Source organism: Kitasatospora sp. NPDC056184 (genome assembly GCF_042268405.1).
Taxonomy (GTDB): Bacteria; Actinomycetota; Actinomycetes; order Streptomycetales; family Streptomycetaceae; genus Kitasatospora.
Genome location: NZ_JBHJUI010000013.1, coordinates 1 through 85767 on the forward strand (window position 1 = coordinate 1; position 85767 = coordinate 85767).

General features: G+C 72.6%; 43 protein-coding genes, 2 pseudogenes and 1 other annotated feature. Of the genes and pseudogenes, 18 read left to right on the top strand and 27 right to left on the bottom strand.

Annotated features, from left to right (window positions below; genetic code table 11):
* Nucleotides 1-10725: amino acid adenylation domain-containing protein (locus ACFC0B_RS24860; RefSeq protein ID WP_376089748.1), on the bottom strand; the 10725-nt coding region annotated here is incomplete at its 3' end.
* A gap of 1 nt (nucleotide 10726) precedes the next feature.
* Nucleotides 10727-31231, bottom strand: a complete 20505-nt coding sequence (locus ACFC0B_RS24865; protein WP_376089751.1) for a non-ribosomal peptide synthase/polyketide synthase — start codon at nucleotides 31229-31231, stop codon at nucleotides 10727-10729.
* A gap of 206 nt (nucleotides 31232-31437) precedes the next feature.
* Between ACFC0B_RS24865 and ACFC0B_RS24870 the strand changes: the two genes are divergently transcribed.
* On the top strand, nucleotides 31438-32043 hold the full coding sequence (locus tag ACFC0B_RS24870) for a flavin reductase family protein (protein WP_376089754.1): 606 nt from the start codon (nucleotides 31438-31440) through the stop codon (nucleotides 32041-32043).
* 844 nt (nucleotides 32044-32887) lie between these two features.
* On the opposite strand, the gene ACFC0B_RS24875 is transcribed toward ACFC0B_RS24870, so the two are convergent.
* On the bottom strand, nucleotides 32888-33655 hold the full coding sequence (locus ACFC0B_RS24875; RefSeq protein ID WP_376089757.1) for a TetR/AcrR family transcriptional regulator: 768 nt from the start codon (nucleotides 33653-33655) through the stop codon (nucleotides 32888-32890).
* A 117-nt stretch (nucleotides 33656-33772) separates the two neighbouring features.
* Between ACFC0B_RS24875 and ACFC0B_RS24880 the strand changes: the two genes are divergently transcribed.
* Both ACFC0B_RS24880 and ACFC0B_RS24885 read left to right on the top strand, forming a co-directional pair.
* The gene (locus tag ACFC0B_RS24880; RefSeq protein ID WP_376089760.1) at nucleotides 33773-34369 is read left to right on the top strand and encodes an NADPH-dependent FMN reductase; all 597 of its coding nucleotides are present in this window, start codon (nucleotides 33773-33775) and stop codon (nucleotides 34367-34369) included.
* A 31-nt stretch (nucleotides 34370-34400) separates the two neighbouring features.
* The gene (locus tag ACFC0B_RS24885; RefSeq protein ID WP_376089763.1) at nucleotides 34401-36008 is read left to right on the top strand and encodes a DHA2 family efflux MFS transporter permease subunit; all 1608 of its coding nucleotides are present in this window, start codon (nucleotides 34401-34403) and stop codon (nucleotides 36006-36008) included.
* Between the two features lie 250 nt (nucleotides 36009-36258).
* Here ACFC0B_RS24885 and ACFC0B_RS24890 read toward each other — a convergent pair whose 3' ends face one another.
* From ACFC0B_RS24890 to ACFC0B_RS24930, 9 genes are all read right to left on the bottom strand, one after another.
* Nucleotides 36259-37200, bottom strand: a complete 942-nt coding sequence (locus tag ACFC0B_RS24890; protein WP_376090306.1) for a carbohydrate kinase family protein — start codon at nucleotides 37198-37200, stop codon at nucleotides 36259-36261.
* 46 nt (nucleotides 37201-37246) lie between these two features.
* Nucleotides 37247-38455 carry a methionine adenosyltransferase gene (gene metK / locus ACFC0B_RS24895; protein ID WP_376089766.1) on the bottom strand — a complete coding sequence of 403 codons (1209 nt, stop codon included), beginning with the start codon at nucleotides 38453-38455 and terminating at the stop codon, nucleotides 37247-37249.
* Between the two features lie 164 nt (nucleotides 38456-38619).
* Complete coding sequence (locus ACFC0B_RS24900; RefSeq protein WP_376089769.1) at nucleotides 38620-39714, bottom strand: LLM class flavin-dependent oxidoreductase; 1095 nt, start codon at nucleotides 39712-39714, stop codon at nucleotides 38620-38622.
* Nucleotides 39715-39831: 117 nt separating this feature from the next.
* Entirely contained in the window at nucleotides 39832-40851 is a 1020-nt protein-coding gene (locus ACFC0B_RS24905; protein ID WP_376089772.1) for an LLM class F420-dependent oxidoreductase, read from the bottom strand.
* A gap of 25 nt (nucleotides 40852-40876) precedes the next feature.
* Complete coding sequence (locus tag ACFC0B_RS24910; RefSeq protein ID WP_376089775.1) at nucleotides 40877-42496, bottom strand: ABC transporter substrate-binding protein; 1620 nt, start codon at nucleotides 42494-42496, stop codon at nucleotides 40877-40879.
* Nucleotides 42497-42630: 134 nt separating this feature from the next.
* A complete protein-coding gene (locus ACFC0B_RS24915; protein ID WP_376089778.1) occupies nucleotides 42631-43443 on the bottom strand; it encodes an ABC transporter ATP-binding protein in 813 nt (270 codons plus the stop codon).
* Nucleotides 43440-44249, bottom strand: a complete 810-nt coding sequence (locus tag ACFC0B_RS24920) for an ATP-binding cassette domain-containing protein (protein ID WP_376089781.1) — start codon at nucleotides 44247-44249, stop codon at nucleotides 43440-43442. The genes ACFC0B_RS24915 and ACFC0B_RS24920 overlap by 4 nt, the downstream gene beginning before the upstream one ends.
* On the bottom strand, nucleotides 44246-45166 hold the full coding sequence (locus ACFC0B_RS24925) for an ABC transporter permease (protein ID WP_376089784.1): 921 nt from the start codon (nucleotides 45164-45166) through the stop codon (nucleotides 44246-44248). The genes ACFC0B_RS24920 and ACFC0B_RS24925 overlap by 4 nt, the downstream gene beginning before the upstream one ends.
* A gap of 2 nt (nucleotides 45167-45168) precedes the next feature.
* Entirely contained in the window at nucleotides 45169-46113 is a 945-nt protein-coding gene (locus tag ACFC0B_RS24930) for an ABC transporter permease (protein WP_376089787.1), read from the bottom strand.
* A gap of 629 nt (nucleotides 46114-46742) precedes the next feature.
* On the opposite strand from ACFC0B_RS24930, the gene ACFC0B_RS24935 reads away from it, so the two are divergent.
* The 7 genes from ACFC0B_RS24935 (at nucleotide 46743) to ACFC0B_RS24965 (ending at nucleotide 54457) form a co-directional block, all read left to right on the top strand.
* Nucleotides 46743-47696, top strand: coding sequence for a LuxR C-terminal-related transcriptional regulator (locus ACFC0B_RS24935; RefSeq protein WP_376089790.1), 954 nt, complete (start codon nucleotides 46743-46745; stop codon nucleotides 47694-47696).
* A 354-nt stretch (nucleotides 47697-48050) separates the two neighbouring features.
* The gene (locus ACFC0B_RS24940) at nucleotides 48051-48698 is read left to right on the top strand and encodes a hypothetical protein (protein WP_376089793.1); all 648 of its coding nucleotides are present in this window, start codon (nucleotides 48051-48053) and stop codon (nucleotides 48696-48698) included.
* Nucleotides 48698-50530 (top strand): asparagine synthase (glutamine-hydrolyzing), encoded by a 1833-nt coding sequence (asnB, locus tag ACFC0B_RS24945; RefSeq protein ID WP_376089796.1) that lies wholly within the window; start codon nucleotides 48698-48700, stop codon nucleotides 50528-50530. Before ACFC0B_RS24940 ends, asnB begins: the two co-directional genes overlap by 1 nt.
* Before the next feature lie 5 nt (nucleotides 50531-50535).
* Complete coding sequence (locus tag ACFC0B_RS24950) at nucleotides 50536-51159, top strand: flavin reductase family protein (protein ID WP_376089799.1); 624 nt, start codon at nucleotides 50536-50538, stop codon at nucleotides 51157-51159.
* On the top strand, nucleotides 51156-52667 hold the full coding sequence (locus ACFC0B_RS24955) for a 4-hydroxyphenylacetate 3-hydroxylase family protein (RefSeq protein WP_376089802.1): 1512 nt from the start codon (nucleotides 51156-51158) through the stop codon (nucleotides 52665-52667). Before ACFC0B_RS24950 ends, ACFC0B_RS24955 begins: the two co-directional genes overlap by 4 nt.
* Nucleotides 52664-53506: a class I SAM-dependent methyltransferase gene (locus ACFC0B_RS24960; RefSeq protein WP_376089805.1), complete on the top strand. Its 843-nt coding sequence runs from the start codon at nucleotides 52664-52666 to the stop codon at nucleotides 53504-53506. The genes ACFC0B_RS24955 and ACFC0B_RS24960 overlap by 4 nt, the downstream gene beginning before the upstream one ends.
* Nucleotides 53507-53596: 90 nt before the next feature.
* Nucleotides 53597-54457, top strand: a complete 861-nt coding sequence (locus ACFC0B_RS24965; RefSeq protein WP_376089808.1) for a helix-turn-helix domain-containing protein — start codon at nucleotides 53597-53599, stop codon at nucleotides 54455-54457.
* A 73-nt stretch (nucleotides 54458-54530) separates the two neighbouring features.
* Here ACFC0B_RS24965 and ACFC0B_RS24970 read toward each other — a convergent pair whose 3' ends face one another.
* The gene (locus ACFC0B_RS24970; protein ID WP_376089811.1) at nucleotides 54531-55757 is read right to left on the bottom strand and encodes an MFS transporter; all 1227 of its coding nucleotides are present in this window, start codon (nucleotides 55755-55757) and stop codon (nucleotides 54531-54533) included.
* Nucleotides 55758-55759: 2 nt separating this feature from the next.
* Here ACFC0B_RS24970 and ACFC0B_RS24975 point away from each other — a divergent pair, with 2 nt between their 5' ends.
* From ACFC0B_RS24975 to ACFC0B_RS24985, 3 genes and pseudogenes are all read left to right on the top strand, one after another.
* Nucleotides 55760-56341 (top strand): transposase, encoded by a 582-nt coding sequence (locus ACFC0B_RS24975; RefSeq protein WP_376089814.1) that lies wholly within the window; start codon nucleotides 55760-55762, stop codon nucleotides 56339-56341.
* Nucleotides 56242-57003: an IS3 family transposase gene (locus ACFC0B_RS24980; RefSeq protein ID WP_376090309.1), complete on the top strand. Its 762-nt coding sequence runs from the start codon at nucleotides 56242-56244 to the stop codon at nucleotides 57001-57003. Before ACFC0B_RS24975 ends, ACFC0B_RS24980 begins: the two co-directional genes overlap by 100 nt.
* Nucleotides 57004-57146: 143 nt before the next feature.
* Nucleotides 57147-57302: pseudogene (locus ACFC0B_RS24985) on the top strand (amino acid transporter); the annotation flags it as partial.
* Between the two features lie 116 nt (nucleotides 57303-57418).
* On the opposite strand, the pseudogene ACFC0B_RS24990 reads toward ACFC0B_RS24985, so the two are convergent.
* The 6 genes and pseudogenes from ACFC0B_RS24990 to queC form a co-directional block, all read right to left on the bottom strand.
* A pseudogene (locus ACFC0B_RS24990) lies at nucleotides 57419-58277 on the bottom strand (transposase); the annotation flags it as partial.
* Between the two features lie 275 nt (nucleotides 58278-58552).
* Nucleotides 58553-59062 (bottom strand): VUT family protein, encoded by a 510-nt coding sequence (locus ACFC0B_RS24995; RefSeq protein ID WP_376089817.1) that lies wholly within the window; start codon nucleotides 59060-59062, stop codon nucleotides 58553-58555.
* 603 nt (nucleotides 59063-59665) lie between these two features.
* Nucleotides 59666-60433: a GTP cyclohydrolase I FolE2 gene (locus ACFC0B_RS25000; RefSeq protein WP_376089820.1), complete on the bottom strand. Its 768-nt coding sequence runs from the start codon at nucleotides 60431-60433 to the stop codon at nucleotides 59666-59668.
* A gap of 2 nt (nucleotides 60434-60435) precedes the next feature.
* On the bottom strand, nucleotides 60436-60792 hold the full coding sequence (gene queD, locus ACFC0B_RS25005) for a 6-carboxytetrahydropterin synthase QueD (RefSeq protein WP_073923584.1): 357 nt from the start codon (nucleotides 60790-60792) through the stop codon (nucleotides 60436-60438).
* On the bottom strand, nucleotides 60792-61427 hold the full coding sequence (gene queE, locus ACFC0B_RS25010) for a 7-carboxy-7-deazaguanine synthase (RefSeq protein WP_376089824.1): 636 nt from the start codon (nucleotides 61425-61427) through the stop codon (nucleotides 60792-60794). The genes queD and queE overlap by 1 nt, the downstream gene beginning before the upstream one ends.
* A 2-nt stretch (nucleotides 61428-61429) precedes the next feature.
* A complete protein-coding gene (queC, locus tag ACFC0B_RS25015; protein WP_376089827.1) occupies nucleotides 61430-62128 on the bottom strand; it encodes a 7-cyano-7-deazaguanine synthase QueC in 699 nt (232 codons plus the stop codon).
* Nucleotides 62129-62716: 588 nt separating this feature from the next.
* Between queC and ACFC0B_RS25020 the strand changes: the two genes are divergently transcribed.
* The 4 genes from ACFC0B_RS25020 (at nucleotide 62717) to dbpB (ACFC0B_RS25035) (ending at nucleotide 66983) form a co-directional block, all read left to right on the top strand.
* Nucleotides 62717-63481 (top strand): hypothetical protein, encoded by a 765-nt coding sequence (locus ACFC0B_RS25020; protein WP_376089830.1) that lies wholly within the window; start codon nucleotides 62717-62719, stop codon nucleotides 63479-63481.
* Nucleotides 63081-63146: a sequence feature (sul1 is cis-regulatory element that is thought to sense ions involved in sulfur or methionine metabolism; They are found in Alphaproteobacteria), on the bottom strand. (Overlaps the previous gene by 66 nt.)
* Nucleotides 63478-64611: a DGQHR domain-containing protein DpdB gene (gene dbpB / locus ACFC0B_RS25025; protein WP_376089833.1), complete on the top strand. Its 1134-nt coding sequence runs from the start codon at nucleotides 63478-63480 to the stop codon at nucleotides 64609-64611. Before ACFC0B_RS25020 ends, dbpB (ACFC0B_RS25025) begins: the two co-directional genes overlap by 4 nt.
* On the top strand, nucleotides 64608-65828 hold the full coding sequence (dpdA, locus tag ACFC0B_RS25030) for a tRNA-guanine transglycosylase DpdA (protein ID WP_376089836.1): 1221 nt from the start codon (nucleotides 64608-64610) through the stop codon (nucleotides 65826-65828). The genes dbpB (ACFC0B_RS25025) and dpdA overlap by 4 nt, the downstream gene beginning before the upstream one ends.
* A gap of 45 nt (nucleotides 65829-65873) precedes the next feature.
* A complete protein-coding gene (dbpB, locus tag ACFC0B_RS25035) occupies nucleotides 65874-66983 on the top strand; it encodes a DGQHR domain-containing protein DpdB (RefSeq protein ID WP_376089839.1) in 1110 nt (369 codons plus the stop codon).
* Between the two features lie 70 nt (nucleotides 66984-67053).
* On the opposite strand, the gene ACFC0B_RS25040 is transcribed toward dbpB (ACFC0B_RS25035), so the two are convergent.
* Genes ACFC0B_RS25040 through dpdE form a run of 8 tightly spaced genes read right to left on the bottom strand, consistent with a single transcriptional unit; the run spans nucleotide 67054 to nucleotide 84548 of the window.
* Nucleotides 67054-69057, bottom strand: coding sequence for a hypothetical protein (locus ACFC0B_RS25040; protein WP_376089842.1), 2004 nt, complete (start codon nucleotides 69055-69057; stop codon nucleotides 67054-67056).
* Nucleotides 69039-69578: a phospholipase D-like domain-containing protein DpdK gene (dpdK, locus tag ACFC0B_RS25045; RefSeq protein WP_376089845.1), complete on the bottom strand. Its 540-nt coding sequence runs from the start codon at nucleotides 69576-69578 to the stop codon at nucleotides 69039-69041. The genes ACFC0B_RS25040 and dpdK overlap by 19 nt, the downstream gene beginning before the upstream one ends.
* Nucleotides 69575-74026 (bottom strand): protein DpdJ, encoded by a 4452-nt coding sequence (dpdJ, locus tag ACFC0B_RS25050; protein WP_376089848.1) that lies wholly within the window; start codon nucleotides 74024-74026, stop codon nucleotides 69575-69577. The genes dpdK and dpdJ overlap by 4 nt, the downstream gene beginning before the upstream one ends.
* A gap of 16 nt (nucleotides 74027-74042) precedes the next feature.
* On the bottom strand, nucleotides 74043-74726 hold the full coding sequence (locus tag ACFC0B_RS25055) for a hypothetical protein (RefSeq protein WP_376089851.1): 684 nt from the start codon (nucleotides 74724-74726) through the stop codon (nucleotides 74043-74045).
* Nucleotides 74716-77775, bottom strand: coding sequence for a protein DpdH (gene dpdH, locus ACFC0B_RS25060; RefSeq protein ID WP_376089854.1), 3060 nt, complete (start codon nucleotides 77773-77775; stop codon nucleotides 74716-74718). Before dpdH ends, ACFC0B_RS25055 begins: the two co-directional genes overlap by 11 nt.
* Nucleotides 77768-78634: a protein DpdG gene (gene dpdG / locus ACFC0B_RS25065; protein WP_376089857.1), complete on the bottom strand. Its 867-nt coding sequence runs from the start codon at nucleotides 78632-78634 to the stop codon at nucleotides 77768-77770. Before dpdG ends, dpdH begins: the two co-directional genes overlap by 8 nt.
* Before the next feature lie 2 nt (nucleotides 78635-78636).
* On the bottom strand, nucleotides 78637-81252 hold the full coding sequence (gene dpdF, locus ACFC0B_RS25070; protein ID WP_376089860.1) for a protein DpdF: 2616 nt from the start codon (nucleotides 81250-81252) through the stop codon (nucleotides 78637-78639).
* On the bottom strand, nucleotides 81249-84548 hold the full coding sequence (dpdE, locus tag ACFC0B_RS25075; RefSeq protein ID WP_376089863.1) for a protein DpdE: 3300 nt from the start codon (nucleotides 84546-84548) through the stop codon (nucleotides 81249-81251). The genes dpdF and dpdE overlap by 4 nt, the downstream gene beginning before the upstream one ends.
* 484 nt (nucleotides 84549-85032) lie before the next feature.
* Between dpdE and ACFC0B_RS25080 the strand changes: the two genes are divergently transcribed.
* The gene (locus ACFC0B_RS25080) at nucleotides 85033-85503 is read left to right on the top strand and encodes a hypothetical protein (RefSeq protein ID WP_376089866.1); all 471 of its coding nucleotides are present in this window, start codon (nucleotides 85033-85035) and stop codon (nucleotides 85501-85503) included.
* Nucleotides 85504-85767: the final 264 nt, after the last annotated feature.

The following is an 85767-nucleotide window of genomic DNA, read 5'->3' on the forward strand; positions in this document are numbered from 1 at the left end:
CACCACCTGCTCCAACAGACCCCCGAACCAGAACGCGAACCGCTCCACCGTCGACCGGTCGAACAAGTCCTCCGCGAACTCCAACGCACCGACCAGCCCCGACGGCCGACCATCGGCGGCACGCTGCTCGGAGAGGTTGAAGGTGAGGTCGAACTTGGCGCCGCCGGCCGGGGCGGGCAGCGGCCGGGCGGTCAGCCCGCCCAGCGGGACGGTGGCACCCTCGCCGACCGGGGTGTTGTCCCACATCAGCATGGTCTGGAAGAGCGGGTGGCGGGCCGTGGAACGGGCGGGGTTCACGGCCTCGACGATCCGCTCGAAGGGCACGTCCTGGTGCGCGAACGCCGCCAGGTCCCACTCCCGCACCCGCTCCAGCAACTCCACGAAACTCGGATCACCCGACACGTCCGTCCGCAGCACCAGCGTGTTCACGAAGAACCCCACCAGCCCGTCCAACGCGTCATCGGTACGACCCGCCACCGGCGAACCGACCGGGATGTCGTCACCGCCGCCGATCCGGTGCAGCAACGCCGCCACCGCCGCCTGCACCACCATGAACACACTCACCCGGCTGCGCGCCGCCAGCTCCACCAGCCCCGCGTGCACCTCACCCGACACCTCCAACGGCACCCGGCCGCCACGGTACGAGGGCACCACCGGACGCGAACGGTCCCACGGCAGCGACAGCTCCTCCGGCACACCCGCCAGGGCCGACCGCCAGAAACCCACCTGCCGCCCCAACTCCGAACCCTCACCCTCCGCCAGCAGCTCCCGCTGCCAGAGCGCGAAATCCGCGTACTGCACCGGCAGCGCCTCCCACCGCGGCGCCGCGCCGCCCACCCGGGCACCGAACGCCACCGCCACGTCCCGCACCAGCACCGGAACGGACCAGCCGTCACCGGCGATGTGGTGCAGCACGACGAGCAGCGCGTGCTCGTCCGCGCCCAGTCGGAAGAGGGTCGCCCGCAGCGGGACCTCCTCGGCGAGGTCGAAGCCGTGGGCCGTCGCCGCCGCGATCCGCTCGGTCAGCTCCTCGGGGGCGCAGGGCACCACGTCGAGCTCGGGCCGGGGGTCGTCCAGGACGACCTGGTAGGCGCCCTCGGCGTCCTCGGCGAAGACGGTGCGCAGGCTCTCGTGCCGCGCCACCACGTCGGCCAGCGCCGCCCGCAGCGCGGCCACGTCCAGCGCGCCGGTGATCCGCAGGGCGCTGGCGAGGTTGTAGGTGGCGCTCGGCCCCTCCATCCGGTGCAGGAACCAGAGCCGCTGCTGGGCGAAGGAGAGCGGCAGCCGCTCGGGCCGGGGCATCGGCCGGACGGCCCCGCGGGCGCCGGCCGCCCGTCCCAGCACGGCGGCGAGCCCGGCGACGGTCGGGGTCTCGAAGAGCTGGCGGACCCCGATCTCCACGCCGAGGGTCGAGCGGATCCGGCCGGCCAGCCGGGTGGCGAGCAGCGAGTGCCCGCCGACCGCGAAGAAGTCGTCGTCGATGCCGACGGCCGGCAGCCGCAGCACCTCCGCGAACAGCCCGCAGAGGATCTCCTCCTGCGGCGAGCGCGCGGCCCGTCCGGCGGGCACCGTCCGGGCGGCGGGCTCGGGCAGGGCGCGCCGGTCCAGCTTGCCGTTGGCGGTCAGCGGCAGGGCGTCCAGTGGCACCAGGGCGGACGGCACCATGTAGTCGGGCAGTTCGGCCGCCAGGGCGGCGCGCAGCGCCTCCGGGTCGGCGGTCCCGCCGGGCGCCGGGACGACGTAGCCGACCAGCCGCTTGTCCCCCGGCTCGTCCTCGCGGACCACCACGGCGCTGCGCTGAACCCCGGGGACGCGCGCGAGCGCCGCCTCGACCTCGCCCAGCTCGATCCGGAAGCCGCGCAGCTTGACCTGGTCGTCGGAGCGCCCGACGTAGACCAGTTCACCCTGTTCGGTGCGCCGGACCAGGTCGCCGGTGCGGTACATCCGCCCGCCGGGGGCGCCGAACGGGTCGGCGACGAAGCGCTCCGCGGTGAGCTCGGGACGGCCGAGGTAGCCGCGGGCCAGGCCGGCGCCGGTCAGGTGGAGCTCGCCGGTCACGCCGGTCGGGACCGGGAGCAGACCGGCGTCCAGGACGTAGCCGGCGGTGTTGCTGATCGGGCGTCCGATCGGCGGGGTCGGCGGCCAGTCGGCCGGGTCGGCGGGCAGCTCGTGGCCGGTCACCACATGGGTCTCGGCCGGGCCGTAGTGGTTGTGCAGCCTGGTCCCGGTGGCGGCGTGGTGGGCGCGCACCGCCGCGCCGAGCGTGAGCGCCTCGCCGGCCTGCACGATGTGGCGCAGCGCGGACAGGTCGACGCCGTCCTCGCGGGCGGCCTCCAGCACGCCGTCGACGACCAGGTTCGGCGCGTACAGCTCGCCGACGCCCTCGTCCCGCAGCCAGCGGGCGAGTTCGCGCGGGTCGCGGCGGACCTCCTCGGGGCAGACGGCGAGCGTCCTGCCGCCGAGCAGCGCGGCGAGCATCTCCTGCACGGAGACGTCGAAGCCGACCGCGGTGAACTGCGCGACCACCGTGCCGACCGGCCCGGGCACCGCCTGCTCGTGCCAGGAGAGCAGGTTGGCCAGGGTCCGGCCGGGCAGCACGATGCCCTTGGGCCGGCCGGTGGAGCCGGAGCTGTAGATGACGTACGCCGGGTGGCCGGGCAGGATCCGGGGCCGGGGTGCGGCGGGCGCCGGCGGGCGCTCCCGGTCGAGCAGCAGGGTCCGCGCCCCGGTCGCCGGCAGCCCGGCCAGCAGCTCGCCGGTGGTCACCAGGACCTCCGGCGCGGTGTCGCCCAGCATGAAGGCGAGCCGCTCCGCCGGGTAGTACGGGTCGAGCGGGACGTAGGCCGCGCCGGTGCGCAGCACGGCGATCAGGGTGACCACCAGGTCGACCCCGCGCGGCAGGGAGACCGCGACGAACCGCTCCGGGGCGGCGCCCAGCGCGGCCAGTTCGCCGGCCAGGGCGGTGGCGGCCGCGTCCAGCTCGCGGTAGCTCAGCCGGCGCCCGGCCTCGGCGACCGCGACGGCCTCCGGGGTGGCGGCGGCCTGCGCGGCGAAGCGCTCGGCGAGCGGGCGCGGGTCGAGCGCGACCGCCGGGCCGGTGAGTTCGGCCGACAGCCGGGTCCGCTCGGCCTCGTCGAGCAGGTCGATCCGGTGCACCGGCCGGTCGGCGTCGGCGACGACGGCGCGCAGCACCCGGACCAGGGAGTCGGCGAGCCGCTGTGCGGTGGCCCGTTCGAACAGATCGGTGCTGTACTCCAGCCGGACGGCGAGCCCGGCCGGGGCGCCGCGCTCGGCCCGCAGGTCGGCGAAGGCGAGCAGCAGGTCGAAGGTGGCCACCCCGGTGGAGACGTCCGCGACGCCGAGCTCCAGGTCGGGCAGCTGTACGGCGCTCTGCCCGGCGGCCTCCAGGTGGCCGGCGTTGTTCCAGGTGACCATGGTCTGGAAGAGCGGGTGGCGGGCCGGGACCCGCTCCGGGTTGAGCTCCTCGACCAGCCGCTCGAACGGGACGTCCTGGTGGGCGTAGGCGCCGAGGGCGGTCTCCCGGGCGCGGGCCACGACCTCGGCGAAGGAGGGGTCGCCGGAGAGGTCGGTGCGCAGCACCAGGGTGTTGACGAAGAAGCCGATCAGGCCTTCCAGGGCCTCGTTGGTCCGGCCGGCGCTGGGCGTACCGAGCGGCACGTCCTCGCCGGCGCCGAGCCGGGAGAGGGTCACCGCGAGGGCGGCCTGCACCACCATGAAGAGGCTGGCGCGGTGCTGCTGCGCGAGCGCGTCCAGCGCGCCGTGCAGGTCCGCGGGGATCGCGAAGCGCAGCTCGTCGCCGCGGTGGCTCGGCACGGCCGGGCGGGGGCGGTCGGCGGGCAGCGCGAGCTCCCCGGGCAGGTCGGCCAGCGCGGCGCGCCAGTGGTCGAGCTGGCGGGCGAGTTCGCTGGACGGGTCCTCCGGGGAGCCGAGCACCTCCTGCTGCCAGAGCGTGTAGTCGGCGTACTGGACGGCGAGCGGCTGCCAGGCCGGGGCGGTGCCGGTGCTGCGGGCCGCGTAGGCGGCGGCGAGGTCCTTGACCAGCAGCGGCATCGACCAGCCGCCGTCGCCCGCGATGTGGTGCATCACCAGCAGCAGCGCGTGCTCGCGCGGCGAGCGGGCGAACAGGTGGGCCCGCAGCGGGATCTCCCGCGCGAGGTCGAAGCCGGCGCGGGCCGCTTCGGCGAGCCGGGCGTCCGCCTCCTCGCCGGCCGCCTCCTCGACGGTCAGCACCGGGGCGAGCGGGGGCAGGATCCGCTGGTACGGGCCCTCGGCGTCCTCGGCGAAGACGGTGCGCAGGGTCTCGTGCCGCTCCACGACGTCGGCCAGCGCGGCCCGCAGGGCGTCGAGGTCCAGCGCGCCGGTGAGCCGCAGGGCGACCGGCACGTTGTAGGTGGCGCTGTCCCGGCCCTCGAACTGGTTGAGGAACCAGAGCCGCTGCTGGGCGAAGGAGGCGGGCAGCCGCTCCGGCCGGGTTCCGGCGGCCAGCGGGGCGCGCTTGGCGCCGCTCGCGTCCAGGTGGGCCGCCAGGGCGGCGACCGTCGGCGACTCGAACAGCCGGCCGATCGGCAGCTCGACGTCCAGGACCGAGCGGATCCGGCTGACCAGGCGCATCGCGGCGAGCGAGTGCCCGCCGCTGACGAAGAAGTCGTCGTCGATGAAGATCTGCGGCCGGTCGAGGATCTCCGCGAACAGCCCGCAGAGGATCTCCTCCTGCGGCGAGCGCGGCAGCCGTCCGCCGGACTCCCGCTGCTCGGGAGGCTCCGGCAGGGCCTTGCGGTCGAGCTTGCCGTTGGGCGTGAGCGGCAGGGCGTCCAGCGCGACGAACACCGAGGGCACCATGTAGTCCGGCAGGGCCGCCGCCAGGTGGGCCCGCAGCGCGGCGGCGGTGGCGGTGCCGGTGGTCCAGGCGACCAGGCCAGGCTCACCGGAGGCGCCGGTGCGCACCCCGGCCGCGGCGGCGCCGACCTGCGGGTGGGTGGCGAGCACCGACTCGATCTCGCCGATCTCGATCCGGAAGCCGCGCAGCTTGACCTGGTGGTCGCTGCGCCCGACGAACGACAGCTCACCGTCGGCGCTCCACCGGGCGAGGTCGCCGGTGCGGTACATCAGGGTGCCCCGCGGCCCGTACGGGTCGGCGACGAAGCGCTCCGCGGTCGGCGCGGGCCGGGCCAGGTAGCCGCGGGCCAGGCCGTCACCGGCCAGGTAGAGGTCGCCCGCGACGCCGGCCGGCACCGGGCGCAGCGCGGTGTCCAGGACGTAGGCCCGGGTGTTGTCGATCGGCCGGCCGATGCGCGGGGCGCCCGGGCCGACGGGGGCCGCGGTGGACCAGACGGTGGTCTCGGTCGGGCCGTAGACGTTGAGCACGGAGGACGCGCCGGCCGCGAGGGCGGTGGCGAGGGCGGGCGGCAGCGCCTCGCCGCCGACCAGGACCCGCAGCCCGGCCAGGACCGCCGGGTCGTGGCCGACGACCGCCTGCCAGAGGGTGGGGGTGGCCTGCATGACGGTGACGGACCGTCCGGTGAGGGCGGCGCGCAGCGCCTCGGGGTCGCGGACGGTGTCCCGGGAGGCGAGGACCACCGTGGCGCCGGCGGCCAGCGGCAGGTAGAGCTCCAGGCCGGCGATGTCGAAGCCGACCGTGGTGACCGCGAGCAGCCGGTCGCCGGGGGCCAGCGGGCAGCGCGCGGCCATGGCGATCAGGAAGTTGTCCAGGGCGGAGCGGCGGACGACGACGCCCTTGGGGGCGCCGGTCGAGCCGGAGGTGTAGAGGACGTACGCGGGGGTGGCGCCCGGAACGCGCTCGGCCGGGTCGCCGTCCGGCAGGCCGTCCAGGTCCGTGCGGTCGACCAGGACGGTCGCCGGGCCGTCGGCGGACGGCTCCGGCCGCAGCCCGTCGGTGGTGACCAGGACGGCGGGGGCCGCCTCGGCGAGCATCCGGGCGAGCCGGTCGGCGGGGAACTCCGGGTCGAGCGGCAGGTAGGCCGCGCCGGACTTCAGCACCGCGAGCAGGGTGACCAGCAGGTCCGCGCCGCGCGGCAGCAGCACGGCCACGAAGCGCTCGGGGGCGGCGCCACGGGAGCGCAGCAGCGCGGCGAGCGCGTTGGCCCGCGAGTTGAGCTCGGCGTAGCTCAGGGTGGTGTCGTCGGTCTCCAGGGCGGGCGCCTCGGGCCGGTCGACGGCCTGCTGCTCGAAGCGGTCCAGGAACCAGCGGTCCCGGGCCGGGCGGGAGGTGGCGTTCCACTCGTCGAGGACGGTGGCGTGCTCGCCGTCGAGCAGCACGTCGACGGCGCCGACCGCGCGACCGGGTTCGGCGACCAGGCGGCCGAGGACCGCGACGAAGCGCTCCACCAGGCGCTCGGCGGTCCCCGGGTCGAAGAGGTCGGTCGCGTATTCGAGGATGCCGGACATGCCGCCGGCGGTGCCGTCCTCCGCGGAGCGCTCGCGCAGGTTGAAGGCGAGGTCGAACTTGGCCGCGCCGCTGCCCACGCCGCGGGTGCCGACGGTGAGCCCGCGCAGCCGGTCGACGGCCTCCTCGGCGCCGTCGGCGCTGTTGTTGTTGAACGCCAGCAGGGTCTGGAACAGCGGCGAACGGGCCAGCGAGCGGGCCGGGTTGAGCACCTCGACCAGGCGCTCGAAGGGCAGGTCCTGGTGGGCGTAGGCGGCGAGGTCGGCCTCCCGGACGCGCTGCAGCAGCTCGGTGAAGGTCGGGTCGCCGGACAGGTCGGTGCGCAGCACCAGGGTGTTGATGAAGCCGCCGACCAGGTCGTCCAGGGCCTCGTCGAGGCGCCCCGCGATCGGGGTGCCGAGCGGGATGTCCTCGCCCGCGCCGAGCCGGGAGAGGGTCACCGCGAGGGCGGCCTGCACCACCATGAAGACGGTCACGTTGGCGCCGCGGGCGAGGTCCGCGACCGCCGCGTGCAGGTCGGCCGGGATCTCCAGGCCGGTGTTCGCGCCCCGGTAGGAGGCCACCGCCGGACGCGGCCGGTCGACCGGGAGGTCGAGCTCCTCGGGCAGGTCGGCGAGCGTTTCGGTCCAGAACGCGAGCTGCCGGGCCGCCAGGGAGTCCGGGTCGTCCTCGGAGCCCAGGACTTCGCGCTGCCAGAGCGCGAAGTCGGCGTACTGGACGGGCAGTTCCTTCCAGGACGGGGCCCGGCCGGCGGCCCGGGCGGTGTAGGCGCGGGTGAGGTCGCGGGTGAGCAGCGGGGTGGACCAGCCGTCGCCCGCGATGTGGTGGAGCACCACGAGCAGTTCGTGGCGGTCCTCGGCCAGCTCGAACAGATGGAGCCGGACGGGAGCTTCGGTGGCGAGGTCGAAGGGGTGGCGGGCCTGCTCGGCGAGTTCGGCGTCCAGCCGCTCCTCGCTGCAGCGGGCCACCATCAGCTCGGGCGCGGTCGCGGCCAGCACCACCTGGTGGGCGCCCTCGTCGTCCTCGGCGACGACCGTGCGCAGGCTCTCGTGGCGGGCGACCACGTCGGCGTACGCGGCGGCCAGCGCCTCCCGGTCGAGCGGGCCGTCCAGCCGCAGCGAGGAGACCAGGTTGTAGACCGGGTTCGGCCCCTCCAGCCGGTGCAGGAACCAGAGCCGCTGCTGGGCGAAGGAGAGCGGGATCCGCTCGGGCCGCTGCCCGGCGCGCAGCGGCGCCCGGCCCGCGCCGGCGGAGTCCAGCACCCGGACCAGGGCGGCCGGGGTCGGGTTCTCGAACAGCCGGCGCACCGCCACCTCGATGCCGAGGGCCGTGCGCAGCCGGCTGACCAGCCGGATGGCGAGCAGCGAGTGCCCGCCGAGCTCGAAGAAGTCGTCGTCCGGGCCGACCGAGGGCCGGCCGAGGACGCCCGCGAACAGCTCGGCGACCAGCTCCTCGCGCGGGTCACGGGGTGCCCGCCGCACGGCGAGGCCGTCCGGGGCCTCGTCCGGGACCGGCAGCGCCTTGCGGTCCACCTTGCCGTTGGGAGTCAGCGGCATCGCGGCGAGGGCGACGGTGGCCGCCGGGACCATGTACTCGGGCAGGGCGGCGGCGAGGTGGGCGCGCAGGCGCTCCCGGTCGACGTCCTCCGGTGTGACGTAGGCGACCAGCCGCTGGTCGCCGGGGCGGTCCTCGCGCAGCACCACCACGGCCCGGGTGACGCCGGGGAAGCGGGCGGCCGCGGACTCGATCTCGCCGGGCTCGATGCGGAAGCCGCGCAGCTTGACCTGGTCGTCGGCCCGCCCGGCGTACTCCAGGTTGCCGTCGGGGCGCCAGCGGGCGAGGTCGCCGGTGCGGTACATCCGCTCGCCGGGGGCGCCGTACGCGTCGGCCAGGAAGCGCTCGGCGGTCAGGCCGGGGCGGTCGGCGTAGCCCCGGGCGAGCACCACGCCGGCCACGTAGAGCTCGCCGGTCACGCCGGGGGCGACCGGGCGCAGCGCGGCGTCCAGGACGTAGGTGCGGGTGTTGGCGAAGGGACGGCCGACCGGCACCGGGCCGTCCGGCAGCTCGGCGCCCGGCTCGACGCGGTACTCCAGGCAGTTGACGGTCGCCTCGGTGGGGCCGTACGCGTTGATCACCAGGGCCCGCGGGTTCGCCCGGCGCCAGGCCCGGACGGCCTCGCCGCGCAGCGCCTCGCCGCCCAGCACGAGCGTGCCGGAGGGCGAGACCTCGTCGGGCAGGGTGTCGAGCAGCTCCAGGTGGCTCGGGGTGCCCTTGAGGAAGGTCGGCCGGGGACCGCCGACCGCGTCGGGCAGTTCGGCCACGTGCACGGTGCCGCCGGAGACCAGCGGGGTGAACAGGCCGGTGACGGTGAGGTCGAAGGCGACCGAGGAGTGCGCGAGGGCGAGCCCGGCCGCGTCCGGGTAGACCGCGCGGCCCCGGCTCAGGTAGGCGCCGACGGAGCGGTGCTCGACCACCACGCCCTTGGGGCGGCCGGTGGAGCCGGAGGTGAAGATGACGTAGGCCGGGTCGTGCGGGTGCGGGGCGGCCGTGAACGAGGGCGCCTCCCCCTCGGTGACGGTCAGCACCTGGTGTCCGGCGAGCGCGGTGCCGGGCTCGGCGAGGACGAGCACGGGGGCGCTGTCGGCGAGCACGGCGGCGATCCGCTCGGCCGGGTGGGCCGGGTCGATCGGCACGTAGGCGGCACCGGACTTGGCGACGCCGAGCAGGGCGACCACCAGGTCCAGCCCGCGCGGCAGGATCACCGCGACGTACCGGCCCGGGCCGGCGCCGCGGGAGAGCAGCTCCCGGGCCAGGAAGCTCGCCCGCGCGTCGAGTTCGCGGTAGCTCAACGATCCGTCGCCGGCCAGCGCCGCGGTGGCCCCGGGGGTGCGCCGGGCCTGCGCGGTGAACAGCTCGGGCAGGCTGGTGCGCTCGATCGCGCCGACCGCGCCCCTCGCCCAGCCGGTCACCCGCTCGCGCTCGGCCGGCAGCAGCAGGTCGATCCGGGCCAGGGGCAGTCCCGGCCGCCGCACCAGGGTGTCGAGTGCGCGCAGGAAGCGCTCGGCGACGGCCTCGACGGCCTCCTGGTCGAACAGCTCGCGCTGGTGGAAGAGCTTGAAGCGCAGCTGCTCCTGCGGCATGCCGACCAGGCTGAGCGGGAAGTGGTTGGCGGAGTGGCTCTCCGCGCCGACCACCTGGACCCGGTCGGTCTCCGGGGTGACCTCGGGCGCCTCGTCGAAGGGGAAGTTCTCGAACACCACCGAGGTGTCGAAGAGCGGTCCGAGCCCGGCGCGGTGCTGCACCTCCAGCAGGCCCACGTGCTGGTGCGCCATCAGTCCGGTCTGGGCGAGGTGCACCCGCTCCAGCAGTTCCCCGGCGGTCTCCTCCGGGCGCAGCCGCACCCGCAGCGGCAGGGTGTTGATGAACAGGCCGACCATCGACTCGATGCCGGGCAGCTCGGCCGGACGCCCGTTGACCGTCACGCCGAACACCACGTCGTCGCGGCCGGTGATCCCCGCCAGCACCAGTGACCAGGCGGCCTGGACCACGGTGTTGACCGTCACCCCGGCCTCCCGGGCGCGCGCGGTGAGCGCCCGGGTCGCCTCCTCGGAGAGCCCGAACTCGTGGCGGCCCGGGTCCTGCGGGACGTGGTCGGCGGCACCGACCCGGGTGGGCGCGGCGAGCCTGTCCAGCATGCCGTCCCAGGCGGTCCGGGTCGCCTCGGCGTCCTGCGCGGCGACCCACTCCAGGTACCTGCGGTACGGCACGACCGGCGGCAGCTGCCCGAGGTCGGCGTCCGAGGTGTAGAGCAGGTGGAACTCCTTGAGCAGGGTCGGCAGCGACCAGCCGTCCAGCACGGTGTGGTGAACGGTCAGCACCAGCCGGTGGTCGAGCGCACCGAGCCGCACCAGGGTGAAGCGGATCAGCGGCGGGCGGCCGATGTCGAAGCGGCGCTCGCGGTCCTCCAGCACCAGCTCGCGGACCCGTCGCCCGGCCTGCTCGGCGTCGAGGCCGGACAGGTCCTCCTCCGTCCACGGCAGGGTGAAGCGGGCCGCGACCACCTGGGCCCACTCGCCGTTCGCGCGCTGGCGGAAGGCGACCCGCAGGCTCGCGTGGCGGGTCAGCAGCGCCTCGGCGGCCCGGCGCGCCCGGGCCGCGTCCAGCGGGCCCGCCAGGTGGAAGGTCGACTGGACGGTGTAGACGTCCGGCGTCGACTCGTCGTAGACGCTGTGGAAGAGCAGGCCGCTCTGAAGCGGGGACAGCGGCAGGATGTCATCGACCGTTCGGGTGGGGCGTGCCACGTCAGTTCTCCCAGTCCAGTGCCAGCTCGTTCTCGAGCTCTTCGATCTCGGTCTGTGAAATGCCGGTGAGGGCCACGTCGTGCGGGGTGAGCCCGCCGGCGTCGGGCCGCTGCGCGTATCCGGCGAGCGCGGTGAGGGCGGCGAACCAGCCGTCCGCGAGCGCGGCCACCTCGGCCTCGCCGAGCACGCCGGCAGCCCAGGTCCAGGTCGCGCCGAGCGCGGGTCCGTCCGCGGTCTCGGTCACATGGGCGTTGATCTCCACCGGGTGGGCGAGCGGGGTGGCCGGGTCCTCCCCCGCCGGGCGGGGCAGCTCGGCCGCCACCGACCAGTCCCCGGTGTCGTTCTGGACGAACCGGCCCAGGTAGTTGAAGCCGATCCCGGCGTGGCCGAGTCCGGCGAACTCGGCGGCGGTGTCCGGCCGCAGGTAGCGCAGCCGGCCGTAGCCGAGACCGTTGCCGGGGACGGACCGCAGCTGTTCCTTGATCCGCTTGAGCGCGGATCCGGCCGCCTCACCGGCGGCGAGCGCGTCCTCGACGTCGATGCCCTCGGTGTCCAGGAGCACCGGGTAGAGCGCGGTGAACCAGCCGGTGGTGCGGGACAGGTCGACGGTCGCGTCGGCCTCGTCGCGGCCGTGGCTCTCCACGTCGACCAGCAGCCTCCGGCGTGCCCCGGCCGACCACCGGGCGGCGGCCAGCGCCAGGCCGGTGAGCAGCACGTCGTCCACGCCGGAGCCGACCACCGCGGGTGCGGTGGTGAGCAGGTGGCGGGTGGTCTCCGCCGGAAGCTCCCGGGTCAGCCGGCCGGCCGAGGCCAGCAGGTCGGTCGCCGGGTCCAGCGGGCGGCTGCCGATCAGGCCCTGCCCGTCGCGCAGCACGGCCGTCCAGTGCGCCAGTTCGGCGCGGGCACCGGTGGTGTGGGCCCGCTCGACCGCCCGGTGCGACCAGCGGCGCAGCGACGTGCCGCCACGGCCGAGGCCGGGCCGCTCGCCGGCCCGGACGGCCTCCCAGGCCCGGTACAGGTCGGGCAGGAGCACCCGCCAGGAGACTCCGTCGACCGCCAGGTGGTTGACCGCGACCAGCAGCGGACCGGGAAGTTCGCCCCGGTCGAACCAGACGACGCGGATCATCCGGCCCGCGCCGGGGGCCAGCGCGGCGACGGCCTCCTCGCCGTGCCGGCGGACCAGCTCGGCGAGCGAGTCGCCCGCGCTGCGGGCGTCCACCCGCCGGACGACGTCCTCGGGCCGAACGGCGCCCGGCTCCGGGACCTCGGCGCTCCAGGTGCCGGCGTCACCCGGGTCGGCCACGACGACCCGCAGCCGCAGGCTCTCGTGCCGTTCCAGCAGTGCCCCGACCACGGCGTGCAGCTTCGGCAGGTCCAGCGCCGCGGGCGCCCACAGGACCGTGGTCTGGTTGAACCGGTCCACCGGGACCCGCCGTTCCGCGAGCCAGTGCATCATCGGCGGCACGGCCACCTCGCCGAGCGCCTCGCCCGGCTCCTCGGCCGCCGCGTCCTGGGCGGCGTCGGCGACCCGGGCCAGTTCGGCGACGGTGCGGTGGGTGAAGACGTCGGTGGCGGTGATCATCAGATCGGCCCGGCGGGCCGCGCTGACCAGCTGGATCGCCATGATGCTGTCGCCGCCGAGGTCGAAGAAGGAGCTGTCGGTGCCGACCTCCTCGGCCGGCAGGCCGACCACCCCGGCGACCAGTCGCGCCAGTGTCCGCTCGGTGTCGGTGCGTGCCTCCCGGCCGCCGGCGGCCCCGAACTCGGGGGCGGGCAGCGCGGCCCGGTCCAGCTTGCCGGTCGCGGTCAGCGGCAGCACGGTGAGCTCGACGATCGCGGCCGGCACCATGTAGTCCGGCAGGACCCGGCCCAGGTGGGTGCGCAACCCGGCGTGGTCGTAGCCCGCGCCCGGGACGGTGTAGCCGACCAGCCGCTTCTCCCCCGGCCGGTCCTCGCGCAGCACCACGGCGCAACCCGCGACGCCCGAGGCCGAGCCGATCGCGGCCTCGATCTCGCCCGTCTCGATGCGGAATCCGCGCAGCTTGACCTGCTCGTCGGCGCGGCCGACGAACTCGACCTGGCCGTCCGCGCGCCAGCGGGCGAGGTCGCCGGTGCGGTACATCCGGCCGCCCGGGGCGCCGTACGGGTCGGCGGTGAACCGCTCGGCGGTGAGACCGGGCCGGTCCCAGTAGCCGCGGGCCAGGCCCCGGCCGGCCACGTACAGCTCGCCGACGATGCCCGGCGGCACCGGGCGCAGTCCGTCGTCCAGCACGTAGTGACGCCCGTTGTCGGTGGAACGGCCGATCGGGACACCGGCCGCCCACTGCTCGGGACGCTCCGGGTCCACCCGGTGGGCCAGGGCGACCACGGTCGCCTCCGTCGGGCCGTACGCGTTGACGATCCGGGTCCGCGGGGCGTGCTCCAGGATCCGGCTCACCGCCGCGGCGGAGACCACGTCGCCACCGGTGGAGATCTGCCGCACGGAGGCGAAGCACTGCGGCAGTTCCTGGGCCATCACCCGGAACAGGCCGGCCGTCAGGAACAGCGAGGTCACCCCGTTGTCCTCGATCAGCGTGCGCAGACCCTCGACGTCGAGGTCGCCGGGCGGAGCGACGACCACGCAGCCGCCGCGCAGCAGCGGGATCCAGAACTCCAGCACGGAGGCGTCCCACGCGTGCGGGGAGTGCAGCGGCACCCGGTCGGTGACACCGTCCCAGTGCCGGTCGGCGGCGAGCACCGCGATGTCGCCCTGGCTGATCGCGACGCCCTTGGGCTGCCCGCTGGAGCCGGAGGTGAACATGAGGTAGCCCAGCTGCTGCGGGTCGACCCGGACGGCCGGAGCGGTGTCCGGCAGCCCCTCGTCGCGGCCGACGTCCTCGGCGTCGAGCACCGCGGCCCGGGTGTCCAGGCCGTCCGCGCGGGCCCGCAGGGACCGGTCGGCCAGCAGGTACGCGACCCCGGCCTGGTCGAGCATCCACTCCAGCCGGCCGTCCGGGGCGGTGGGGCTCAGCGGGACGTAGACCGCGCCGGCCTTGACGATGCCGAGCAGGGTGACGGCCAGGGTCTCGGACCGCTCCATGAGCACGCCGATCCGCGACTCCGGGGTGACACCGCGCCGCAGCAGGTCGTGGGCGAGGCGGTTGGCCAGGGCGTCCAGTCGGGCGTAGGAGAGCGTCGCACCGCGGAAGCTGATCGCGGGCGCGTCCGGCCGCTCGACGACCTGCCGGGCGAACAGCGCCGGCAGGGAGTCGACGGCCACCGGACGGGCGGTGTCGTTCCAGCGCTCCAGCACGCGCTCGCGCTCGTCGTCGACCAGCAGCTCCAGGGCGGAGACGGTCTGCCCGGGGTCGGTGGTGGCCGCACCGAGCAGGGTGACCAGGCGGCGGGCGAGCAGGTCGGCGGTCGCCCGCTCGAAGCGGTCGGCGCTGTACTCGATCGCCCCGCTCCAGCCGGCGCCCTCGGCGCCGGTGCGCTCGGTGAGCGCGAAGGTGAGGTCGAACTTGGCGAACTGCGGATCGATCCGGCCGGGCGTCACCGTGAGGTCGAGCAGGTCGGCGACGGCGGCCAGTGCCTCGCCCCCGGCGCTGTCGATGCTCAGCGCCACCTGGAAGAGCGGGTGGCGGGCGGCGGAGCGCTGCGGGCGCAGTGCCTCGACCAGCCGCTCGAACGGGACGTCCTGGTGCGCGAAGGCCGCCAGGTCCGCCTCCCGCACCCGCCCGACCAGCTCGGCGAACGACGGGTCACCGGACAGGTCGGTCCGCAGGACGAGCGTGTTGACGAAGAAACCCACCACCTCCGCCAACGCCTCGTCCGTACGCCCCGCGATCGGCGAGCCGATCGGCACGTCCGTACCCGCCCCGAGCCGGCACAGCAGCGCGGCCAGCGCCGCCTGGACCACCATGAACGGCGTGGCCCGCAACTCCCGGGCCACCCGCACCACCCGCTCGTGGACCTCCGCCGGCACCTCGAAGGCCACCCGACCCGCCCGGTGCGGACCCACCGCCGGACGCGCACGGTCCGCCGGCAGCACCAACTCCTCCGGCAGACCCGCCAACGCGCCCCGCCAGAACTCCAGTTGGCCACCCAGAACGGAATCCCGATCGTCCTCCTCCCCCAGCACCTCGCGCTGCCAGGCCACGAAGTCCGCATATCCGACCGGCAGCACCGGCCACCGCGGCTCCACCCCACCCGCCCGGGCACCGTAGGCCGTCACCAGATCACGGGCCAGCACCGGCATCGACGCACCGTCACCCGCGATGTGGTGCACCACCACCAACAACACCCGCTCCCGCGCACCCACCTCGAACAACCACGCCCGAACCGGCAGCTCCGCCGTGAGATCGAAGCCCTCGCGGGCCGCGTCGTCGAGGCTCCGGTCGAGATCCTCGGCCGCGGTCCGCACCGTGCGGAAGTCGACCGGGGCGTCCGGGCGCAGCCGCAGTGCGGCCGGGCCGCCGTCACCGTCGGGCTCGATCACGGTGTGCAGGCTCTCGTGCCGCAGGACGACGTCCTCGAAGGCGGCGCGCAGCCGGCCGGCGTCGAGGTCTCCGTCGAGGCGGAGCACGACCGGGATGTTGTAGGTCGCGTCCGCGCCGGTCAGCTGGTGCATCACCCACAGGCGCTGCTGGGCGGGGGAGAGCGGGACCCGCTCGGCCCGCGGCCGCGCCACCACCGCCGCCCGCACCCCACCGGCACCACCCACGACCACCCGCGCCAGCTCCGCCACCGACGGATGCTCGAACAACTCCCGCACCCCGACCTCGACACCCAGCACCACCCGCACCCGCGACACCAACCGCATCGCCAACAGCGAATGACCACCCAGATCGAAGAACGAATCCTCCACCCCCACCGACACCACACCCAGCACCTCGGCGAACACCCCCGCCAACAACTCCTCCACCGGCGACGACGGACCACGACCACCACCCGCCGACACCCCCGGCACCGGCAACGCCGCCCGGTCCAACTTCCCGTTCACCGTCACCGGCAACCGGTCCAGCACCACCACCACCGACGGCACCATGTAATCCGGCACCACCTCACCCACCCGGGCCCGCACCTCACCCGGCACCAGACCCGCACCCACCACATACGCCACCAACCGCCGATCCCCCGGACGGTCCTCACGCACCACCACCGCACAACCCACCACACCCGACACCGCCCCCACAGCGGCCTCCACCTCCCCCAACTCGATCCGGAAACCACGCAACTTCACCTGCTCATCAGCACGCCCCACATACTCCAGCGCACCACCCGCACCCCAACGCGCCAGATCACCCGTCCGGTACATCCGCGACCCCGCCGACCCGAACGGATCCGCCACGAACCGACCCGCCGTCAAACCCGACCGACCCACATACCCACGCGCCACACCACCACCCGACACATACAACTCACCCACCACACCCACCGGAACCGGCTGCAAATGCCCGTCCAGCAGGTGCACGCCCAGGTCGGGGATGCCGACGCCGATCGCACTGGCGGCGCCGGCGGCCGCCATCGCCGCGGTCAGCGGGCGGTAGGTGACGTGCACGGTGGTCTCGGTGATGCCGTACATGTTGACGAGCGTCGGCTCGTCGTCGGCGTGCCGCTCGTACCAGGACCGCAGTCGGCCCGGGTCGAGCGCCTCGCCGCCGAAGACCACGTAGCGCAGCGCGAGGTCGGCGCCGCCGGCCTCCTCGTCGGCCCGGCTGAGTTCGTAGAAGGCGGACGGGGTCTGATTCAGCACGGTGACCCGCTCGCGGGCGAGCAGCCGCAGGAAGCCGGCGGGCTCGCGGCTGACGGCCTGCGGGACGACCACCAGACGGCCGCCGTGCAGCAGCGGCCCCCACAGCTCCCAGACGGAGAAGTCGAAGGCGTAGGAGTGGAAGAGGGTCCAGACGTCCGTGCCGTCGAAGCCGAACCAGTGCGCCGTGCGGTCGAACAGCCGCAGCACGTTGCGGTGGGTGACCGCCACGCCCTTGGGCCGGCCGGTCGAGCCGGAGGTGTAGATCACGTACGCGGCGTGGTCGGCGCGGGGGGCCTGCCGGGCGGCGGCGGGCCGCTGCTCCAGCGCGGCCGCGGTGGCCGGGTCGTCGAGGGCGATCCGCACGCCGTCCGCCGGGAAGGCGGCCAGCGTGGCGCGGGTGCCGACGACCAGGGCCGGACGGGCGTCGGAGAGGATGAACTCGACCCGGTCCGCCGGGTACTCCGGGTCCAGCGGCACGTACGCGGCCCCGGACTTGAGCACCGCGAGCACCGCCACCACGAGTTCGGCGCCGCGCGACAGCGACAGCCCTACCAGCCGCTCGGGGGCCGCGCCGTGCTCGCGCAGCAGGCCGGCCAGCCGGTCGGCGCGGGCGTTGAGCTCCGCGTAGGTCAGGACGGCGTCCTCGGCGGTGACCGCGACGGCCTCCGGGGTCGCGGCGGCCACCGCCTCGAAGCGCCGGACGATCGAGTCCTCGGCCGCCACCGGGGCGACCGGGTCGGCCGGGGTGTGCGCCCAGTCCGAGAGGATCCGCCGCCGCTCCTCGGCGCTCAGCACCTCCAGCCGGGCGACCGTCCGCGCCGGGTCGGCGACGGCGGAGGCCAGCAGCCGCACCAGCCGCTCGCCCACGGTCCGGACGGTGGCCTCGTCGAACATGTCGGCGCTGTACTCCAGGTCCACCGCGATGCCCGCCGGGTCGGCGCTCTCGCCGACCGCGCGCGGCCGCAGGTGGAAGACCAGGTCGAACTTGGCCGCGTCGGTGGTGACCGGCACCGGGTCGACGGCCAGGCCGGGGATCCCGTGGAAGGACGAGAGCGCCTGCGACTGGTCGTCGCCCCACTCCATCACCACCTGGAAGAGCGGGTGGCGGGCGGCGGAGCGCTGCGGGCGCAGTGCCTCGACCAGCCGCTCGAACGGGACGTCCTGGTGCGCGAAGGCCGCCAGGTCCGCCTCCCGCACCCGCCCGACCAGCTCGGCGAACGACGGGTCACCGGACAGGTCGGTCCGCAGGACGAGCGTGTTGACGAAGAAACCCACCACCTCCGCCAACGCCTCGTCCGTACGCCCCGCGATCGGTGAACCGATCGGCACGTCCGTACCCGCCCCGAGCCGGCACAGCAGCGCGGCCAGCGCCGCCTGGACCACCATGAACGGCGTGGCCCGCAACTCCCGGGCCACCCGCACCACCCGCTCGTGGACCTCCGCCGGCACCTCGAAGGCCACCCGACCCGCCCGGTGCGGACCCACCGCCGGACGCGCACGGTCCGCCGGCAGCACCAACTCCTCCGGCAGACCCGCCAACGCGCCCCGCCAGAACTCCAGTTGGCCACCCAGAACGGAATCCCGATCGTCCTCCTCCCCCAGCACCTCGCGCTGCCAGGCCACGAAGTCCGCGTACCCGACCGGCAACACCGGCCACCGCGGCTCCACATCACCCGCCCGGGCACCGTAGGCCGTCACCAGATCACGGGCCAGCACCGGCATCGACGCACCGTCACCCGCGATGTGGTGCACCACCACCAACAACACCCGCTCCCGCGCACCCACCTCGAACAACCACGCCCGAACCGGCAGCTCCGCCGTGAGATCGAAGGGCCGGCCGGCCGCCCCGTGCAGCGCGCCGGGCAGGGAGTCCTCGGTGACCTCGACGATCTCGAACGGGACCACCCGGTCGACCGTCACCTGGTGGGCGCCCTCCTCGTCCTCGGCCACCACGGTGTGCAGGCTCTCGTGCCGGCCCACCACGTCCGCGAGGGCGGCGGCCAGGGCGTCGCGGTCCAGCGCGCCGGTCAGCCGCAGCGCCATCGGGATGTTGTAGGTCGCGTTCGGGCCGTCGAAGCGGTACAGGAACCACAGGCGCTGCTGGGCGGGGGAGAGCGGGACCCGCTCGGCCCGCGGCCGCGCCACCACCGCCGCCCGCACCCCACCGGCACCACCCACGACCACCCGCGCCAGCTCCGCCACCGACGGATGCTCGAACAACTCCCGCACCCCGACCTCGACACCCAGCACCACCCGCACCCGCGACACCAACCGCATCGCCAACAGCGAATGACCACCCAGATCGAAGAACGAATCCTCCACCCCCACCGACACCACACCCAGCACCTCGGCGAACACCCCCGCCAACAACTCCTCCACCGGCGACGACGGACCACGACCACCACCCGCCGACACCCCCGGCACCGGCAACGCCGCCCGGTCCAGCTTCCCGTTCACCGTCACCGGCAACCGGTCCAGCACCACCACCACCGACGGCACCATGTAATCCGGCACCACCTCACCCACCCGGGCCCGCACCTCACCCGGCACCAGACCCGCACCCACCACATACGCCACCAACCGCCGATCCCCCGGACGGTCCTCACGCACCACCACCGCACAACCCACCACACCCGACACCGCCCCCACAGCGGCCTCCACCTCCCCCAACTCAATCCGGAAACCACGCAACTTCACCTGCTCATCAGCACGCCCCACATACTCCAGCGCACCACCCGCACCCCAACGCGCCAGATCACCCGTCCGATACATCCGCGACCCCGCCGACCCGAACGGATCCGCCACGAACCGACCCGCCGTCAAACCCGACCGACCCACATACCCACGCGCCACACCACCACCCGACACATACAACTCACCCACCACACCCACCGGAACCGGCTGCAAATGCCCGTCCAGGACGTGGACCCGGGTGCCCGGCAGCGGCGTGCCGATCGGCGGCACCCCCGGTCCGGCGAGCGGACCGCTCATGGTCGCGCAGACCGTCGTCTCGGTCGGCCCGTACGCGTTCACCAGGTGCCGCCCCTCCGACCAGGTCTCGGCGATCCGCGGCGGGCACTGCTCACCGGCCACCGCGAGGCTGCGCAGGCCGGCCAGACGCTCCGGCGCGAGCTCGGCGAGGACGCTCGGCGACAGGGTGGCGTGGGTGACGCCGAACTCGGCGACGGTCCGCACCAGCGGCTCGCCCGGCAGCAGCCGCTCGCGCGGCACCACCACCAGGCAGGCGCCGGCCAGCAGCGTCACCACGATCTCGGAGACCGCCGCGTCGAAGCTCGGCGAGGCGAACTGCAGCACCCTGCTGTCCGCGTCCACCGCGAAGCCCGCGCGCTGCGCCCGGGCGAGGGTGCCGAGGCCGGCGTGGGTGACCACGACGCCCTTGGGCCGGCCGGTCGAACCCGAGGTGTAGATCACGTACGCCGCCTGGTCCGGCCGGACGGTACGGGCCGGGGCGGGCCCGTCCCCGTCCAGGTCGAGCCGGTCGAGGTCCAGGCGCACGGCGGCGCTCGACGGCACCTCGGTGCCGGCCAGGGTGAGCACCACGTCCGGCGCCGCGTCGGCGAGCACGAAGGCGATCCGCTCGGCCGGGTAGTCCGGGTCGACCGGGACGAACGCGCCGCCGGCCAGGGCGACGGCGTGCAGGGCGACCACCAGCTCCACCGAACGCGGCAGCAGGACGGCGACCCGCCGCTCCCGGCCGACGCCCGCCTCGGCGAGGATCCGGGCCAGCGCGGCCGAACGGCGGTACAGCTCCCGGAAGTCCAGCTCGACACCCTCGGCGGCAAGCGCCGGAGCGTGCGGCGTGCGCTCGACCTGGGCCGTGAACAGCTCCGGCCAGACCTCGCCGGCGCCCTCGGCCCGCGGTCCGGTGCCGAACGCGAGCAGCGCGGCGCGCTCCTCGGCGCCGACCGCGGCGAGCCGGCCGACGAGGGTCCGCGGCTCGCCGGCGACGGTCCGCAGCAGGCGCCCGAACCCCTCGGCGAGCCGCCCGATCCGCGCGGCGTCGAACACGTCGGGCCGGTAGTGGACCCGCGCGTGCAGGGCGCCGCCCGGGGCCGGCGCGGCCTCCAGGGCGAGCGCGTAGTGGGTCACCGAGTGGTGGTCCACGCCGTCGATCGCGAGCCCGGCCCCGGCAGCCGTCCGGCCGAGCGCGGCCCGGTCCAGCGGGTAGTTCTCGAACACCATCGAGGTGTCGAACAGTTCGCCGTGCCCGGCGGCCCGCTGGATGTCCACCAGCCCGAGGTGGTGGTACTCGACCAGCGCGGCCTGCTCCGCCTGCAGCCGGTGCGCCAGCTCGGCGACCGTCTCGTCGGCGCGCAGCGCCAGGCGCAGCGGAACGGTGTTGATGAACAGGCCCACCAGGTCGGCGACGCCCGGGAGTTCGGCCGGGCGTCCGCTCACCGTGACACCGGTGACGACGTCCGTACGGCCGGTGGTGCGGGCGAGCAGCAGCAGCCAGGCCGCCTGGACGAGGGTGTTGACGGTGACCCCGAGAGCACGCGCCGCGGCCTCCAGGTCGACGCCGTCGACCTGGAACTCCAGCCCGTCCGGCTCCTGGTGCACCGGCGTGCGGCCGGAGCCGACCAGGGTGCCGGAGTCGAGGTCCGCCAGCGCGTCGCGCCACGCCTGCTCCGCGGCGGTGCGGTCCTGGCGGCCCAGCCAGGCCAGGTACTCGGTGAACGACCGGGCCGGCGGCAGCTGCTCACCGGCGTACCCGGCGAGCAGCTCGCGCAGGATGACCGGCACCGACCAGCCGTCGCGGATCGCGTGGTGCGCGGTGATCGCGAGGGTCGTGCCGCCGTCCCGGGTGATCAGGGCGAAGCGGATCAGCGGCGGGGCGGCGAGGTCGAAGCCCCGCCGCCGTTCCCGGTCGAGCAGCTCGGACAGCCGCTCCGGCTCGCCGCGCAGGTCGGCCTCGGTCCAGTCGAGCTCCGGGTCGACGGCGACCACCTGGACGACGGTGCCCGCGCCGGTGCGGCGGAAGGCGGAGCGCAGCGCGGTGTGGCGCCGCAGCACCTCGGTGGCCGCGGACAGCAGCCGGGCCGGGTCCACCGTGCCGCCGAGGTCCACCCGCAGCTGGGAGACGTACGGGTCGTGGTCCTCGCCGCGCTCGTCGCGGTAGGAGTGGTGGAAGAGCAGGCCCTCCTGCAGCGGGGCGAGCGGCAGCAGCTCGGCGACGTCGCCGGCCGCCTCCAGCTCCCGGATCTCCTCCTGGCTGAGGGCGATCATCAGGTCGGACGGGGTGCGCCCGCCGGCGCCGGGGAGGGCGGCTCGGGTCGCGATGCCGCGCAGCGCCTCGAACCAGAGCGCGGCGAGGCGGCGCACCTCGTCGTCGTCGACCAGGCCGCGGGCCCAGGTCCAGGTGGCGACCAGCTCGGGGCCGTCGGGTCCCTGGTGGGTCGCCGCGTTGACCTCGACGAGGTGGGCGAGCGGCGCCTCCGGGGCGTCCGCGGCGCCGAGGCCGGGCACCAGCGCCCAGCCCTCGCCGAGCGGGCCGGCCGCGTCGATCCGTCCGAAGTAGTTGTAGCCGAGCTGGGCCTCGGGCGCGGCGGCCAGGCCGGGCGCGGTCTCCGGGGAGACGTAGCGGGCCAGGCCGTAGCCGATGCCCTCGCCAGGGGTGGCGCGCAGCCGCTCCTTGACCGCGCGCAGGGCCCGCCCGGCCGCCTCTCCGCCGGCGGCGAGCTCCGCCCAGGCCACCGGCCCGGCGTCGAGGTGCACGGGGTAGGCGGCGGTGAACCAGCCGACGGTACGGGACAGGTCGCTGCCGGGCACCAGGTGCTCGGCGCGGCCGTGCCCCTCGACGTCCAGCAGCACGCCCTCGGTGTCCCCGCGCCAGTGCGGGACGGCGGCCGCGAGCCCGGTGAGCAGGACGTCGTCGACGTTGGCGTGGAAGGCGGCCGGCACGGCGGTGAGCAGCGGTCCGGTCACCTCGGCGGGCAGCCGCAGGGTGAACCGTCCGGCCTCGCCGCGCAGGTCCCGCTCGGGGTCGAGCGGGCGGGAGGCGAGCGGCGGGTCGTTGTGCGCCAGGACCTCGTGCCACCAGTCGGCGTCGGTCGCCGGCAGCCGGGTGAGCTCGGTGGCCCACTGGGCGAAGGAGGTGGTGACGGGCGGCAGTTGGACCGGCGTCCCGGCGGCGAGCTGCTGCTGCGCCTGGATCAGGTCGGGCACGATGATCCGCCAGGAGACGCCGTCGACGGCGAGGTGGTGGACGACCAGGAGCAGCCAGCCGCCCTCGGCGCCGCGGTCGAACCAGACGGCGCGCAGCACCCGCCCGGCGGCCGGGTCCAGGGCGTCCCGCGCGGCCGGTCCGAACTCCTCGACCAGTTCGGCGAGTTCGCTCTCGGAGCGGCCGGTGGCGTCGACCCGGTGCAGGCAGTCGGCGGCGGCCACGGCGTCGGCGGTCGACAGCTCGTGGGTGCCGGTGATCCTCATCCGCAGCAGGTCGTGCCGGTCCAGGACGGCCTGCAGCGCGCCGGTCAGCCCGTCCGGGGTGAGCGGCGGGGTCCGCAGCACGACGGACTGGTGGTAGTGCTCGGTGCGACCACCCCGGTCCGCCAGCCGGCGCATGATCGGCAGGTACGGCACCGCGGCGCCCTCGCCGACCGGGGCCGGGGCCGCGGCGGGCGCGGTGGCCGTCTCGCCCAGGGCGGCGGCCAGCCGGGCGACGGTCCGGTGCTCGAAGACGTGCCGGGCGGACAGCCGCAGGCCCGCGACCCGGGCCCGGCCGACCAGTTGGATCGACATGATGCTGTCGCCGCCCAGCGAGAAGAAGTCGTCGTCCACGCCGACGTCCTCGCGGCCGAGCACGGTGCGGAACAGCTGCAGCACCTGCTCCTCCGCCTGGCTGCGCGGGGCGCGGGCGGGCGCGGTGGCGGCGAAGGCCGGGTCGGGAAGCGCCGCCCGGTCGACCTTGCCGTTCGGGGTGAGCGGCAGTCCGTCGAGCGGCACCAGTGCCGCCGGGACCATGTACTCGGGCAGGACGGCGCGCAGGTGCCGCTCGACGGCGGCGGTGTCCACCTCGGTGCGGGCCACCAGGTAGCCGACCAGTCGCCGTTCGGCCTCGCTCCCCCGGACCGCCGCGACCGCGCGGACGACGCCGTCGAAGGCCTCGATCGCCGCCTCGACCTCGCCGAGCTCCACCCGGAAACCGCGGATCTTGATCTGCTCGTCGGCCCGGCCCAGGTACTCCACGGCGCCGTCGGCACGGAAGCGGACCAGGTCGCCGGTGCGGTACATCCGGGTTCCGGCCGGGCCGTACGGGTCGGCGAGGAAGCGCTCGGCGCTCAGCCCCGGACGGCCGAGGTAGCCGCGGGCCAGCCCGGCCCCGGCGATGTACAGCTCGCCGCGGGCCCCGGGGGCGACCGGACGCAGGCCGCTGTCCAGCACATAGGCGCGGGCGTACTCGAAGGGCCGGCCGATCGGCACCGGTCCGTCGGGCAGCTCCTCCCCCGGGAGCAGCCGGAACTCCAGGCAGTTGACGGTCGCCTCGGTGGGACCGTAGGCGTTGATCACGGTCGCCTGCGGGTTGCCGGCCCGCCAGGCACGCAGGGCCTCGCCGCGCAGCGGCTCGCCACCGAGCACCAGGGCCGCCGAGGGCGAGACCTCCGGTGGCAGGGTGTCGAGCAGTGCGAGGTGGCTGGGCGTGCCCTTGAGGAAGGTCGGCCGGGGGCCGCCCACCGCGTCGGGCAGCTCGGCGACGTGCACGCAGCCGCCCGCGACCAGCGGGGACCACAGGCAGGTGACGGTCAGGTCGAAGGAGACCGAGGTGTGCGCGAGGGCGAGGCCCGACACCTCGGGGTAGGCCTCCCGGGCCCGGCGCAGGTAGGCGCCGAGCGCCCGGTGCTCGACCACCACGCCCTTGGGACGGCCGGTCGAACCCGAGGTGAAGATCACGTAGGCCGGGTCCTGCGGACGGGGCCGGCGGTCGAGCGGCTCCGCCTCGGCGTCGGTGACCCGCAGGGTGGGCAGAGCGGCCGGGACCAGCCCGTCCTCGGCCACCACTGCCAGCACCGGGGCGGCGTCGCCGACGATCAGGGCGATCCGCTCGACCGGGTAGGCCGGGTCCACCGGTACGTAGGCGCCGCCGGCCTTGTGCACACCGAGCAGGGCGACCGTCAGCTCCACCGAGCGCGGCAGCAGCACCGCGACCAGGCTGCCGGGGACGACGCCGCGATCGGCCAGCTCACGGGCGAAGGCATTGGCCCGCCGCTCCAGCTGCCGGTAGGTCAGCGTCCGGCCGTCGGCCGTCACCGCGGGGGCGTCGGGCGTGCGGGCGGCCTGGGCCGCGAACAGTTCGGGCAGCGAGGCGGCCGACTCGGCGTGGTCGAGCGGGGGGTTCCAGGCGAGCAGCCGGTCCCGCAGCCCCTCGTCGCCCGGGGTGACCAGGGCACCGACCGGCGGCGCGGAGTCGGCGGCCAGTGCCCGCAGCACGTCCACCAGTTGCTCGCCGGCCAGCCGGGCGGACTCCTCGGAGACCAGTCCGGGCTGGTGGCGCACCCGCAGGGTCAGCTCCTCGCCGGGCACGGCGACCACGCTGATCGCGAAGTGGCTGCCGTCCCGCACCCGCGCCGCGGCCAGGTCGAGGCCTCCGGCGCGGGCCGCGGCGCCGAGGTGCTCCTCGTCCAGCGGGTAGTTCTCGAAGGTGAGCAGGGTGTCGAACAGCTCGCCGAGGCCGACCTCGCGTTGGATGTCGCGCAGCGCGAGGTGGTGGTGGTCCAGCAGCGCGGACTGCTCGCGCCCGAGCCGGGCGACCAGGTCGGCCGACGACTCCCGCGGGTCCAGCCGCACCGCGAGCGGCACGGTGTTGATGAACAGGCCCACCATGTCCGCCGAGCCGTCGAGGTCCGCCGGACGACCGGCCACGGTCACCCCGAACAGCACGTCGTCGCGCCCGGTCAGCCGGCGCAGCACCAGCGCCCAGGCGACCTGGACCATCGTGTTGACGGTGACGCCCCGGGCCCGGGCGGCGGCGGCGAGGGCCGTCGTCGCGGCCCCGTCGAGCAGGTACTCCCGCCGCTCCGGCTCGGCCACCTCGGCGCCGCGGCCCTCGGCCACCAGCATCGGCTCGGTGACCTCGGCGAGCGCGGCCCGCCAGGCCGCCAGGGAGGCCTGCGGGTCGGTGCCGGCCAGCCAGCCCAAGTAGTCGCGGTACGGTCGGGGCACGGCCGCGGGCTCGGCCCCGGCGTAGGCGTCGAAGAGGTCCCGCAGGACGATCGGCAGCGACCAGCCGTCGACCGCGATGTGGTGCACGGTCAGCACCAGCGCGTCGGCCCCGTTCGCCCGGCGGACCACCGCCACGCGCAGCAGCGGCGGCGCCGCCAGGTCGAAGCCGGCCGCCCAGTCCCGCTCCAGGAAGGCGGTGAACTCCGCCTCCCCGGCGAGCCCGGCCTCGGTCAGCGGAACCTCGGGGGCCTCGTGCACGCACTGGACGGAACGCTGTTCCTCGGTGGTGCGGAAGCCGGCCCGCAGCACCTCGTGCCGGGCCAGTACGACGGCCAGCGCGGCTCGCAGCCGGGCGACGTCCACCGGACCGGCGAACTCCAGCACCAGCTGGATGGTGTACGGGTCGAGTGCCGCCTCGTCGAAGGCGTGGTGGAACAGCAGTCCGTCCTGGGTGGGCGACACCGGCAGGACGTCGGTGATGCCGGGCTCGGCCAGCAGCCGGGCGGTCGCGGCGGTGGACGGCAGCGGGAGGGCCTCGGCCGCCGGCCGCGGCCGGTACCCGGTGCTGACCTCGGCCAGCGCGGCGACGGTCCGCCGTTCGAAGATCTCCTTGAGGGTGAAGTCCAGGCCGCCCGCCCGGGCCCGGCCGAGCAGCCGGAAGCCGAGCACGCTGTCGCCGCCGAGGGCGAAGAAGTCGTCGTCCACGCCGACCCGCTCGACCCCGAGCACCTCGGCGAAGACCTCGGCCAGCCGCCGCTCGGCCGCCGAGCGCGGGGCACGGCCGCCGCCGCCCGCGATCACCGGCACCGGCAGCGCCCGTCGGTCCACCTCGCCGGTGCGACCGATCGGCAGGGTGTCCACCCGCACCACGACGGCGGGGACCATGTAGTCCGGCAGCGACTGGGCCAGCAGACCGCGCAGTTCGGCCGTCTCGACGTCCCGGCGGGCCACCACGTAGCCGACCAGCCGGCGGTCGCCCTGGACGTCCTCGCGCACGGCCGCCGCGGCCCGCACCACGCCGGGGGCGGCGGCCAGCGCGGCCTCCACCTCGGCGAGGTCGAAGCGGAAGCCGCGCAGCTCGACCCGGCCGGCCGGCTCCTCGGCGGCCTCGGCCTCCCCGACGTCCGGGAGGAACGCGCCGACCAGGGTTCCGGGGGCGGTCGCGGCCGCGGTCAGCACCGCGGTGAACAGGTCGAGCAGCCGCTCGGCGGCCTGGGGGCGCTCGACGCCGAACAGCTCGCCGCGGTGGGCCAGCCGCGCGGTGAGCCGGTCGCCGGGCAGCACCGCGAGGGTCAGCGGGTAGTGCGTCGCGTCCACGAGGTCGGCGCCGGTGACGGTGAGCCCGGTGGTGCCGGCCGCGGCGGCGATCGCGTCCCGGTCCACCGGGTAGCTCTCGAAGACGACCAGCGTGTCGAAGAGGTTCGGCACTCCGGCCGCCCGCTGGATGTCGACCAGCGCGAGGTGCTGGTGGCCGAGCAACTCGCCCTGGCTGTCCTGGACGGCGCGGGCCAGCCCGGCCAGGGTGCTGCCCGCCGCCACGTCGGCACGGAGCGGGACGGTGTTGATGAACAGTCCGGCCATCCCCTCGACGCCGCCCAGCTCGGCGGGACGCCCGGCGACGGTGATGCCGAACAGCACGTCGGAGCGGCGGGAGAGGGTGCGCAGCACCACCGACCAGGCGGCCTGCACCAGGCTGTTGACGGTGACGCCGAGGTCCCGGGCGGAGGCGCCGAGCAGGCGGGTGGTGGCCTCGTCCAGCTCGCGGACGATCTCACCGACCACGATCTCACCGCCCACGGGCTCGGCGGCGTCCGCCGCGACCAGGGTGGGGCGGGCGCCGGCCAGGGCCCGCGACCAGGCGTCGGCGGCGGCCGAACGGTCCTGCCGGGCGAGCCAGCCGAGGTAGTCCCGGTACGGCCGGGGCTCGGGCGCGTCGACCGCGCCGCCGTACGCCTGGAGCAGCTCACGCACCAGGACCGGCACGGACCAGCCGTCCAGCACCGCGTGGTGGCAGGTCAGCACCAGCCGGTGGCCGTCGTCCAGGCGCAGCAGGGCGGCCCGCAGCAGCGGGGCGGCCGCCAGGTCGAACGGCTCCGCGCGCTCGGTCGCGCAGACCCGCTCGGCCTCGGCCTCGGCCGCGCGCCCGCGCAGGTCGTACCCGCGCCAGGGCACCTCGGGCGCCCGGTGCACGGCCAGGACCGGCCGGCTCAGCCCCTCGTGCCGGATGCCCGCGCGCAGCACGGGGTGGCGGGAGAGCACACCGGCCAGGGCGGCCCGCAGCCGCTCGGCGTCCAGCTCGCCGGCCAGGTCGAGGCGCAGCTGCACGGTGTAGACGTCGCGGCCGCCGGTGGCGACGGCGCTGTGCACCAGCAGGCCTTCCTGCAACGGGGTGAGCGGCAGCACCTGGTCGAGGTCCGGCTCGGCGAGCAGCGCGGAGAGTTCGGCGGCCGGCAGCGGGTCGGCGAGCGGGGCGGCCCGGTCGGTCGTGTCGTCCGCCGGCCGGACGCCGCAGAGCGGGGCGAGGCGGGCGACCGTCCGGGCCCGGAAGAGGTCGCGGACGGCCACCGCCAGACCGCCCTCGGCGGCGCGGGCGGCGAGCCGGGTCGCGGAGAGCGAGTTGCCGCCGAGGGCGAAGAAGTCGTCGTCGATGGTGACCTCGGTGACGCCGGTGGCCTCGGCGAACAGCTCGCAGAGCCGGGCCTCCTCCGGGGTGCGCGGCGCGCGGCCGTCCATCAGGGCGACGCTGACCGGCTCGGGCAGGGCGCGCCGGTCGAGCTTGCCGTTCGCGGTCAGCGGCATGGCGTCCAGGACGACGATCGCGCCGGGCACCATGTACTCGGGCAGCCGGCTCACCAGGTGATCGCGCAGCTGCGGCGAGTCGCCCTCGGGGGACACCACGTACGCCACCAGCCGCCGGTCTCCGGGGCGGTCCTCGCGCAGCAGGACGGCGGCCCGCTCGACCGGCGGGTGGGCGAGCAACGCGGCCTCGATGTCCCCGAGTTCGATCCGGAAGCCGCGCATCTTCACCTGGTGGTCCACCCGGGACAGGTAGGTCAGCGAGCCGTCCGCGCCGACCCGGACCAGGTCGCCGGTCCGGTAGAGCCGGCCGGGGCCGTAGGGGTTGGCGACGAAGCGCTCGGAGGTGAGCGCCGGGCTCCCCAGGTAGCCGCGCGCGACGCCCGAACCGACGATGTACAGTTCGCCGCCGACCCCCTCCGGGACCGGCTGCAGGGCCGAATCGAGGACGTGCACCTGGGTGTTGAGCAGCGGATCACCGAGGATCACCGGACCGCCGTCCACCGTGGCGGCCATCGACCAGACGGTCGTCTCGGTCGGGCCGTAGACGTTGGTCACCGAGGCGGTGTTGGCCAGCAGCAGGTCGGCGAGCGTGCCGGGCAGCGCCTCGCCGCCGGTGAGGACCCGGACGCGCTCGAAGACGTGCGGCCGGTACTCCATCAGCGCCTGCCACAGGCTCGGCGTCGCCTGCATCACGGTGACCCGCTCGCGGTCCACCAGGCCCCGCAGGCCGTCCGGGTCGAGCACCTGCTCGCGGCCGGCCAGCACGACGGCGGCGCCGGACAGCAGCGGGAGGAAGAGCTCCAGGACGGCGATGTCGAAGCTGACCGTGGTCACCGCGAGCATGGTGTCCGAGGGCCGCATCGGCACGACGGCGCGCATGGCGTCGAGGAAGTTGTCCATCGCCGAGCGCTCGATCACCACGCCCTTGGGGCGGCCGGTCGAACCGGAGGTGTAGATGACGTACGCGATCGAACCGGGGAGCCCGGTGCGGCCGAGCGGTCGGGCGTCACCGGTGGTCAGCGCCGCGCGGTCGGGCACCAGCCGGGGCGTTCCCTCGGAGGTCGGACCGTCGGTGGTGGTGACCAGCAGGTCGGGCCCGGCCTCGGCGAGCACCGTGGCGATCCGGTCGGCCGGGTGGTCCGGGTCGATCGGCAGGTAGCCGCCGCCGGACTTGAGCACGGCGAGCAGGGTGACCAGCAGCTCGGTGGTGCGGGGCAGGGCGACGGCGACCAGCCGGTCCGGGCCGATGCCGCGGGCGGCGAGCAGCCTGGCGAGGCGGTTGGCGCGGGCGTCCAGCTCGGCGAAGGTCAGCACCTCGTCGGCGCGCAGCGCGACGGCCTCCGGAGTGGCGGCCGCCTGGCGCTCGAACTCGGCGACCAGGGAGGGAACTTCGGAGGCGGTGGGGCCGGTGTTGCGGTCGAGCATGCGCCGGCGCACCGCCTCGCCGACCAGCCGGGCGCGGCCGACCGGAGCTTCGGGGGAACGGCCCAGGTCGGCCAGCAGGGCGAGGAAGTGCCGCTCGTGGTCGGCGAGTTCGACCTCCGAGTACAACGCCGGGTTCGCGGCGAACTCCAGCCGGACGGTCCCGCTGACCGTCGGGTCACCGTAGGAGGAGAGCGCGAAGTCGGCGACCGGGCCGTTGGAGAGCTGGTGACCGGTGGCCGTCACCTCGCCGAACCGCAGCGTCGGGTCGAAGGACATCGCGTTGACCAGGGTCCCGAAGAGGACCCCGCCGGTACCGGTGAGGTCGAGGTCCCGGTGCAGGTCCTCGCGCCGGAAGCGCTGCACCCGCAGCACCTCGCCGAGCCGGGCCCGGGCCTGCCCGACCAGGTCCGCGAAGGAGTCGTCGGGGTGGACGGCGATCCGCAGCGGCAGGTCGTTCGCGAGCATCGCCGGGGTGGCCAGCGCCGCCGGGGACTGCCGGGAGGCCACCGGCACGCCGAGCACCACCTCCGACACCGACAACAGGCGGTGCTGGTACACCGCCGTCGCGGCGGTCAGCACGGCGGGCCAGTGCCCGACGGCGGTCAGCTCGGCGGTCAGCTCGGGGCTCAGCTCCACCTGCCGGCGCAGCGCGCGCGGGGCCGGGCCGGCCGAACGGTCGGCCAGCGAGCGGCGCTCCTCCGCCGCGTCCACCTGGTCCAGCAGGAAGCGCCGGTCGCTCTCCCGGCGCGGAGACTCCCGGTAGGCGCGTTCCTCGGCCAGCAGGTCGGCGAGGCCGTGCCGGCGCCGCGGCGCGCCGACGACGGCCGCCCCGCCGCCGTCGGGGGCACCCTGGAGGGCGGAGTAGAGGGCGGCCAGCCGGCCGAGGTAGCGGGTCTGACCGAAGCCGTCGAGCAGGATGTGGTGGTAGCGGAACCAGAACAGCTGCCGGCCGTCCTCCAGCAGAAGCAGGGCGTGCCGGAACAGCGGGCCCGCGGCCGGATCCGGTGCGGATCCCAGCGCCGGACGGGTCGCGAGGTCGCGCTCCATCCAGGCCCGGGCCGCCGCCGACGGCTCCGCCTCGGCCCGCAGGTCCACCACCGTCAGCCCGGCGTCCAGCTCCGCGCGGACGACCTGGTACACCTCGCCGTCGTCCCCGAACCCGGCCCGCAGCGCCTCGGTCTCCGCCACCGCCCCGGCCACGGCCCGGCCCAGCACCCCGGCGTCGAGGCCCTCGGCCTCGAAGTAGACGCCGCACTGGTAGAGCGGGCTCTCGGGCTCCATGCGCTGCGCCACCCAGACGCCCTGCTGCGCGGCGGTGACCGGCATGCGGACGTCACCGACGTCGTTGCGAACCTCGGACTGTGCCAACCGACTCACGCTCCCAGAACGGCGTACAGGCTGCGGGGCGCCGTCGCGCGCCACCGTTCCCCTGCGTACACGGCAGATGCTCGGACCACGCGCCACCGGGCGGGGTCCACTGCGGGAGGCTCATCTCGGCCCCTATCGCGTTCCTATAGCGGGCTCCGGCGATCACTTATAGGCGTCGCATAGCAGCCCCGCCGACGGTGACCGGCATGGACAGTCCGATCGGACCCGGCACACGCACCGCCCCACGGCCGCCGCGGGCCCCGTCGCCCGCCGGACGGCCGCCGGCCCCGCGGTTCTTCGCACCCGACGAGCGGGAGTTCCGCACCACACTCGGCCACTTCTGCACCGGGGTCGCCGTCATCACCGCCCAGGACGACGAGCCTCTCGGCTTCACCTGCCAATCCCTCACCGCGCTGTCGCTCACCCCGCCACTGGTCACCTTCGCGGCCGGGAACGGCTCACGGAGCCTGCCCCGGATCGTCCGCAGCGGCGTGTTCAGCGCCAATGTGCTGGCCTCCGACCAGGAGGCGCTCGGCCGACGGTTCGGCAGCGGGCAGCAGGAGGAACGCTTCTCGGGCGTGGAGTGGCACCCGTCCCCGATCTCCGGCAGCCCCCACCTCGCCGACGCGCTCGCCTGGATCGACTGCCGGGTGCACGAGGCGCTCCCCGGCGGGGACCACACCATCGTGGTCGGCCGGGTCACCGGCGTCGCCTGGGGCAGCGGCGACCCGCTCCTCTACTTCCGCAGCCAGTTCCGACACCTCGCGGCCCCGCCGAACACCGCCACCGCCCCCTCAGCACCGGCCACCTGACACAGCCTCACCACTGGTCGCCGGGAGAGGCGTTAGGGGCGGGCCGCCCCCCAAACCGATCGGGGCGCCGCCTCCTCAGGCGACGCCCCGATCAACTGTTCGCAAGCAGCGAGGTCAGCAGTGGTCCGCCAACTTGCTCACGATCCACGTGTCCGGACCGAATGTCGCGGTCTCACCGGCCCGAACGCACCGCGTAAAACCCGGGCCGTCGTCATACTGCCCGGCGACCCTGACGGCGTGATCCTCACAGTTCCGGTAGTACGCGCGCCCCGGACCCGGGTAAGAGGTCCCGCAGGGCACATCCACCGCCACCGCACCAGCACTCGGGGCGGCACCGGCCGGCCCGGCCGGGACCATGAGCACCGCCCCCGCCGCGGCGGCAACCAGGAGCAACTTCGGAGCTTTCCACATCCTCTGCATATCCGTCAGGCTGGTGCCCTCTCCTCTATTTCCTCTATGCGCCGGGCACCCCTCGTCGACCGCGCCCCGGAACCACCCCGCGAATCACAGAGGTGCGGCCCGCACCGGATCGGGAGGGGCTGCCTCTGCAGCCGTCCGTCGAGGGCCGCCGGGAGGAGGCCGCCGCTCGGCCTGGCGGCCGGGCCCGGTGGGAGAAGGAGCCTCGTAGCGGCGTCGTGGAGTGCTCCGTGCGGCTCCGCTTGAGATCTCCGCCGGCCGGCGGCCACCGGCCTCGGGCATGCGGCCACTGCTCCAGCTGTCTGCCGAACACTGACGGCGCTCCTCGCCACCTCGGGACCTTGCCGGCGAGGTCACCCCACCGCCGGCTTCGCCACAGCTGCCGGCCGGCACTCGGCAGGCCCCGGGGCCCGTCGGCCTCGGGGCCCTACCGGTCGCCCACCGGTCCGTCCGTGATCTTCAGCCGACCGGCGACACCATCGAGGACACAGTCGAGACCGGTCTCGAACTGCCACTGCAGGTCGCCCTTGCGGGTGGCCTCGCCGAGGTAGCGCGTGTACATCGGATAGCGTCCGGTCTTCACCAGCCAGGCCATCTGCGGGGCGAGCCCGGAGCGCGCCTCGTCGTAACTGGCCCAGCCCCGCGACTCCAGCATCTGGGTCAGGCCGATCTCCGCGTTGAGGGCGCCCCACACGTACGAGGTGACGGTGCTGTAAACGGCCATCGCGGTGTCGGCGTCGAGTCCCTCCGCGCCGAGCACGGCGAGCGCGGTCTCCGGTACCGCGAGTTGGTTGGGGGTCAGCCCGGACCAGCCCACCCGGGTGACCCACGAGTGGCTGCGGCCGACGTCCAGGAGGCGCACGGCGAGTTCCCGCATGACCTGCCGCCAGCCGGAGCCCTCCAGAGGGAGTTCCACCTCCCCGTACACGTGGTCGACCATCAGCTCCAGGAGTTCGTCCTTGGAGGAGACGTACCGGTAGGCGGCCATCGGGGCCACGCCGAGCACTGTGGCCAGACGCCGCATGGTGACGGCGTCGATGCCCTCCAGGTCGGCGATCTCCACCGCCGCCTCGGCGATGCGCCGCGGGTTCAACGGCGTGCGGGCCGTCGGCGACGGGCGCTCAAGCCGTTCCCACAGGGTGACATTCTCCTTCTCCGTCCCCTTGCTCCGTTCCACCTTGTCCCCAGCAGACATCGACAGGCTCCTCACAGTCAGCATCAGTGTACGTTGTATTTTCCAGTAGACGATGTACGCACGGATGTGTACGTTGTACGTTACCGACGTGACGCACACAACACCAGGGAGACATCCATGAGTGCGCAGCACAACCCCCTGCAGGTCGCGGTGATCATCGGCAGCACCCGCGGAGGGCGGTTCGGGCCCGTCGTCGCCGACTGGGTGATCTCCCACATCGCCCAGCGCGACGACATGGCGGCGGACCGCATCGACCTCGTGGAGACCCCCCTTCCCTCGGTGTTCCCGGACTTCACGAAGCCGCTGCCCGGGGATGTCACCACCCAGGTCGGCGCGGTGACGACCAGGCTGAGCGCGGCCGACGCATTCGTCATTGTGACCCCGGAGTACAACCACAGCTTCCCGGCCTCGCTGAAGAACCTCATCGACTGGCACAACGAGCAGTGGCACGCCAAGCCGGTCGGCTTCGTGTCCTACGGCGGCCTCTCCGGCGGTCTGCGCGCCGTCGAGCACCTGCGGGTCGTGCTCGCCGAGGTGCACTCGGTCACCATCCGCAACACCGTGAGCTTCCACAACTTCGGCCGGACTTTCGACGCCGAGGGCCGACCGACCGACCCCGCGTCCGAGGTTGCCGCCAAGGGCATGCTCGACCAACTGGCCTGGTGGGGCGAGGTCCTGCGGGATGCCAAGCTCACCAAGCCGTACGCCGCCTGACGGGCAGTCACGCACGCCTTGGGGGGCAGCGATGAACGACCACCGGGCCGGAGCGGCCCGACCCGCAGGATCCGCGGCGCCGGCCGGTTCCACCGACCGCCCGCTGTCCCGCCTCGGCCTCGTCGGGCTGATGCTCGGGATCGTGCTGGCGACACTCGACGGACAGATCGTCAGCACCGCCCTGCCCACGGTCGTGGGCGACCTCGGCGGCCTGGACCGGTTCTCCTGGGTGGTGACGGCGTACCTCCTGGCAATGTCCGCCGCCACCCCGGTCTGGGGCAAACTGGGCGACCTCTACCACCGCAAGGGCGCCTTCCTCGCGTCCGTGGGACTGTTCCTGCTCGGGTCGGTCCTGTGCGGCACGGCCCAGGACATGCCGCAGCTGATCGCCTTCCGCGCCCTCCAGGGCCTCGGCGCGGGCGGCCTGTTGGTCGGGGCGCTCTCCGTCATCGGTGCCCTGGCCGCCGCCGAGGAACGGGGACGCATCCAGTCGCTGATCGGGGTGATGCTGCCGGTGGCCTTCGTCGGAGGTCCGCTGCTCGGTGGGTTCATCACCGACTACGCGCACTGGCGCTGGACCTTCTACGTGAACGTCCCCGTGGGCCTGGTCGCCCTGCTGGCCGCCGCCCGCGGCGTGCGAACGGGCGGCGAACCCGTCAAGGGCGGCCGCATCGACTACCTCGGCACGCTCCTGCTGACCACCGGCATCCTGGCGATCACCCTGGTGGGCACCTGGGCCGGCAACAGCTATGCCTGGCTGTCCCCCCAGATCCTCGGACTCGGCGCGCTGTCCGTGCTCGTGCTGGCCTGGTTCGTCCGCGTGGAACAGCGGGCGGCCGAGCCGATCACTCCGCTCGTGCTGTTCCGCAACCGGGAGTTCGGTCTCGCCCAGGTGATCAGCTTCCTGGTCGGCGCCACCATGGTCTCCGTACTCAACTACCTCCCGCAGTACCTGCAGTTCGTCCAGGGCGCCTCGTCCACGGCGAGCGGCATGCTGATCCTCCCGATGATGACCGGCATGCTGTCGGCCCAACTGCTCACCGGGCGCTTGACCGACCGCGGCGGCCTCGACCGCGTCCTGCCGATCGCGGGCAGCGCCGTGATGCTCCTCGGCACGCTGGTGCTCCTCCTGCTCGGCACGGGCACCCCGGTCGCCATCGCCTCGGCTCTCACCCTCGTCATGGGCCTCGGCGTCGGCGTCCTGCTGCAGAGCACCATGCTGACGACGATGAACAACGCCCCGAAGCGCCACATGGGTGCCGCCACCGGGACGGTCACCCTGGCCCGCACCATCGGCGGCTCCCTCGGGGTCGCCGTCCTCGGAGCGGTCCAGGCCGACCGGATGAGCACGGTGCTGGCCGACCGCCTCGGGCCCGATGCCGAGCGCGACCTCACCTCCGGCGGACAGCTCACCCCCGCCGTACTGAAGGACATGCCGGCGCCCACCCGCGACGCCGTCGAGACGGCCGTCACCAGCGGATTGCACGGGGTCGTCGCCAGCGCCTCGCTCCTGGCCGTCCTCGCCTTCGCCGTCGCCTGGTTCGTGCGGCCCACTCCTCCCGCCGGAGCGGCCGACGCGCCGGATCCGGCCCCCGCCGCGGCGGGAGTTGCACCCGTGCGCACCCCTCCCGCCGACTGAGCGGCCCCGGGGCGACGGCCCGGAACAGCAGCCCGGCCCTCGACCTCGGCCCGGCCGACGGGGTGAGCTCGGCCTGCGGCGGGGCGAGCCGGCCGGGCATCGGTCCCCTGTCGGCTGTCGTGGAACCCGGCGCGGTGTCCGGTGCTGCCGGTCGGCCGGTCGGCCGGTCCCAGGTGTCGCACCGGGCAGGAGCGGCCCGGCACCGGACGGAGTGCCGGTGACGTCCGTCCGGTGCCGGGCGGTGGGCCGGTCAGGAGGGGGTGGGGAGGTGGGGGCGGACGTGGGTGGCGGCTTCGGGGCCGTAGGTGGTGGCGAGGCGGGTGAGGAAGGTTTCGGGACGGAGGTCGTACTCCTGGGTGCCGACGGATTCCAGGGCCAGGGTGGCGAGCAGGCAGCCGACTTCGGCGGCGGCCCGTAGGGAGAGGCCCCAGGTGTCCGCGGCGAGGACGCCGGCGCGGAAGGCGTCGCCGACGCCCGTCGGGTCGGCGCGGCGCAGTTCGCGGGGCGGGCGGACGTCGATGGGCGGGTGGCCCTGGCGTTCGATCCGGACGCCGTCCGCGCCCAGGGTGGTGAACCAGGTGCCGACCCGCTTGAGCAGGTCCTCCTCGGTGAGGCCGGTGCGCCGCAGCAGCAGGCTCCGTTCGTAGGCGTTGGTGAAGAGCAGGGCCGCGCCGTCCACCAGGACGAGGGCCTGTTCGCCCGTGAGGCGGGCGAGTTGCTGGGAGGGGTCGGCGGCGAACGGGATGCCGGCGCTGCGGGCCTCCTCGGTGCGGCGCAGCATCGCGCCGGGGTCGTCGGGGCCGATCAGCACGATCCGGGCCGGGCCGGTGCGGGCCAGGACCTCGTGCAGGTCGATGTCGGCGGCCCGGCTCATCGCGCCGGGGTAGAAGGAGGCGATCTGGTTCTGGTCCCGGTCGGTGGTGCACAGGAAGCGGGCGGTGAACAGTTCGGGGTCGGTGAGCACGCCCCGGGTGTCGACGCCGTTGGCGCGAAGCCAGGTGTCGTACTCGGCGTGGTCGGCGCCGACCGCCCCGACCAGCACGGGCCGCAGTCCGAGCCGGCCCAGCCCGAGCGCGATGTTGGCGCCGACGCCGCCTCGCCGGATCTCCAGGCCGTCGACCAGGAAGGAGAGCGAGACCCGGTCCAGTTCCTCGGGCAGGAGCTGTTCGGCGATGCGGCCGGGGAAGGTCATCAGGTGGTCGGTGGCGATGGAGCCGCTGACCACCACGGCGCCGTGTTCAGACACCGGCGGCCGCCTTGAGTTCCTGGACGCGGTCGGTGCGCTCCCAGGTGAAGTCCGGCAGCTCGCGGCCGAAGTGCCCGTACGCGGCGGTCTGCGCGTAGATCGGCCGCAGCAGGTCCAGGTCCCGGATGATCGCGGCCGGCCGCAGGTCGAAGACCTTCACCACGGCCTCCTGGATCTTCAGCACGTCCACCGTCTCCGTGCCGAAGGTCTCCACGAACAGGCCCACCGGCTCGGCCTTCCCGATCGCGTACGCCACCTGCACCTCGGCCCGCCGCGCCAGACCCGCCGCCACGATGTTCTTCGCCACCCACCGCATCGCGTACGCCGCCGAACGGTCCACCTTCGACGGGTCCTTGCCCGAGAACGCCCCGCCGCCGTGCCGCGCGAAACCGCCGTACGTGTCGATGATGATCTTCCGGCCCGTCAGACCCGCGTCGCCCATCGGACCACCGATCTCGAACCGGCCGGTCGGGTTCACCAGCAGCCGGTGGTCCGAGGCGTCGATGGCGAATTCGGCCAGTACGGGTTCGACCACGTACTCGCGGACGTCGGGGGTGAGCAGCGACTCCAGGTCGATGTCGCCGGCGTGCTGCGTGGAGACCACTACGGTGTCCAGGCGGACGGCCCGGTCCCCGTCGTACTCGATGGTGACCTGGGTCTTCCCGTCCGGACGCAGGTACGGGATCGTCCCGTTCTTGCGGACCTCCGACAGCCGGCGGGCCAGCCGGTGCGCCAGCGTGATCGGCAGCGGCATCAGCTCCGGCGTCTCGTCCGAGGCGTACCCGAACATCAGCCCCTGGTCGCCCGCACCCTGCCGGTCCAGGTCGTCCCCCTCCTGGCCCTCGCCGGCGCCCCCGACCCGGGCCTCGTACGCGGTGTCCACACCCTGCGCGATGTCCGGCGACTGCGCGCCGATCGACACCGACACACCGCAGGACGCCCCGTCGAAGCCCTTCTTCGAGGAGTCGTAGCCGATCTCCAGGATCTTCTCCCGCACCAGCTGCGCGATCGGCGCGTACGCCGTCGTGGTCACCTCGCCGGCGATGTGCACCAGGCCGGTGGTGATCAGCGTCTCGACCGCGACCCGGGACTTCGGGTCCTCCTTCAGCAGGGCGTCGAGAATGGTGTCGCTGATCTGGTCAGCGATCTTGTCCGGGTGTCCCTCGGTGACGGACTCGGAGGTGAACAGGCGCTTGGCCATCTGGTCTCCCTGAGGTCGTGGCGGGTCATGGCAGTTCGTGGCGCTTCGTGGCGCTTCGTGGCGCTTCACAACAGACCGCGGCGGTACACGGCCGTACACAGCGGTTCATGGCACGTAACGGCGTTTGACGGCACGTCACGGCGGCACCCCGGACGGGCCCGCGGCTACCAGCCCCGCTGTCGGGCGGCCGCCGCCGCGGGCGAGCGGAGCAGCGCGACGAGTTCCCGCCGCAGGGCCCGGTCCTGGTCGGTCTCGGTGGACAGGTCGAGCTGGACGATGTCCACCCCGGCCGCCCGCAGCAGGTTGATCCGGCGGGCGACGGTGGCGGGCGAGCCCGCGTACGCGGCGGCGAAGGAGCGGCGGACGTAGGCGGCCACCTGCTCGCCCGGCCGCTCCTCGGCGGCCCGGCCCCGCTCGCGGTCGCGGTCCAGGGCGACGGCCTGGGCGAACCGGTGGCCGTCCGGGCCGGCGGTGAGCCGCAGCGCCTCCCGGCGCAGCTCGCGGACCTTGTCCCGGGCGGCCTCGTCGGTGTCGGCCAGCACCAGGGTGAGGTGCCGCCAGATCCGCACCACCCGCCCGAACCCGGCGGCGGCCTCCCGGACTTCGGTGATCCGGCGGCGGGTGTCGGGCAGCGGCAGGGCAGGTACGGCGTACACCTCGGCGTGCCGGGCCGCCAGCCGCACGCCCTGCGGGGAGGAGCCCCCGAAGGAGAGCAGTTCGCCGCGCGGCTCGGGCCGCAGCCCGGGGCGGGCGCCCTGGACGCGGTAGAACTCGCCGCTGTGGTCGAACTCCTCCTCCGCCGTCAGTGAGCGGCGCAGCAGGGTGAGGTACTCGTCGGCGCGCCGGTAGCGGTCCTGCTTGCCGAGCAGGTCGCCGTCCCGGGCGACGTCGAGGTCGCTGGAGCCGACGATCACGTGGGCCGCCGCCCGGCCGCCCGACAGCCGGTCCAGGGTGGCCAGTTGGCGGGCGGCGACGGTGGGCGCGGTGGTGCCGACGCGGTGGGCGACGGCGATCCGCAGCCGGCTGGTGGCGGCCAGGGCCCAGGTGGCCACCAGCCACGGGTCCGGCCAGGAGCTGGACTGCACCACGAGGGCGCTGTCCAGCCCGTCCTCCTCGTTCTCGCGCGCCGTCCGGGCGACGTGCCCGGGGTCGGCGGCGCGCTCCCGCAGGTCCGGGGCGAAGCGCAGCGCCTGCCGCTCGCGCGGGGTCCGGCCGTGTACGGGGGCGGCTCTCACGCCGCCCCGGATCTCCAACTCCATTGCTCTGCCTCCGCGTTCGCGGGTTTACGGGGGGGTGCGCGCCCTGCCCGGGCCCCTGCCGGGCCGTACCCGGGCAGGGGCCGGGCGCCATGGACCGGGGCGCGCTGCCCGGCGGCGCTACCCGGCGGCCGGGCCGAGCCGGGCCAGGGTGTCCAGCAGTCGGGCCCGGCTGACGAACACCTCGGGCGGCAGCGACACGTACAGCTGGATGGTGGTGACGCCGGGCCGGTGGTACCGCAGGATGCGCTCCCGGCACTCCTCGGGCGAGCCGGAGACGAACAGGCCGTCGACCACCTCGTCCGGCAGCGCCCGCTGCGAGCCCTCCGGGTCGCCGGCCGCCCAGCGCTCGTGGGCCTCCTTCAGCAGGTCGCCGTGGCCCAGCCACTCGTGGAACTTGCGGTAGGGCTCGCGGTTGAGGATCCAGGCCAGGAAGGGCCGGGAGGCCCGGTGCGCGTAGTCGGCGTCCTCGGTGGGGCAGACGAACACCTTGACCACCAGTTCCTTGCCCGGCGGCTGCGGCCCGACGGCGTCCAGCACCTTGGGCACGTCCTCGGGGAAGAGCAGGTTGGTGATCGCGCCGTCGCCCTCGTTGAAGCCGAGCTTCAGCATGCCGGGGCGCAGCGCACCCAGGATCACCTTGACCGGTTCGACCGGCGGGTGCGGCAGCCGGTAGCCGGTGATCGAGAAGGTGTCGAAGTCCCCGGCGATGTGCTCGCCGCGCAGCGCTCGGGTGAGGAAGCGCAGCACGTCCCGGGTGCGCTTGAACGGTTCGTCGAAGGGGATGCCGTTGATGTCGGTGACGTGCGCCGGCACGGAGGCGCCGATTCCCAGCAACAGGCGGCCGGGGGCGAGTTGGGCCAGGGTGGCGGCGGTCTGGGCGAGTACGGCGGGGCCCCTGGTGTGCACCGGGACGATGCCGGTGCCGATCCGCAGCGAGGGGGACCAGGCGGCGGTGGCGGCCAGCGGGGTGAAGGCGTCGGTGCCGCCGCCCTCGGCGCTCCAGACGTCGGTGTACCCGAGGTCCGGCAGCCGTTCGACGATGAAGCGGTGCCGGTCGATGGTCAGGCCGGGCAGGGGGAGGGTGATGCCCCACTTCGGCGGCTCGGCGCGGCGGTCGGGTGCGTGCGGGGTGGTCATCGAGCGGCCTTCTCTCGTACGGGGGTCACTTCTTGCCGACCCAGACGGTGGTCAGGTCGATGAACCAGGACTGCGGCTGCACCAGGCCCTGCACCTTGGGCGAGAGGGCGCGCGGGTTGCGGTCGTTGACCACGAACAGCCAGGGCGCGTCGGCGGTCACCAGGGAGAGCGCCTGCCGGTAGTCGGCCTGCCGCTTGGCCTGGTCGGGCTGGGCGGAGGCGGACTTCAGCAGTTCGTCGACCTCGGGGTTGCTGTAGTGGCCCGTCCAGAACGGGCTCTTGGAGCCGATGAACAGCGGCAGCAGCGCCTCGGACTGGAACAGTGTGGTGGACTGCGCGATCGCGTCCGAGCCGAGCGCGACCTGGCCCTTGGCCTCGGCGCCGATCAGCGTGGACCAGTCGGTGGTGCGCAGTTCGACCTTGATGCCGACGGCTGCCAGGTCGCGCTGGATGGCCTCGGCGATCGGCACGGGCAGCAGGTTGCCGGAGCCGCCGGTGGGCACCGTGACGGAGGTGCTGAAGCCGCCGGCCACCCCGGCCTCGGCGAGCAGCGCCTTGGCCTTGGCCGGGTCGTAGCCGTAGGCGTCGCCGGCCGGGTCGTAGGCGGAGGTGGCGCGCGGCGCGGCCTGGAGGGCCGGGTCGGCGGTGCCGCGCAGCAGCTTCTCGGCGATGGCCTGCCGGTTGACGGCGAAGTTGGCGGCCTTGCGCACCCGGGGGTCGTTCCAGGGCGCCTTGGAGGTGTCGAGGATCCAGTACCAGATGTGGTCGTAGCTGTTGGTGGCGATCCGGACGCCGTCCCGCTGGAGGCTCTCGATGTCGTCGGGGTTGGGGTACTCGATCCAGTTGACCCCGCCGGAGCGCAGTGCGGCGGTGCGGGCGGCGGCGTCCGGCAGCGGCTTGACGATCAGCCGGTCCAGTTTGGGCGCGCCGCGCCAGTAGGACTTGTTGGCGGCCAGTTCGATCTGCTGGCCCTCGGTGTGCGAGACGAAGGAGAACGGGCCGGTGCCGACGGGCTGCTTGGCGAAGTCCTTGGAGCCGGTCTTCCTCACCGCGGTGGGGCTGGCGATCAGGACGTGCGCCAGGTCCTCGGGGAAGTGGCCGTTGGGGTCCTTGGTGACCAGTTCGACGTGGTCGGCGTCGAGCTTGCGGTAGGTGGCGATGGAGCCCGCGTACTCCTCGGCGGCGGCGCCGATCGCGTCGGTGTAGTGCTCGCTCTGCTTGTTGAGGTAGCGGTCCAGGTTGAACAGCACGGCGTCGGCGTCGAAGGGGGTGCCGTCCTGGAAGGTGACGCCCTTGCGCAGCTCGAAGGTCCAGGTGCGGGAGTCCTCGGCGACCTTCCAGGACTCGGCGAGCGCGCCGGTGACGGCCGGCGGGCGGTCGGTGGCGGACAGGTCGTAGCGGGTCAGTCCCTCGTAGATCTGGAAGCTGACCAGTCGCTTGCCCTCGAAGCCGGCCCCGCCGATCACGGTGTCGGGGTTGGGCAGCTTGCCGGTGGCGCCGACCACCAGGGTGCCGCCCCGGCCCTCGCCGCCGGCGGCCGGGGCCTCCGCCCCGGAGCCGCAGCCCGCGGTGGCGAGCAGCACGACGGCGGCGGCCGGCAGCGCGACGGCTCTGGGGCTGATGCGGGCGGGGCGGTGGTGCGTCATGGCTGTTCCTTGTCGCTGGCCGGGTCGGCGGGTACGGGGACGGGGAAGGGGCGGCGGAGGGGCGGCGGCAGGGCGCGCGGTCGGGGGATGGAAGGGCGGCGACGGGGCGGCGGGACGTGCGGTTGTGGACGGGCTCAGTCGCGGGCGCCCTGGAGGGTGGGCGCCGGCCCGCACTCGGCGGCCGCCAGCAGGGCCCGGGTGTACGGGTGGGCGGGGGCCGACCACAGGGTGTCGGCGCTGCCCTCCTCGACCACCCGGCCGTGCCTCAGCACCAGCACCCGGTGCGCGATCCGGCGGACCACCGCCAGGTCGTGCGAGATGAACAGGTAGGCCAGGCCGGTGCGTTGCTGGAGTCCGGCGAGCAGGTCCAGCAGGCGTTCCTGCGTCGCGGGGTCCAGGGCGGAGGTCGGCTCGTCGCAGACCACCAGGTCCGGCCGGGTGGCCAGGGCCCGGGCCACGGCCACCCGCTGGAGCTGCCCGCCGGACAGCTCCCGGGGGTAGCGCGCGGCGAGCTCGGCGCCCAGGCCGACCTGCCCGAACAGCTCCGCCACGGCGGCGGGCCGCTCCCGGCGCGGGGTGCCGTGCAGGCGCAGCGCGGTGGCCACCGCCTCGCCGGCCCGCAGCGCGGGGTTGAGGGAGCCGCGCGGGTGCTGCGGCACGAACTGGAGCCGGGCGCGGACGGATCGGGCCCGCCGCCCGCGCAGCCCGTACGGGTCCTGTCCGGCGAACCGGACGGTGCCCTCGTCGGGGGCGAGCAGGCCCAGGGCGAGCCGGGCCAGCGTGGACTTGCCGGAGCCGGACTCGCCGACCAGGCCGACCGTCTCGCCGGGTGCCACCCGCAGGCTGACGCCGTCCAGGGCGAGGGTGCCCCGGCGGAAGCCCTTGCGGGCCTCGGCGATCTCCAGCAGCGGCGTACCGGCGGCGGACTCGGCGGACTCGGCGCTCATCGACGGCCTCCCGGTACGGCGGCCGGCAGGCCATCGGCGGCAGGGTCGGCTTCGGCATCGGCATCGGCGGCGGTGCCGGGACTCGCGCCGAGCACCTGCTCGGTCGGCCCGGTGCCGAGGATCCGGCCGGCCCGCAGCACGGCCACCCGGCCGCCGATCCGGCGGGCCGCCGTCAGGTCGTGGGTGACCAGCAGCAGGGCGATGCCGCGCCGGCGGCGCAGTTCGTCGAAGAGGTCGAGGACGCGGCCCCGCACCAGCGCGTCCAGGGCGGTGGTGGGCTCGTCCGCGATCAGCAGCTCGGGGCCGCAGCAGACCGCGATGGCGATGGCCGCGCGCTGGCGCAGCCCGCCGGAGAGTTCGTGCGGGTAGGCGCGGGCGACGCGCTCCGGCTCCGCCACCCCGGCCTCGGCGAGCAGGGCGGGCACGGCCTCCCGGGCGGCCCGGCGGCCGTCGGCCCGCCGGTGGCGCAGCAGGACTTCGGCGAGCTGCGGGCCGATCCGGCGCAGCGGGTCCAGCGAACCGGTCGGGTCCTGCGGGACGTAGCCGATCCGGGCGCCGCGCACCCGGGACCAGCCCCGGGCGTCCAGGGCCCGCAGGTCGGTGCCGGAGAGCGTCACCGAGCCGCTGACCCGGGCCCCGCGCCCGGGCAGGCCGAGCACCGTACGGGCGGCGGTGGTCTTGCCGCTGCCGGACTCGCCCAGCAGGACCAGCGCCTCGCCCGCGCCGACGGAGAAGGAGACCCCGTCCACCGCCCGGACTCCGCCGGGGTACTCCACGGCCAGTCCGGCCACGTCCAGGACACTCATCGGCCCGCCTCCGGAAGGTGTGCTCCGCTGTCGCCGATCCGTCGGCGCAGCCGCTCGCCGAGGGTGTTGAAGACCACCGAGACCAGCAGGATCACCAGGGCCGGCTGCACCGCCACCCACGGGTGGGTGAACAGGCTGGGGCGCAGCTCGTCGAGCATCGCGCCCCACTCGGCGGTGGGCGGCGCCACGCCCAGGCCCAGGAAGGACAGCCCGGCCGCGTACACCACGGACAGGCCGACCAGCGAGGCCGCGTACACCAGCACCACCGGCGCGACCACCGGCACCACCTGGCGCACCGCCAGATCCAGCCCGCCGGCCCCGCTGACCCGGGCGGCCTCCAGGTACTCGGCGGTGCGGATGCGCCGCACCTCGGTGAAGGCCACCCGGGCCACCGCCGGGGTGAGCACCACCGAGAGCGCGAGCACGGTGGCGCCCAGGCCGGGCCGCAGCAGGGTGGCCACCGCGATGGCGAGCAGCACTCCGGGGAAGGCGTACAGCACGTCGAGGGTGCGCAGCAGCGCCTGCTCGGTGACCCGGCCGCCCAGCCCGGCGGCGATGCCCAGCAGGGTGCCGGCGGTGACGGCCACCAGCACCGGTACCAGGCCGCCGACCAGCGAGGCCCGGCCGGCCCAGATCAGCCGGCTGAGCACGTCCCGGCCCTGGCCGTCGGTGCCGAGCGGGTGGCCGGGGGCGCCCGGGTCGAGCAGCCGGTCCTCCAGCGAGCCGGCCGCCGGGTCGTGCGGGGCCACCAGCGGCGCGCCGAGGGCGAGCAGCACCAGCAGGGCGGCGGCCCCGGCGGAAAGCAGCAGCAGGACGTCCCGGGGGGCGCGCCGAACGGCTCCGGGCCCGACGGGTCCGGCGGGCTTGGCGGGCTTGGCGGGCTTGGCGGGCTTGGCGGGCTTGGCGGTCAGCGTCACGGTCAGCTCCGCACGCGCGGGTCGATCGCCGCGTGCGCGGCGTCCACCAGCAGGTTGATCCCGACGAAGGCGACCGCCACCACCAGCACCCCGCCCTGGACGAGCGGCAGGTCGCGGGCGGTCAGCGCGTCGTACAGCAGCCGGCCGACGCCCGGCCAGGCGAACAGGGTCTCCACGAAGACCACGCCCTCCAGCAGGTAGGCGAGTTGCAGGCCGCCGATGGTCAGCAGGGCCGGCGAGGCGTTGTGCACGCAGTGCCGCAGCACCGCGAACCGGCTCAGGCCGCGGGCCCGCAGGCTGTCCGCCAACTCCCCCGCCAGCACGGCGGAGAGCGCCGCCCGGAACACCTTGGCCGTCAGGCCCAGCGGTACGAGTGCCGCCGCCACGGCGGGCAGCACCAGGTGGCGCAGCAGGTCGCCCGCGCCGCCGCCGCCGAACACGTCGTGGGTGCCGCCGGCCGGCAGCCAGCGCAGGTTGACCGCGAACACCGCGATCAGCAGCAGCGCCACCGAGTACTGCGGCGCGGAGACCGCCAGCGTGCCCAGCGCGTCGCAGAGCCGGCCCAGCGGGCCGTTCGGCCGCAGCGCGCCGAGGGCCCCCAGCAGCACCCCGCCGGCCAGCACCAGCAGGAAGGCGGCGCCGGCCAGCAGCAGGGTCTGGCCGAGCGCGGAGCCGAGCAGTTCGGCCACCGGGCGCTGCGCCGAGATGGAGACCCCGAGGTCGCCGCCGGCCGCCTCGCCCAGCCAGCCGAGGTAGCGCAGCGGCAACGGCTCGTCCAGGCCCAGTCGTTCGGACAGCTCGCGGCGGGCCTCCGGCGGGGCGCCCGGCCCCAGCAGCGCGGTCAGTGGATCGCCCGGCACCAGGGCCACCGTGGCGAACACCACCACCGTCACCCCGAGCAGGGTCGGCACCGCGAGCAGCAGACGGCGCAGCAGGAACCCGGTCATCCGCGCACCCCTCGGGGCTGGGCCGCGCCGGGAAGGGCGGCCGTCCGGTGGTCGGCGGCGGGCATGGCGGAATTCCTTTCCGGACGGGGCCGGTGGCACCGGCGGGCAGTCTGCGGGGGACCTTCGAGGGGGCGGCCCTGGCGGCGGGCCGGGACGCGCCGGAACGGTCCGGGGCACGTCGGAACGGCTCGGCGCACCGGGTGGGCGGCGGAAGGCCGACGTCATGAAGGTCGCCGATGGGCGGCGTTGACAGCCAGTCAGCAGTTCATGCTGTTACCCCCGGTCATAGGATCGGCCGCGCGGGGCAGTCGGCTACCGCCTCCGCCGGACCGCCGTCCCGTCCTTGACCTGCTACGAGGCCCGGAACTACCCTGTTGGCATGGCAATCCGGCGGACCGGCTACACCCTGGTCGGTATCGGCGGCTCGTGGCACCGCAGGTGTTTCGACGAGCTGTGTCCTCGCGCTCTCCAGCGCTGACGCCGAGCCCCGACCCCGGCAGCAGCGCTCCCGCACCAGGCCCGTACGCCCCGCCGCCCGCCGCCTCCGGCCCGCGACCTCCGTACCAGGCCCCGCCGCAGCAACCGTGCCCACGAGCCGGCCCGCCACGTCCGAGGGGACCGCACCCGCCATGCCGCAGTACGCCCTGTCGCAGCACGCACCCGCCCATTACGCCCCCCAGCGCGCGCTCCCCACCGGCGCCCGCGACCCGCATCCGCACCGGGCCCCGCACCGGGGCAGCGCCCGTCGGCTCTCCCACATCGGTGTCGGCCCGGTGATCGGGGCCGAGGCACTGCACAGCGAGATCGACAACCCGCTCGACCTGATCGCCGGTCACCAGCTGCTGGCCGAGCCCGGCCCGCAGCCCGCCGCACCGGCCTCCTCCTGCGACTGCGGGCACGCGATGTGCGGCAGCGAGGAGGCCGCGGCCGGCGCCACCCGGGTCTTCCTGGTCGAACGGCACCCGGTGGCCAGTGCCGGCCTGCGGTCCGTACTGGCCACGGCGCCGGGGCTGACCGTGGTCGGCAGCACCGGGGACCCGGCCGCCGCCGTGGCCGCCGTCCGCCGGGTCCGGCCGGACGTCGTCCTGCTGGGCCGGGGCGCCTCGCTCGGCGAGGACCTGGCCGCCGCCGTCGCCCTGCGCGGGCCGGAGGGCGCCCCGGACGCCCGGGTCGTCCTGCTGCGACGCGCCGAGTCCACCGCCGAGGCCAGCCGCATCCTGCTGGCCGGCGCCGTCGGCTGCTTCCCGCTGGACCTGCCCGAGGACCGCATCATCGGCGCCGTCCAACTCGCCGCCGCCGGCGGCTCGGTCTTCCTCCCCGCCCCGCCCCCGGCCCGCGTCCACCCCGCCAGCCTGGCCGGCCAGGCCGCCGAACCGCCCCTCCAGCAGGTCGGCCTGACCGAACGCGAACGCGAAGTCCTCGCCCAGCTCGCCCGGGGCCTCAGCAACGCCGAGATCGGCCGCGAACTCGCCCTCGCGGAAGCCACCGTGAAGAAGCACCTCACCTCCGCCATGCGCAAGACCGGCCACTCCGACCGCCTCCGCGCCGCCCTCTACGCCCACCGCCACGGCCTCGCCGGCTGACCCACCACCGACCTCGGGGGCGCGAGGAACCGCGCGCAGCGCCAGCCCCCCACCCCGCACTCGCCCCACCCGCAACCACCCCCACCCACCCCGCTCCCACCCCAGCCACCGCACGCCTCCGAGGGCGACCTTCGGCGCACTCCCGGTCTCCGATCGTCGCCACCAGTGGGTCCGTTCGGGGCTACTCCCCCCACCACCCCCCTTCATACGGTTGCGACACCGCGATCCGCCGAAGGGAGTGACCCGTTGAGCATTCCGCCCGAGGGTGCCGTACCGCCCGCGCCGGCCACCGCCGTTCTACCGGTGGCCGGCCCCGGTCTGCCGCCCGAGCTGCCCCCGTCCCCCTACCGTTCGATGTCGGACGCCGAGCGTTCGGCGCTGTGGCGCCGCCGCCTGCACGAGGCCGAGGCCGGCCTGACCAGGTTCCTGGTGTCCCGTGGGGACGAGGTCCACCTGACCGACTGGTTCGCCCTGCAGTCCGCCGTGTTCGCGGACCTCCCCGAGGAGGGTTCGGCCGGCGCGCCCGAGTGGCAGCGGGTGTTCTTCCGGGGCCAGGCGCTGATGGAGCGCTTCCTGGTGTCCCGGTACGGCGAGCCGGTGCTCGCCGAGTGGGCCCGGTCGAACGCCGAGGTGCACCGCGAGGTGGAGCCGGACTACGGCCGCGGCGCCGCCGATCCGATGCACCGCCTCGCCCGCCAGGCCGAACTGTACGGCTCCGACTACGAGTTCGACGAGGACCGCAGCACCGGCCAGGACCCTGCGGAGCACTCCGCGCTGACCATCACCCACTGCGCCATCTGGGACTACCGCGAGCAGGCCCGCCGCTCCGGTGTCCGCCTCACCCTGGCCTCCCCCTGCACGTACTGCACGGAGGCGGTGTCCTCCAACATCCGCGCCAAGGGCTTCCGCCCGGCCGTCCGGCTGCTGAGCGGCCCGACGGGCCACGGCTGCCGCTGGGAGGCCTCGGCCCCTTCCGATTCCGATCCCCGCCAGGAGGCGTGATGTGCGGTGTGACAGGCTGGCTGGACTGGGAGGCGGACCTGCGCCGCGAGGAGCGGACGGTCCGGGAGATGACCCGCACCCTGGCGTGCCGGGGCCCGGACGCCGAGGGGGTGTGGCTGTCCCGGCACCTCGCGCTGGGCCACCGCCGGCTGTCGGTGATCGACCTGGACGGCGGCGTGCAGCCGCTGGCGGACGCCCCGCACGCCCCGCAGGTCGTCCTGGGCTACAACGGCGAGCTGTACAACTACCGTGAGCTGCGGCGGGAGCTGGAGGCCCACGGGCACGTCTTCCGGACGGACTCGGACACCGAGGTGCTGCTGCGCGCGCATCTCCAGTGGGGCGCCGCCGCCCCCGAGCGCTTCAACGGAATCTTCGCCTACGCCCTGTGGAACGCCCGCGATGAGGAACTGCTGCTGGTCCGGGACCACCTGGGGATCAAGCCGCTCTACTGGCACGCCCACCGCTCGGGGGTGCTGTTCGGCTCCGAGCCGAAGGCCCTGCTGGCCAATCCGCTGTTCCGCGCCGAGCTGGACGCCCAGGGCGTGGCCGAGCTCTTCGCGCTGCCCGCCGCCCCGACCGCCGGCCACGGGCTCTTCCGGGGGCTGAACGAGGTCCGGCCGGGCCGGCTGGTACGAGTGACCAGGTCGGCGACCACCGAGGTCCGGTACTGGCGGCTGGAGTCGCGCCCGCACGAGGACTCTCCGGAGCGCACCCGGGCGACGGTCAGGGAGCTGCTGGCGGACGCGGTGGAGCGGCAGTTGCTGAGCGATGTGCCGCTCTGCACCCTGCTGTCCGGCGGGGTGGACTCCAGCGCCATCACCGCGCTGGCCGCGATCGCCCGGGAGCGGGCCGGCCAGGGCAAGATCACCAGCTTCTCGGTGGACTTCCCCGGCAGCGCCGACCGCACCCCGGACGCCTGGCGCACCACCCTGGACGCACCGTACGTGCAGGCCGCCGCCGAGCACATCGGCACGCTGCACACGGCCGTCCTGGTGCCGGACGACGACCTGCTGCCCGCCCGGGACGTGGTGCTGGCGGCCCGCGACCGGCCGGGCTGGGGCGAGATGGACGCCTCGCTGCACCTGCTGTTCCGCGAGGTGCGCCGGCGTTCCACGGTGGCGCTGTCCGGCGAGGCGGCCGACGAGATCTTCGGCGGCTACCCGTACTTCCACGACGCGGCGGCGCTGGCCTCCGGCACCTTCCCCTGGCTGCACGGCCGCGCCACCCCGGCCGACCTGCTGCGCGCGGAGGTGGCGGCCGAGGTCCGCCCGGCCGAGTACACCGCCGCGGCCTACCGCGACTCGATCGCCGAAGTCCCGCGCCTGGCCGGCGAGTCGGCGGCGGACGCCCGGGTGCGCGAGGTGTTCCACCTGGCGCTGACCCGCTGGCTGCCGCCGCTGCTGGACCGGGTGGACCGGGTGTCGATGTCGGTCGGCCTGGAGGTCCGGGTGCCGTTCTGCGACCACCGGCTGGTGGAGTACCTGTGGAACGTCCCCTGGGCGCTGAAGGCGCCGGAGGGCAGACCGAAGGGCCTGCTGCGGGACGCCGTCCGGGACCTGCTGCCGCCGCAGGTGGCGGACCGGCCGAAGAGCGGCTACCCGTCCACCCCGGCCGTCCGCTACACGGAGGTGCTGACCGAGCGGGCGCAAGCCCTGCTGGCCGACCCGCAGGCGCCGGTCTTCGACCTGGTGGACCGGGCCGCCGTACGCCGGCTGCTGGCCGAGGGCCGACCGCTGCCGAGCCCCCGCACCGCGCCCAACCCGGTCGGCGGACTGGACCACCTGGTGCAGCTGGACGAGTGGCTGCGCGCGTACCGGGTGGCGCTCCGATGAGCCCCGTGCGCAGGCACCGGCCCGTGGAGCCGCAGGACGTCCGGGCGGCCGCCCGCCACTGGACGACCGGGGTCGCGGTGCTCACCACCCGGGACGGCGACGAGGTCTTCGCCAAGACGGTCTCCTCCTTCGGCACGCTCTCCCTGGACCCGCCGCTGGTCAGCGTGGCGGTGGCCGTCCGCAGCCCGCTGGCGGCGGCCGTCCGGGACTCCGGCCGGTTCGCGGTCTCGGTGCTGACCACCCGCCAGGAGGCGGTCGGACGCCGCTTCGCCACCCCGGGCGCGGGCCGGGCGCTCGGCATGTTCACCACCGTGCCGATGCGGGTGGAGGTCACCGGCGCGCCGGTGGTCGACCACTGCCTGGCCTGGTTCGACTGCCGGCTGCACGCGATCCTGCCCGGCGGCGACCACGCCCTGCTGGTCGGCGAGGTGGCCGCCACCGACGGCGCCCCGGGCGAGCCGCTGCTGTACCACGACGGCCACTACCGCGCGCTGGCCCGCCCACTCACCGATCCGGCCCTCACCGGTCCCGCAGCCGCCCTCACCGACGAACAGCCCACCGACAGACAGCCCACCGACAAGCAGCCCACCGACGTCCCGACCATGACTTCGACAGGAGCCTCCGCATGACCCTGCTGGACACGCCGGCCACCGGACGGGGACTGCTCACCGGCGAGCGGTACCTGGCCGAACTCGACGACGGCCGCGAGCTCTACCTGGACGGCAAGCGCGTCGCCAACCCGGCCGAGCACCCCGCCTTCCGCCCCGCCGCCCTGGAGCTGGCCCGGCTGCTCGACCTCCAGCACGACCCCGAGCACCGCTCCCTGCTGACCGTGCAGGACCCGGACACCGGCCGCCGGATCGCCCGCGCCTACGCCCCGCCGCGCACCCTGGAGGACTTGCGCCTCCAGCGCCGCAGCGCCGAGTTCTGGCACGCCGAGGCGCTGGGCCAGCACGGCCGCTCGCCCTCCTTCATGGCCTCCATCGCGCTCGGCGTCTACGACTTCCGCCACCAGCTGGCCCGCAACGACGAGCGGTTCGGCGCCAACGCGGAGGCCTGGTACCGGCACTGCGCCGACAACGACCTCGTCCTCTCGCACGCGCTCGGCGACCCGCAGATCGACCGCTCCGCCGATCCGGTGGAGGAGCCCGACCTCGCCCTGCGCGTTCTGGAGGAGAACGAGCGCGGCATCGTGGTGCGCGGCGCCAAGCAGCTCACCACCCTCGCCCCGCTGGCCCACGAGGTGCTGGTCTACCTCTCCGCCTCCTTCACCCAGCGGCGCGGCGAGCAGTTCGTGGTCTGGTTCGCGCTGCCGCTGAACACCCCCGGCCTGGTCACCCTCTGCCGGGAGCCGCTGGGCAGCGCCCCGTGGGGCCACGACCACCCGCTCGGCGCCAAGTACGACGAGCAGGACGCGATGCTGTTCTTCGACGACGTGCTGGTGCCCTGGGACCGCGTCTTCCTGCTGCGCGACGGCGAGTTGGCCCGGGTGGGCCTGGGCCGGATCAACGCGTGGAGCGCCTACATCGGCCACGTCCGCTACCGGGAGCGGCTGCGCACCCTGCTGGCCACCGCCACCCTGGTCGCCGAGTCGATCGGGGTGAAGGGCTTCCGCAACATCCAGGAGGACCTGGGCCGGCTGGCCGGGTACGCGGAGCTGACCGAGTACTTCCTGGACGCCGCCGAGGCCCGCGCCCGGGTCACCGACAGCGGGCTGCTCGCGCCGGGCGACACCGCCGCCAGCCGGGTCTGGTCCGCCGAGGTGGCGGCGAGCGCGGTGGAGATCGTCCGGAGGATCGGTGCCTCCGGCCTGCTGATGCAGCCCACCGCCGGCGACCTCGCCAACCCCCGGCTGCGCCCGCACATCGACCGCTACATGCGCGGCAAGGACATCGACGCCGAGCACAAGTCCCGCCTGTTCAGGCTGGCCTGGGAGCTGACCGGCGACGGCTTCGGCCAGCGCCAGGACCTCTACGAGTACGTCCACCGCGGCGACCTCGCCCGCAACCGGATCAACATCTTCAACCGCTACGACCAGAGCAGCACCCGCGAACGGCTGCTGCGCCTGATCGACACCGCCCCCGAGCCGCACGCCGCCACCGCGGCCGGCACCGCCCCCGAGGAGGCCCGGCAGTGACCGCATCCGCCATCGAGATCCAGGCCGGCACGCTGGCCGGCTACGCCGACGCCAGTCGGCTGCGCCAGGTCCAGGACCGCGACTGGGTCCTCGACCAGGTCACCGGCAGCCCGCAGACCCTGGTCGACCTCGGCAGCGGCATCGGCCAGTTGCTGGAGACCGCCCTCGACCGCCACCCCTCGCTGCGGCTCGCCGTCGGCCTGGAGCGCTCCGAGCACCGGATAGCCGAGGCCACCGAGCGGCTGGCCCGCTTCCCCGGCCGCACCGTCCTGCACCGGGCCGACCTGACCGATCCGAAGCCGCTGGACGTCCGGGCCGACGTGGTCACCATGACCTCGGTGCTGCACTGGCTGTACCCGGTGGAGCACCGCGTCTTCCGCTGGGTGGCCGACCGGCTGGCCCCCGACGGCCGCTTCCTGCTCACCACCTACCACCCCGCCCGGGACGCTCACGGGCTCGGCGGCGAGGACGAGATCGTCCGCGACGCGCTGATCGCGACCGGCACCGAACCCGCCCTGGTGCCGCAGGTGTTCAGCGACGGCGAGGTGCTGCCGATCGCCACCCGGACGCGGACGGTCGAGGACCTGGCCGAACTGCTCGGCGAGTTCTTCACCGTGGAGTCGTACCTGGAGCGGGACGCCGTGGTCGCCGTCCGGGACGCCGCCCAGTACGAGCACTTCCACGCGGCCACCTTCGGCGACTACTACAGCCGACTGGTGGCCCCCGCCCTGCGGCCCGCCTTCTTCACGGCCGTCGGCGAGAGCGCCGCCCGCCGCCAGGCCGAACGCGGCTGGGTGAGCCACATGCCGGTACGGCTCTGGCGGTTGGCGCCGCGCTGATCCGCCCGCGCCACCGGGCGCGACCCGCCCGTACGGCTGCCGCTCTAGTCTGAGGTACGACGCAGCCCCGCCCCCCGAGGAGCCAACGCCATGTCAACTCCCCTCGCCAGCCAGGAGCTCGGAGCGTTCCTGCGCGCCCACCGCGAGCAGCTCAAGCCCGCCGACGTCGGCCTGCGGTCCACCGCGCGCCGCCGCACCCCGGGCCTGCGCAGGGAGGAGGTGGCCTCGCTCTCGGGGGTCGGGCTGGCCTGGTACACCTGGCTGGAGCAGGGCCGGGTGACCGCCTCCCGGCAGGTCCTGGAGGCGGTCACCCGGGCGCTGCAGCTGGACGCGGCCGGGCTGCGGCACGCCATGCGGCTGGCCGGCTACCACGAGCCGGCCGCCCCGGCGGACGGCGCCGCCGCCCGGCTGGCCGGCGCCGTCCAGCCGGTGCTGGACTCCTGGCCGGCCAGCCCGGCCGTGCTGCTGGACCGCCACTTCGACCTGCTCGGCTGGAACGCCGCCTGGGCCGCGCTCTGGGGCCCGCCGGAGGCCGTCCCCGCCGACCGGCGCAACCTGATGTGGCTGATGGCGGCCGACCGCCGGCTGCGCGGTGTGCTGCGCGACTGGGAGCCGCTGGCCATGAACGTCTTCCAGCACTTCCGCGCCCAGGCCGGCCCGGCCCTCGCCGACCCGCGCACCGGCGAGGTGTACCGCCGGCTCGACCAGGACGCACCGGAGCTGCGCCACTGGTGGGGCTGCCACTCGGTGGCCGAACTGACCGCCCGCACGGTCACCGTGGAGCCGGCCGGCGTCGGGCCCGTCCGGCTCTCGCTCTCCTCCTTCCACCCGGTGGACGACCCCTCCGCCCTGGTGCTGATCTTCACCCCGGTCGCCGCCGAGGACCGCAGCCGGATGACCGACCTGGTGGACCGCCCGCTGCGCCCGCTGCCCGTCCAGCAGGCGGGCTGACCGCACCGCCCCGGCACACGCCGAAGCCCGTGCGGAACCCCGCACGGGCTTCGGTGCTCCCCTCCGGCGCCGCTCAGCCGGCCGCCTGCCGGTTCCGCAGCGAGGTGCTGACCAGCAGGGCCCCGGCCGCGGCCGCCACCGCCAGCACCGTGCCGACCACCAGCGTGCTGTCCGCCGCGTCGCCGTAGGCCCCGATCGCCCAGGCGCCCAGCCCGGTGCCCGCGTACATCGTGGAGGTCAGCCAGGCGCTGGAGGTGGCCCGCAGCTCGGGGGCGACCGTGCCGGCCAGGGTCTGCTGGTCCGTCACGAAGCCGCCGCTGGCCACGAACCAGACGACCACGCCCGCCAGCGCCACCACCAGGCCCGGCCCCTCGACCGTGAGCAGGATGCCGAGCGCCAGCAGCGCGCCCCAGACCGGCAGCAGCGGCAGGTTGTGCCGCCCGGCGGCGCGGGCCCGGTCGCCCAGCCGCCCGCCGAGCAGCGAACCGGCCACACTGCCCGCGCCGACCAGCACGCCGACCAGGCCGAGCGCCTGCACCGAGAGGTCGAAGCGCTGCACCAGCACCACCCCGAGGAAGGTGAACGCCCCCAGGTTGGCGGCGTTGAAGACGGTGTTCACCAGCAGCGCCCGCCGCAACACCGGGTCGCCCCAGCCCGCCAGCAGCGCCCGGACGGCCCCGCCGGAGGCCGGCCGCTCCGCGGCCGGGTCGCCCGCCGGGACCTGCCGCAGCAGCAGCGGCACGGCCAGCGCCGTACCGACGGCCAGCGCCCAGAACGCCGACCGCCAGCCCGCCGCCCCGGCCAGGAACCCGCCCAGCGGGACGCCGATCAACTGGCCGCAGGAGAACAGCGCCATGCCCAGGCCCAGCGCCCGGCCCCGGACGGCGTCGGGGGCGGTCTCGGCGATGTGCGCCCAGATCGCCGGCCCGGCCGCGGCGGCGGCCAGCCCGGCCAGCGCCCGGGAGAGCACCAGGCCCGCCAGATCGGTGGAGACGGCGGCCCCGACATTGGAGAGCACGAACAGCACCGTCCCGGCCACCAGCGTGCGGCGGCGCCCGAAGCGGTCGCTGAGCAGGCCGAGGAAAGGCGCGAACACCGCGTAGACCAGCACGTACGCGGTGACGCTGGACGCGGCGGCCGCCTCGCTGACCTTGATCGAGTCCGCGATGGTCGGCAGCAGCGGCGACACCAGGAAGGTCTCGGTGCCGAACAGGAACAGCAGTACGAAGACGCCCGCGTAACGCAACCGGTCGAACGAGGCCACACTCTCAGCGGGCGGGGCTGCGGAGGTACTGGTCAAGGATGATCACTGCCTTCGGGGTGACACAGGGACAGGAAATGCCGCGCAGCCCGGCCATCCTGTCCCCCGGCCGCCCCGCCAACCAGTCGCCCGTTCATCCTGTGACCCCCACTCACTGTCAGGTCGCGGTCAGCGTCCACGCTGCCACGGACACCGCGTCGTGTCCGCTGGACTGGCAGTTGTACCTGCCCTTGGAGTGGACTGACGAGTCGGACCGCTGCCGCCGGGCCGGCATCCCGGACGGCACCGTTCACCAGGAGAAGTGGCGCCTGGCGCTCAGCCTGCTCGACAACGTCTCCGGATGGGGGCTGACGGCTCCTGTGGTGGTCGCGGACGCGGGCTACGGCACCAGCACCCCCTTCCGCCACGGCCTGGAGGACAGGGGCCTGTTCTACGTGCTCGCGCTGACCGGGAAGGAAGTCGCGCACGAGGTGGAAGCCGAGCCGAACCGGCCGCACTACGGCGGGCTGGGGCCGTCCGCCGGATCCACGCGGACTCCGGTGAAACCTACGGTTCCCCGCGTGTCCACGCCGTCCTGCGGCGCGAGGGCACCCGCGTCGGCCGCAAACGCGTCGAGCGCCTGATGCGCCAGGCCGGCCTGCAAGGCGTGAGCCCGCGCCGGCCCCGCGGATTCACCCGCCGCGACCCGGTAGCCGACCTCGCTCCGGACCTGGTGCAGCGCGACTTCACCGCCGCTGCACCGAACCGGTTATGGGTGGCCGACATCTCGCTGATCCCAACCGGTGAGGGCCCGTGGTGGCTGGCCACGATCCGCGATGCCTTCTCCCGCCGGATCGTCGGCTGGCACACCTCGGAGCGGGCGGATGCCGACCTGGTTCTCACCGCCCTGGAATACGCGCTGCACGGTCGGCCAGTCGAGCCCGGCAGGCTGGTCCATCACAGCGACCACGGTTGCCAGTACACGTCCCTCAAGCTCACAACCCGCTTGCTGAAGGCGGGAATCGAGCCGAGCATGGGAAGCGTGGGCGACTCGTTCGACAACGCGCTGGCGGAGAACTTCTGGAGCGTGTTGAAGACCGAGTGCGTGCGCCGCACGACCTTCGCGACCCGCACCGATGCCGACATCGCACTGTTCGCCTACATCGACGGCTGGTACAACACCCGCCGCATCCAAAAGCGCCTCGGCTGGCTCAGCTCGGACGAGTTCGAAGCCAAGCACTACGCCGACCAGGCGACGGCCGAACCGGTGGCCGTCGAACCACCCACACCCATCCTGACCAGGTAATCACCACCTCCCGCGCAGCGGGGGAAGCTCAGGCCAGGCGGGCGGCAATGGCCAGCCCGAGTCATCAGTCGGCGCGCCGGAAACGAGAGCAACGTGCTGGTCAGTACGCGGATCGGCTCCGCGTCCCGGTGCGGAATGCCAGGATGGGTGTCGTGAACGACACGCACGCGACCGTGCCGGCGCGGGGACGGTGGGCTCCGCTCTCATCGCGACAGACCGCCGAGTTGCTGGCGGGGGCCGACTTCCCCTGGTGGATCGCCGGAGGCTACGCGATTGAGCTGGCCGTTGGTGAGCCGTATCGCGAGCACGGCGATCTCGACGTGCTGGTGCTTCACCGCGATCAGGACAAGGTCCGCCGCTCCTTTGGCGGATGGGATCTATTCATGGCCGATCCTCCCGGAGCCGGGATGCTGCGCGGCTCGGTGATGGACCATCCGACGGAGAAGGACGCCCGGATCCCGCGGGAGCGCAGGGCTCGGATGTGGGCCAGGAAGGCTTTGGCGGAGCCGGCGCTGTCGGCGCGGATGAGGATCTCGGGTGCCGTGGCGGTGGGCATCGGGTATCTGGGCGAGCGCGGCGTCGAGCACGCTGATGCGGTCGGTGGCGGTGTTGGCCGCGGCGTTGCCCGGCCGCAGCACACCTGCCAGGGCCTCGCCGGTGTTGTTCAGGAAGCACAGCAGCGGGTGGTAGCCGAAGCCGTGCTTGTAGGTCGGTGCCGCGTGCTCCTTCTCGGAGTGGCAGGTGACCAGGGTGGCGTCGATGTCGAGGATCAGGCCCGGCAGTTCGCGTCCGCCCGCGTGAGAAGCGGGGATCCCGTCGCGGGTCTCGCCGGCCTGCAGCCAGGCGATCTCGCGGGCGGCGGCGCGGGCCGAGCGCAACGCTGCGAGCGCGGCAGGATCGATGGCGGCCAGCAGTCGCCACGCGGTCGGCGTGGAGGCGACCGGGCCGAAGACCTCGGGCTGGTCGCGCAGCAGCGCGAGGTCGGCGATCGCCTCGCCGCCGTCGGCGAGCATCACCGCCATATCGGCGGCGATCCGGCCCGGTTCGTGGCCGGTGCCGCGCGGGCGGAGCCGACGCAGGGCGTCGCCGAAGGCCTGCGTGAGGCCGGTGGCATCGGCGAGATCGGCGAGCAGGCGCGACCCGGCGTGGCTGACGACCCCGCGCCCGTCGGTGGAGACGACGAGCCGGGGACGTGACCCGGTAGTGTGCACGTAGAAAGTGCCTTCCTGCTGGGCTGACGGAGACCTTAGACAAGCCTCATCGTCCCAGTTCAGAAGGCACTTTCGCGTTCCCGCTCATGATCCGGACACGGCCCCAAGTGAAACGCGCAGGTTAGTCCTCGCCTGGCGGCGGCTCACCATCTTCCGGCCGTCACTTGACGATCGGCCAACCCCCAACGATAGGGAAGGAGAGCAGCCCCGGCCCCATGGAATCCGGTGCCCGCAGCGGCAAGCGAGGGCCCGCCCCGAAGGGCATCGGGACGCTACGGGCGAACCGCCAGGACGATCACCGAGCGCGGGCCGCTGACGGATCGAGGTTAACGCCCCTCTCAGGTGGTGGCGAGCCTGCGACGGGCGGCGATGACGGCGACTGCGGCAACTGTCATCCATGCCTTGCCCAGCAACTGTCCTGGCAGGAACTGGAGTGAGCCGAATGCCATTGTGAGGAACACCAGACTGTCGGCAAGCATCCCGACCAGGTTGGACACAACCATCGCGGTGAGCAGGCCGCGCTTTCGAAGCGGCTCGTACACCATGAAGTCAAGGCCTTCGGACAAGGCGAATGCGGCAGCAGACGCGGTCGCTAGCGCTGGGCTGGCCAGCGAGTAGGACAGAGCCGCGCCCACAAGCACCGCAGCGGCGACAGGCCAGCGGCCAGCAGTTTCGCGAGCGAGGTCACGCAAGACGAGGGCTATGCCAACGAGATATACACCTGCTGGCGCAAGGTAGCCAAGGCCAACTGGGACGACGCCGAAGTGAGTGACCGCCATGTTGGCGGCAGGGATGGTGGCGATGTACGCGACCAAGGCACCGACAGCGCCGAGGCGTTGAGCACGCATGGTTCTCCTTAGTGTTACGGGCCGCGAGTTGACGGCCAGGTGGCAGGGCGCGGTCGAAGCAGCGTATTCAGGCCGCTCGGAAGGTGATCAACACGGGCGACCACGACGTCTTGAGTCAGGGCACGCAACCCCTACTCAGCAAGGCTGGCCTGTGGAGCGACTTCACACCTTGATCCGGCCGCCAACTTCCGTGATGGCAGCCGCCCATGCGGCGCTTCACGGTGAATACTTGCGCAAGTAGGCGCCTGATGAGCGAGTTTGACGTCGATGTCAAACTACTCGGTAGTGTTGAGCCATCATAAAGGGGCCCCGCCGCGTGAAGGCGGGACCCCTGTGTCTACCTACAAAGTGTGGGACTGAGAACTGTGCCTGTCGCCCCAAGCCGGGACCTGCAGCGATGATTGGCGGTCACTTTCCCATGTCCATTTCAGTCTCGCTGGCGTTCCTCACCATGCCGACCCTCATTTTGGGCAGCGCGGGGGGCAACACGTGGAGGGGAATTCCCGCCCTGCCGCCTCGGCTCTCCGCGCTGAACGCGCATAGCGAGAGGACAACGTGCTGACGTGCGAGCACCCCTATTGGGGCCGCACACGTCAGCATGAGTCATCCGGAGATGCGGGCGATCGCATCGTGGCTGTGGATGCTCTCCAGGTTACGGACGCTCACCGAGTGAACAAACCCCCGTTCCCGACAGGCAAGAGAGATGTCGCGAGCCATGTCCTCGACGAAGACCGGATGGTCGTACGCCTCCATCGTCAGGGCGCGCTCATCGGGTCGTTTGACGAGGGGCACTACGGGAGCGGATGCGCAATCCCTCAACAGGTTCACAGCATCGTGGACAGGGAACGGGTACGGGCCGTCTCCCCTGCCGGTAACGGCCAACGAGACGCGGCTGCGCTGGTTGTGCGCGCCATAGTCCGAGATTGCTTTTGAGCACGGACACAAGCTTGTGACCTCGCAGGTCACATTGGTCACCACCACGGCCTCGCCGCCATCCAGGTGGCCTTCGATGGACACATCGTGAACCTGCCAGGACCCCACACCACTCGATGGCGCAGTGACAAGAGTTCCGATGGGCATTGAAACAGTGACGGTCAGCGAGGAGACGTCCAGAAGGTCTGCGCCGACCTTGAGGACCTGCGGTAGTTGCCGCGGGTCGAACTGCTGGAGATGCTCGTGAACCAGCGCGACCATCCGGCTCATGTGTGTGCCGCGGCGGTCATGCGGGAGTCGAACCGTGACAGTGAGATCGGCGATCCCGTCCTGCCGAAGGTATCCATCGTCGAAACACACCGGGTAGCGCAGGCCGCTGATACCGACTTCGTCGATCTCGATGCCTCGGAGGTCGGCTTCGTTCTGGATGTCGTGCATTCTCACTCGCCCCGATAGGTGCACCCAGAGGTGCACGTCTCTCGGACCGTCAGGGCGGAAAGTGCCGGCAGGTCGGACTGCAGTCGGTCCCAAATCCAGCGGGCCAGGACCTCGCTTGTCGGGTTCTCCAAGCCTTCGATCTCGTTCAGATAGTAGTGGTCCAGGCGGTCCTCGATCGGCTTGAAGGCGCGCTTGATGTCACCGAAGTCCATGACCCAGCCGGCTTCGCTGTCGACCGGAGCCTCCACGTGCACGGTGACGCGGTAGGAGTGCCCGTGGAGCCTGGCGCACTTGTGCCCCTCCGGAACCCGGGGCAGTCGGTGAGCGGCTTCGAAGGTAAACTCGCGGAAGATTTCCATTACCGAATTCCCAGATACTTGTGCGTCTGAAGCGAAAAGCTCCAATGCGGGTTCTTCATGCAGTACTCGACGGCCGCCCTGGTGTGCTCCTCCAGCCTCGGACCGTCCATCGGCTGGAGCCTGAAGTGGCGGAAATCCAGGTCCTCGAACTGGGTCGGGTCCCCGCCCTCCTGCGGATAGACGAGCTTCAGCTCGTCGCCGCGGGTGACGACCAGATCGGAGCCGATCTTCGGACTCACACAGAGCCAGTCGATCCCGTCGGGCGCCTTCCTCGTTCCGTTGGTCTCCACAGCCACCTCGAAGCCGCGCGCGTGCAGCGCCTCGATGGCGGGTTCGTCCAACTGCAGGAGAGGCTCACCGCCGGTGCACACGACGAAGCGGTGGTCACGGGCCTCGAAGGGCCAGGCCGCCTCAACCGCTGCGGCGAGGTCTTCAGGCGTGGCGAACTTTCCGCCGCCATCGCCGTCCGTTCCCACGAAGTCGGTGTCGCAGAACTGGCAGATCGCCCGCCCTCGATCCTTCTCCAGACCGGTCCACAGGTTGCACCGGGAGAAGCGGCAGAAGACCGCCGGACGACCTGCGTGGCTGCCCTCCCCCTGAAGCGTGTAGAAGATCTCCTTGATCAGGTACGCCATCCTCACACGTCCCGGTACTGCACCGGGTCGACGGCGCCGGCCTCGGCAAAGCCCTTGAGGCGCATCAGGCACGTGTCGCAGTGCCCGCAAGCCCGCCCCTGCTCGTCCGGGTCGTAGCAACTGGAGGTCAGCGAGTAGTCGACGCCGAGACGCAGTCCCTCGCGGACGATCCCGGCCTTCGAGAGCGCGATCAGCGGCGAGTGGAGCTTCAGCGCCCGCTCGCCTTCGATGCCGGCCCGCGTCGCCAGATTGGCCATCTGCTCATACGCCTCGATGTACTCCGGCCGGCAGTCCGGGTAACCGCTGTAGTCGACAGCGGTCACACCGGTGAAGATGTCCGTCGCACCGACGACCTCCGCGTAGGCCAGCGCGTAGGAGAGAAAGATGGTGTTCCGCGCGGGCACGTACGTGATCGGGACACTGCTGCTCTCCGCCTCCTCCACCGTGTCGTGCTTGGGCACCGCGATGCTGTCATCGGTCAGGGCGGATGCACCGAAGACCGTCAGGTCGAGGTCGACGATGATGTGACCCCGCGCACCCTGGTCGGCGACGACCCGCTTGGCGGCCTCCAGTTCGATGCTGTGCCGCTGGCCATACCGGAAGCTGAGCGCATACGGGTCGTAGCCCTGCTCCTTGGCGATGGCCAGCACAGTGGTCGAGTCCAAGCCGCCGCTGAGCAGCACGATCGCGGGACGTCCCATGGTCGATCCTCCAGTTAGGTCTTCAGAAGCTAGGGCAGCCTACAGCGTGATCTAGGCCAGACAGTAACTGCTACCACTGACAAGTTACTGGCGCCGAGCATCAACCCGCCCTGCCACAACTAGTGCGATGAGCTGCAACGCGGACGGACGCCAGTCCCGGCCGCCGCCGTGCGCACAGGTACAGTGGTGGACCGGGTTCACGCGCCAGGGGTCCGCCCGCCACCCCACACCGAGCATCCCGACACAAGGCTGAACCCGACGCAGGGTGCTCGCCACGTCACAGGAACCACACCTTTCAGCCGGACAGGTCTGTCGGACAAGTCTGCCTCGGCACGGGCCGACCCTGCGGGGGCGGAGCCCGTGGTGTGAGCTTCAGCTGAGGTGACCGGCACACAACGCTCCAACTAACCGCTAGAGTAACTAAGACCTCAAAAAAGTTACGGATTTCCTGGAGTCGACCGCGTGCGCTTGCTTTCCATCGTGGTCACCTGCACAGACCGCAAGGTGTCAGCGCCCATCCCCGGGTTGCGCGTACGTGATCTTCCAACAGTTGACGCGGATCAGCGTGCTTCCGTTTGGAAGAGCCGCATGAAGGCTGCCGAGCAGCGGGTCCCCCTGACCGACCTCTACCAGGGAGACCACTGGGCCAAGGCGCAGGCCCTGGTCCCGCTCGCCTCGAAGGCCGGGTTCACACCGGAACTATGGGTCGCTTCCGCGGGTCTCGGACTTCGGCCGGTGACCGATACCGCCCCTGCGTACGCGGCGACGTTCAGCCTCCGCCACGCGGACTCCGTGGCGGCATCGCCCGACGACTCCGCGCGGTGGTGGCGCTGCCTTCAGGCGAATGACAGCAAGCGTTCGCTCGCGTCCCTGTCACAACGCGGCCACATGCTCCTGGTCCTCTCCGAGGCCTACGCGAACGTCATGGCCTCTGATCTCGACAGCCTCGCCCAGGGGGCGAACGACACTCTCCTGATAGGCGGCGCGCAGAGCCACCCGGGGATCACCCGGGTCCCCTCGGACGCGACGCTGCGCCACGCCCTCGGCGGCACGCTCACCAGCCTCAACGTGCGGATGGCCGCGGCTTGGTTGGATCGCTGCTCGAACGCCCGGTTGACCTCGCCGGAAACCCGGGCGGCGTGGAACACCTGGACCGCGCAGGTCTCGAAGCGGGAGACCTACAACCGCCTCCCCCTCACTGATGAGGCGGTCATCGAATTCATCCGTACGAACCACGCTCAGCACCCCGGCCACTCGCGAACGCGAATGCTTCGCGAGTTGCGCAGCCAGGGCCTGGCATGCGAACAGAAGCGGTTCGCGCACCTCTATGCAGTAACGGTGGAGAAGCAATGACAGCGAACGTCCTGAAGCGCCGGGCCCTGCGGGTCGAGCAGCACCCGTCCATCCCCCTGTACGTCTTCGCCCTGGCGGCCGAGGAGGTCAGCCAGGTCGCCGACGTCGCCCGCATCTCCCGCGACGAGGCAGGCAAGCTTATCGGCTACCAGCGCCCGGAGAAGAAGCAGCACGTCAAGCAGATCCTGGAGTACCTCGACAGCGACGAGGTACTGTTCCCGAACGGCCTGATCCTCGCCCTCCCCTCCAACGTCAGATTCAAGTCCAGCCCGGGCCCGTCGAGCAGTGACGGGCTGTGCACCAGCGGCACCATCGAGATCCCGCTACCCGACACCCCGAACGCGCCGCGACCGGCCTGGATCGTCGACGGTCAGCAGCGCAGCCTTGCCCTGGCCCGAACCCGCAACTCCCGTCTGGCGGTGACGGTCGCCGGGTTCGTCGCGGAGGACCTCGACACCCAGCGCGACCAGTTCCTGCGGGTCAACACGGTCTCCCCGCTGCCGACCAACCTGGTGTCCGAGTTGCTCCCCGAGGTGGGCACTGCACTGCCCACCAAGCTGTCCGCGCGCAAACTCCCGGCAGCGCTGGTGGAGGCCCTCAGTCAGGACAAGGACTCCCCGTTCCGAGGCCTGATCCGACGAGCCTCCACCAGCCCTGACCAGAAAGCGGAGGCCGTCGTCGCCGACAACAGCCTCATGCTCGCGATTCAGGAGTCCCTCAACCTCCCGTCCGGAGTGTTCTCGCCCTACAAGAACCTGGCGAGCGGCACGGTCGACACCGCGACGATCCGCAGAATCCTGGTGGTCTACTGGACGGCCGTGCGCGATACCTTCCCGCACGCTTGGGGCCTGCCGGCCACCCGCAGTCGCCTCATGCACGGCGTCGGCATCCGGTCCATGGGCCGGCTGATGGACCGGGTGATGGTGAACATCAATGCATCCGCTCCCGACGCCGTCGAGCAGACCCGCGCCGAACTCGGGCTGATCTCCTCGTCCTGCCACTGGACGACCGGTCGCTGGCCGGACCTCAACATCCCCTGGAACGAACTCCAGAATAATCCGCGACACATCAGCACGCTGTCGAACTACTTGCTCCGAATCTACGTACAGGCAAAGGCCAACGCCTCGTGAAGTTCTACTTTCCGGACAGCCAGGACATGGTCAGTCCGAGCTATGACTTCGTCAACGACGAGTACTCACCGCACCGTGTCCGCCAGCGTGACGACGTCTACGCGCACGAGATCGTCAAACCCGTGCCGTACGACGGCCTCCTGGTGAGCAAGGCCATCGTAGACGGCTCCGTCAGGGGCGCGGGCAAGTACTCGACGCCCCAACGCGAACGCCTCTACCGGCTCGGAGTGAAGAGGTTCTTCCGACTCGAAGCGGACATGGCCACGCTCGGCGACTGCGGCGCGTTCAACTACATCGACGAGGAGCGCCCCCCGTACGAGGTGGAAGAGGTCCTCGACTTCTACGAGGACTGCGGATTCGATGCCGGCATCAGCATCGACCACATCATCTTCGGCTACCTCCCACTCGGATCCCCCGAGCAGCCGAACCCGGCCTGGGTGCAGCGGCAGGAGATCTCCCTCGGACTCGCCGAGGAGTTTCTGGCAGCCGTGCGCCGGCGCGGCGAGAAGATCCAGCCGGTGGGAGCCGCCCAGGGGTGGGGGCCGGAAAGCTATGCGGACAGCGTCGCCCGACTGCAGAAGATGGGCTACCAGCGCATCGCCCTCGGGGGCATGGTGCCGCTCAAGTCCCACGAGATCCTCGCCTGCCTCCAGGCGATCGACGAGGTCCGCAAGGCCGACACCGAACTCCACCTGCTGGGCATCAACCGTGTCGACTCCATGAAGGAGTTCGCCGCACACGGGGTGACCAGCTTCGACAGCACTTCGGTGTTCCGGCAGGCCTTCATGGACGATCGGCACAACTTCCACACCACGACGGATTCCTTCACGGCGATCCGGGTACCCCAGGTCGACGGCAATCCGACCCTCAAGCGGATGATCCTCGCCGGCGCCGTATCGCAGGCGGACGCCATCACCGGGGAACGGGCCTGCCTGCGCGCGCTGCGTGCCTACGACCAGGGGGCCGCCTCCCTCGACGAGGCGATGGAAGCCCTCAGGGTCTACGAGACCCTCGTCCTGCCACCCAAGAAGAAGAGCTATCTCCCTGTCTACGAGCACACGCTCCGCTCCGCTCCGTGGCGTGCCTGCCCGTGCAAGCTCTGCCATGACCACGGCATCGAGATCGCGATCTTCCGTGGCACGGAGCGTAACAAGCGCCGAGGGTTCCACAACCTGTCGGTCCTCGAAGCGAAGATAAGCGCGATCCCCTTCGTCTGACACCCGCCCCATCGCGCCCGCCCCGCAACTGCTCTAGGAGAAAAGGTGGCCGACCACCACACTCTGCGCCTCCCGGCCCTCGAAGTGCGCCAAGGAAGCCGCCGCATCTACTGCTTCGCCGTGGACGGCAAGAGGCTTCACGACTTCACCGCTGTATCGCGCGTCCGCCGGGACGACGACGACCTCCTTCAGGGCTACCAGCGTCCCGAGGTGCTCAACCACATCCGGGCGATCAAGAGGTACCTGGAGTCGGACGGGGCCATGCTCCCCAACGCCCTGGTCCTGGCGTTCGACAACTCGGTCAAGTTCGTCCCCTCCCAGCGGAACGGATCCGCCGATCAGGGTGCCCCGTCCATTCCCGGTGAACTGGAGATCCGCTTCGCCGAGACCATGACGGAGGACGAGAAGCCGGCGTGGCTCGTCGACGGCCAGCAGCGCAGCGCAGCCATCCGGGACGCCGATCTCGCCGAGTTCCCGGTCGCCGCAGTCGGATTCATCGCGGACGGCGAGGAGGAGCAACGCTCCCAGTTCATCCTCGTCAACTCGACCAAGCCGCTACCCAAGGGCCTCATCCACGAACTGCTGCCGTCGACCACTGGGCACCTTCCGCCCGCCTACGCCAAGCGGCGCCTGCCCACCCAGCTGATGACCAGGCTGAACGGCGACGTGAAGGGGGCCTTCTACCGCCGGATCGCGAGCCCCACCTCGCCGACCGGCAACATCAAGGACAACAGCGTCCTGCGGATGCTGGAGCACAGCCTCTTCGAGGGTGCGCTCTACCAGTACCGCAATCCGGTTGACGGCTCCGGCGACGTCGACCGGATGCTGCTGCACCTGCGGTCGTTCTGGAACATCATCCGAGAGACGTTCTCCGATCCGTGGAACCTTCCGCCGCGTCAGTCCCGGCTGACCCACGGCGTCGGCATCCAGGCGATGGGTTTCGTTATGGACACGCTGACCGAGGGCGTGCCGGCCGAGCAGGTCGACTCGGACGAGGTCCGAGAGGCGGTTCTGAGCCTGATGCCGGTGGCCTCCTGGACCTCCGGCAAGTGGCGCTTCCCCGACGGCGAGGAGCGGAACTGGAACGGCCTCCAGAACACGCCGAACGATGTCCGCCTGCTCACCAACCTCCTGGTCCGCTCCGTTCGCGGTTAGCCGTTGGGCCCGGGCCCGGGGCTGCTGCGTCCCACGCAGCAGCCCCGGAGCCACGTCCGCGGACGAGCACTCAGTCGCTCTCCGGGCCTCCGGGGGCCAAGGCCTTCACCAGTGCCTGGTAGACCGAGGCCGATCCGGCGCCGGCCGGGTAGACGATGTCGCCACCGCGTTTGACGTGCTGTCCGATGAATCCGGTCGCGGCATGCGTCGCACACTGGGTGATCATCACGACCCGGTCGGCGCTCCGCACCTTCTGGCGCAGCGACGGTGAGCCGACCTTGTCTGCGGCGGTCGAGACCTTCACCTGGGGGTGGTGCTTCTCGGTCAGGTCCTTGACCCGCGCCAGGACCTTCTCGTCCAAGCCGTAGACCAGCACCTTGGCGGGCCGAGGCGCCGTCCCCCCAGCCTGCCGGCCGGCCCTCTCGGGCCACCCCAGATCTCCGTACCCGAGTTCCTCCGACAGCGCACGGGCGACGTCCAGCAACTCGGGGTCGAGGCGCTTCGCCCGGCCGGCCAACGGCGTCAGGAGCGCCAATGAGAACTGGAGGCGCGCATCCTCGTCCGGCGCCGCGTAGGCCAGGACCAGGTCCACGTAGTCCAGCGCCTGCTCGGCGGTCTCCGGCGCCACCCACTGGTCCGCCATCAGCGCCACGTGCTCCAGCAGGTCGCGGTACGCGGACGCGCTGGGGGCGGAACGCAGTGAGAGCGTGAGTAGGAGTCCGAGAACGGCCAACCCCGCCGGGTCCCGGCGGCTGCCCGCCGAGCTGGCGACGACCTGGCCGAGCGTCCTGGGCATCGGTTCCCGGCTGTCGAGCAGCGTCTTGAGGAACGGAGCGAGGGCCGCGTGCCAGAGCCGCTCGTACTCCTCATCCCCGAACCCGGACAGGCGCTCCGCGATGAGCTGGTCGTGCCCCGGATCGACCGCCCAGCCGTCCTGGCCGCCGGCGTCGATCGCGCGGGCCAAGGCGAAGGCCATCTGACTGCCGCTGGCCACCGCTTCGATCAGGTCCACCCAGGAGGCCGGAACCGGCTCCACGGGCTGTTCCGGCTCCGGCTCGCGTTCCGGTTCCGGTTCCACCGCCGGTGCGGCGGCCACACCGAGTGCGGACCTGATCGCGTCTGGCACCGCCGCTGCCCGCCCCGCCGCGTCCAGGCGCCCGACCGCCTCGGCCAGCTGGCCGTTCTCGCCCTGGCCGTGGAGCGCGACGAGGAGGACGGCCGCGGCCGCGTCCCCGTGCCGCAGGGGGTCCTCGCCCGTCGTCGGAAGGTTCCTCGGAACACCCGGCCCCGCGAGCGCCCGGACGGCGGCCTCCAGGCCCTCCGCCTCCAGGGGCGGCCCGACCACGGCGCCGTGGACGGCGGCCAGGACGTACTCCTTGACCTCCCGGGGCGGGTCCAGGAGCAGGGCGCGGTCCAGCCCCGGCAGGCGCAGGAGGCCGGAGTGCTGGCCCCGGACCGCGAGCAGCTTGACCCGCAGACCGATCAGGTTCGCCGGTGATAGTCCGCCCTGGTGGGTGATCTGATCCAGCAGGGCTCCCGCGCTCTGCGGAGCACCCCCGAGCAGCGCGGCCTCGAAGTCCGCGAGCTGCCGGTTCAACGGCTTGGGCGCGGCCCAGTCCCGGCGCGGGGCTGCGTTGACCACGCCCACCATCAGCTCCGCCGCCTCGCGCAAGGGCCTGCGAGCCGCCTTGGTGTCGACGCCGACGACGAAGGTGCTGCCCGGTCCGAACTGCGCGCGGACCCGCTGGTCCACCGGGTCGCGCTCATCGAGCACGGCTGGTGCCTCGTCCCCGCGGGATGCGAAGGAGGCGCCCACGAACGAGGCCAGCAGGTCGCGGACCTGTGTGGTCCTCTCCGGGCTGCGGGCAATGACGTAGAGCCGGAAGCGCTCGTCCTCCGTGAGCCGGGGCAGGACGATCGGGGCCGGGCCGTCACCGAGTGCGCCCTCACGCAACTGCCGCACGGTGTTCGGAAACTGCCCGGCCCGGTTGTGGGACGGGTCGAGGAAGAAGTCCACGAAATCCGCCAGGCGTTCCGGCCCGGCCGGCCGTCCGGTCATCGTCGGGTCACCCACTCGTCCTCCAGTTCCTGCACTGCCTGGACCACCTGGGCGATCTCGGTGGTGTAGGTGATCTGCTCCTTGTTCGCTGACAGCCCGTTCCGGGTGAAGTTCATCGAGCCGGTGAGCATCCAGTCCACACCGCACAGGGTCTTCTCGTGCACGCGCGGGTCGCTGACGACGTACACGCGAGCACCTGTGCCGCCCGGTGCCGACAGCCTCGTCAGAAAGTCCTGGTTCGAGGGCTCAGGCCGGGTGACGACGTGCACCGCCGTCCCGGCCGCGGCGAGGAGCAGCAAGAGGTCGGACAGGCGGCACCGGTCCGGCGGGTCGTCACCGAGCAGGTGGTCGAAGGATCCGTCGGAGTTGTCCAGCAACTCGATGTCGCTGATCCAGGCCGACACTACCCAAAGGCTCCGATCGGGGCCGGGCGCGGCGAGTTCCGCCAGGAGCGCCGTCGTGATCAGGGCGTCGGCGGTCAGCCCGGTGTGCCGACCAGTCCGCACCGTGCGGACCGTCAGGACCGTGTCACTCACTGTTCCGCCTCCTTCAAGGCCACCTTGACACACACGTCTGCACTACCGCGGGACACCCGGTCCACCTCTCCGTACAACCGCAGCACTCCGCGGTCCACCGGGATCAGGGGCACCTGGAGCAGGGTGTCCCGCAGGATCGCCGGGTCGGTCAAGGGACAGAGCAACTCGACGAAGCCGTGCTCGGCCAGCAGGCTCCGGTAGCGGTCCGGCCAGTCGGACAACGTCACGTCGACCTGCGGCAAGTCCTCGCCGTGGACCGCGGCGACCAGCAGGCGGTCGACGACCGCCGGCCGCTTGCTGTCCCGGAAGGGCTGGTAGACCTGCAGGTGGTGGTTGCGAGCGAGGTCTCCGCGGGGCCAGAGCATGCCGAAGACCTGGTCGGCCGTCATGGCTTCGGGGAGGTTCAGGAGACCCTCGCCGGCCAGGTAGGCGACCACACGGGCGTCGACCTCGATGCCGGCGCGCTGCTCGATCAGTTCCCATTCGGCCAACAGCGCCTGAGCCGATCGATCGGTCCGCGCCCCCGTTCCGGGCCGCATCAGGCGGATGGCCAGGGCTGCGACCTCGCTGTGCCGGGGAGGTCCGTCGAAACGGGTCCAGGCACGGCGCAGGTCCGTCAGTGCCTCCGCCGCCTCGGCAGCGGCCTTGGCGCTCCGAAGGTCGGCCATGGCCCGGGCAAGGTCGCCTCCCGGTTCGGCAACGACGTGCCGGACCAGACGGGTCAGCCGGTGGTCCGTGTGCTCGAAGGCATTGGGACGGAGCGAGGCGTCCAGGAGCTTCCAGAACCGGTGCGGGTCTGCGCCGTACTTCTCGGCAAGGCTCTCCACTAGGCCCAGGCCGCCGATTCCGGTCTCGGTTATCCACACCGCCTCGGGGGCACCGCCCGCTCCGGCCACGACGTCGACCGTAAGGTCACCGTCCTGGGCGTCCGGGCAGATCCCCAGCACCGCGTCCAGCGCCGCGGCAGCGAAGGTGTCCCGGTAGGCGCGCCGGGCCAGTTCGGCGGTGCGCTCGACGATCCGGTCACCGAGCAGCAACGTGGCCAACTCATCGAGTACGGAGCAGAGGTCGGGGTCCTGGCTCAGGGCCTGCAGGTCCTCGGCAACGCGCAGGACCGGACCGCCGTCGTGACCGCTCGACTGGTCCTGGTCCTGCCGGTACAGCATCCCGATGATCTGGGGCACCTCGTCGCGCCAGGCTCCCTTCGACAACTCCGCGTGCGTCTTCTGCGGAGTGCCTCCCTTCGTAGCGCGCAGGGTGAAGGCGGAGAGGTAGACCAGGGACAGCCAGCCGAGCTGGAAGACGTTGGCTCGCGCAGTCAGCCGCGGGTCCTCCGCAACGGACTGCATGAACGCCTTGGTCCGCCACTGGGCTCTCCGAAGGTGCTGCTGGACGCCCGGAAGGCCGAAGTCCAAGGGAACGAGTTCGAGAACGAAGGCGTCGACGGTGAGCCCGAAGCCCAGGGCCACCCGTGAATCGCCCTGGGTGTACGTGACCTTGTACAGGGTCGTCTGCCCCTGTTTGGCTACGAGAGTGCCTTCCGCACCGAGGGCCATCCGGCGGACCTCGACGGGATTGCCCGCCGCATGAGTCGCGAAGCCGACCCGGGTGACCGCCCCCTTCCAGGCCCTGTTCTGCGGGGTGTCCGCATCGATCGGCGATTGCGCCGGGTCGGGTGCAATCTGAGTGGCCCAGGTCGCGAAGCCCTGCGAACGGTCGCTGATCGTCTCCGGCGGCTGACTCAGGCCGATCTCATAGGGCCGGACGACCTGGACCGGGCCGATGCCGGTGGCCCCGCTGTCCCACTCGCCCTGGAGAACCCCGTGCTTCACGAAGTCGTCGATGTCGAGTTGGCTCTCCCCGCCCCCGACCGGCACCCAACTGGCGTGCCGGCTGTCCATGTGGGCGTAGCGGCGGCTCACCTTCCCAGGAACCGCCTCCCGGAGCGCCTGGGCGATCGGGAGTGACTCCGACTCGGGCAGGAACGGTACGTCGAACTCCACCTCGGGCAGGTTGAGTGAATTGAACAGCGCCTTGGTAACGAATTCCGGGAGGAAGGCTGTCGCGCCCGGATCATCGCGAACCGGGTCGGACCTCACCGCCACACGGCGCAGCACAGTAGGTGCGACGGAGAGCATCACCGACCGGGGCTGCTCCCACAACAGTGCCTGGGTCTCCTCGGAATCGAGTTGGAGCGAGCCTGCCAGGTGGTCGCGCAGGTCCCAGTAGAGGGCGTCGTCCCCGGCCAGCAGTCGTCGCAACTGCTCCTCAAGGATGCCGAGCGCTTCCTGGTCGTCCGGCCTCGGCGAGGCAGTGCGTCCGATCACCCCGCGGGCGTCCCACGGGGCACCTGACCTCGTCACCAGCTTGTTCAGCCAGTCGACGAAGGCCTGAGCCCCTTGGATCTTGATGATGTGCCGGTTGCCGACCGGGAGCGAGCGCACCGGCACCTCAGGCGAGAACAGGGAGTCGTAGGCCCGGTACGCGAGGCCGTCACGACCGAAGTCGGACAGCACCACGACGGTAGTCGGACGCGTTCCACGTTCACGGCCGGCCCGCCCCCGCCGCTGGAGGAAGGAGGCGGGGTCGTGGGGCGCCTTGTGCTGGATCACCAGGCCGACCCTTGGATCGTTGAAGCCCACCTCCAGCGAGGCCGTGGCCACCACGAGGTTGGCGTCCACGTCGAATCCGGTGTCCTGGGAGGAGGTGCGCCCGATGTCGAGCGGCGTCTGCGTACCGCCCTCATGGAGGTTGTGGCCCAGCCGGACCGGCAGGTCCCACGACTGGCCATCGCGATAGCGCTTGCCGTGGAACTCGTGGATCGGCGAGCGGAGGGCCGCCAGGACCTTGCTCCCCTGGCGACGCACCCGTCGCCCGCCCCGGCGGTACTGGCCTCCCTCGACCTCGCACAGGATGTTGTAGAGCCGGTTCGTCACGTCCAGGTCGTCGGTGAAGGCGAAGCCCGTCGTTCCGAAGAGCGACGTGCCGTCCCGGGTCTGCCCGGGGTGGTCCAGGAGCCGGCCGTAGAGCATGGCGGTCTGGATCGACACCGACAGGAGACTGGCACCCGAGACGGGGTCGCCACGCAGGACGAGCGAGTACTCCCGTCCTTCGTGCTCCATCTCCTCCGGGAAGGGCTCGACCAGTTCCACGTTCTCGGCCGGCAGACCCGTCAGTTGCGCCATGAAGCGGTCGGCCTGCTGAAGGGTCGCGCTGAGGCCGACGAAGGTGACGGCCGACCGTCTGGCGTGGCGCCAGCGCCGGAGCAGCATGGCGGTCTGAGCGCCCGAACCCCCGCTGAAGGTGTGGACTTCATCGAGCAGCACCAGTCGAGGGCCGCTACCGGGACGCCAACCCAGGACGCGGCCCAGTTGGGAGCCACTGGTGTTCCGGTTGAGCATCTCGGTCGTGGTGAACAGGAGTTTCGGAACATTATTGGCGATCGACTTCCTGGTCAGGGCGATGAGCCCGTCCGGAAGGGCCTCACGGCAGTTGAGGCAGGAGAGGATCTCGCGCCCGGCCGCGACATCCGGGTTGCGCCACACCAGCTTCCCGGTCTCGCACGCGGGGCACGACAGGTACGGGCAGACGTAACCGTCCCGGGTCGACTCCCAGGGCAGACGCGACCCGCCCTTGTGGGTGAGGCTGGCGGTCTCATACGGGGTGGCGCCGTACAGGACGCCGATCCTCAGGTGCAGCCCCGGAATCGCCTTGCGGATCGCGAGAACGTTCCGCACGGCCTCCTTCACTTGGTCGCGCAGCAGTTCGATCCGGGGGTAGAGCGCGAGCGTGTGAACGACGCCGGGCCGCCGGTCGGCGGCCATGGCGACGAAAGCCGGCAGGTAGAAGGCCAGGGTCTTGCCACTGCCGGTCCCGGCGCCGACGATCACCGCCTTGCTCCGTTGCGACGGGAGGGCGCTGAGCACGGCTCGGGCCGCCCGCACCTGGAACGCCGACAGGCTGTACGCGCCCCAACCCGCCCGGGCCACGTCCAGGTGGGAGTCGTTCCAGCCAGATAGACGTGCCAGGCCGTCGATCTCCACTGCGGCCGGAAGGTCCCGGCGGGGGTAGCGGCGATCGGCGACGTGCAGTCGGTAGTCCGCCACGAGGCTCCGGTAGGACTGCCACCAGCCGTCCGAGAAACCCGTCGCGACCGGAGGGAACAGTTGCCGGAGCGACGTGGTCAGGCGCAGGCCTTCGCCGAGCCGGGTCCGATAGGCCAGCGGACTCGCGTCGGGCACTGCGAAGAGCAGCCCCCGGTTGAGCAACTCCCGAAGGAGCCGCTCCTCTCCCCAGACCGCAGCCTCCTGGTCCGTATCGACGAACGACCGCAGGATCTCCCCCACCTCGTCCTTACTGAGCGTCCCCCCGGTCACGCCCCAGGTGAGCAGGGGAAGTTCCTGGTCCTCTAGCGCGTTGAGAATGCGGCCGAGGAGCTCACGACCCACTCCAGACATCGGTTCGTCAGCCTGCCTTCCGCGTAAGCCGGATATCGCCCGCCAGGTCAAACTCCCGCAACAGAGTGATCTCCGCGTCGGTCACCTCGGCCAGGGTCAGCGCACCGGACTCGATCCGGTCCAGCACCCTCACCACTGCCGGTGCCAACTCCGTGGCACATTCGAGGGTCTCCTTCAGGGCAGCCACACCGTCAGCGAAGAGGATCACGGTGGACACGTCGAGGTCGCCCTTCGGCGACTGCGCGCCGCGGAGGTCCTTGAGCCTCTTGTCGACTTCGTCCCGCTGCGCTTTCGCGAGCCCAGACCTACGGCCCAGCGGCAGTGCGTCGAGCTGTTCCTGGCACCAGCCGACCCACGCCGTCCGCAGCTCCTCGGCCAGCCTCCGCGCCGAAGCCTCCAGCTTCCGCTGGGCCCCCACGAACGCCGGGTTGCTCGGCAGACCGCCAGCGGCGTACTTCGCCAGCCTGATGTGTCCGTCCATGACGTAAGAGGCGTCGAGGCCGACGCCTGTCCGCTTGGTGAGGACGTCCAGAGTGCGGAGATGGCCTTCCAGCTTCCCGAGCTCGACCGAGATCTCCTGCACCCGCTTGGCCACGTGCTGGCGCTGGTTCTCGTCCTGCTGATCCGCTTGGATCGCCCGGACGCCGGCCCGCACCCTGCTCGCCTTCTCTGAGGTCGTCTCAGTGCTCATCAGCCGCGTCCTCCATCGCCTCTTCATGGCCCTTGACCAAGTCCGCCCAGCGATCGAGCAGTGCGGTCACCTCGTGGGCGCTGTTGTTGGTCAGGCCCGCACTCCTGCGCTCCATCGCGGCCAGTACGAGATCCAGGTCCGCGTCGCAGAGGGACAAGAACTCGTCCAGCACCCGGAGCCGCCCGTCCCGTAGCGCCCCGGCGATGAGCACCCGCTGGCGGACCGAACCGGGGTTGGCGGCGAGGGATTCGACATCCCGTTCGAGCCGCTGCACGTCACTGGCGTCCAAGCCCTTGATCCGCTCCCGGAGCCCGGCGACCTGGTCCAGCTTCGCTCGTGAGATCCCGCCGAGGTTCACGCTCAAGGCGTCGTCGAGCGCGGCGTGCACCTCGCCTACCAGATCCGTGAGGGCCCCGCCAGCGTAGTGGCGCCGGATGGACACCAGCACTCCGGACAGCCCGTCGATCTGCTCGGTGAGCAGGTCCGTCCACCTCCGGAACGGGCTAGCCGCGCCCTTGGCCCACTTCGGCAGGTCCAGCACAGAGTCCCAGTCCCAGCCGTCGAGGGCCCGCCGGAACAGGGGCAGCGCTCGGGCCGCATCGATGACCGACACCTTGCCGGCTCCTTGACCGCGGCCGAGCGACCTGCGGAGGAGCATGACCAGCTCGCACCGGTGCTTGAGGTGCTCCGCCAACGCGGCGGACCACCTGGGCGCGTCGAGCGCGGAGCCATCCCGGGCCCAACCGTCGCCGGTGTGGAACACAGCGGCGAAGAGTTCCTCCTCCTCGCTCCGCCCCGGCATGACCTGGCCTGCGAACGCCGCGCCGAGCAGCGACACCCGGATCCCCGTGACGAGGTCGTCGTCCCCGGTCTCCGTGGCCTCGACGAGCCGCTCCCACATCAGCCCCGCGTTTTCATCAGCGAGTTCGGCGAGACGGATGGTGTCCTCGCCGCGAGGGCGCCCGGCCTTGGCCGCCAACTGGACGACGCTCTTCAGGAACTCGCCGTTCCCGGGGTTCCTCGCGATGGTGACACGCCTCTTCGTCGTCACCAGGTTCTCTGCGACGGCGCCTTCGATCGACACCGTGTCCGAACGGACAAGGGCAACCGGCCACCCTGCCTTGGCCTCGTCGTGGGAGAGCGGCTTCACTGGCGGTAGGTTCCACCCGTACCGGTAGTAGACGGCCCGGGCGACGGCCTTCCGCAGGTCACCCGACACGTCCTGGGGAAGCGGTGCGCCGTGGGTCCACTCCTCGATCGACTCCAGGCGCTTCCGGAGCGAGTTCGGAACGGACACCGCCGTGGCGGGGCCAGCCACGGGGCCAGCGGCGAGCCTCGGCTTCTCCTCCTGCTCCCTTTCCCGATGCTCGGGCTGGGGCGGAACTCCGCCCTCGGGGGACGGCAGTAGCGAGAACGCCTCCGACACTCCCTGCGGGATTCCCTGAACGTTGCTCGGATCCTCGGCCCAGTACTGGAGCAGGGCGACCCGCCGGCCCTGCTCCGGGTCTTCCACGTCGATCAGGTAGTTCGTCACGACGTTGGGGACCCGGAGGTCGATCGTCGACCGCCTGTAGGTGGTGCTGAAGTCGCTTCCCGGGAACGTTCCGTCCTCGATCCTGTCGACGCCGTCACGCAGGATCGGGATGACCACCGAGCCGAGCATCGTCCGGGGCACGAAGGACCAGGGCTTGTCCTTCGGAGCAACCGAGTGTGCCAGGCGCTGGAGAGCGATGCGGTTGAACGGGTAGAGGCCCACGCCTCCCGACTCTCCAAACGCCTCGTGGCACGCTGCCTTGACCGGGCAGCTCTGGCACTTGACCGGCACATTGAGGCCGCGCGACTCCTCCACCGCGTTCCTGCCCACACGCGCCGCGTTGAGGTATCGGCTGACGAACTCGGCGATCTGCTCGGATCCGTCGTCGGTCTCGCCGAAGACGATGTCGAGGTTGTAGGCCACGCCCTCGCTGATGCGTGTGAGGGCCGTTTCGGGAAGGCCTTCGAAATAGCCGCTGGTGATCGCCATCAGGGTGCGCATCGGTGCGATGGCCGACCGGCCCTCACGCGTGGACGCCTCGGTCACCGCGTCGAGGAGGTCCCGCTGCACCCCCTGGATCAGGGCGAAGTCCTCGATCAGGAGGACGATCTCCTTGCCCTCACGCGCGACGATCTCGCGCACCTTGATCATGATGTCGAGGATGCGTCCGACCCCGAGCGAGAACACCCGCTGGACGGCTCTCTCCAGGTGGTCGTTCAGCAGCGCAACCGCTGCTTCCTTGAGGTTCGGCCGGCTGTTCAGGAGCTGGACGACCTTCTGCGTGTCGAGGTGCGCCTTGCGGAACTCCCCGGTGATCGGCAGGTCGTTCGCCGAGAACCGCGGCGGCCGCTCCGCCTCGTTCGGCTTGCGGTCCCGCAGGAGTTGCGATGCGTACTCCGGAACGAACTTCCCTGGCTCCAGCATGATGTCGGCGGTCGCCGGATCCTGCAGCAGCCGCGCCAGTCCCCTGGGACCGACCAGGCTCCGCACGTCTCCCTTGAAATCGGCGGCCTTGGTGTCGGAGAGGGCGAGGTGCAACTCGGCGACGAGCCGTCGCGCGAGTTGTGCTTCGTCCATTCCGTCGCCTAGGGTCCGGAGGTCCTCCTTCACCTTGACGACGTCCTCGTCATCGACGCCCTTGAGCAGATCGTCGATGACGTTGCGCAGGCTCGTCCGCGACTTCTCCAGGTAGATGACCTTGTACTGGTCGCGGAAGGGGATGTTCTCCCTGATCCAACGGACCAGGTGGGACTTGCCCGAGCCGGACTCCCCCACGATCGGCACCAGCAGGGTCCCGGTGTCCGAGCGGCGTTCGAGGAAGTCCTTCAGCACGTCCTGCTCGGAGACGACGGCACCGGAGGGCTCGATGGTGCGGCCGTTGATCCTCGACCGGTGAATGCGCAGCGGGGTGTGGGTGGCCAGGAAAGCGGCCGACGACCCCACCACCGCCTCGGTGTGGATCGTCGAGACGACGTCCTCGGTGGTCCAGCAGACGTAGCGGGTCAGTTCAGCCACGGTCGGCCTCCAGCCGCTTCACCGAGGAGCAGAGCAGCGAGAAGTCGGAATCCGGATTGAACAGCTTGATCTGGGTCGGGGCATCCGACCTCAACTCGAGTTTCAACCATCCCTCGATCTCTCCTCGCCGCAGCGCGAAGGAGAGCGCCGGGCCCGCGTCCAGTTCGTTCACGTGGACGAACCCGAAGTGCGCGGAAAGGACTCCGCCCGGCAGCACCGGAAGCACCCTGCGCAGATCGCGCAGGACCTCCAGGGCCTCTTTCTCCTCCCCGGGCTCCAACAGGTCCTCCACGGACTGCCTGACCGCGGTCCCGCAGTCCGCGATCGACGCGTTGGAGGCGTGGGGCGCCGGTGCCACGAGCCCGGCCGCCGCTCCCCAGATCTGGAACGAAGGCCAGCGCGTGTCATTGCCGAAGACGCCCGCCGGCACGGACTTGTCATTCTGTACCGACGACCACGTCCTGGTGTGGGGATCGGACGTCAGGAACCAGCACAGCGCGCGGGTGAGGTCTTCGGCCACGCCGTCCGCCATGGCCCACCCGCCGGACTCGGACGTGGCGAACAGCGCCGACCGCAAGTTCCGCTGGAACGCGTCGTAGTCGTCGACCCCGACGTTCCGCCCTCGGGGCCCGAGGCTCCAGAGCGCGTCGTCGCCCTGGCCCTCGGTCTCCAGGAAGCCGAGTTCACGGAGGGTCCTGAGGGACATGGTGGTGTCGCTCCCCCCTCCCCCCAAGGATTCGGGGGCCGTGAAGGCGAGGACCTTCCGCTGGGACACGGCGGCCTGCTGGTACGCCAGGAAGCGGAACACCGGCCAGATGAAGTCGGGCCGCGCGGTCTGGGTCGGGTTGAGGTAGGCCACCGTCACAATGCCTTTCGGGCTTGGGCCAACGGAACTGCGGCGGCGTGCATGTCTCGGAGCAGCATGTCTGGTCGGCCGGGGTCCCTGAGTGAGCTCGGATGAAGAAGGTACAGGCGATCGCCGCCCTCGTACCGGAGCAGGGCGGTCTCGTCCATGGCATCCGCGTCGGGCGAGAGGACCCATGCCACGGTCGAACCGCTGTCGCGGGCACTGCTCCCGTCGGCGTCGTGAATGACTGGGCGCGACCCCACCCCGTACTGGATGTCCTCGACCTGCCGGGTAGTCAGGCCGGGGCCCCCGAAGAAGGCCGTGCCGCGCGCCGCCAGCAGGCTAAGCAGCCGCACCGTCTCGTCCTCGTACTCCTCCGTCGATCGCCAGTACAGGCTGAGGCTTGGGCCGTCCCGGTGCAGGCGCTCCAGCGGGTCGTCCTGGCCCGGCCACGCGGGCAGGCCGGGGAAGCTGGCGACGGGCACCCGGTAGAGCGCTCCCCCACCGTCCGCCGGCAGCCCGGTGCGCCGGCAGCCCGGGCAGCCGCGGCACGCCGGGGAGGTCGTCAGTGGACCGGACGGAGTTCGGACCGTGTAGTGGGACGCCAGCACGTCGGCCGTGCACACCTTGGCCGCCAGGATGTCGTACATCCGCTCCAGGGAGTGCCGCTGGGCCGACTTCACCCGCTCCCGGACTGCCTGGACGCCCGCCTTAAACCGGGCCTCGTCGCTCGCGCCGTCACGGAGTTCCACATCGACCTGGCCGAAGGGCTCCTCGTGCCAAGCCTGCTGCCGCGCCAACCAGGACTCCTCGTCCTCATCGGCGGCCCTGGTGGGAGCAGTCGCCCGCCTCATGTCGATCAACCCCGCCTGCTTCATCAGGCTGAGGATCTTCATGTTCCACTCGACGTTCTGGTCCGATTCCTCACGCACCATAGGCCGCTGGGTCCGCACGTCGACGCGGCGGGTGCGCACGGAGGCGCCGACAGGGGCCGGGACAGCGTTGATGAGCATGGAGTGCCACCGGTCCCACGCCACGTCATTGGTGATGATGCTCTGCCTGTTGAGCGTCGCGGCGGCGGCCCGGTCCTGGGGGACGAACGCCAGAAAGGCGAGGCACGGGTTCCCGTCCCGCCCGCCGCGACCGACCTCCTGGTAGTAGCGGTCGACGGTCTCCGGGACCGTTGCGTGCAGTACGGTGCGGACGTCCCCAAGGTCAACCCCCAGGCCGAACGCCGACGTCCCGACCACGACATCGAACCGCGTCGGAACCGCTCGGCCGGCGCCGTCCGTTCCCGACCAGCCTTCCAGCGCGTCCCGCCGTTCCTTCTCCGTGGAATCGCCGTGGACCACGGCCACTCGTCGCATGCCCTCCGCGCGCAGGACCTCGGCCCAGGCATTGGCGTCGGCCTTCTCCGTCGTGTAGAGGATCGCCGGCGACGGCAACAGGGTGGCGGCCTCCAGCACTGCCGCACGGCGCGACGGCTCGTCCAGGTACTCCCGGATGAAGTACGCCGGCTCCTGGCGCAACTCCGACGCCCAGACGACCTCGGTTCCCCCGGGGCCGTCGAACAGCCTCTCCAGCGTCCTGATCTGCTGCTCGGTCAGGGTCGCGCTCATCGCGAGCGTCCGCACGGCGGAGCCCTCCTCCGCTCTACCGAGCCAGGCTTGCCAGTGCGTGGCAAGCGTCTGGAAGTCGCTGCGGAAAGCGGCACCCCACTGCTCCACCAGGTGGGCTTCGTCAATGATGAGGTAGCGCAGCAGCCCGGCATCGGCCGCCTGGTCGATCGCCCGCCCCAGAGCGGACTTGGTCACCGCCTCCGGGGACGTGATGACCACTGGTCGGCGTCCGGCCGCGACGGCATCGCAGATCTCCCGCTTCTCGTCATCCCTCAGTGCGCCGACATAGGCGTACCGAGTGGTGCGCGCACGCGGATCGCGTTCTGCCAGGATCTCGCGGACGCGGCGCTCCATGTCGATCGCCAGGATCACGGTGGGTACCACCAGGACCGAGACGCCCTCTGAGCGACCGGCTAGCAGAGCGGCGGCGAGCGCCACCGGCGTCTTGCCGTGTCCGGTCGGCAGGCAGGCGATCGTGGTACTGCCCGGCGGAGCCAGCACCACCGCGCGGGCGATCTGGCGCTGTCCCAGCGAGCGGTAGGTGGGGAATCCGAGGGTCTGCTTCCAGAAGGGGTCGGCCTCGACCTCCTCCGGAGCCGGTCGCGCGCCCGGCGCCCAGTCTCCGCGAATCGCCCAGGAGACCTGGTCGATCGCCGGTTCCCAGGTGGGGCTCACCGGGCTCACCGGCGCCCACTCCTCGGCGTGGATCCGCAGGCGGCCTCCGCCCAACTCTCCGGGACAGCCGACGGACCGCCACTGCTCGCGGGTCGGCAGTCCGTCCGCCAGAGGCACCGGCAGCGGCATCACATTGCCCAGCAGACGGGCTCGCAGCAGGATCTGGCGGGTGAGCGAGGCTATGTCCCGCCAGCCGCTGCGGCCGTGCCTCGCCGAGGCGAGGGCCTGTGCCAGGCGGTGCACCGTTCCCGACGATCCGGCCGCCGGAACGATCGGCACGACAGACGGCCACTGATCGAAGAGGCGGTGTGCCTGGTCCCACTCATCAGTACTCAATTCGCAACACGAACCATTCCCCGACGCACGACACAGACGGCCGCCATGACACGAACCGAGGGCTCGGCCAGCCCGTCGGCGAGCGCCCGGAGGACCGCCGCGTCGGTGACCAGCCCCTCGACATCACCCACGAGGCGGCCGGCGGCCTGCCGCGCAGACGCCTGGGCGCTGAGCACAGCCGTCTCCTGGAGCGCGAGGTCCCGTGCCTCGCGGCACTTCTCCGCGAGGTCGGTCGCCTTCACGAGGTGCTGAACGGCCCGCTCCTCGGCCTCGGCGGCCGACCGTCCGCAGGACTCCGCCCCGCCAAAGAGGTTGAAGAGCTCTCCGGCGATCCGCTGATTGTAGTTTCGGTCAGCTAGATCCTTGTCGTACGGCCGGTTCAACCAGTCCAGGGCTTTCGGGGCGGTCACCACCTCTCCGGACCCTGCCTCCACCCAAACCCGGCGCATGAACGGAGCGAGCACCCGGTCCGCCTGCCGGCGCAGAGCCTTGGCCGCCAACGGGCTGTCCCCCACGAGTTCCACCGCCGGACCGGCATCCGCCTCCACCAGGAGGTCGAAGCCGAAGAAGGGCTGCGGCTCACCATCGAAATATCTGTCCAGACGGCTGAAGGCGGCGGCCTGGCCCATGTCGTCCTCCAGCACGATGCCCATCAGGCTGTCGACGAGAGGGTTGCCGAGCCGGAACAACCTGGTCCCGGGCACCCGCAACGCGGTGGAGCGGTTGAAGACTCCGGTCGCGACCTCATCCGCGCGCACCGCCCCGGTGATCGCAGCCCAACGACGCGGCGGCAGCAGCTTCCGCACGTGGCTGCTCGCGTGGACCGGGAAGACCTCGCACGGCGCACCGTTGACCCGTCGCTCCACCGGAGGCAGCCCGATCCCACCGCTCCCCTCAGCCGTGTAGGCGTGCAGCTGGTGCCGTAGCGTCCGCCAGTCGGCCTCAAGGGCCGACAGCTCCTCGGGCATGTTCCGGAGACCGGACCTCGCCCGGTGGATCGACTCCAAGCCGTCCATCTGCTCGACCTCTTCGTGAGCGTGCGCCAAGCGCTCGCGCACGCCGTCGACGGCGCCGAGCAGCCCCTCCGCTCCCCGTGGCATCGCCTCGGCCCAGACGTCCTCCATCGACTCGGCGATCGCATCCTGCAGCGTCGACACCGACGCGGTGAACAGGCCGTAGCCCTGTTCGAGCAGTTCGGCCCAGGCGTCTGTGATGCTGCTCTCGGCCTGACCGTCAAAGGCCAGGCGGTGCTGCGCGGCGGGCTCGCTGAGCCGAACGGACTCCGCGCCCCGGTACCGGTCCACCCGGCCCATTCGCTGCTCCAGCTGGTTCGGCGACCAGGGCAGTCGCACGTGCAGCACGTTGTCAGCAAGCTGGAGGTTCAGGCCGTCTTCGGCGGTCCCGTCAACGACCAGTACCGCCTGGCCCGATGCCTTCCGCCACGCCGTGACGGCGCTTTCGGCAACGCTGGGCGGCATGCCCTTGGTGTGGGCCGCGATCAGTGCCCTGCCGCCAAAGCGCGCGCTCATGTCGGCGGCCAGGTCGCCTGCCAACTGACCCGGACCGCAGAAGACGATGGTCCGATTCCTATTACGCAGTGCGCCGGCCACGACGTTGACCACGGCGGCTGCGGCCGCCTCCGTCCCCACTTTCGCGGCTGCGGCGACGGCATCGTCCAGAACCGCCTTCTCCTCGGCCACCACCGGCGACTCCAGCAGAAGACGACGCTCACGCTCGCTGAGCCCCGCACGGTCAGCGGCCTCTTCATCGCGGTCCAGCCGCCAGCGCAGCGCGTCGAGCAGGTCGTCGGGGGCGGCCGCCGCCCGGGACGCCAGGACTGCGAGTGCCATGCCGTAGCCGGCGACCCGCTCCTCCTGATCAGCGTCCACCAGCGCGTCCACCACGGCGGTGCGCCAGGTGTCGAGGGCCTCCGGAGCGACCGCGAGCGGCTCCGCGGTACCGAGGAGCGGCTCCGGTCGCTGCCGCCCGCGGACCGCGTAGGACTCCATGTCGTCGTCGGAGTCGTCGACCACGACGACGGTCCGGCGGTTGCGGATCACCCGCCGGTGCAGGCGGTAGGTCTCGCTGATGTGCTCCCGGACCTCTCGGACCCGACAGGCGAACTCCGGTCCCGAGTCCGGATCGCGCAGTTCGTCCTCCTCGTCGAGCAGGTCGAGCATGGCGTCGGCGAGTTCGCGAAACCGCAGGTCCTGGGGCGGGATCAGCTCCGCCACCTCGTCCACCGCTCCACGGATCGAGTAGATGAAGTCGGCATCCAAGGCGTAGACCGCCCGGGCCAGCTCGGCGCGGTTGCGGTAGCGCTGCTCGAACTCCTCGCACTGGTCCCAGCGGTAGAGGTTCGGGTCGAGCAGGTGGAGCAGACCGAGATTGGTCAAGTAGCGGGAGGTCACCGGCGTAGCAGACAGCAGCAGCAGGCGCTCCGACGAAGCCGTGAGGGCCGCGAGTTCGCGGTAGGGCGACTCGTCCGGACCCTCGACCTGCACCAGATCGTGCGCCTCGTCGACCACCACGAGATCGCTGCCGTGGTAGTTCGCCCACTTCTCCGGGGTGCTGTGCGACGAGATCAAGACAACCGCGTCCGGATAGTCATCCACGAAGAACTTGGTCCTCAGCTCGTCCCGCCACTGCGGGCGCAGTGCCTCGGGGGCGATGACGACCACCTTGGCGCGCGGATTGTCGATGAGGGTCTGCCGGACCACCACGCCGGCCTCGACCGTCTTGCCGAGCCCCACCTCGTCCGCGAGCAGATACCGCTGGACCGGGTCGGTCAGGATCGTCAGCGCGGCCTCGACCTGGTGCGGGTAGAACTCGATCCCCGAGGACAACAGCGCGGTCAATCCCGCGCTCGCGGAGCGCTGCGCCACGTAGCTCTCCAGCATCGGCAGCCGGGCATCGCGGAACGGCGACGACGCGCCGCCCTTGACCGCGAGGTTCGGAACCGGCGACTCACGCGGGCCGGACCACCGGATGTGGAGTTCCCCCACCGGCACCGACACATCAAGTTCAAGATCCGAAAAACGGACATAGTATGATCTTCCGGATACTTCCGGCCCGACGATCCGCACACTGCTCCACGCATCCTCGCCGGGCTTCCGCCACCAGACGCGTTCCTCCCGTTCGAGCATCACAGGCCGACACTCGGCGACCTGAACCCAGCACGACCTCACGACCGGACGGGCCACCGACTCGAAATAGTCGATCCGCAGCCGCTCCCCTTCGACCGCCCCGACACTACCGATTCCGGCATCCCCTGGAACCGACACGAAGGCACCCACAGCCCACCGCGCCAACGACCTCACCCCACACCCTCCATGGAAGCTAGAGGTACTTTATTCGCCCCCTCGGACAATTCCCGCTGCGGGGCAGCACCCGAGTTCCGCTCTGAGCGACTCCCCGCCTTCGACGCAGGCCGGAGGCGGCAAGGTTTGACCCATTCATTCGAATGCATGTTTGATAGTTCGGACACATGCCCACCCTTCGGGCCCACTCGCCGCCGTCTCCGGACCGCCAGCCCGCGCTGGGACAGCGCCCAAGGCCCGTGGGCGCATGGTCGGACTGCCGCCGAGTGAGACGCCCGCGGCCGCAAGCACCAGGCCCAGCGTGGCCAGGAAGTGCGACAGCCTGCCGTCCTTAGGCCCCGGACCAGCGCCGTGACCGCACCGGCCGCGTCTCCAGCAGCAGGACGACCTGGCGTCACCATGAGCGCGATACCCGGCCACCAGCCAACGCCCGCATCGACCCAGGTGGCATTCACGAAAGGTGTCAACGGGCCATACCGGACACTGGTCCCGTTCCCTCGCCCTGCGCGGCTGGGGCGCCCTCACAGAACTCGCCGAAGCCCTGGCTGCAGCCTCATGCAACCGCCATCGCGGATGGGGCTATGTCGCCTACAGCGCCTGCGCTGGCACGACACGAGGCACCCCGGATGTCCACCCCTACACCGGCCCGCGCGGCGGTCGCATCAGCATCGCAGTCCTGCGCGACGCCACCCACTGGGACGACGTCACCCGGGACCTCGGCTACGAACACCTGCGCCACACCGGCCTGACCTGGATGGCCGACGCCGGCATCCTTCCGCACATCCTCAAGGAAATCGCAGGCCACCGGCTCATCACCACCACCCAGCGCTACTTCCACCCCGACGTGCTCCGAATCCTGGAAGCCGGCCAAGCCCTCACTCATCACCTCGAGAAGCTCCAACGCGACGGCAAGATCACCCGCCACTGGTAACACGCCGTAACTGCCATCGCCTCGGAATGGCCGTTGGCAGGTCGCTCCGATGCTGCCTGAGTCACGCCACGGCAAGCAGCAGGTGCCAGAAAGGCCTTAGAAGTACCCCGATATGAACCAGCTTGACCCAATTGACCCGCGGCTGGCGCACTTGACCGACGGTCAAGTGCGGCCCCCCCCCCCGCGCCCCCCAAAAAGCCAGGTGGTGGAGCCCGTAACCATGTGGGGAAAGAATAAATCACAAAAACACCCCGGGGGGAACGC

Coding starts and splice junctions, on each gene's coding strand:
- ACFC0B_RS24870 (WP_376089754.1), top strand. CDS start 31,438: ATGGACAGTCCGATCGGACCCGGCACACGCACCGCCCCACGGCCGCCG.
- ACFC0B_RS24875 (WP_376089757.1), bottom strand. CDS start 33,655: ATGTCTGCTGGGGACAAGGTGGAACGGAGCAAGGGGACGGAGAAGGAG.
- ACFC0B_RS24880 (WP_376089760.1), top strand. CDS start 33,773: ATGAGTGCGCAGCACAACCCCCTGCAGGTCGCGGTGATCATCGGCAGC.
- ACFC0B_RS24885 (WP_376089763.1), top strand. CDS start 34,401: ATGAACGACCACCGGGCCGGAGCGGCCCGACCCGCAGGATCCGCGGCG.
- ACFC0B_RS24890 (WP_376090306.1), bottom strand. CDS start 37,200: ATGACCTTCCCCGGCCGCATCGCCGAACAGCTCCTGCCCGAGGAACTG.
- metK (WP_376089766.1), bottom strand. CDS start 38,455: ATGGCCAAGCGCCTGTTCACCTCCGAGTCCGTCACCGAGGGACACCCG.
- ACFC0B_RS24900 (WP_376089769.1), bottom strand. CDS start 39,714: ATGGAGTTGGAGATCCGGGGCGGCGTGAGAGCCGCCCCCGTACACGGC.
- ACFC0B_RS24905 (WP_376089772.1), bottom strand. CDS start 40,851: ATGACCACCCCGCACGCACCCGACCGCCGCGCCGAGCCGCCGAAGTGG.
- ACFC0B_RS24910 (WP_376089775.1), bottom strand. CDS start 42,496: ATGACGCACCACCGCCCCGCCCGCATCAGCCCCAGAGCCGTCGCGCTG.
- ACFC0B_RS24915 (WP_376089778.1), bottom strand. CDS start 43,443: ATGAGCGCCGAGTCCGCCGAGTCCGCCGCCGGTACGCCGCTGCTGGAG.
- ACFC0B_RS24920 (WP_376089781.1), bottom strand. CDS start 44,249: ATGAGTGTCCTGGACGTGGCCGGACTGGCCGTGGAGTACCCCGGCGGA.
- ACFC0B_RS24930 (WP_376089787.1), bottom strand. CDS start 46,113: ATGACCGGGTTCCTGCTGCGCCGTCTGCTGCTCGCGGTGCCGACCCTG.
- ACFC0B_RS24935 (WP_376089790.1), top strand. CDS start 46,743: ATGCCGCAGTACGCCCTGTCGCAGCACGCACCCGCCCATTACGCCCCC.
- ACFC0B_RS24940 (WP_376089793.1), top strand. CDS start 48,051: ATGTCGGACGCCGAGCGTTCGGCGCTGTGGCGCCGCCGCCTGCACGAG.
- asnB (WP_376089796.1), top strand. CDS start 48,698: ATGTGCGGTGTGACAGGCTGGCTGGACTGGGAGGCGGACCTGCGCCGC.
- ACFC0B_RS24955 (WP_376089802.1), top strand. CDS start 51,156: ATGACCCTGCTGGACACGCCGGCCACCGGACGGGGACTGCTCACCGGC.
- ACFC0B_RS24965 (WP_376089808.1), top strand. CDS start 53,597: ATGTCAACTCCCCTCGCCAGCCAGGAGCTCGGAGCGTTCCTGCGCGCC.
- ACFC0B_RS24975 (WP_376089814.1), top strand. CDS start 55,760: ATGATCACTGCCTTCGGGGTGACACAGGGACAGGAAATGCCGCGCAGC.
- ACFC0B_RS24995 (WP_376089817.1), bottom strand. CDS start 59,062: ATGCGTGCTCAACGCCTCGGCGCTGTCGGTGCCTTGGTCGCGTACATC.
- ACFC0B_RS25000 (WP_376089820.1), bottom strand. CDS start 60,433: ATGCACGACATCCAGAACGAAGCCGACCTCCGAGGCATCGAGATCGAC.
- queD (WP_073923584.1), bottom strand. CDS start 60,792: ATGGAAATCTTCCGCGAGTTTACCTTCGAAGCCGCTCACCGACTGCCC.
- queE (WP_376089824.1), bottom strand. CDS start 61,427: ATGGCGTACCTGATCAAGGAGATCTTCTACACGCTTCAGGGGGAGGGC.
- queC (WP_376089827.1), bottom strand. CDS start 62,128: ATGGGACGTCCCGCGATCGTGCTGCTCAGCGGCGGCTTGGACTCGACC.
- ACFC0B_RS25020 (WP_376089830.1), top strand. CDS start 62,717: ATGAAGGCTGCCGAGCAGCGGGTCCCCCTGACCGACCTCTACCAGGGA.
- dbpB (WP_376089833.1), top strand. CDS start 63,478: ATGACAGCGAACGTCCTGAAGCGCCGGGCCCTGCGGGTCGAGCAGCAC.
- ACFC0B_RS25055 (WP_376089851.1), bottom strand. CDS start 74,726: ATGAGCACTGAGACGACCTCAGAGAAGGCGAGCAGGGTGCGGGCCGGC.